We start from the raw sequence: 115,343 nt of genomic DNA, 5'->3' as shown, positions 1-115,343 counted from the left end.
CGCGACGCTGACGGCAACTGCGGGCGCGCTCCGCTCGCCGCTTGCCGGGGCATTCGGCCATTATCTGCAGGGGGCGGCGGCATTTTACGACGGCGACTATGACGCGGCATCGGCCGAGTTTCGTGGCCTCGGCTCCGCCGGCCAGCCCTGGCTGAAAGAAACTGCGCGCTACATGATCGGCCGCGTCGAGGTGAATCGCGCGCAGATCGGCGCGTTCGACGAATATGGCTATCCTCGTGAGGCCGCGCAGAACGATACCACCGCGATTTCCGGCGCCGAAGCGGCGTTGCGCGCCTATCTCAAGGAATATCCGCGCGGGCTGTATGCGGCATCGGCGCGGGGGCTGCTACGCCGCGTCTATTGGCTGGGCGGCCAGACCGATCGGCTGACGGCCGAATATGCGGCGGCATTCGTGCAGAGCCCGGCCGTGCGGGGAATCGACGACGTCACCCTGGCCGAGGAAGTCGACAACAAGCTGCTGTCCCAGCTCAAGCCCGGGGCGGTCAAGGATCCGATCCTGCTTGCCACGCTCGATCTTGCCCGGATGCGCAGCGACGCGATCGAGTCCGACGGCATGTGCTGCGGCGGTGCGATCAGCCGCGAGGAACTGGAGGGGCAGCGCCCCCTCTTCGCTGGCAAGGCCGCCTTGTTCGATTTTCTGCTGGCGACGCACGGCTTTCATGTGGCGAACCAGCCGGATGAGGTGTTGCGGTTGATCCCCGATGCGGCACGGCAGCAGCGTTTCACGCCGCTCGCCTTCAGCCGCCAGATGCTGCGCGGAATGGCCTTGGAAGCGAAGGGCGACCGCAATGCCCGCGGCTTCTGGCTGGAAATGCTTCAGGGTGCGACGCAGCCCCATCAGCGCGCCGCGATCGAACTGGCGCTGTCGATGAACGAGGAACGCGGCAAGGCGCTTGGCCGTGTCTTCGCGGCCGGTTCGCCGGTGCGCAACGCAACGATCCGCGAATTGCTGCTCGCCAATGTCGCGGATGCGGCCTTGCTGCGGCAGCAGGCGAAGGACGCCAATGCGCCCCGGCATGAACGCGACGTTGCGCTGTTCACCCTGCTCTACAAGGGCGTGACGCGTGGGGCCTATCGCGACTTTCTGGGCGATCTCGCGCTGGTTCCCGCCGATGCGAAGGCCGAATCCTATCTTTGGGGGTTTCCCGCTGTCGAACAGCCGCCGCTCGGCATCTTCACCCGCTCCGCCGCGCTCGGGGATATCGGTTGCAAGCCGCTTCGCGATACCGCGACGCGACTGGCAGCCAATCCGCGCGATCCTGGCGGCTTGCTGTGCCTGGCCGATTTCATGCGCGCCAACGGTTTCGACGGCTTCGCGCTCGACAATGAACGTCCGCGCGACGAACTGGGCGGTACGCCGTCGCTCTTCGCCGGCGGGGCTTTCTCGCGGCTCGAGATCTACAAGCGCGTGATCGCCGACCCCAAGGCGGGGGCGGACGACAAGGCCTATGCGCTTTATCGCGCGGTCTATTGCTACGGCCCGTCGGGCAGCAACACCTGCGGCGGCACCGAGGTGCCGATCGAGCAGCGCAAGGCCTGGTTCCAGCGGCTGAAAAAGGATTATCCGGCATCGCCCTGGGCGAAGGGGCTGCGTTATTATTGGTAAGCCGGCGATCCGCTGCCTGACGGCGGCGCTGTCGTTGATACTGGTTGCGGCGTCGGGGCCGACCGACAGGGTCGATGCGCGGCACTATGATGCCTTCTGGCTCTGGGCGGGCGTCCGGCCGCAGCCGGTGCTCGATCGGGCGAAGCGCGTCTATATCCTGCAAGGGCAGGTCAGCACGCGCGATACCGTCAGGCTGATCGCACAACGGCCGGCGATTCCGCGGATCGACCATGCGGATGTGTGGATGGTGGTCCGTGTCGAGACGCTGCGCTGGCCCCCGCACCTCTACGATCAGTTGCTCGTCCAGCTCGAACGCTGGCGCGCGGCTGGCAACAGGGTGGTCGGCATCCAGATCGATTTCGATGCAAGGACCCGGCATCTGGAGGAGTACGCCGATTTCCTGACCGGATTGCGGGCCCGGCTGCCCGCTGATTGTCGGCTGGGCATCACCGGCCTGCTGGACTGGAGCGCCAATGGCGATCCCGCCGGGCTCGACGCGCTGGCGGGCGTCGTCGACGAGGTGGTGCTGCAAATCTATCAGGGGCGTCGCGTCATTCCCGGCTATGCCGGCTATCTTGCCCGGCTCGACCGCTTGAAACTGCCCTTTCGCATCGGCTTGCTCCAGAATGGCGAATGGCAGGCGCCGCCGGGGCTGGAATTCAACCCGAATTTCCGGGGCTATGTCGTATTTCTGACCAATGAGCGCTGAAGCGCGGGTTGCCGCCCGTGGCGCCAGCGCCTAATGCGATGACCGATGCGTTCGGCGTACTCCCATTTTCCGCCGAGCCGATCCCGGGAACCGCTCGGACGCCGTGCGATCGCATTGCTGCTGGCGTTCGCGATCCACGGTCTCGGCCTGCTGCTGCTGTTCATGCTGGCGCCGCCGCAGATATTCGTCCGCAAGGAAGAGCCCAAAAGCTTTCAGTTGCAGTCGGTCTCCGAAGGACCCGCCGCGCCGAAGAAGAGCGAGCAGGGGGAACGTGCCAAGCCCAAGGCGGGGGAGGCCGCGCCGCCACGTCCCGTCCTGCCCGTGCCGCCGCCCGTACTCGCCAAACCGGTGGAGGAACAGCCGCCGCTCGACATGATCGTCCTCAGCAAGAAGGATTTTGCCGCGGCCGATATCTCGAAACTGGCGAAGAGCGCCAATGGCGGGGCGGACAGCGGCGCGGGCAAGGACAGCGCGTCCGCCGTCGGACCGGGTGAGGGGCCGGGTGGCGCACGGCTCTATAACGCCGAATGGTATCGCGAACCGACCGATGCCGAGATCGCCTATTATCTGCCGCCCGGGGGCGCCAGGGCGGGCTGGGCGATGATCGCGTGTCGGACGATACCCGACTACCGCGTCGAGGATTGCCGCCAACTCGGCGAATCTCCGCCGGGATCGGGCCTGTCGCGCGCGCTGCGCCAGGCGGCATGGCAGTTCCGCGTGAAGCCGCCACGGCTCAACGGCAAGCTGATGGTCGGCGAATGGGTGCGCATCCGCTTCGATTTCACCGAACGCAAGGCACAGTGATTTGCCGGCACCGGCCGTGGCGCCTAATTTTGATCGGCAATGAGGCTGGTCGCCAGCGCTGCTGCCGATGCGGGATTCTGCCCAGTGAACACTATGCCATCCCGGACGATATGGCTTTCGAACGGCGGAGCGCAGGAAAACAGCGCGCCCCGTTCGGTCAGCGCGGTTTCGGCGAGCATGGGAACGATCGTATCGAAATTGAGTGCGCGTTCCTCGGCGTTGCTGAAGCAGGTGAGCCGGCGCCCTTCGACAAGAGGCCGCCCGTCGATAGTCGTCGCGCCGAGCAGTCCGATGACGCCATGGCAGATTGCGCCGATCGGGCGCTTTGTCGCCGCCATCGTCGATGCGAGCCGGCCGAGCGTGCGTGATGACGGAAAATCCCACATCGTCCCGGTGCCGCCGACAAGGAACAGGATATCGGCACGGTTGGCGTCGACATCGTCCAGTCGCAGCGATGCTTCGAGCTTGGCCATCGCGGCCGGATCCTGGAGGAAACGATGCCCGGCGGGCAGCAGCCAGGGCGTTTCCAGGCTCATGGGATCCAGCGGTGCTGCGCCGCCCGCAGTCGACGCGATGATGCAAGCATAGCCGGCATCCTCGAACACGGCATAAGGCGCGGCGAGTTCCTCGAGCCAGGCGCCGGTGCGCGCGCCGGTATCCCCCAGATCCCCGTGTGACGTGACAACGAAAAGAACGGTTTTTGGCATGGTGACCCCTGTTGCGATGTGTGGGGAAGCGTTGACGACGCGCGACCGTGGCGCAATCCACCGATAAGGTGGATTGCCAGCCCGGCTCACTCTGGCAGGATCGACATCGATGCTGATCAAGACCAAGTTGGCGCCACCACATCGGGCGATCGACACATTGGCCCGCCCGGTGCTGGTCGACCGCATCGTTGCCGCGACGCGACCGCTGACCATCATCAGCGCGCCGGCGGGTTACGGCAAGACGACATTGTTGTCGCAATGCTTCGAACATTGGCGACGAGAGGACATCTCCGTGGCCTGGTACAGCGTCGACGAGGGCCGTTTCGAAAGCGACCAGTTCTTCGCCTATCTGATGGCCGCGCTGTTCCGCGCGGGTGTGCCGCTATCCTATTCCAGCGAAGCGATCGAGGCCGGATTGCCCGGGCTCGCCGCCGAAGCGGCGGCGCGGGCGGTGGCGTTGGCGCTCGACATGAGCGAGGAGCCGATCCGGCTGATCATCGACGATTATCATCGCATCGCGTCACCCGCGACCGATGCGTTCCTGAACTATGTCATCCAGCGCATGCCCGCCCACGCCGCGATCCTCGTCGCCACGCGCGGTGGTACCGATCTGCCGGTTTCGTCGCTGCGTGTTCAGGGCAATCTGCTTTCGCTCGATCGCAGCGATCTGCGTTTCACCCCGGAGGAGCTGACACAATTCTTCGCCGATCAACCCTGCGGTTTCGATCACGCGCTGATCGGCGAACAGACCGAAGGCTGGCCGGCGGTGTTGCAATTGCTCCGTCTCTGGTGCGCGGGCAGGGCGACGGGGGAGTCGCTTTCCGATCTCACGCGTCGCTCCGCCGATCTCGCCGATTATCTTGCCGAGCAGGTTTTCGCCGATCTTGCGGAGGATTTGCAGGATTTCCTGCTGCTGAGCGCGATCGCCGAGCGGATCTGCGCCGATCTGGCCGATGCCATCACCGGCGGGAGCAATGGCCATACGCAGCTTGAACGATTGCAGAAACTCAACCTGCTGGTGACGCCGCTCGACGAGGACGGGGTCTGGTTCCGCTATCATCCGCTGCTGCGCGAATATCTGTGCGATGCGCTGGCACGCCGCCATGGCGCGAGGCTCGACGATCTCCATGCCAGGGCGGCGCGCTGGTTCGCGGTTGCCGGATATCTTACCGACGCGCTCCAGCACGCGTCGCGCATTGGTGATCCCGATGCGGGCATCGCGATCATGGAAGCGGCGGGCGGCTGGAAAGTGGCACTTCGCGGCGGTCTGGCAATCCTGCGCCATCTGGAGGGAGTCGATCTCGGCGATCCGTTGCGATGGCCGCGGGTATGGCTTGCCCAGGCCTATCTGGCCGCGCAGCAGGGCAGGCTCGCGGAGGCGCGCGCGGCGCTCGACCGGTTGCAGGACCATTCCGGCCTCGCCCGACTGATCGAGAGTGATCCGGCGCTCGAATTCGAGATCATGACCAACGAGATCGTGACGCGCATCTACGAGGATCGCGCCATCCCCGCAGATCATGCCGTGAAGATCGCGGCGCATCTCGAGTCCGGCGCGGGCGATCCCGGGTTTCGGGCGTTGCTGACCCATTTGCTGTGTCTGTGCCATTTCGACGCGGGCGACGATATCTGGTGCCGCGTCCATGGCGAAAAGGCGTGCCGGCTGTCGCGCGATGCGCAATTGCCGCTGATCGAAACCTATCTCTATCAATATCTTGGGCTTTCGCAGCTTCGCAAGGGCCGTCGCCGAGAGGCCGAGCTGTTCTTCCGCCGCGCGCTCGAGCATTCGACACGCAATTTCGGCGAAGGCAGCGCCCAGGTCGCGATCGCTTCGGTGCTCGTGGCGCACAGCCTCTATCTGGCCGGCGATCTGGGCGCGGCGAATATCCACCTGGAGTCGGCATTGCCGGTGATCGAGGAAACCGAGGGCTGGCACGACATCTTCCTGGCCGGATATGCGACCCAGGCATGGTTGGCGGTGCGCGCCGGCGATATCACGCTGGCCGAGCGCGCAATCCAGCGCGGCCACGATACTGCCGGCCGGCGTCGATTGGGTCGACTATATTATCAGCTCGACCTCTTGCGTATCCGCATCAGGATTTCGGTCGGCGATCTCGATCAGGCTGCTGCGCTGGCCGCCTTGCTGGGGCCGCCGTCCGACGCGATGGTCTCACGCGACAAACGGCTGTTGTATGACTGGCAGATCGCCATGCTCGCGATCGCCATTCTCCAGAAGGATGCGTCCGTGCGACGACAGCTCGACGACCTGAGCGCGAGCGCCGAACATGACGGATCGACAGCGCTGGATGTCGAGATATGGACGCTCAAATCGCTGGCATTGGCGCGCGAGGGCAGGGGGCATGACGCGACCCTGGCCTTTCGGCACGCGCTCGAAATGGCTGAAGCCGAGCAATTGAACGGCATCATCCTGCAATTCGGTACGCTGTTGCTCCCGGTTCTGGAGACCTGTCGCGAAGCACTTCATCTGCTCGAACCCGGACAGCGCATGCGGATCGATCGCTTTTATCGCGATTGCGCGAGAACGCATGCGGGCGCCCTGCCGATGCCGCCGGCGCATGACATCGTGGTGACGCCGCGCGAGGTGGACGTCCTGCGCGCGCTTGCTGACGGCCTGTCGAGCAAGGAGATCGCGCGCAGCCTCGGCGTCGCCGAAAGCACGATCAAGACGCACCGGATCAATATCTATCGCAAGTTGAATGTCGCGACGCGTTCGCGTGCCATCCTCGCCGCGCGCAACATGCGGCTGATCTGACCACATCCACCTCGCCGGCAGTCACGGACGGGTTGGCGATCGGATCCCTCCACCTTTTCGACCGATATCGGCGCGCGATCCGACACCGTAAATTCGTCCCGACAATCGCCCCAGCCCGTCCAGCGACGGGGTCCAGCGAGGGCGTCAGGGAGTGAGGGATCGAACAATGACATCTTTATATGCCATCGGCCGATTGGTCGCCGTTTCCACGGTTGGGCTCGGCATCGTTCTCGGAGTGGGCACAACATCGGCTGCGGCCCAGGATGTGGCGGGTGCGGATGTGCCCGAGGAACTGGTTGTGACCGCGCGCAGGCGTGCGGAGAATGTCCAGGATATTCCGGATTCGGTTTCGGTCCTGTCGGGCAGGATGATCGAGCAGGCGGGCATCCGCAGCATCGACGGTGCGACCGCGCAAATACCCAATCTCTCGCTTGTCGATTCACAGGACGCCGGCACCGTCGCGATCAGCATCCGCGGCATCGGTCAGGTCCGCAATGGCGAGGCGCCGGTCGCGGTGGTGGTCGACGGCGTGCAGCTCAACTCGACCGACATGATCAAGCAGGCGCTGTTCGACCTTGAGCGCATCGAAGTGCTGAAAGGGCCGCAGGGCGCGCTTTATGGACGCAATGCGATTGGCGGGGCGATCAATATCACCACCCGCATGCCGACCGACCGGATCGAGGGGCGGGTGGTTGCGGACTATGCCAATGGCGATGACCGCCGCCTGATGGGCTCGCTGAGCGGCCCGATCGCGGGCGAAGTGTTGAGCTTCCGGATCGCCGGCGACTATCGGGACTTCGGTGGCGTCTTCAACAATGTCACGCTCGACCGGAAAGTCGATTTTGTCGAGGACATCAACCTGCGCGGCCGATTGCTGTTCAAGCCGACGCCCGAACTCAGCATCGACCTGCGCGGTGCCTATGGCGATCTGGACGGCGGCGCGTCCTGGTACATCCCGCTTCCGGCGAATAGCGCCAACGATACCCGCACGCCGATCCAGAACGACTTTCTCGGACGCAGTAGCCGTGACTTCCGCGAAGCTTCGCTCAAGATCGACTATGACGCAGGGCCGTTCACGGTCACCGCGATCAGCGCCAAATCGAAAACGAGCGTCGATCTGGTTGAGGATCTCGACTGGCTTCCCCAGTCGATCCTGGGGGCAACGCAGCAGCGGCGCTACGAGACCTTCACCCAGGAGATCCGGCTGGCCTCTCCATCGAGCCAGCGGCTGCGCTGGACGGCGGGGCTGTTTTATCTCGATGGCGAGCGCGACACCGATACCGTCGTGCTGATTTCGCCCGATCCGACGCGGATCGGCGTGCCGCCCGCCGACTATGCGCCGATTCCCGTCACCCGCGTCACCGAGGATATTCGCGGCAAGGCGGCCTATGGGCAGATCAACTACGACATAGTCGACGGCTTCGAACTCACATTGGCGCTGCGCTACGATCATGACCGGCGGATCCAGCACGACCGGCTGAGGCCAGGTGCGGCGGACCGGCGGACGAGTTTCGACCAGTGGCAGCCGAAACTGTCGCTCAAATACGACATCGCCGCAGACAGCATGATCTACGCGACCGCCGCGAAAGGCTTTCGCAGCGGCGGCTTCAATCCGCCGACGGCGGTTTTCCCGGCCATCTATCGGCCCGAGACGACGACCAATTTCGAGATCGGCACCAAGAACAGCCTGTTCGATCGCAAGCTCACGCTCAATGCCGCCGCCTTTCACATCAAATACAAGGATCAACAGGTCTTCATCCTGAACGTCGCGGATCAGGGGATCATCAATGTCGCCGATACCGACATATTCGGCTTCGAGCTGGAGGCGCAGGCACGCCCGGCGCGCAATGTCGAACTGGGCGCCTCGCTCGGCCTGATCGACAGCAAGATCAAGGATTTCAACGGGACGGACCAGTTTCGCGGCAACCGGGTGCCGCTGACTTATAGCTGGTCCTATACGCTGTCGGGGCAATATACGCTGCCGCTGGACGGATCCTCGTTGGTCGGCCGCGTCGAATATTCGGGCAGGGGCGGGAATTACTGGCATGTCGACAATGCGGCGCGGCAGAACGCGCTGCACCTCGTCAATGCGCGGCTGACCTGGACGAACGAGCGGCTGTCGCTCGCGGCCTATGCCGAAAACCTGTTCGATGTCCGCTATACCGAGGAGTTCTTTTCCAAGGACTTCTCCGCTGGGCTCACCGACATCCGCTACCCGGGCTCGCCGCGCCGCTACGGCATCACCGCCGGCTATAAATTCTGATGCAGGAGGACATGATGTCGCAGACCGCAGGCTATGATCTCGAGCGTTATCTGCATGGGGATATCGCCGCCGACCATCTGATCGACCGGCGCCGCAACGGTCGGGGCGTGATCCATGAGGGCGATGACGGCCTGTTCTCGCAAAGCTGGTGGCCGCTCTGCCGGTCCAGCGATGTTGTGCCGGGACAGGTGCTTGGGCGCAATTTCCTCGACGGGCGGGTCGCGGTGTTTCGGACCGAGAGCGGCGAAGTAAGCGTGGTCAGCGCCTATTGCCCGCACAATGGCGCCGACCTGTCGGTCGGACGCGTATCCGGTGGCAATCTGGTCTGTGCGTTCCATGAATGGCGCTTCGGCACCGATGGACGATGCGTGCGCACCGGAAATAACGACACGGTCGTGGCCGGAATGCGCGTCTTCCAATATCCGACGGTCGAGCGGTTCGGGCTGATCTGGGCGTTCAACGGCGAGACTCCGCTGTTCGATCTGCCCGATCTCGGCTTTCCCGACGACGAACTGGCCTTTCATACCGATATCCCGACGATCGACCTGATGGCCGATCCCTGGGTGTTCATGTGCAACACCTCGGACTTCAATCACATCACCTGCGTTCACGGAATCGACCTGGCCAATGCGGATCCGAGCGCGGATATCCGTTGGCATCCCTATGGCTATGACTATCATCTGACAGGTCATTTCCGCGACAGCGGCGCGCCGATCGAATATGATGTCGGGATATTGGGCACCAACATCTTCTACCAGACGGGCAGCGTGAACGGGCAATGGTTCGCGTTCCTCTATCCGTGCGGGCTGCATCGGCCGGGCACCTTGCGCAGTTACTTCGTGATCGCGACCCGGAAATCCGACGGCACGCCCGAGGGTGATCGCATCGTTCGGGAAACGCTCGATTTCGCAATGCAGCTCGAAGTGGCGGTGGTCAGCCAGGACGCCGAAATCCTCAACACGATCCGCTTCACGCGCGGCATGTTCACCAGAAGCGATCGGGCATTGGGCAAATTCCTCGACTATCTGAAGAAATATCCGCGGGCGCACCCCGGCGCCGACTTCATCCGCTAACGACGAACGAGAGAGGCAAAGATGCAGATTGTGGAAGTGGCGGCGCGGATCGAGGCATCGGCCGATCGTGCCTGGACGTTCGTGGGCAATTTCGGCGGCGATGCGCTGACGCACGGATATGTTCATCGCGTCGAAGTGCAGGGGCAGGGGCTCGGCGCCCTCCGCGTCTATCACCTTGATCCGGAGATCGGTGGAGGCCGGGTGATCGAAAGGCTCGAATGGCTCGATCATCGCGAGCGGGTGATCGAGTATTCCATGACCGACAACGGGCCGCTGCTATGGGCGGAATATGCGGGCCATATCTCGGTGACGCCCGCAGGGGAGGATGCCTGCATCGTCCTGGTCCGCACGCAGTTCACGCCGATCGAGTCTGCACAAAGCGATTATGCGGCGATGTCACGCGGCAATATTGCCAAATACCTGAGCAACCTTGCGGCGGCGGTTGACGGCGCGACGTAGCCGCTTGGCTTGGCTGGGCGATCATGTGCGCGGCGTCGGAGGGGTTAGGCGGATACATGCCCGCCGAACCAGCGTGACACAGCCCTGGACGTTTCCTCATTGTCAGGAGCGGCTTCGCTGGCCCAGGCGACGAAGCCATCGGGGCGCACGAGCACGGCGCTCAAGCCCAGCCGATCCTTCACATCGGCCGCGACGTAGGTGACCCGCCCGCGCCAGCGGCTCGCAACCGCCCGGAGCGATGCGCGGGAGTCCAAGTTCAGGAGCAGACCTTTTCCCTCGCTCAGCAACGCGCCGATCTTCGTCCCGTTGGCCAGTTCGAAATCGGGAACGCTGCGGCCGACGAGCGGATGATCGCCGCCGATATCGTAGCGGAGGGAGACGCCCCATACGCGCTCGGCGAAATATGTCGCGCCGTCGCGGGTCTCGATGAGATCACGGATGATGGCTTCGAGCGCGCGCGTGCTTCGGGTGGGGCGCATGAGCGCGACCTGCGCGCGCGACCAGTCCAGAATCTGTGCGCCCACCGGATGCCGTTCGCTCTGATAGCTGTCGAGCAGCCCGACCGGTGCGTCACCCCGGACCGTGGACGCCAGCTTCCAGCCCAGATTCATCGCGTCGCCGAGTCCGAGGTTGAGTCCTTGGCCGCCCAGGGGAGAATGGATGTGCGCGGCATCGCCCGCGAGCAGCACGCGTCCCTTGCGATAAGCCGTCGCTTGATGGGCGCGATCGGTCCAGGTCGTGGCCAGGCGAAGCGCGGTCACTGTGACGTCGGTGCCGGATATGCGGCGCAAGACCGCCTGCACATGCTCACGCGTGATCGGCTGGGTCCGATGGAAAGCGCCGCCGTCGAACTCGACCATCCCGATCACGCCCGGCCGTGCATAGCTGTACATGCCCGTCGGCGTATAGTGGCGGCCCGGACGCAGCCCATCCGGATCGGCGATCTCGACGTCGATGGAATAGCCGGTGAACTCGGGATCGGTGCCGACAAATTCAAACCCGCCGGACTTGCGCACCACGCTGCGGCCACCGTCGCAGCCGACGAGCCAGCGTCCGCGAAAAACCTCCTCGCCGGCGCGAATGGTTACGTCTTCGCCGGATTGATCGAACGCGGTAACGCCGACGCCGCGCCTGATTTCCACGCCCATCGCGTTTGCCCGAGCGGCGAGGGCGGATTCGAGCGATTCCATATCGACCGCCATGCTGGTGCCGGCGGGGGACGGCAGGCGATATGGCCAGTTCGTGGTATCGATGATGTCGTCGTAGAACTGGATGCCGGCGAAATGGCCGGCCGGGCGACGCGGTTGCTGCATCCAATGTGCGGCAGACGCAAGGCTGCCACTGTCCCGATCGTCTTTCGCGCGTTCCGGCGCGGCGATGTCGTTCAGCCAGCCGCGACGATAAAAGGCTTCGATGGTGGGTGCGGAAAGGCCGCGCATGCCGAACGGAAGCCGTTTGAGGGGCGAGCGCGGGTCTTCCGCCTGCTCCAGCACCAGCACCGAAAGGCCGGCGAGCCGCAGTTCGCAGGCGAGAAACAGGCCGACCGGGCCGGCGCCGGCAATGACGACGTCATGGAGAATCGGGTGAGGGGTGTGCATGAACTGCTCCTGTGTCGATGTTCGACCGGAGCGTTCCTCGACTATTGAGTACCACACGGACGAACAATGAAACGCCCCGTGGAGCGTCCGATGTTCGTCGTGGGGATCTCATGCACGAGGCCAGAGACCAGAGCTTTCGTTACCGAAAGGACTTGGGCTTACCAAACCAAGTCTGCCTTTTCCGACATGGGCGATATAATGGTGTGGCGATCGATCCGCAACGGATGCGATCGCGGCGATGTACGAACTGCGTGTTTCGGTCCGATCGATATATGTCGACGTATTTACGGGCTCGGCGCCAGTTTCGTGGTGCGTTCGCCGGCAAGCATCGGATAGCCGGCGGAATATTCGCCGCCCGATTTCTCGGCTTTGAGCTGGACGGGCACCAGATCGGCGCCGACGAAACGGCCGTCGCGAAAGCGGGCGTCGACGATCAGCGAGCGCCAGGTGGCGGGGCCATAGGCGCCATCGGCCTTGCGCGTCTGGAAGATGAAATTGCCGAGGCCGTGGAAAAGCGGGGCGCCCTTATACTGCTCCATGCCCTGCATCAGCGGCGTGCCGTGCGCGACGAAGGTCGATGCGCCGGCGTCGATACAGGCGCGGGCGAATTTACGCTGCCATTCGGGCGTGTTCGCCTGCACCGGCTCCCAATAATGATTGTGGAGGCAGAAGATCACCGCCGCGCCGGTCGCGCGCGCCGCGCGGATAGCATCGAGCGTGCGTGCAACATCGCCGGGATCGAGCTCGCCCGACGCCAGGCGTCGGATTTCGGCGACGCCGGGGCGGGTGGCCGTCGCGGCGGCGCCGTCGCGGATCGCGCCCGCCGCCGCTGCGACCAGCGCGACGCGGCCACCGGGCGTATCCTGATACGCGGCCGCCGATGCGGTTGCCAGATCGCGGCCGGTGCCGGCATGCACGATCCGGCGCTGGTCGAGCGCATCGATCGCGGCAAGGATGCCGCCGCTGCCGAGATCCCAGGCATGGTTGTTCGCGGTCGTCACCATCGTCACGCCCAGCGTGCGCAGGCAATCGATCACCTCGGGCCTGGCGGCATGGAGCACTTCGCCGACCCGGGTGGGTGGGCCCGCCCCGGGGCCATCGATGGCGGTTTCCAGATCGGTGAAGACCACGTCCGCCCCGGCGAGGCGCCGGACGATCGCCGCCATGCCCGGCCAGGCGGGCGTACACAGATTCTGCTGGATCAGCGACTGGCCGAGCAGGATGATACGCGTGTCACGCCGGCGCGCCTGGGCGGCTGGAATGCCGAGCGCAAGCCCGGCCGCGAGCACGCATCTTCGATCGAGCATCATCGCCGGTTCGCCTTTGAAAGCCTTTGACGACAAGGGCATATCTAATCGCGTCGATTGAGAGCAAGGTCATGCCGATTTTGATATGGTACGATGAAATGACGTCATCAGATTTCGCCGCCGTCACGGATCGCTAAGCCTTAGGCCGAATCGGGGAATGGAGGGAATGATGACGGAGATGCTTTCGACACGGTGTCGAGCGAATGGAGCGCGCGGCGTGTTGTTCGGCGCGAGCATGATCGCATTGGCGATCGCTTCGCCGGCCTTCGCACAGCAAGCCGATCCTTCCGCATCGCCGGCGGATGCCGCGGACGCAGCAGCACCCGAAGAGGCCGTCGACATTGTCGTCACCGGTTCGCGCATCCAGCGCCGCGACGCCCAGACCGTCGGGCCGCTGCTGACCCTGACCGCCGACGACATCTCAAAATCGGGCACCGCATCGCCGGGTGAACTGCTCCAGAAACTGCCTTCGGCGGGCGTCAGCCTCAATTCGAACGGTACGCAGGGGACTTCCTACGGCGCGTCCTCGATCAATCTGCGCTATCTGGGCGGCGGTGAGGGCAGCGGCAATCGCGTGCTGGTGCTGGTCGATGGCCATCGCTGGGTCGATGCGGTCGGTCAGCGCGGTTTCCGCGACTTTGTCGATCTCAACACCATCCCGATGGGCATGATCGACGGCGTCGAAGTGCTGAAGGACGGCGCTTCGGCGATCTACGGCGCCGACGCGATCGCCGGCGTCGTCAATATCAAGACGATCCAGCCCTTTGACGGCATTCGCGGTTCGATCCGCGCCGCGACCACCGACAAGGGCGATGGCGAGGAATATACCGCGATCCTCAATGTCGGGAAGCGCGTTGGCCGGGCTTCGTTCATCCTGTCGGGCAGCTATTTCAAGTCGCAGCCGATCCTGACGACCGCGCGCGATCTGACCACCTTGTCGCTGGTGCCGGTGACGACGCCGGGGACGAGCCCCAATGGGCTGTTCATCCTGCCGGGGCTCGCCTCCAACGCCTATTTCGGCACCGGTGCGGGCTTTGCGAACGCCACCAACCCGATCGCGTTCAATGGTGGTGCCGGCTATGGCGCGGGCAATCTGGCCGACAACAGCTATCACGTCGCGTCGCTGCCCGGCGATTTCTACAACACCCAGGCGCAGGGCATCTATTCGGCCGGTCCGTCGGAGCGTTACGGCATCTATGGCCGGTTCGGCTACGAGGTGACCGACGACATCAATTTCTACGTCGAAGGGCTCTATAACCGGCGCAAGTCCAACCAGCTCTTCTCGCCGGTGCTGCTCGATATCGGCGGCACCGCGGGCACGGTGCGGGGCTTCTCGATCCCCAACAATCACGCCTTTAATCCGTTCGGCACTGCCAATGGCGTGCCCGTCGCCAATGCCCTCGCTTTCGCCGCCAATTCGGCGTTCCGGATCCGCAAGGTGATGAGCGACCTGGGCAATCGCGACAATCGCCAGGATGTCGAGACGGTGCGCATCGCCGGCGGCCTGGATGGCGGCTTCGAACTGTTCGGCAATCGCTGGAACTGGGACGTGTTCGGCAGCTATGCCAAAAACAAGATCGACTCGGTCGCGCTCAACGGCGTCAATTACGACAATCTGTTCCTGGGCCTGGGCAATCCGGCTGCCTGCGCCGCCGTCGCCGGTTGCGTGCCGATCAACCTGTTCGGCCCGATGACCGAGCAGCAGGCGGCCTTTATCCGCTTCACCACGCGCGAATCCAATTATACCGAGTTGTTGAATGCATCGGCGAACGTCACCGGCACGCTGTTTACATTGCCCGCCGGTGATGTCGCGCTGGCGGTGGGGTATGAATATCGGCGCAACAAGGGCGTCGATAATCCCGATCCGATCGCCAATGCCGCGCCGACCTATCTGAACGCTGCGCTCTACACCAAGACGACCGCGCAGACCCGGACGGCAACCTCGGGCAGCTACGACCTGCACGAAGTCTATGGCGAGCTCTCGATCCCGCTGCTCAAGGATTCCGCACTCGGTAAGGCGCTCGATCTCAGTCTGGCCGGCCGCTATTCCGACTATTCGACGGTCGGCGGCAAGGCGACCTTCAAGGCGGGCGCGGGCTATCGTCCATTCGATGGGCTGCTCATCCGTGGCACCTATGCCCAGGGTTTCCGCGCCCCGTCGATCCTCGAACTCTATCAGGGCGCGCGCCAGACGAGTTTCCAGGGCACTGACCCCTGCAATGGCGGTGCCGCCGCGAATGCAGGAAAGCCCGGCTGCGCGGGCGTTCCCGCCGGCTATAATCAGATCAATTTCAACCTGAACGGGCTGATCCCCGGCGTGATCAGTGGCAATACGACGCTCAAGCCGGAAACGTCGGACAGCATCAGCGTCGGCGTCGCGGTCACGCCGCTCACCGGGCTGTCGCTGACGGTCGATTATTACAAGATCAAGATCAAGAACGCGATCGCCGCCCAATCGGCGACGCAGATCCTGCAGCTTTGCGCGCTGCGCGCCGGTGTGTTCTGTGATCTGGTCAGCCGCGATGCAGGCACCGGTGCGATCCTGGAACTGCTGCAGGGTGCGCAGAATCTCAACTCGATCAGCACCGACGGTGTCGATGCGACGCTGCGTTATGATTTCCGCACCGATATCGGCAAGTTCGCCACGGTTCTCGATGCATCCTATCTCGGATCGTTCCGCACGGTTTCGCCGGATCCGGCGACCGGCGCGACCATCGTCGACAACCGCGCGGGCAAGGGCGATCAGCCGCGTTCGACCTATCCGCGCTGGAAGGGACAGGCGTCGCTGAGCTGGACCGGCGAAGCGGTGGATGCAGTGCTGCGCGCGCGCTATATCGGCAAGACCACCGATGTGGTGAACCCGGTCAAGAATGCCCGCACCAGCGCCGTCACCTATATCGACGCCGAAATGGGCTTCGATGTCGAGGATGGCCGCGCGCGCTTCGGGGTTGGCGTCAACAACCTGTTCGATCGCGCGCCGCCGGCATCCTATGCCAATGCGCCGATCAATTACGACATCTACACCTATGATGCGCGCGGCCGGTTCCTCTACGCCCGTTTCTCGGTGAAGATGTAGGCTCGACCCGAGCGGGCTGGGAGAGTCGGATGAACGATCAGGCAGCGGTCGGGCGGCGGAGCTGGCTCGACCGCGTGGAACGGCTCGGCAACGCATTGCCCGACCCGGCCTTCATCTTCGTCGCGCTGATCATATTGGTGATGGCGGTATCGGCGGTCGCGGCGGGGGCGGGCTGGAGCGCGGTCAATCCGTCGACGGGCGATCTCATCGTGGTGGAGAGCCTGTTCTCCGCCGAAAATCTCCGCAAGCTGCTGATCGACATGCCCAAGACGCTCGCGGCCTTTCCGCCGCTCGGTTTCGTGCTGGTCGTGATGCTCGGCGCGGCGGTTGCTGAGCGCGCCGGGCTGTTCACCGTGCTGATCGGGCGCGCGGTGCGCAATCTGCCGATGCGCTGGCTGACGCCGTGCACCTATCTGGTCGGCCTGTTGTCGCACCATGCCGGCGATGCGCCCTATGTCGTGCTGATCCCGCTTGCCGCGATCGTCTATGCCGAGGCAGGCCGTCACCCGCTCGCCGGGATCGCTGCGGCCTATGCCGGCATTTCGGGGGCGTTCGCGGGCAATCTCCTGCCCGGCCAGTTCGACGTGCTCATCCTCGGCATCACCCAGGCCGCGGCGCATCTGCTGGTACCCGGCCATGTCCTCAATCCGCTCGGCAATTGGTGGTTCACCGCGGCGCTCGGCCTGATCCTGCTGCCGATCGTCTGGTTCGTCTGCGATCGCATCGTCGAACCTCGCCTTGCACGCTGGCAGGCCGATGGCCCCGATGCCGGGCTTGCGGCCCCGGTCGGCGTGCTCGACGATGGTCAGCGGCGCGGGTTGCGTCGCGCCGGGCTTGCGGCGCTGGTCGTGGTTGCGCTGTTCGCCGCACTGACATTGGTGCCCGGTTTCCATCCGCTGATCGACGATAGCGCGCACGGCGCGGCGCGGCTGACGCCGTTCTACGGCGCGCTGATCGCCGCGTTCTTTCTGCTCTTCCTTGCCTGTGGCTGGGCCTATGGCGCGGGCGCCGGCACGATCGCATCGCACCGCGATGTCGTGAGGATGATGGGGCAGGGGATGCGCGACCTTGCCCCCTATATCGTCATCGTCTTCTTCGCGGCGCATTTCGTAGCGGTCTTCGCCTGGTCCAATCTCGGCCCGGTCATGGCGATCAAGGGCGCGGAACTGCTGCGCGGTATGGCATTGCCGGTGCCGTTGCTGCTGGTCGCCCTGTTGCTGATGTCGTCGATCTTCGATCTGCTGATCGGTTCGGCGAGCGCGAAGTGGAGCGTGATGGCGCCGATCGTGGTGCCGTTGCTGATGCTGCTCGGCGTTTCGCCGGAGATGACGACGGCCGCCTATCGGATGGGGGATTCGATCTTCAACATCGTGACTCCGGTCGCGTCCAATTTCGTGCTGGTGCTGGTGATGTGCCAGCGCTGGGTGAAGGGGTTCGGCGTCGGATCGCTGATCGCGATGATGCTGCCCTTCTCGATCGCGATTGGCCTGACCGGGCTTGCGCTGGTCGCGACCTGGGTAACGCTCGATCTTCCCGTCGGCCCCGATGCGCCGGCGCGCTATAGCCTGCCGGCGGCGCAATGATCGTGGAAACCGCAGCGATTGCCGACGCGATGGTGCCGATGCGCGACGGCATCCGGCTGGCCACCGACATCTATCTGCCGCCCGACTGGGTTCCGGGCCGGCGCGTGCCGGTGCTGCTGGAACGCACGCCCTATGACAAGCGCGGATCGAACCATGGCGATTTCACCCGCGCTGTGCCACGGCTGCGCAGCAAGCCGGAGATTGCAGGCTGGTTCGCCGAAGCCGGCTATGCCTTTGTCCTCCAGGATTGCCGCGGGCGCTATGGATCCGAAGGGGTCTTCACCAAATATCTGAGCGAGGCCGAGGACGGCGCCGACACGCTGGCCTGGCTGCTCGAACAGCCCTGGTGCGACGGTCGCATCGGGACGATGGGCCTGTCCTATGGCGCGCATGTGCAAAGTGCGCTCGCCTGCCTCGATCCGCCGGGGCTGGGCGCAATGTTCCTCGATTCGGGCGGGTTTTCCAGTGCCTATCATGGCGGCGCGCGGCAGGGTGGGGCGTTCGAGCTCAAGCAGCTGACCTGGGCGCGCAAACATGCGCTGCTCGCGCCGGAGACGGAGGCCGACCCCGTGCGCCGTGCTGCGCTGGAAGCCGAGGATATCGGTGCCTGGACGCGACGGCGCTGGCGCCGGGGCTATTCTCCGCTCGTCGCAGCACCCGAATATGAAGCCTTTATCCTCGAGCAATGGGACAATGACCGGCTCAGCGATTTCTGGAAGCAGTTGGGCATCTATGCGCGCGGCTATTATGATCGTTATGCCGATGTGCCGATGGTCCATATGGCGAGCTGGTACGATCCCTATTCGCAGACCGCGATCGACAATTTCATGGGGTTGGCACCGATCAAGCGCGGGCCGGTGAAGCTGGTGCTGGGCCCCTGGACGCATGGCCAGCGTTCGGTGACCCATGCCGGCGACGTCGATTTCGGCGCCGAAGCGACGCTCGACGGGCATGTCGGCACCGATTATTTCACGCTGCGCCGCGACTGGTTCGACCGGCATCTGCTGGGCCGGGATGCGCCCGAGCATCTGCCGGCACCGGTGCGGATCTTCGTGATGGGCGGCGGCAGCGGGCGGCGGACGCCGGAAGGGCGGCTCGATCATGGCGGTCGATGGCGCGACGAACAGGAATGGCCGATCGCGCGCGCCGTGCCGATGACGCTCTACCTCCATGGGGATGGTGCGCTGGATCTGTCGGTTCCCGATGCGGACATCCAGCCGCTGGCCTACGATTTCGATCCGGCCGATCCGGTGCCGACAATCGGTGGCGCCATCGCATCGGGCGCTCCGCTGATGTTCGCCGGCGCCTATGACCAGCGCGAGACGCCCGAACTGTTCGGTGCGACGATGCCGGGGCGGGCGCTTGCCGAGCGCGCCGATATATTGGTGTTCGAGACGCCACCGCTCGACGCGGCCATCGAGTTGACGGGAAACGTGGTTGCCCATCTCCACATCAGCTCTTCGGCGATCGACACCGATTTCACGATCAAGCTGGTCGATGTCCATCCGCCCAGCCCGGATTATCCGGAGGGCTATGCGATGAACCTCGCCCATGGCATTCTGCGTGCGCGGTTTCGCACGTCGTTCGAGACGCCGGAACCGATGGAGCCGGGCAAGATCTATGCGCTGTCGATCCCGACCTTTCCGACGAGCAATCTGTTCCTTGCCGGGCACCGCATCCGGATCGAGGTGTCGAGCAGTAATTTTCCGCATTTCGACGTCAATCCGAACTGCGACTGGCGCGTCTCCGGCGCGTCGCCACAGGTCGCCCGCAACCGGATCCATGTCGATCGCGATCATCCCTCGCACATCGTGGCGCCGGTTGTTCCCTGAGATGCAACTGTGACGGCGCCGCGACGGAATGCGTCCACGCTGGGCGTGCGTGCGCTGACGACCTTTGCCGAGGTGATCCGCACCGGATCCGCCACCAGCACGGGGCGCAATCTCGGCATGACCCAGCCGGCGGTCAGCCGGATCATCGCCCAGCTCGAAAGCACGGTCGGTTTCGAACTCTTCTATCGCGACCGCGGTCGATTGGTCGCCACCAAGGATGGCCTGGCGCTGGCGGAGGAAGTGGAACTGGCGCTGGCCGGGTTGCGCCGGGTCGACAGTCTGGTCAGCGATATCGCGACGTCGGCGGTCGGCGAATTGCGCGTGGTGGCGCCGCCCAGTTTCGCCGAAGGATTGCTGCCCGAGATCGTCGCAGCGTTCCTCGATCGCTTTCCGGGGGTTCGCTTCAGCCTGGATTCGCGGACGACCGAGACCGCCAAGGCGATGATCGCGACGCGTGTCGTCGATTGCGGTTTCATGAAACTGCCCGTCGACGATAGTGATCTGCGCTGTGAACCGCTGATGGCCAATGGCTCGGTCTGCGTGCTCACCGCCGATCATCCGCTGGCCCGCCATGTCACGTTGACCCCTGAATTGCTGGCGGATCAGCCGTTGATCCTGCTCGGTTCAGGCCGGCAATGGCGCGTGCAGGTGGACGAGGCCTTTGCCGCATATCGTCTGCGCCCCCGCGTCGCGATCGAAACCCATACGCACGGCTCCGCCTGCGCGCTGGCGGCGCGGGGTGTGGGGATCGCGATCGTCAATGAACGGCTGGCGCACAGCTATCTGCGCGATCCGCTCGTCGCGCGCGTATTCGCGCCGCAGATCATGCACGAATATGCCTTCGTCACCTCGGCGCTCTCGCAGCCTTCGCGGCTGGCGCGCGAGTTTCACGATCAGGCGCGCGCGCTTCTGGCGACACCAGACTGATCGTCAGGCCCGGCTCAGCAGGTCGGCCACCAGCGCGATCTCGTCTTCGCTATTGTAGAGATGGGGAGAGAAACGGATCAGCGGCTGCCCGTCGGCTTCGGTCTGTGCGGTCGCGACCTTTGCCGTGTTCCACAGCCGGGCGCGGATCGTGGCGACATCCTTGCCCGGAAAAGCGACGGTGATCACCGGGCCGGACAGGTCGGGATGAGGGGAGCCGATAATCGCTGCGCCGGGCACGCGTGACAGCGCGGTGCGCATCGTTCGGGCGGTGGCGCGTACGCCGCTTTCGACCGTCGTTTCGCCGATCCCGTCCATCGTATCGAGCGCGGCTTCGATCGCTTCCAGCTTGGGATCGTCGCGCTGGCCGAGGATCTCGTATTTCTGCGCGGTCTCGAGATTCTTCGGATCGGTCAGCCAATAGCCATGGCTGAGCATCAGCGGACTGAGCTGTGCCTGCCGTTCGCGCCTCACATATAATAAGCCGCCTTCGAGCGGGCCGAGCAGCCATTTATGCGTGCTGCCCGAATAGGAATCGACGCCGAGCGCTGCCATGTCGAGCCGAAGCCAGCCAAAGGCCTGTGCGCCATCGACATGAAGCCATGCGCCGGCCTTGCGCGTCAGGGCGGCGATGTCCGCGATCGGATAAGCGAGACCGGTGACGTTGGTGATGTGCGACAGGAACACGGCACGCGTTCCGGGCGTGATCGCGGCGGCGAACGCGTCGACGATCTGCTGAGGCGCGGCGGCGGCGACGGGCACCGGCAATATCACGAGTTCCAACCCCTCACGGTGCGCGCGCAGCCGCCAGGTATCGAGCGTCGACTGATGATTGTGCGCGGTCAGGACGACGCGGTCGCCGCGTTTCAGGTCGAGCCCCAGCACCGCGACGCTGTTGGCTTCGCTCGCGTTGCGGACGAGCGCGATTTCGTCGGGATGCGCACCGATCCGCGCCGCGAGCCGTGTGCGCAGCCGGGTGGCGATGACGGGATAGCGTTCGCGAAACTCGCGCGAGGGATTGTGCTGAAAGGCGGCGGTTCCGCGGGCCTGTACCTCCGCTACCCTGCGAAAGCTCGGGCCGATATTGGCGGCGTTGAAATAACGGACATCGGGCGCGAGCAGCAATTGCTCGCGCAATCCGGCAGCGGTGAAGGCGGCTTTGACGGCTTGTGCCGGGGGCGAAGAGAGCGCGGGGGCCGACGACAGCGCAAACGGCGTGATCGTTGCGACCTGCAGCATATCCCGCCGGGAAAGCCCGCCCGTCCTGGTCGATCTTGCCATATTCGCCCCCATTGCCCATTCGGGCAGGCAGCCTATCGCATGGTCGACGGGACGGATAGGGTGAGGCGATCGCCATCGGTGGCGGTGCGGAGTGCTCCGATATCGGCCAGATCTCCCGATGCCGGCACGGCAAATGCGGCCTCGTCCAGCGCGAGGATGCCGCGGCGTGCCAGTTGCGCACCCCAATCGGCCCGCGCGGTGAGCGACGCCGTGACCGGCGCGAGCAGCAGGCTGAGCACGATCGGAAGCAGCCACAGTGTCGCCCCGCCCGCGACCAGGATCATCGCAAGGAAGAGCAGGCCGGTACCGACATGGTAGCGATAATCGGTCACGGCCTGACGCAGCGGAATGCCGTCGGCATCGCGTCGCTGCGGGCGCCAGCCGCTCGGCTTGCCACGGGCGATATCGATCACGGCGATGGTCTGGCTGATCATCGTCACCGGCGCCACCGCCATCGCAAGCGGCACTTCCAGCGCCATGGTGCGCATGATGTTCCGCGTTCCGCCGAGGCTTTCGCGCTGTGCGCGATCGATCAGGATCCACGCAAAAGCCAGCAGCTTCGGCCCGAACAGCAATGTCAGGGTGAGCATGATCGGCCAGAGCGACGGTGCGAAGGATGACGCGTCGATCAGACCGACGCCCTGGAGCAGGGTGACGAGCGCCAGCGCCAGCCAGAGCGGGGAGGCGAGATAGGCCGAGGCCCCCATCAGCAATTGCAGCCGGTTGATCCAGTGAAAGCCACCCGCGGCCAATAGCCGGATATGCTGGAGATTGCCCTGGCACCAGCGCCGGTCGCGCACGGCATGGTCGCTGAGCGTCGGCGGGAATTCCTCATGACTGCCCTCGACTGCGACCATATGCACCGCCCAGCCACGCCGGCGCAGCAATGCTGCTTCGACCATGTCGTGGCTCATGATGTGGCCGCCCATCGGTTCGCGCCCGCTCAACTCAGGCAAACCGCAGCTCTCCGCGAACGCCTTCACGCGGACGATGGCGTTGTGGCCCCAGAAGGTAGCCTCCGGGCCCGACCACCAGATCAGACCGGCGGTCGAGATCGGGCCGTAGGCGGCAGCGGCGAATTGCTGCCAACGCGCGAATATCGTGCGGCTGCCCACAACGCTGGGGACCGTCTGGATCAACGCCACGCCAGGGCTGCGATCCATCACACCGGCCAGCCGCGCCATCACGTCGCCGCTCATCAGGCTGTCGGCGTCGAGGACGATCATATACTCATAGGCGCCGCCGAAGCGGCGGACCCAGTCGGCGATATTGCCGGGCTTGCGCGCGATATTCTGCGGGCGACGGCGATAATATATGGGCAGGGCGCATGTGTCGCGCAGCGCGCGATATGCCGCATGCTCGGCATCGGCGGCGGTGGCGCCGGAATCGCTCAACAGGAAGATATCGAACTGCCTGGCGACGCCGGCGCGTTCCAGCATCGCGCTCATCTGCGTAACGCGTGTGGCGATCGGACCCATATCCTCATGATAGATCGGTACGAGCACCGCCGTTCTTCGCCGCGGAATGGTCAGGGGCCATGTGGCGCGCGGTTTTCCGCGTTCCGCGAAGAGCACGCAAAAACCGATCGCCGCATTTACGAAACCCAGCGCGATCCAGCAGAACAGGCTCAAGGTCAGCATGAACAATGCGCCGTCGAGCAAGCGGGGCAGGCTGAGACCCGCCAATGGACGCATCATCTCGGTCGCGGCGAACATGCCGAGCGCGAGCGTGGCGACGACCACCAGGATCCGCCGCTCGACCATGTCGTCGGGTGTGGTCACGACGCGGCGGCCGGGGCGTGGCGCTTTCTGGAACGACTGGATGGGCATTTCGAGCCGGGCTTCGGGCGGCAATTCACCGGCGACGCCGGCTGGACCGATGGGGGCGAGCGCCAGCATGTCGTCCGACAAACGTGGCTGTGGGGAACCGTCCGGCAATGTGCGACCTGTACGCTGTTTATACGGCAGTTTCCGTCCCTTTTCTCTGCAAGGGTACGGTGTCGGCTCAAAACTGCCGGGCCGGTGGAGCGTTCCGGGCGATTGCCGGTTTTTTGCGCTTCAGCCGAGCAGATAGAGCCATGTCTCGGTAAGTGGCTGATTTCGCATATCGAGGATCGCGCGCACGTCCAGCGGCCGCTCGCCGTCTCGTTGGATATCCAGGATGAGCCGCCACAGATTGACCTGTCCATCGACCGGGTAGCAGCCCTGATTGACCACGCGTCCGCCGACAACGCTGGTGCGCGGCGCGACAGGGGAGTGGTGGGTGAGCCCCGCGAACCGGTCTCCGGCGAAATCGACGACGAATTTGACGATATCGGGCGAAGGCGGCTTACCCGGGATATTGCCCTGTCCTATGCGGCAGGCGACCGCACGCGCCACGGTCATCGGCTCGGGCTCGCCACCGATCCATCGCATCCGATAATCGTGCGCCAGCGTGTCTCCCGCCTTTGCGATGCGTTCGGGCGTCCAGAAGGCGACGACATTGTCGGCATATTCGGTGTTCGTCGGGAACTCGTAGAGCGTCACCGCACCTTTGCCCCAGTCGCCCTGCGGTTCGATCCACAGGCTCGGCCGCTTCTCGTAAAAGACGCCGTCATCCTGATAATGACCGAATTCGCGGTCGCGCTGCATCAGGCCGAAACCCTTGGGGCCTGTATCGGCGAAGCTGCTGGTCCGCGGCCGCGGCGGATTGGCAAGGGGGCGCCAGATCCTCTCGCCCGCGCCCGTCCGGATCGCGAGGCCGTCGGAATCATGGATTTCGGGCCGCCAGTCGCGCGCCGGGCCGCGATCGCCTTCGGCATACCAGTACATGCTGGTAAGCGGCGCGATGCCGAGCCGTTCGACCGCATTCCGCATATACAGCACCGAACTCACCGACTGGACGGTTTCGTCGGCACGTCGTTCGCTGACGATCCGATAGGCGCCCGCCACGCTCGGTCCGTCGAGCAGTGCATAGACCGTGACGGCGGCGCCCTTGTCGCGCTCCAGCCAGATATGGGTGAAGACCGGAAACTCCTCCGCCGTACTGGCGCCCGCGTTCACCGCCAGCCCCCGCGCCGAAAGGCCATATTGGGCGAGCGGCCCGGCGGCGCGGAAATAGGATGCGCCCTGGAATGCCAGCCAGTCGCCGCGCCCGCCTGGATTCATCACGCGGAAACCCGAAAAACCACCGCCGCGCCCGATCGCCGCCATCGGATGATCGGCGGGATGACGATAAAGCGCCGGATCATAGGCAAAGGGGCGGGCGATGCCGTTCTCGACCACCGCAATCGAAACCGGATGACGCGCAGTGGTCGTCAGCGGAAAGAAGCGGATGCCGCCATCGCCCCACAACGTGCGGTCGGGCCGATATTCGACATTATTGGCGGCATCATAGCCCATCTTGTCGAGCAGGGCGCCGGCATCCGAGGACGGACGCCAGGCCTGACGATGCAGGGCGAGCGCGCGCTGCTGGAGCAGTTCCCAGGAAAAGGGCTCGCCACGGCCGGCTGCGGTCGCCGCGCGCACCGGTGCCAGCCGCGCCAGCGCCAGCATGCCCGCCAATCCTGCAATCGCTTCGCGCCGTGTCGTCATCTATTGCCTCGTTGCCGGGACAATAACGATATGAAAGCTGAACGGCTCCCGACCAGGCCGATCAATGCTTGAAGCAATGTTCGCGATGCCAGCCGAGGAAATGCGGATGCGGTCGGTCGATCGCGCGAAGGGGCAACAGCGCGTGGCCGCTCGCGTTGATCATCGCCCGCACGCTGTCCGGATCATTGACCTGACGGGATATGAGGATTTCGAGATCGTCACCAAGGCCGATCAATCCGCGATCGAACATCCAGTGCGCGGTACCCGAAAGGGCAATCCCGTTGCTGACGATATCGGGGCCATTGGCTTCGACGGGTCGGATATGCGCGGCCTCGACTTCGGCACGGCCGCCGCCATTGATCAGTTTCAATCCGGTCACTGCGCAGCGCGCATCATAAGCGCGTAGAATCACCTGCCGGAATATACGGTTTCGCACGATGCGCGAGGTATAATAGCGGATCCGGTCGCGTTCCTGTTCGAAGGGAAGCACAGTTTCTCGCAGGCGCAAGTCCATCGGCTCATCTTCGGAAAGATCGTCGATCCGCGGCAGGGGTGCCTCGTGATCGTCAAGGCCGAGCGTGACGATGCGGTTGAAATCGCCCGGCGAGATCGACCGGATAGCGGACTGTGCACGGCCGGAGATTTTCCCTTCATCGTTCAGCAAGCCCAGTTCGACCAATCCGCCGGGCCCGCTGAACGGTACCGGATTGGTGAATTCTAGATAGCTTCCCGGTTCGATGAGCGCGAGATACATGCCGGGCGCGCTGGGATCCGGTATCACCTTGTCGACCTTGGCGATCGCGTAATAGCCTCGTGTGCCCGCTGCCTTGCGCGGCGCATAATAGATAACCCAGTCGCCGATGCAGGATTGGGCGCGTCCGAGATACTGGCTCGGGAACTGGTAATGTTCGGTCGGGAGGTCGCTATAGATCGAGTCGGTGCGATGGATAAAGACGCCGAACGGCATTCGCCAAATCCCTCCCGCCAAGAAAATCACCGTTATTGGTCACCATCCTTAAAGTCGATACCCAAATCGGGAGCTATTTAGATTTGAGTAAGACCAGTTGGGCATTGTCTGGGCGGAGAGGCTGCCCAGTGAACGAACTTGATGCCAACGGCGACAATGCGGTCGCGAAGCCGCTGCTGATGGATCGCCGGAGCCGCGATCGTGCGGCCGATGTGCTCGTTCCTTTCGCCCATGTCGCGCATCAGGCGCTGATCACGACCGACGGTGCCGGTCGGATCACATTCTGGAACCATGGGGCCGAGCGGATGTTCGGCTATGAGAGTGCCGAAGTCGAGGGGCAGTTGATCGAACTGATCGTGCCCGAGCGTTTCCGCGCCGCGCATCGTGAGGGCCTGGCCCGGGTCGCCGCGGGGGGACCGTCGCGAATGACCGGCCGGCCGCTCGAAGTGATCGCGATCCGCCGCGACGGATCCGAATTTCCCGCCGAATTGTCGCTTTCGATCTGGGAAGGGCCGCTCGGCTTTGGGATCGGTGCGCAATTGCAGGATATCTCGGAACGCAGGGCGCGGGAGGAGAGGCTCCACCATCTTGCGAACCATGACGACCTGACCGGATTGCTCAATCGCAACAGTTTCAGGACGCGGATCGAGGCGCAACTGGAGGGCAGCGGCTTCGCGACCGTGCTGGTGCTCGATCTCGCCGATTTCAAGGGCATCAATGATGGGTTGGGGCACGCAGCCGGAGATACGCTGCTGCAGGCGCTTGCGCTTCGTCTGGCGACGTCGATCGGGCCGGATGAGGCACTGGCGCGGCTGGGTGGCGACGAATTCGCCATCCTGCTTTCCGATGCGCAGGATCCGCGATGGATCGGCGCGCGGGCAGAGGTGTTGCTTGATCTGATCAGCCGGCCATTTTCGGTCTGCGGACATCAGCTTCATCTGTCGGGAAGTGTCGGCATCGCGCTTGCGCCGCTGCATGCCCGCGATGCGGAAGAGCTTGTGGTGCGCGCCGACCTCGCGCTGTTCAGGGCGAAAAGCGATGGTGGGCGTCGCTATCGGCTGTTCGACACGGGCATGGAACGCCAATTGTCCGCGACGCGCGCGTTTCAGGACGAAATCCGCGACGCTTTTACCGATCGGCAGTTCGAATTGCATTTCCAGCCGCAGGTCAGCCTTGTCGATCACCGGCTGATCGGAGCGGAAGCATTGCTGCGCTGGCGGCATCCGACGCGCGGACTGCTATATCCCAAATCCTTCCTGCCGGTCCTGGAAACACACGCGCTTGCCTTCGAAGTGGGATGCTGGGTGCTCGACGAGGCTTGCCGCAACCTTGCGCAATGGCGGCGTGCCGGGGTTCCGCCGATCCGGATGGGCGTCAATCTCTTCGCGGCGCAGCTTCGCACCGGCACGCTTGCCCAAGTGATCGATGCCGCCCTGTCGCGACATGGACTGCTGCCCGGCGATCTCGAGATCGAAATCACCGAGACCATCGTGCTTCGCCATGATTTCAACGCCCTGGAACCGCTTCGGGAAGTCCATGCCCGCGGCGTGAGCATCGCGTTCGACGATTTTGGCACCGGATTCGCATCGCTCAGCACGTTGAAGAATTTCCCGCTGTCGCGCCTCAAGCTCGATCGCAGCTTTGTCCAGGATCTATGCTTCGATCAGCACAGTGCTGCGATCGTGAAGGGTGTGGTGACGATCGGCCACAGTCTCGGCCTGGACGTGATTGCCGAAGGTATCGAGACAGTCGAGCAGGAGACGCTGTTGCGCGAATGGTCGTGCGATGCGGGGCAGGGTTTCTATTACGGCCATGCCGTTTCATCGGACGCGTTCATCGCGCCGTTCGGGGTGGACAGCGGCAAGCTCGCGGCAGGCGCATATCGCTAGGGCAACTTTCGTTGCCAGCGGATTGACTCGAAATGAAATCGGCAGATGATGGCCGACGCAGCAAAGTCTGGGATGTCTGCGCGCCGGCCATCGGTGAGTATCGCTACCCGCCACGGCCTTGAAGGGACCGCTTGGCGGCTATGGCACCGTATCGGGCCGGCGCTATTGTTTTTCGACCAAAGGCGTTTGTCGACGGGCCGCTTGCCGGATCCATGCCGGCGTGCATCACCGCCCGATCCAAACCTCTACCGGAATGCGCAAAACCGACGTCCGCCCGTCGGCTTTCCGAATGATACGCTCTTGTCCTGCACCCGCCGATGACGGCATGAGACGCCGGAACGGGAGAGGATGGGCATGGTGAGACTGATGACGATCGATGCAGCCGGCCGCCTGGCTCTTGCCGTCGCCTTGCTGTCGGTTGCGGCACAGGCCCAGGCGAGTTGCGGTGTCGCTGCGGGGGCTGCGATACGGACCGTCCCATATGACGTCACCATCACGCGCGACGATTGGGGTATCGCTCATGTCGAGGGCAAGACCGACGCCGATGCGGTGTTCGGCATGATCCATGCCCAGGCCGAAGACGATTTCAACCGGATCGAGACCAATTATCTGGTCAATCTCGGCCGGCTGGCGGAAGCGGAGGGCGAGCGGGCGATCTGGCAGGACCTCCGCCAGCGCCTGTTCCTCGACCATGACGAACTCAAGGCCGATTATGCGAAGAGCCCGGCCTGGCTGAAGACACTGATGATCGCCTGGGCCGACGGGCTCAACCACTATCTCACCACCCATCCCGAAACCTGCCCACGCGTCATCACGCGCTTCGAACCCTGGATGGCGTTGTCCTTCACCGAGGGCAGCATCGGCGGCGATATCGAGAGTGTGCCGCTCAGTCAGCTTCAGGCATTTTACGAGAACCGGCCGATCCGGATGAGCGCACTCGAACGCGGCCTGGTCTTCCGCGAACCGCAGGGGTCGAACGGTATCGCCATCGCAGCGAGCCACACCAGGGACGGCAAGGCGCTGTTGCTGATCAATCCCCACACCAGCTTCTTCTTCCGGTCCGAATTGCAGATGAAGAGCGGCGAGGGGCTCAATGCCTATGGCGCCGCAACCTGGGGACAGTTCTTCATCTATCAGGGTTTCAACGAGAAGGCCGGCTGGATGCATACCTCCAGCGGCATCGACAATGTCGACGAGTTCGCCGAGACGATCGTCGAAAAGGCCGATGGCAGCCGTGCCTATCGCTATGGCAAGGCATTGCGCCCGGTCGGCACGCGACAGCTGACCCTGTCCTATCGCGCCGCCGATGGCAGCATGAAGCAGCGCGACTTCACCACCTATGCGACGCATCACGGCCCGATCGTCCGCCGTGACGATCAGGGCAGATGGATCGCCTTCGCATTGATGAACCGCCCGATCGCCGCGCTTCAGCAAAGCTATCTGCGCACCAAGGCGCAGGATTATGCGAGCTTCCTGAAAGTGGCGGAGCTCAAGGCCAATTCGTCGAACAACACGCTGTTCGCGGATGCCAAGGGGCAAATCGCCTATCTTCATCCCCAGTTCGTGCCGATCCGCGATGGGCGGTTCGACTATCGCAAGCCTGTGGACGGCAGCGACCCGGCGACCGACTGGAAGGGACTGCACAGCCTGGCAAGCCTGCCCCAGGTCGTGAATCCGAAAAATGGCTGGGCGTTCAACGTCAACAACTGGCCCTGGACCGCGGCGGGCGCGGACAGCCCGAAGGCGGCGGATTTTCCGCGCTATATGGATCAGGTCGGCGAGAATCCGCGCGGTGCTCATGCCGAGCGCGTGCTGAATGCGCGACGCGACTTCACGCCGCAGACGCTGATCGATGCGGCCTATGATCCCTATCTGACCGCCTTTGCGCGCTTTCTGCCGAAGCTGCTGGCCGCGTATGACCGTGCGCCCGATCCGAAGCTTGCCGGGCCGATCGAATTGCTGCGCGGCTGGGATTATCGCTGGAGCGCGGACTCCGCGCCGACCTCGCTCGCGGTCTTCTGGGGTGAGGCGCTGTGGGCGAAGACGTCGGAAGCGGCGGAGGCGGCGGACATGACGGTGTGGGATTATATCGCCGATCGTGCGACCGACACACAGCGGCTTGACGCTCTGCGCGAGGCGGCCGACCGCTTGACCAAGGATTTCGGCGGCTGGCGCGTGCCCTGGGGGGAGATTAATCGCTATCAGCGCAACGACGGTGCGATCGTCCAGACCTTCGACGACAGCAAGCCGAGCGTCGCCGTGCCTTTCACCTCGGCGCAATGGGGCTCGCTCGCCGCCTTTGGCGCGATGCGCTATCCGGGGACGAAGCGTTATTACGGCACGCGCGGCAACAGCTTCGTGGCCACGATCGAATTCGGTTCCCGCCTGCGCGCCTGGGCGGTCAGCGCAGGCGGAGAGAGCGGCGATCCGGCGTCGAAGCATTTCGCGGATCAGGCGCAGCTCTATGCCGACGGCAAGCTGCGGCCGGTATATTTCTATCCCGAGGACCTGGCGGGGCATATCGCGCGACGATATCGGCCGGGGGACCGGTGAGAGGGGCAACATCCCGACACGTCACCTTAGCGTTCGCGAGATGACGGTTTGGAGTCTGAGCCTAACTGATCATCCCGCTCAGCGTCCCCAGATCGATATTGCCGCCGGATACGATTGCGCCGATTTTCCGGCCCGTAAATTCCGGGCGAAGCGCCGCGGCGATCGCGGCTGCGCCGGCACCCTCCGCGACCAGCCGGTGGCGCAGCGCCACCTCCCGCACCGCGGCGGCGCATTCATCGATTGAAACCACGATTGTCCGGTCAATGAACCGCTCGATGAGCGGCCACATCTCGCCCAACACGCGCAGCGATCCGATGCCGTCGACAAAGCTCGCCTTGCGCTCGACCGCGACGGGTTCGCCCGCCGCGAAGGCGGCGGTCAACGGTGTCGATGTTTCGACTTCACAGGCGACGATCTCGACGTTGCGGCCCATCAGCTTGAGCGCCAGTGCCACGCCCGTGGCGAGTCCGCCGCCGCCGAAGGGAATGGCGATCGTCTCGATATCCGCCCAATCCTGCGCGATCTCAAGGCCGATCGTGGCGTTGCCTGCGATCACCGCCGCTTCGCTCACCGGATGAACGAAGGTCGCCTTCGCGATGCCGGCATCACGCGTCTCCATGATCCGCCACCATTCGGCGAAGTCATGGGCATGGACGGTGGCGCCCAGCCGTTCGAGCGTGGCGATCTTGGTCGCTGCGGCGCTGTCGGGCACATGGACATGGAGCGGTAGACCATAGCGCTGTGCGGCAAAGCCCAATCCCTGCGCGAAATTGCCGGCACTGGCGGTCGCCAGCGTCTCGGCGCCGTTCTGCCGCGCGACCTGTGCTGCGTTGAGTCCCGCACGGACCTTGAAGGATCCGAAGGGTTGCAGGTTCTCGGGCTTCAGGCGTAGGTCGCGGTCCGCGCCGCCATCGCCCATCCAGGGCAGCAGCGGTGTGCGGATGATATCCGGCGCGATACGCGCCGCAACCGCCTCGATCGCGTCGAGATCGAGCGCCAGCACCTGATCCGCAAGCGTCACTTCCCGTCGAACAGGCGCTTGAGGAAGACTGTCTCAACCTCGCGGCGGAGATCGTTGTTGGGCTTTTTCTGAAAGCCATGGCCTTCGTCGGCGAAGACGACATACCAGGCCTCGATGCCGTTCGCGCGGATCTTGGCGACGACCTGATCGGATTCGGACTTGGGCACGCGCGGATCGTTGGCGCCCTGCATCACCAGCATCGGCTTGGTGATCCTGCCGACATTGGCCATGGGCGAGATCCGTGCGAACACCTCGCGCATCTTCGGATCGCGCTCATCGCCATATTCGGCGCGGCGATTGTCGCGGCGATAGGCCTCGGTATTGTTGAGGAACGACACCCAGTCGCTGATCCCGTAGCGCTCGACGCCGCCGACCAGCCGGTCCGAATAATGCGTCATCACCGCCAGAGACATATAGCCGCCATAGGATTGGCCATAGACCGCGACGCGCTTCGCATCGAGATCGGGCTGGGTGCCGATCCAGTCGATCAGCGCGCCGATATCCTTGACGCTGTCTTCGCGCTTCTCCGCATTGTCGAGGTTGAGATAGCGTTTGCCATAACCATCGCTGCCACGGACATTGGGCAGGATCACCGTCGCGCCCAGCACATTGGCGAAATATTGCGCGCCATAATTCCAGATCGGCCGGGTCTGCGCTTCGGGGCCACCATGGATGTCCATGATCACCGGCGTCTTCGTGCCGGCGGGCAGGTTGCGCGGACGATAGACGAAGGCGGGGATCGAAAGGCCGTCGAACGATTTGAAGCGGACCAGGGTCGGTTCGGACAAAGTCGCGGGGTCGAGATCGCCCAGCTCGGAATTGGTCCAGCGCACGAGCTGTCCGCCCGTCACGTCCCAGCTCCACACGTCACCCGCCGAGGTGGCGTTGGTCAGGCCGATCGCCAGCTTGCCGCCGTCGGGCGAGAATTTGAGTGCGGTCAGCACCCCGCGCGGCAATTCGGGCTGGGGCAGGGCGCGGCGGGTGATCCGGTCCTGTACGACGACGCGCGAAAACCCGTCCTCGTTGATCGCATAGGCGAGTACGCGCCCGCCCGCGCTCAGGTCGTAATTCTCGACATCCCATTTGAGATCGGGCGTCAGCACGGTTTCGCGCCCGCTCGCGATATCGATCTCGACCAGCCGGCGCGTATCGCTGCCGCCGTCCGATATGGCGATGATGCTGCGCCCGCCGGGGAGGAAGCGGGCCTGCTCGTAGCGCGCCGGCGGTGCCTTGGGCGCGATGCGGGTGGCCTTGCCCGAGGCAAGATCGAGCAGGAACAACTGGCTTTCGCGATTGGAAATGCCGCGCGAGAACAACAGACTCGCTTTATCGGGTGAGATATCCTCGGGCCCGACATTGCCTTCGTCGCGATAGAGCATGCGTGGCGATGATGGCGCCGACGGATCGGTCGCAAGCAGCGCATAGCTGGCCGAGCCCTTGGTCGCCTGCGCCCAGGCGACCAGCTTTCCATCGGCGCTGAACACCGGCGACTGGTTGCGCGTGCCGGCCTGGGTCAGCTGCACGGCTTCGCCGGTCAGGCCCTTGGCGTAGAGCTGGAACCATTCGTCACCGCCCGTATCGCGCGTCAGCACGAAGCGGGCGCTGCCCGGAATCGTCGCGGCGTCGGCGACGGGCTCGCCATAAAAGGTGATCTGCGCCCGGTCCGCACCCGGTGCCTTGACGTGATGGAGCTGTTGCGTGGCGCCGAAACGCGTGGCGACCAGCATGCTGCCGTCGGGCAGCCAATCCTCGAACAGAGCGGCGCGGCTGTTCTGATAGCGCTGCACCGCCGCCGATACCTCGGCGGGAATGACGGGCACATTTTCGAGCGTTGCCGAACCGACCTGCCGGGTTTGCTGGGCTTGGGCTGGCATGGACACGATGACGGGGGCAAGCGCGATGGAACAGCGCAGCAAGATCTTGAGCATCGATGGGATCCCCTTGATTGATTGATGAGGGAAAGAGCAGCGGCGCTGGCTGCGGTCAAGGGTGCACCCACTGGACACCGGCCTCCGGCGCCATCATCTCCACCCCGATTGCATCCATCACGTGCAGGAGAGTTTCCGATGACCGTCAGACGCATCGTCGCCAATATCGCGACTCCGGATCCGGAACGCGCAGAGGCCTTTTATGCCGGGATTTTGGGGCTGGAACTGGCGATGGATCATGGCTGGATCCGTACCTATGCCGGCGATGCCACCAGCCGCGCGCAGATCAGTTTCGCCAGTGAAGGCGGTTCCGGAACCGATGTTCCCGATCTGTCGATCGAAGTCGACGATATCGATGCGGTGATCGAGCGCGTGCGAGGCCGTGATATACGGATCGAATACGGCCCGGCCGACGAACCATGGGGCGTCAGGCGTTTCTACGTTCGCGATCCCTTCGGGCGATTGCTCAACATCCTTCAGCATCGCCACTGACGGATCAGCTCGACCAGGGCGCCAGATCCTCTTCCTGTGCGATCAGCGCAAGGCCATGCGCGATCGAGGTGAGTTCGCCGCCGCTCATGATCGCATCGGCGCCGAAACGACGCGTGAAGATGGCGCGGACCATCGGCGTCAGCGAAGTGCCCCCGGTCAGGAAGACGCGGTCGATCTCGTTCTCGCTTGTCCCGGCCGCCGCCAGCGCGCGATCGAGCGTCGCCTCGATCTGCGCGACGTCCTCGGCGATCCAGCTTTCAAAGGCGGCGCGACCGACATCGACATCGATCTCCAGGCCCGCGCCCGAAAAATGGAAATGCGCTTCGTCCCGTTCGGACAGCGCACGTTTCAGCCGGCCGACGGCGTCGTAGAGTGGATAGCCGAGCTCATTCTCGATCACCGCGATCATCCGGCCGATCGCGTCGCCATCGATTGCGCTGCGCTGGAGTCGGCGCAGTTCGTCGAGCGTGCGGCGGTTGCGCATCAGCGCCAGGCGCGACCAGTCGGCGAAATCGGCGAAATAGCCGCGCGGGATCTCCAGCGTCTTGCCGAAGGACTGGTAGGAACCGCCCTTGCCGAGCATCGGCAGGATCAGGCGATCGATGATGCGATAGTCGAACCGGTCGCCGGCAATGCCGATGCCCGCATGGCCAAGCGGCACGCATCGCCGCACCGCGCCTGGTTCAGCGAGCTGGACGATCGAGAAGTCGCTGGTGCCGCCGCCGAAATCGGCGACCAGCAGCCGCGCGGGTTCGGCGAGCCGTGACGCATAGCTGAATGCGGCGGCGAGCGGTTCGTAGACATAATGGATGTCGGTGCCGAAGCCCGCGAACATCGCGTCGTAACGCTGGCGCGCAAGGGCGGGGTCGGGCCGTGCACCGGCATATTCGACCGGACGACCCACGACGACGCGCCCGGGTCGGGTGTCGAGCCGGCCGCCGGCATGCGCCACGAACCTGTCGAGGAACCGTCGCCCGAGATCCTCGAAGCGGAACCGCTTCTCGAACACCGACGCGCTTTCGAAGCTTGCGCTGGCCGCCACCGACTTGAACGACTGCAGGAAACGGCTGTCCTGCGGATAAGCGAGATATTCCGAGATCGCCCAGGGGCCAGCCTCGACCGCCAGCCCGCCGCGCACATCCTCGTCATGCCAGAAACATAAGGCGGAGCGGAACACTGCACCGTCCGCCTCCGGTCCTTCGAATGCGATCAGATCGGTGCTGCCGTCCGCCGCGGCGAGTGCGGCGACGCTGTTGGTCGTGCCGAAATCCAGCCCGAGGGCGGAACCGGCGGTGATGGTTCGCATGATATCTCCAGATCGGCGCTGCGCAGAGCAGGCGCGCCGCGCGCCTATGCCGATGTCGGCGGGCGAAGCGCAACCCCGGATACGCATGTCGAACGAAGACGGACAATCCGTCGCGACGATCTCGAAGCATCCGTTACGGATCCGAAATACTAACCAAAATGGTAGCTTTTCTGCGGGGTGGCGAGTCTAAAATTAACCGTATCGCAAGTCCCGCCCTCTTAGTCGTTGCCCGTGGGGTGACCGATGGATAGCGATGCGACATCTCTGACGAAGGCCGGCGGGCGCGCTCCGATCATGGGTGCCCGCGGCCCGGCTGAGGATCGCTTCAAATGGCGCGATCTGGGCCCCGCTGCGGCGCTGCTTGTCGTCGGCCTGATCAGCCTGGTTGTCGCGACGCTCGCACCGACCGGTCGCGATGGCCAATATGCGGTTGTCGCACCACCCTGGTACGATCTGCAGCAGACCATCGCGCTGATCCGCGCAGCCGATGGCGGGATCGCCGATATGGGCGGGCCGGGCAACATCGTGATCGCGCATTCCGATGATCCCGACTTTGTCGGTGCGCTCTATCGGGCGGGTGCGTGGGTAGTGATCGATCCGATGCGGCTGCGAGGCTGCGTCGGATTCAAACCGGCGTCAGGGCCGGCGCAGGGGGGATAATGTCCGAACTCGACAAACTTCGCACACACTTTGCGCGGTTCCTGGTTCCGCTGCTCTGGTTGCATGTGCCGGTCCTGGCGATCACGGCAGCGATCGCCGGACATTCCGTGCTCGCGGCCGCGCTGGCCGGCACGCTGCTGGCCGGTGCATATCATATCGCATGGTGGCGCAACGGCATCGCCCCGGCCAACCGCTATCTGTCGGCGATCGCGCTGATGGGGGAGCCGGCGCTGCTCGTCTATCTGCTGTCGGACAATCCGTGGCAGATGGATATGCACATGTATTTCTTCGCCATGCTGGCGCTGACCATCGCCTGGTGCGACCGGCGCGCGATCATGCTTGCGGCCACGGCGATCGCGATCCACCATCTCATTCTCGATCTCTTGCTGCCCACGGCGGTGTTTCCCGACGGCGGTGGCGGCGACGTGCTTCGCGTCCTGCTGCACGCGGGGATCGTCGCGTTCCAGACCGCGGTTCTCGTCTGGCTCAGCGACATGCTGGTCGAAAGTTTCGACCGGATCGGCGTGATGCGCGACGAGATCATGGCCAAGAATGCGGTGCTCGAGGAACGTACGCACGATGCCGAGGCGGCCAATCGTGCCAAGAGCATGTTTCTGGCGAATATGAGCCATGAAATCCGGACGCCGATGAACGCCATTCTCGGTTTCTGCCACCTTGCGCTCCGGACCGAGCTGACGCCGAGGCAGCAGGATTATGTCGCCAAGATCAACGGCGCCGGCGCCTCGCTGCTCCGCCTTATCAACGACATTCTGGATTTTTCGAAGAACGAGGCAGGAAAGCTTGAGCTGGAATGCCGACAGTTCGATTTGCGGACCTCGCTCGACAATCAGCTTCATCTCACCGATGTCGATTCGCAGCCCAGGGGCGTGACGGTCCGCGCGATCGTCGATGAGGCGGTGCCCGCGATGCTCGTCGGCGACGAACTGCGCTTCAACCAGGTCGTGCTGAACCTGGTGAGCAACGCCATCAAGTTCAGCGAGAACGGCGCGGTCACGGTTTCGGTGGGCGTATCGGAACGAAAGGGCAATGGCGTCATTCTCGATGTGTCCGTGCGCGACACCGGCATCGGCATGACGCCGGAGCAGCAGGCGTCGCTTTTCCAATCCTTCACCCAGGCGGACAGTTCGACCACGCGCCGGTTCGGCGGCACCGGCCTGGGGCTCGCGATCAGCAAGCAGATCGTCGAGTTGATGGGTGGCGCGATCCGCGTCGAAAGTCGCCCTGGCGAAGGCAGCGTCTTCACCTTTTCGGTCTCGATGGAGGTCGGTGATGAAACGGTCGCACCGGTCAGCCTGCCCGCGCAGGCGATCATGGCGCTGCGCGTCCTGATCGCGGACGACAATCCGGCGTCGCGCCAGATCCTCCAGGAGATTTTCGCGTCCTGGTCGATGTCCGTGGATCTCGTCGCGTCGGGCGCAGAAGCGCTCGGTGCGATCGAAACCGCGTCGATGGCGGGAACGCCTTATGACCTCGTCCTGCTCGACTGGAAGATGCCGGGCATGGACGGCATGGAAACCGTCAAGGCGATGCGCGAGAATCGGAAATTGAAGACCTTGCCGGTCGTGCTGCTGGTCACAGCCTATGGGAATGACGAGTTCCGGGCAGAGGTGGAGCGCGCGGACATCGCGGCGTTCCTGACCAAGCCCGTCGAACCGACGACGTTGCTCGAGACGATTACCGGACTGTTCGCGGTGGAGGATGACCGGCCGGCCGACGCCGTCGAGATACCCGGTGTCGTCCCGATGGTGGCGGCGGCGCTGCGCGGACTGCGCGTGCTTGTCGCCGAAGACAATGACATCAATCGCGAGATCGCGGTCGAATTGCTGACCGATGCCGGCCTGGACGTGGATGTCGCGGAGAATGGGCGGATCGCCTGCGAGCGCGTCGACGACGATGGCGCGCGCTATGCGGCTGTGTTGATGGACGTGCAGATGCCCGAAATGGATGGTCTCGAGGCAACGCTCCGTATCCGGCAGAGCTGGTCCGCCGACCGCCTGCCGATCATCGCGATGACCGCCCATGCTTATGAAGCCGAGCGGCAACGCTGCCTTGATGCGGGCATGAACGATCATATCGCCAAACCTGTCGATCCCGCGCTGCTGGTTCGCACCCTCGATCGCTGGCTGAAGCCGAAGCATGCGGCATTGCACGCACCGCAAACCGCGGCGACCGGGTCGGGCACCGTCTCTACCGACGATCTGCCCGACACGCTGCCCCCCTTCGATATCGAAGCCGCGCTCAGGCGCGTGAACGGCAAGCGTTCGCTGCTGCGCAAGCTGATCGTCAGTTTCGGCAACAGCTTTGCGACCGCGTCGCACACATTGCGCGAGCAGATTGCAGAGGGCTCGCTGGCCGAAGCGCGACGGCACGCGCACACGCTGAAAGGAACGGCCGCTTCGCTGGAGCTTGCCGCGGTTGCGCAAGCGGCAGCACAGATCGAAACGTCGATCGCCGAGGGTGCGCTCGACGGGATCGATGCGATGCTCGAACGGCTGGAGCAAGGCCTGGCTCCGGCAGTGGCGGCAGCGTCGTCCCTGTCACGGGCCGTATCGCCTGTGTTGCCGCGGGCGGATAATCCGATCGATATTGCGGCCGTGACGGCGGCGGAGTCCGAACTGCGCGCGCTGGTGAAGCGACGCAGCCTGGGCGCACGCGCGGGCTTTGAGCGATTTGCACAGGCAAAGAGGATGGCGCCGGACGAGGCCCGGCTACATCCGCTGAAGGTCGCGCTCGATGCGCTCGACTATGATCGCGCACTGCAACTCATGGAGGAGGCGAACGATCGGACCACGGGGGGCGCCACGGCATTGCAGGAAACGCTCTCATGAACGGAAAGGCCGTGATCCTCATCGTCGACGACGAGGTCTCGAACATCGAGATCATGAACGCCGTGCTGGAAGACAGTTATGAGGTTTGTTTCGCAACGTCGGGCGAGCAGGCGATCGAGGTCGCGCGCTCGGTACTGCCCGACCTGATCCTGCTCGATGTGCTGATGCCGGGGGTCGACGGTTATGAAGTCTGTCGGACGCTCAAGCAGGACCGGCTGCTTGCCGATGTGCCGATCATCTTCACCACCGGGCTCGACGATCAGGAAGCGGAGGCGCATGGCCTGTCGCTCGGCGCGATCGACTATGTCACCAAGCCCATCCAGCCTGTCGTCCTGGGGGTGCGTGTCCGCAATCATATCGAGCTCAAGCGGCTGCGCGATCAGCTTGCCGAGATGGCGGTCACCGATGCGCTGACCGGACTGAGCAATCGCCGGCGCCTCGAACAGGCGCTGGGTATCGAGACTGCGCGGCTGGCGCGGTCCGAGGACTGGCTGTCGGTGATCATGATCGACATCGATTTTTTCAAGGCGTTCAACGACACTTATGGGCATCCCGCCGGCGATCGCTGCATCGCCATGGTCGCCGCGGCACTGAACCGGGCCGTGCGTCGCGCGTCGGACCTGACGGCGCGCTATGGCGGCGAGGAATTTGCCTGCGTCCTGCCGGGCACCGATCCGGAAGCCGCGATGACGGTGGCCAAGGAAATCCAGGCGCAGGTGCAGTCGCTGAGCATTCCGCATATCCAGTCGCAGGTGAGCCGCTGCGTGACCGTCAGCATCGGCGTCGCGACCGCGCGATGCCTGCCCGGCATGGTACCCGATCTCTGGATCAGCAATGCCGATCGGCAACTCTATCTGAGCAAGGCCGGAGGCCGAAACAGGATCATCGGCGAGACGTTCCACACGGTGCCGATCGCCGACGACAGAGGGTTCCGGCTCGCCTCCCAGTCGAAGGGGTGACGCACGGGCGGGTGGTCCGCCCAGCTAGCAGGCTGTTAAAAACTCCTCGTCATTCCCGCGCAGGCGCATTGCTGTCCGGGATTTTCGCGGGAGGGTTTCAAGGCCTGCCATCTTCTCCTTCGCGCTTTCGCGTCTTCGCGTGAGTCATCCAGGTTCGTCGGCTGGCCCAAGGCCGACAGATTCACGCGAAGCGGCGAAGGCGCGAAAGAAAAGATAGGAAAAGAGCCCCATTGTCTGGGGACAAGCCCCCCCCCCGCGTCTCTGCGGCTCCGCGTGAACAGTTAGCTTGGAAGCGCTGCCCAAGCAGGGATGATTCACGCGAAGCCGCAGAGACGCGGAGGGGTGGGTTGCGGAAGATCCAGATCCTGTCTCGACAACAGGGTGACAGGCTCATCCCAAACCTAGAGCCTTTCCTGAGCGCTTCCCGGCCGAAAAACCGGCTCCCGCTTTTTCGGGAAACGCTCAGGAAATCACTCTATTCCGCCCGCACCGACCCCTTGCCCGGGATCACGATCGCGGCTGCGCCGCCGAACGCGACCGAAACGACCGGCGTCTGTGCGCCGCCATCGGCGCGATCGAGCGTCAACGTCGCCGCCTTCCTGTTGCCTGCCTTGTCCTTGAGCGTTGCGGTCAGGCTGGCCCAGCCTTTGGTGGTCTGAAGCACGCCCAGCCTGTCGGCGGTCCAGATCGTGCCCGTCCTTGCGTCGGTCAGCTTGACCGTGCCGGTGGCATAAAGCTGGCCGGCACGCTGCTCTGCCTGGATGCTGACCGAATACTCCGCCGAGTTCGCGGTCGCGGTGACTGCGCGACCGGTCGCGGCGGTATTCATCGGCCGGCTCGGCATATGGGTATCGCGCAGCAGGGCTGCGCCCGACTTCGCTCCCGTCGCGGTGCCGTCGGACAGGGCGGTGACGCCGTTGACGATGACATGGCGAATGCCGTCCGATTTGAGCGTCGGCGCATCGAACGTCGCATGATCACGCACCGTCTTCGGATCGAACAGAGTCACGTCGGCACGCATGCCCGGAGCCAGCCGCCCGCGATCGACCATGCCGATGATGGCGGCGGGCAGCGCGGTCATCTTGCGCACCGCATCCTCCAGCGTGATCGCACCAGTGTCACGGACATAATGGCCGAGCACCTTGGGGAAACTGCCATAATAGCGCGGATGGCCGCGATTGGTGATCGCCGCCCCGCAATCGCAGGCGACCGCGGTGTCGGGATATTTGAGGAAGGTGATCACATCATCTTCCAGCCCGAAGGTCATGTTGGCGCGCACAAAGGGTTCACGCTCCAGCGTGCGGAGCACCGCTTCGCCGGCGCCGACCTTCTCCTCGGCCATGATGTCGGTCAGCCGCTTGTGGAGATCGGGCAGGGCGATGCCTTCGGCGCCGCCCAGGCGCGTATTCATCGCATATTCCGCGGCTTCGACGAGCTTGGGACGGATGGCCGGATCCTTGAAGCGGGCGAGCATTGCGTCGCGCCCGCCATCGGCCGCCCAGCCGGGGACGAGGAACGCCTGGAGCGCGGTCTGGCCGGCGAGATAGGGATAGATGTCGATCGCGGTCCAGGCGCCGCGTGCCGTCGCGGCAGACACCATCTTGAGCACGTTCGCCGCGTTGCCGCGTTCCTTGCCCGCGCTCTTGATATGCGTGATCACCGGCGTCAGCCCGGCCTGCTCGGCGACCGAAACCGTTTCTTCCATACCCTTGAACGAGCTGAGATTATCCTCGGGTCGCAGCCGGTCGTGATTGGGGAAATTGGTGCGCCAGGGCCTGGCGACCGAGACGATGCTGATCACTTCCTCGGGCTTGGCATAATAGGCCGGGCGATAGTCGAGGCCGGACGAGACCCCCCAGGCGCCGGCCTTGAGGTTCTTTTCCAGCGCGGCGCGCATCGATGCGATCTGCGCCTCGGTCGGGCGCAGGTCGCGATCGCCCATCGCGTCGCGCCAGACCGCGTTGAAGCCGGTATAGGCGCCGATATTCTCGGCCAGCCCCTTCGACGCATATTCCGGCAGCTGCTTGGCGATGTCGCTGCCGCCACCGCCATCGGCATTGATCATCTCGGTGGTGACGCCTTGCGTCAGCATGTTGACCGCAGTCGAGACCGCGTCGGGCTCGGCATGGCTGTGCAGGTTGATGAAGCCCGGGGCGACGACCAGCCCCTTGGCGTCGATCGTCTGTTTCGCCTTTGCCGGCCCGATATCGCCGACCGCGACGATATGACCGTCGGCAATCGCGACGTCGCCCGGATAACCGGGCAGGCCGCTGCCGTCGATGATGGTACCGCCCTTGATGACGATGTCGTAGCCGGGGGCATCGCTGGCTGTTGCCGGTGCGGCGAGCGCCACCATGGCTACGGACGACAGGAAGGAGAGGGTGGAGATGGTGGAGATGGTGCGCATGCCTGGTTTTCCGATCACTTCTTTGCTGCTCCGCCCTGCGAACCGAACCAGGCTTCCGCCAGCTTCCAGTAGCGTTCGTTCGAACCGCCATCGGTGTTGGTGAGCAGCACGATCGTCGTCTTGTCGTCGGGATAGGTGTAGAGGTTCGCGTTGAAGCCGTTGATCGCGCCGCCATGGCCGACCAGCCGGTGGCCGTCACGCGTGCCGACGCCGAGGCCCAAGCCGTATTCCATCGGTGGCCGGCCATTGGGATCGGGCTTGCGTGCCTGGCTGGTCAGCCGTCCGTCCTTGAGCTTCGATGGCTCGATCATCAGCGCCAGGCTTTCAGGCTTCACCACCTTGCCGGCGAACAATGCCTCGTGCCAGCGCAGCATGTCGGTCGCGGTCGACCGGATCGCGCCCGCGCCGCCTGAGACGCTGACCGACAGCGGCAGCGGATAAGCAAGCTTGTCGTCGCGCACGCCATAACCCTTGGCGCGGCGCTGCACGATCGTGCGTTCGTCGTCATAGGCGGTATCGGTCAGCCCCAGCGGCTTCACGATCATCTCGTCCAGCGCGACCGCATAGGGTTTGCCCGTCAGCTTCTCGACGATGGCGCCCGCCATCACATAGGCCGAATTATTGTAGCGATAGTCGGTGCCGACCGGGAAATCGGTCAGATTGTCCTGCCCGGCGATATAGGACACCATTTCCTTGGTATCGTGCTCGCGCCAGCCACGCGATCCCATGAAGGTTTTGTCGGTATAGCTATGGATGCCCGACGTGTGATCGAGCAGATGGCGGACGGTGATGCCTTCCGCCTTCGGGAAGTCGGGGAAATATTTGCTGATCGGATCGCTCAGCGACAATTGGCCGCGCTCGACCAGCATCATCAGCATCGCTGTGGTGAATTGCTTGGTGATCGATCCGATGCGGAAGATCGTGTCGGGCTTCACCATCTGGCCGTCTTCCAGATCGGCAAAGCCGTAACCTTTCACCAGGACGATCTTGCCGTCCTTCATCACGCCGACCACGGCGCCCGCCAATTTGTGCGTCGCCAGCCCGTCGGCCATGACCTTGTCGATCGCGACGGTGTTGACCGCCGCAGCGGCAGCCCGGGGTGCGCCGGCCGAGGCGGAAGAAGGGATGGCCTGAGCCATCAAAAGGATCGCCGGCGCAATGCCTAGCCAGCGCGCGATCTTCAGAGTCTTCATGTCGTGCTTCCTCCCAACCCCTCCGGCGTGATTCGCCATTTGGGAAAATTGAAATCCTAATCCGGATCTTTCAACCTGAATGGGCTGTAATGGAAGAAAAAGTTTCTCGCGATACGAAATCGGACGCAAATGCGTCTATCTCTGGAAAGCGAATTCGACTGCACGGCCGATGGCGGGCCAGACCGAGATGCCGTGCCCCTGGTCGGCAAACACCGCATAATCCGCCACTTCATAGCCGGGCGCGCCCTTCACGGCCTTGAGCCGGGCGGTCAGGTCGCCTGCATTGGCGACCATATTGGATCGCGCGATCATCGCGGCCACGCTGGCGGCGTCCATGCCGGGTATCGGCGTCTTTGGCGGCGTGCTTTCCTCCGAACCCATGGTGACCAGCACCCTGGGAGTCACCTTGCCCGCCTTCACGGCGTCCACGAACGCGGCTTCGCCGGCCAGCACGGATCGATTGTTCCACCAGATCGACGGGCTGGCGATGATGAAGCTGCGATAGGCCTGCGGCTCGGTGAAGAGTGCGCGAAGCACGGCCAGTCCGCCGAGCGAATGGCCGAACAAGGCCTGATTGGCGGTATCGATCCTGGTCAGCGCCGCGACACGCGGCTTCACATCGACCTCGATCGTCTTGAGCAACTGATCGAGCCCGCCGACATTGGCGGAGGTATAGGGCGGCGGACCCGACGGCGATTGCGCCGCGAGTTCCGCGTCGGTGGCGGGCAGCGTCAGATCATAGGGCCGTTCGCGCGACCGTGCTCGCGGCAGTGGATCCATCGCCGCCTGGGCCGGATTGGGCGGCCCGCGCCGCTGTTCGGACTCGGCGATGAAGGCTGGGCTGTCGGGATAGCCGATGCCGACCACGACGACGTCGGTGGCGTTGCCGTTCACGCGAACGGCCTCGGTCATGCTGCCGAAATAGCTGTTTCCGTCGAAGATATAGATGACCCGGTAGCCGGTGGGCGGCGGCGGGCGCAGCGGCAGCGCGACGTTGATGCGATAGCGATGACCGTTCACCGACGATATGAAGTCGATGACGCGACTGTTGGGGATGGTCACTTCGGCCGGTGGCGGCGGCGCTGCCGGTTGCGCCTGCAGCGGCGCTGCCGCGCCGACGGTCGAGACGGCAATGCCGAGTATCAGGCACGCAATCGGCTTCATCATCTACCCTCCGAATCGTTCGGACGGGAAGGTGCAGACCCGATCTGGACATTGCAATTGGTGGTCGATGCCGTGGCGGGATGAACGCGCATGATCACACCCCATTGCGCCGGGCAGGGCGACGCGCCAATGTCACCATCATGGTCCTATTTCTCGTCCGATTGCTGGCCGCCCTGGGGCTCGCTGCCGCATCGCTCGTGCCGGCGATGGCGCAGGAGCGCGCGCCGCTGGTGCTTGCCGCGGCGAGCCTGCAGGAATCGCTGAGCGAAGCGGCCGATGTCTGGGCCGCGCGGGGGCATGCCCGGCCGACCCTGTCCTTCGCGGCGTCCTCGGCGCTGGCGCGGCAGATCGGATCCGGCGCCCCTGCCGACCTGTTCATTTCCGCCGACGAACCCTGGATGGACGATGTCGTCAAGCGTGGCCTGGTCCGGCCGCGCACGCGCGTTTCCTTCCTGGCGAACCGGCTGGTGCTGGTGGCGCCCGCGGGACGGCCGGTGCGCCTGACGATCGCGCGCGGTTTCCCCATCGTGCGTGCGCTGGGCCGCGGGCGGCTTGCCATGGCCGATCCCGATACCGTGCCGGCGGGAAAATATGGCCGCGCCGCACTGACCGCGCTCGGGGTCTGGGCGCCGGTCGCCGATCGGATCGCACGCGCCGAGAATGTCCGTGCCGCGCTCGCGCTGGTCGAACGCGGTGAAGCGCCGCTCGGTATCGTCTACGCCACCGATGCCCGCGCCTCGCGCGGGGTCTCGGTCGTCGGCGCGTTCCCGGCGAACAGTCATCCGGCGATCACCTATCCCATCGCCGCGCTGAAGGCGGGGCGCAGCCCAGTCGCGGCGGAAGCGTTTCGCCGTTTCCTGATCTCGCCGGCCGGTAAGGCGATCTTCGCGCGCCACGGCTTCTCGACTCGCTGACCGCCTTGGCCGCTGCACTTTTCACCGGTTTCACGCCCGACGATTGGGAAATCATCCATCTGTCGCTGAAGGTCAGCGTGGTGGCGGTGGCGGCAACCATGCCGATCGCATTCGGCCTGGCCTGGGTGCTGGCGCGGCTGCGCTTTCCCGGCAAGTTGCTGCTCGACGCGCTGGTCCACCTCCCGCTGGTCGTTCCGCCGGTCGTGACCGGCTGGCTGCTGCTGCTCGCCTTTGGCGCCAATGGTCCCGCGGGGCGCTGGTTCGCCGATTGGCTGGGAATCGAATTCATGTTCCGCTGGACCGGTGCGGCATTGGCGGCGGCCGTGATGGCGTTGCCGCTGATGGTGCGTGCGATGCGCCTGTCGATCGAAGCGGTCGATGCGCGGCTGGAGGGCGCGGCGCGGACATTGGGTGCGACGCGCTGGCGGGCCTTTCTCACAATCACCTTGCCGCTGTCGCTACCGGGCGTGCTGGCGGGCGCCGTGCTCGGTTTTGCGCGCTCGATCGGCGAGTTTGGCGCGACGATCACGTTCGTCTCCAACATCCCGGGCGAGACGCGAACCCTGCCGATCGCGATCTATTCGGCGCTGCAGGTACCGGGCAGCGAAACCGCGGTGACGCGGCTGGCAATCGTCTCGGTGCTGCTGTCGCTGGGCGCACTGATGATATCGGAGATATTGTCGCGGCGAGCCGGGGCGGGGCGGGGTGGCCATGTCCTTTGAGATCCGGGTCGAGCGCCGGCTCGGTGACGGCGTGATCGCGCTGGACCTCGACGCGGGTGACGGGGTCACTGCGCTGTTCGGGCCGTCGGGCGCGGGCAAGACGAGCGTGCTCAATATGGTGGCAGGGCTGCTCAAGCCCGATTGCGGCCGCATCATCGTGTCGGGACGGACATTGTTCGACGCCGATGCCGGGATCGACCTGCCGCCCGAACGACGCGGCGCGGGCTATGTGTTCCAGGACGGGCGGCTATTCCCGCATCGGCGGGTGCGCGCGAATCTGCTTTACGGCGTCCGATCCGAAAATGTGGCGTCGTCGCATCCCGGGATCGATATCGGACTGGACGAAGCGGTCGATTTTCTCGGAATCGGGCATTTGCTCGATCGCTGGCCACGAACCCTGTCGGGGGGCGAGGCTCAGCGGGTCGCGATCGGCCGGGCGCTGCTCTCCGGCCCGGCTTTCCTGCTGATGGATGAGCCGCTCGCATCGCTCGACGCGGCGCGGCGTGGGGATATCATGACCGTGATCGAACGCGTCCGCGACGAGTTCGGCCTGCCGACACTTTATGTCAGCCATGATCGCGCCGAGGTGGAGCGGCTTGCGACGCGCGTCGTTGCGATGCCGCAAGATTGATGCGGATGAAGGAAATCGGCAAATTCCTTCTGTCGCCGCTTCCCGCCGCGGTCGCGGCCGGCTGCGTGTCGGCGGCCACCGGTGCCTTTCCGCGGCCGTTGTCTATCATCATCTTCTTCTGCCTGCTGCTCTATGTCGCGCAACTGGTGCTGGGCATTCCCATCCGGTTGCTGCTGATGCGCTGGAATTTCACGTCGGTGGCGAGCCACGCAGTTGGGGGCTTTGCAATGACTGTGATCCCCACTGCGCCTTATGCGCTGTGGGCCATGGGGCAGCAGGGTTACGCGATCTCCTTCGTTGCCACCTTCATCTGGCTGATGGGCTGTTACGGCGCGCTCACCGGGTTCTGCTACTGGCTGCTGGCACGGCCGGATCGGCGGGCGCTGGGCTGATCGCCGCATTCATGGCCGCGCGCGTATCGTGCATCGGTTGCTGGGAAACGGTGATTCCGCCGCTCCATGGCCGGTCGAGATCGAGGATCAGCAGCAACGCCAGCGTCAGCAGCAGGAACAGGATCGATGTCACCGCGCGGTGACGTTTGCCTGATCCGCCGAGCACATAGCCGACGATGCCGGCGGACATCAGTGCATAGAGGATCAGCACGTCAAGCACGCGCCCGGGAATATGCGCATCCCGTTCGGCCCGGCGTGCCGATGCGGCGTCGAACATTTCGTTCATCGCGGTCAGGATCGTGCTTGTGATGGGCGGAGGCGTTTCGCGGGTCGCGGTGCGCATCTCGGCCCAGAGCGCAGCTTGGGCGCGACCGGTTTCAGCCTCGATCGCATCCGCGCCCGATGCGCCGCCCTCGGGCAGGCGCAGACGGATATCGGTATAGTGCGCGACGGCGGACTGGAGCCGCGGCCCACTCTCGTCGCCCGCCAGCCCCGCGCGCAGCCAAGTCGTGCCGATCGCGTTGGATTCCGTCACCACGAGCATGCGGCGCGCATCGTAGCGCGACAGCGACAGTGAGAAGGTGAAGCCGATGAGCAATGCGAGCAGGGCCAGGGCGGCGGAGAGCAGGTAACCCTCACCCTCGCTTCCCTCTGCACCGCCGGGCATCCGCCGACGCAGCAGATTGCCCAGGGCGGATACGCCAGCGAGCAGCAGGAACAGCACGATCCCCAGCAGCCACAGATTCGTCGAACCCAACGCCGTGTCGAGAATCCCCATGCCATCGCCTCCCCGTTTGTCGATGGCAGGGGTGCCACAGCCGGGATGGGGCGACCACCGAAAATCGAGCGCGGTTGAGCATGGCGCGGCAGCCTCGCGTGAGGCATGATAGGGCATGGCAAATGAACCTCGCGCGCCGCGCCTGGCCGTCCTGATTGACGCCGACAATGCATCCGCCCGGATCGCACCGGGCCTGTTCGAGGAGATCGCAAAGATCGGCGAAGCAAGCGTGCGCCGCATCTATGGCGATTTCTCGGGCACGCGGCTGAAATCCTGGGCCGACATATTGTCCACCCATGCGATCATGCCGCACCAGAATTTTGCCTATACCTCGGGGAAGAACGCGTCGGACATCGCATTGGTGATCGACGCGATGGATCTGCTCCATAGCGCGCGCTTCGACGGTTTCTGCCTCGTGTCGTCGGACAGCGATTTTACCCGGCTGGCGGCGCGGATCCGCGAACAGGGCGTCGATGTCTATGGTTTCGGCGAACAGAAGACGCCGGAGAGTTTCCGCCAAGCCTGCCGCCGCTTCATCTATACCGAGAATCTGTTGCCCGAGGCGCCGGCGCCCGATCAGCCCGAAAAGCCCGACGCGCGCCCGGCATCGGTCACCCGCCCGCCGACCGCAGCGACCGCACTTATCAAGACCGCGATCGCACAGTTGGCCGGAGAGGATGGCTGGGTTGCCCTGGGTGGCGTCGGTCAGCGGCTCTCGGTGCTCACATCCGACTTCGACCCACGCACCTATGGTTTCGCGAAACTCGGCGATCTGGTGGAGAAGACAGGCGCGTTCGAGATCGAACGCCGGGCAGGGCACGGCGTCTATATCCGGATCAAACCGGTTGCGCGCGGGAAAAGCCGGAAAACCACCCAATAGCCGGACCGTGCCGCCCGGTCCCGTGCTCAGCTAGGGCTTGCGATCCAGGAACCCGCGGACGAGAGCGATCGTCGCTTCGGGATTCTCCTCCATGATCCAATGGCCTGAATTGGGGACCACGCCCTCGGTCACGTCGGTGGCGCCGGCGCGCATCACGGCCGCCATCGTCGTTCCGAACGATTTTTCGCCGCCCAGTGCGAGAACCGGCATGGTCAGCTTGCCGTCCGACGCGATCATGGCACGATTGTCGATCGCATCCTGGTCGAATGCGGCGAATTGCGCGAAGCCCGCATGCATCGCGCCGGGGCGGGCATAGAGCGCCGCATAATGCCGGCGCGCCGCTTCGCTGAAATGCTTGGGGTCGGCGGAGAAATCGTTCCAGAAACGGTCGAGATAGATGCGTTCCCGTCCCGCGACCAGCCGCTCCATATCGGGCCCACCAAAGCGGAAATGCCAGAGCAGCGGGTTCTTCAATATCTCCTCCCACGGGCCGATCCCGGGCACCGGTGCGTCGATCAATACCAGCCGTGTGACGCGCGCGCGATGCCGCGCAGCAAAGGCGAAGCCGACCATATTGCCGATATCGTGTGCGACGAGGTCCGCCCGCTCGATCTTGAGCGTGTCGAGTATGCCGGCAATGTCGCCCGCCTGCGTTTTCTTGTCGTAACCGCCGGCGGGTTTCGTCGAGAGTCCCATGCCGCGCAGGTCAGGCACCACCACCTGATGGTCGCGCGCCAGTTCGACCGCCAGAGGCGCCCACATGTCTCCGGTTTCGCCATAGCCGTGGAGCAGAACCACAGCGGGGCCCTTGCCGCCGACGCGGACATGGATGGTGGTGCCGTTGGTCGCGATCTCCTGCGCGTGGAATGCGGCGGGGAAGGGCGGAAGCTGCGCATGGACAGCGGGCCCCGCGATGAGAAGGAACGCGAGGATCAGGGCGCGGAGCGGCTGCATGGGAGTCCCTTCGATTGGGGCCTTCAGACATAGGCTCTCGTTTCACTGTCGTCACGCGATCATCTTGGTGCCCTAAAGCTTCAGGCTTCACCGTCTGATGCCCTTGTGGCGATGCTCTATCGCTTGCTTGCGCCGCCTTTCGTCCGCCACACCGAATCTTGACACAGCCCTCTTGCAATCAATGATATAAAGTATCATCTGCGCCGCATGCAACGGCGGATCGGATCAGGGCATGGCTGGCTGGATGGCCTTTCGGTAGGCGCGTCTTTGTTATGCCTGATCCATTGTCTGGCACTGCCGATCCTGATCGCGGCGCTGCCGGCACTCGCCCGCACGCTCGACTTGCCGGAGGGATTTCATCTGCTGGTGCTTGCTGCAGCGATTCCGACCAGCGCAGTCGCGCTGGCGGGCGGCCATCGCCGTCATGGCGCGCTCGTGCCCGTCTTCACCGGCATTGCCGGGCTGGTGCTGATGACGATCGGCGCGCTGTTCACCAGCCGGGCAGCGACCGAAACCGCGCTGACCGTCGCGGGAAGCCTGCTGCTCGCGGGTGCGCATATCGCCAATTGGCGACTGCGCACCCGCGCGGCGGGCTGATGCCGTCAGGGCTGCTTGCTGAGCGAGATCCAGTGGGTCAACGCATTGCGCACGCGCTGATTGTCGCCATCGCCGATCGCAGTGGCCGCGCCGTCGAGCGTGGTGCCGCGTAGCTTGAGCGAGAGATGCACCGAATAGCTGTAACGCAGCGTTTCGGGGTTGGGGATGCGGGCGTTGAGATCGCCGTCGAAATAGCCCTTGTCGAAGCTCGCCTCTGAAACCAACGTCGGCAGTTGATCGCCGAATTTGGCGCGGATCTGGCCGTCGGGCTGGAAAGTCAGCTCGACCGGCATGGCCTTGGTCGGCGTCGTCAGCGTCCCCTTCCAGTTTCCGACCAGATCGGAGGACGGTGCGAAAGCGGGCGTCTTCGGTTCTTCGGGTGCGATCGGCGCCGGTTTCCAGCCCGGCAGCATGATCGCGGCGATCTTGTCGGCGATGATGCGCGGCGCGGGGCTACTCGAATTGGTCAGCACCACCACGGCGAGATTTCGATCGGGGAAAAGCTGCATGAGCGTCGCGACGCCGGCCATGCCGCCGCTGTGCGAAACGACGCGATACCCGTCCTTGGTGCGGACGTTGAAGCCGACGCCATAACCGCTGCCGTCTTCGCGTACCGCCTGCGGATCGACGGGGCGGTGCATCTCGTCGATCGACGTGTCGCTCAGGATCGCTTTCTGGCCCGACAGATGATCCTTCAGATGGAAACCCGCGAACCGCACCAGATCGTGCGCGCTCGAAAACACTGCCGAAGCGCCGGGATGGTCGAACTCGTAAAAGGGAACAGGTTCGCCGTCCTTGCCGTAGCGCATTGCGGCGAAGCGTTCGAGGCCGGGGCCGATATCGACCGACGTGTGCGTGAGGCCGAGCGGTATGAAGACTTCGCGGCGCATGAAGTCGGCATAGCTGACGCCCGAGACCCGGCTGATGATCTCGTCGAGCACGCCGAAGCCGAGATTGGAATATTGATATTTCTCGCCCGGGGCGGTCACGAGATTGCCGTAGCTCCGGATCGTATAGTCCATCGGCGGCCGGGCCACGGGCTCATCTGCGTAGAAGAACTGGAAGTGCAGCGGCAGGCCGGCGGTATGCCCGGCGACGCGGCGGACGGTGGCGCCGCGGACGTCGCCGACGCGCGCGGTGAGCTTGCCCACGCCAAGATAATCGTTGGCGGGCTTGTCGAGATCGACCTTGCCGGCCTGGACCAGCGTCATCAGTCCGGTGGCGGTGATCGGCTTCGAGATCGAGGCGAGCGAATACATGGTGTGTTCGTCGGCCGGGATCCGCTTTTCGCGATCGGCCCAGCCAAAACCTTCCTCCCAGACGACCTTGCCGTCCTGCATCACCGCGACCGCGACCGAGGGGACCGATTTTTCGGTCAGCTGTTCGCGAATGGCAGCGCGCACGCTGTCGAACCGGTCGGCCAGCGCCGGGGTGGAACTGCCTGCAAGCAGCAATGCGCCCAGCATCACGCGCGGTATCGTCAGCGTCATATTGCCCCTCTTGGATTGTTTCGAATTTCGGAATTGATTCGCTGATTGTGAAAATGCCATTCCCGCATGGAAAAGCGCAACGGAAATGCTACTGAGACCACCAATAATCCATCGAGGGGGAGTCGCCGTGTCGAACCGATCGCAGAATCTTCAGCGTGCACGGGGGCTGCGCAAGGCTGCTCTGGCAGTCGCCATGCCCTGCATCGCAATGATCGCGGCGATACAGCCCGCCCAATCCCAGGCGCAGGGCCGCCGCATCTTCATCTCGATCGACATGGAGGGCATTGCCGGGGCGGTGACGCCCAATCAGATCACCGGAACGGGCATCGATTATCAGCGCCAGCGCAAGATCATGACCGACGAACTGCTCGCCGCGATCGCCGGCGCGCGTGAAGCCGGCGCGACCGAATTCATCGTCGCCGATGCGCATGGCGACATGCAGAATATCCTGATCGAGGACCTGCCCGCCGATGTCCGTCTGATCCGCGGCAGCCCGCGCCCGCTGATGATGATGGAGGGTATCCAGAATGGCCGTTTCGACGGTGCGATCTTCATCGGTTATCACGCCGGCGCGTCCAACCCGCGCGGCGTACGTGCGCATACTTTCTCCAGCGCGCGCATTTCCGAAGTGAAACTGAACGGCGTGCCGGCTTCCGAAGGGTCGATGAACGCCGCACTGGCCGCACAATATGGCGTGCCCGTGATCCTGGCGACGGGCGACGACGCCGCGGTCGAGGAACTGGCGCCGGTCATCCCCGGCGCGGAGACCGTGGTGGTGAAGCGCAATGTCGGTTTCCATGCCGCCGAGAATCTGGTGCCGGCCGAAGCGCAGCGGCTGATCCGCGCCGCCGCGGCAAAGGCCGTCCAGAAGATCCCGCAACTCAAGCCGGCCAAGGTCATGCAGCCGGTGACGATCGACCTGACTTTCCATTTCTATCGCCCGGCCGAACTGCTGGCCTATCTGCCCAATGTGGAACGGACCGGCGCGCGTTCGGTGCGCTGGAAATCCGCCGACATGGCATCGGCGATGAAGTTCATGGAGTTCGCCATGTCGTACAATGTCGAGCTCCAGCCCTGACATCGGATGACGCGCCGCCCCGTAGGTGCCATGCTGGCACCGATGGCGAGGAGGTGCTCATGACGGCCAGCGTTTTCGATGGATTTCCGACACCGGCCTGTGCGCAGACGCTGGGCTGGCAATTGCTCGATGAAGACGGGGAGGCGGGTACCATCCGTGTCGGTTTCGACGGCCGCGCTGAATTCTGCAACCCGGCGGGCAATATTCAGGGCGGCTTCCTCGCCGCCATGCTCGACGACACGCTGGGGCCGGCGGTGCTCGTGAAGACCGGAGGCACGCACTATACCGCGACGATCGACCTCAATGTGAGTTTCCTGGCGCCCGCGCGGCCCGGCCCGCTCACCGGCGAAGGCCGCGTCGTCCAGCTCGGCAAGACGATCGCCTTTCTCGAAGGGCAGTTGCTTGCGCCCGACGGCACGATCGTTGCCCGCGCCACGGCGTCTGCGCGCGTGGTGCCGACTGCAGGATTGGCGCCGCGCTGACAGAGATGCTTGTCATCGAGTTGTGGACTGCCACGCACGGAGAGGACGTCGATGCCCGCCATAATCTATTGCGACGATTACGACGCCGATGCGGAACCCGTCGTGGCTGCGATCCGGGCCCGGCGCGGCGGGCATCTGCTCAACCTGGACCGGATGCTGCTCCACAGCCCGGCCATCGCTTCGGGCTGGAGTGCGCTGATGGGGCAGGTTCGCGCAAGCCCGGCGATTTCTGCCCGCCATCGCGAACTGGCGATCTGCGCGGTCGCGCGCATCAACGGCGCCGACTATGAATTCCATCATCATCGCGGGCCGTTCCTCGACGCCGGCGGTAGCCAGGCGCAGCTCGACGCGCTCGAAGATGTCGCCGCGGCTGCTGTCGACAATGGATTGTTCGATGCGGCCGAGCGCGCGGTGCTTTCGCTGGCTGACGAGAGCAGTCGCAATGTCGAGATCGATGCTGCGACGATGGCAGCGGTGCGGCTGCATTTCCCCGAGCCCGCTGCGACCTTCGAACTGATGATGATCGTCGCATCGTACAATATGGTCTCGCGTCTGCTGGTCGGGCTCGGGATCGAACCGGAAAGCTGATCCGCCACAGGCGTTTCTCCGATCATCAAATCGTTGACGGCTGAGGTTCGCTCGGGCCTAATCGGGCGCAGGCAGAGGGCCGAACGGCCCATGGCCGTTCCATCGGAATCGCGGCGGGGGAATTTCATGCATCGCAACAGGCACGGCAGCTTTCTTTGGGCCGGGGCGTCGGCCATGGCGCTGCTGCTCGCTCCGGTCGCCGTCGGTGCCGCGCCGGGCGATCATGGCACCGCCGCCACCTCCGTTCCGACCGACGCGCTTCGTTCGCCCGGCGGCGAGCGCGCCGTCTGGCCCAATGACGAACGCAACGGGCTCTGGCTGGCGGAGCGCGATGCCGCTACCGGCAATTGGAGCGTGCCCAGGATCGCCTTCACCATCCGCGGCGGCGTGCGCAATCCGGTCTTTTCGCCAGACGGCAATGCGTTGGCCTTCGAGAATCCGCGCGGCGGCCATGTCACGGGCGGCTATGTCGCGGCGCGCCAGGCGGACTGGGGCTATATCGCGCTGTTCGATTTCGGCGCCGGCCGCATCGATTATCTGGAACCCGCCTTTGCGCGCGACGTGGACCCGCGCTGGTCGGCGGACGGCCGCACGATCTCGTTCACGCGCAAGGCGCTCGGGCGTGCCGATACCAGGCTGACGCTACCGCGTCCCGCGGCGGAGCGTCCGGCGTCGCCGCCCTCGCGCTACCACGGCAGCTTCCCGATCGAGGCAGTGCTGGGCGCGCCGCTCGTCTATCAGCCTCAGGCCTCGGGCGATGGCCGCTCCATCGCCTATGTTTCGCGTGAGGGACGCAAGCGTGCCATCTATTTCATGCGGCTGGGCGAAGCGCCGCGCACTGCCGCCGTCTATCCCGACGATGATGGCCATGAATTGTCCGATGCAGCGCTCAACCGTGACGGCAGCATCCTCGTCTATGCGCGCGGCGGGCCCGCCAACAACAAAGGCGAGATTCCCAATCCGCGCTCGACACCCGAAGCGCCGTCGCGCCAGATCTGGATGGTCCGCACCGATGGCACGGCGACACCGGAACTGCTGGGTACGGGCGAGGACCTGCAAATCTCACCCGACGACGCGCGCATCGTCTGGAGCACCGGACGCGGGCTGATGAGTGCATCGCTTGGCCTCACGCGCGGCGAAGCGGCGCTGCTGCTGCCGGGCACGACCGCCAATCTTCGCTTCTCGCCCGATGGACGTAGGCTCGCGTTCGAGCGTGCCGGCCATATCGAGCTGTTCGATCTGACGACGCTCGATCGTCGAACCATTTCGAAACCCGCGGATGCGGTCGATGCCGGCCCTGTCTGGTCGCCCGACGGGCGCAGCGTCGCCTTTCGCCGCACGGTGGGGAAACAGCCGACCTTTCTCGGCATCGGTTATGAAGGCCCCTATGTTTCGGCCGAACCCTGGTCGATCTGGAGCGTGGATGGCGATGCGGGCGCGCAGAGTGCCGCGCCGCGCCGGCTGTGGCAGGCTCAGACCGGCATGGGCTCGGCCTTTTACGGGCTGACACAGGATGCGACCAATACCGGCATCCGCGCCGACCAGCTTTTCTGGTCACGAACGGGACGGATCGGCTTTGTCTGGGAACGTGACGGCTGGCGCCATCTTTATGCGATCCCCGAGCGTGGCGGCGATGCAGTGCTGCTGACGCCGGGCGAGGGCGAAGTGGAATCCGCCGCGCTCGCCTATGACGGCCGCAGCCTGATCTACAGCCACAATATCGGCGATCTCGATCGGCGCCATCTGTCGTCGGTCGCGTTTGACGGCGGTGCGCCGCAGGCACTGACCCAGGGCCCCGCCAGCCAATGGGGTGGGACACCGCTGGCGCAGGGCCGGCTCGCCTATATCGATGCAGGCTGGGTCAATCCGCCGCGCGTGACCGTCCGGGATGCCGATGGCCGCAGCGCCGCATCCGCTTTGCCGGCGATTCCGGCGGACTATCCCGCGCGCGCGATGGTCGAGCCACAGGCGGTGAGCTTCCCTGGAACCGATGGCGAAACCGCGTTCGGCCAGCTCTTCGTGCCGCGCAAGCCGCGCGGTTGCGGCGTGGTCTATGTCCATGGCGGCATCCGGCGCCAGATGCTGCTCGGCTATCATTATATGGACGCCTATTCGAACCTGTACGAGATGAACCAGTATTTCGCGGATCGCGGCTGCGCGGTGCTCTCGGTCGAATATCGCAGCAGCATCATGCGCGGCCACGCGTTCCGCAATGCGCCCGGCTGGGGCGATGCCGGCGCCAGCGAATATAAGGATGTGCTGGGCGGCGCCAACTATCTGAAGTCGCGGGCCGATCTGAAAGTGGGCAAAATCGGCATCTACGGCCTGTCCTGGGGCGGTTACCTGACCGCACAGGCGCTGGCGCGCAATTCGGACGTGTTCGCCGTGGGCTTCGACATGGCGGGCGTGCACGATTTCCTGAAAGGCGGATATCCGCATTCGCCGATGGCGCATGCCGGCAAATGGACTTCTCCCGTCTATATCGCAGCGGGCGACGACGACCGGAACGTCGATTTCAACCAGTCGATCGTGCTTGCCGATCTGCTCCGCGCCAAGCGCCCGGCGGTGAAGATGGTCGAACGCGTCATCCCCAACGAGACGCACGACATGTACCTGACCTTCGACACGCTGACCGACCTGTACCGCGAGGGCGGTGAGTTCATGCTCGACGAGCTGATCGGGGCGAAGGGGAAGAAGTGAAGAGCTCGCACGGGCGCGAGCGCAAGCGTCTTATCGTTCGCCTCTGCAACTCGTTGTCATTGCGAGGAGCGTAGCGACGAAGCAATCCAGAGTGTTGATGCATCCCTGGATTGGTTGGCCTGCGGCCGCCTTCGGCCCGCTCCGCTCGCAATGACGAAGCGTGCCCGCACCTGCACGATCTTTCCACATCCCGCACATCACCGCTCGACCTTGCCCTGTCATTCCCGTCGCGTCGCGGCTGAGGGAGATCGGTAATGCGTATCGTGCTGGTCAATGTTCCCCATCCCGCGATCGGTAGCCGTATTCCGCGCGAGCAGCTTCCTCCTCTGGGCTTGCTGAGCGTGGGCGGGCCGCTCATCGACGATGGTCATTGCGTGACATTGATCGACGGTGAGTTCGGCCCCATGCCGATCGCGGACCTGGCAATGGCGGTCACGCGGCTCGCGCCCGATGCCGTATTGTTCGGCCATTCGGGTTCGTCATCCGGCCATCCCGTCATCGCGCGGGTCGCGGCGATGGTGGCCCGGGCGCTGCCCGCGGCGCGCATCGTCTATGGCGGCGTTCATCCGACCTATTTCTGGCGAGAGGTGCTGCGCGACGAACCCTATGTCCATGCCGTGGTCCGCGGCGAGGGGGAGGAGACGGCGCGCCGGCTGATGCATGCGCTGGAACATGGTAAGCCGCTGGACACAATTCCCGGTATCGCCTTTCGCCACGACGGCATGCCCGTCGCGACCCCGGCCGCGCCCGTGATCACCGATCTCGACGCCTATCGGGTCGGCTGGGAACTGATCGACCATGCGCGCTACAGCTATTGGGGCGGCAAGCGCGCCGTCGTCATCCAGTTCTCACGTGGTTGCCCGCATCTGTGCACCTATTGTGGTCAGCGCGGCTTCTGGACGCGCTGGCGCCACCGCGGTCCCGTGAAGCTGGCCGCGGAGGTCGCATATCTGCACCGTGTCCACGGCGTCGAGGTGTTCAATTTCGCCGATGAGAATCCCAGCGCTGGCCGCAAGCCGTGGCGGGCCTTTCTCGAAGCGCTGATCGCCGAGGATATCAGCGTGACGCTGGTCGGCTCGACGCGTGCCGACGATATCGTCCGCGATGCCGATATCCTGCATCTGTATAAGAAGGCGGGGTTCGAGCGTTTCCTGCTCGGCATGGAGAATACCGACGAAGCGACGCTGAAGCTGATCAGGAAGGGCGGTACTACCACCGCCGATCGAGAGGCGATCCGCCTGCTCCGCCAGTACAATATCCTGTCGATGGCGACCTGGGTCGCCGGGTTCGGCGACCAGACCGACGCCGATCTGTGGCGCGGGCTGCGCCAGCTCATCTCCTATGATCCGGACCAGATCCAGGCGCTTTACGTAACGCCGCATCGCTGGACGCCCTATTACCGTCACGCAAAGGACCGTCGCGTCGTCCAGCCCGATCGCACCCGCTGGGACTATAAGCATCAGGTGCTGGCGATGGAGCGGATGCCGCCATGGCGTCTGTTCCTGTGGGTGAAGGCGATCGAGGCGATCGCCCAGCTCCGCCCGCGTTCGTTGCGCCGCTGGATATGGAATCCCGATCCGAAGATCCGTCACGCGATCCGGTGGTATTACCGGATGGGTCGGCGCGTCTGGCTCCACGAGATCATTGGTTTCCTGTTCCGCGACGCCCGCAGCGACGATGGCCGCACCGTCGAGGATCATTTCGGCGAGACCCAGGACCATGAAGAGGAGGCGTCATCGATCCCCCGGCGTCCGCGCCCTGCATCAGCGGTCAGCGCGCCGCTTCACTCGACATAGGCGGTCAGATTGTCGAGCGTCGAGCTCATCCCCGCCTGATGATCCTCGGGGCTGATGCCATCGGGCACATTCTCGCAGGCGATGGCGACTTCGGTGCCGCCGGGCACCGGGGTCAGGCTGGTCGTGATCTTCATCGTGCCCGAAAAGGCGGGATCGTCGGAATCGAAGGTGACCAGTTCGACGACGCGCTTGTTCGGCACCAGTTCCGTGAACCGCCCGTCGACGGTGTCGGCATCTTCCGAGCTCTTGCCGTGCGCCGATCCGGGATCGTCATAGGTCAGCGTCATGCGATAGGTGCCGCCTTCGCGCGCGTCGAAGCTGTCGAACCTGCCCGTCATGCCCGCCGGCGGGCGCCAGGCCATCAGCGCGACTGGATCGACAAGCGCGCGCCAGATCGTCTCCGGCGCTGCGCGGATGACGCGCGATGCCCGGTCGATCCGCTGCGGATCAGTCATAGCCGAGCTTCGGATACCAGTTGGTGCCGCGTCCTTCGGGCGTCGTGTCGAGCAAGGTCCAGAGCGGATCGGGATCAGGCGCGCCGCGCGGATCCTGCCCCGGATCGGCCATGCCGCCGCCGATCTCGCCGCTCCAGAAATGGCGGATCGTGCCGTCGCGCCGCGTGAAGACGGTATAGCCGGGCATATCGGCATCCTCGGCGCTGACATAAGCGCGCGTGAAATCGCCGTCTCCGTCCGAATAGACTTTGAGCTGGCGCCAGCCGCGCGCCTCTTTGGCTTCGATCAGCCGTTCGATCGGCGAGCGCGCGACCATCGCCAGCGCCACGCGCTGCTCGATATCGGGAACCTTGCCTTCCCATGACGCCATCAACGACGTGCACATCGGGCAGGGGCGTTCGCGCTGCGGCCCGAACATATAGCTGTAGACCACCAGCGTATCCTTGTCCCCGAACAGCGCGCTCAACGTCACCGGGCCTTGCTCGCCGACGAAGCGATAATCCTTGGGTAGCTTGCCGCCGGCAGGAAGCCGTCGCCGCTGTTCGGCGACGCGCTCGATATGGCGGCGCAGCTCGATCTCCTCGGCGAGCAGCGCATTGCGCGCCGCGCGATATTCGACGCTTTCGTTGGGAAATTGCGCCGGGTTGCGCGCTGCCAGCTCTCTGGCCGGGATCAGGGAAGGTTCTGCCGACATCATCCGCTCCTACGGCTCATTCTGATAATGGTTGATATCAACGTGATTTTTCGCTGTCAAAGTACGGCACCGATCTTTCGATGATCGGGTGCCTTTCCCCGCAATGGATCGAGAATGGAGATTGTTCCGTTTGAGATCGCCGCAAGGGATTGTTTATCGGTCGCTGTCATCCCTTGCGTCCGGTTGCGATTGCCGGGGGTCGGTAGCTGGCAGAGCCGGTGGGGAGCGCGTTGTGATTTTCGGAATGGGGTTTGGGGCACCGTCGATATTGGCTGTGCTCGGTTTCGTCGTGACTGTGCTCGGCGGCCTGGCGGCGCTCTATCTCAAGGACGCGATCGACGTTCGTGTGGCCGGACCGAGGGTATCGCGCCATGCATTGGAGGAGGTCCGGAACCGTTATCGAACCTCGATCTTTCTCGCTGCCCAGGAACTGGGCGATCGTCTTTACAGCCTGTCGCGCGACGACAGGGGCCCGGCCGAAAGGCTGGCAGGATATGAATTGCTCAGGGCGGATTTCGTCCGCGAGCCGCAGGCCGCGACTGGCCCGCATCATCATCAATATCGCTTCGCCAGCAGCATCTATCGCTTCTGCGCGCTTTTCGGCTGGCTGGAACTTTATCGGCGCGATCTGGCGGCGATCGGCGTGCATTCGCCGGACGGCGACGGCCCATTGGAAAGTTGCCTCGGAAATATCCGCGACGCGATCTCGGGCGGCGCGATCAACCAGCATCGTCTTGCGGAGGATTGGCGCGATTGCGTGATCCGGCGTGAGGAATTGCAGGCGATCGGCCATCGCATGATGGCGCATGGCGCCGATCTCGACCTGGTCGACTTCGGCAGTTTCTTCGATATCTTGCGCAGCGATCCGGACGGTAGGGGCGATGGGCGCTGGTTCATCCAGGCCGCCGGCCTTTTCGACATGCTCGGCCGCCGGCAGGATTTCAGGCTGGTCCGGATGAAGATGCTCGTCATATTCCTGACCGACCTGATGGAATTGCTGCAGCCGGGGCGCATCGATCGTCGGCATATCCGCACCGCGCTCGATTATCTCGGCACGATGGACGGTCTGGCGGGCGGTCCGGGATGGCGATCGGGCGACGGTCGGGTGGCGGATGTCGAGACGCGCCTGCTTGGGTCTGTCGGGGTCGCCTGATCATCGTTCACGCTTTGGCGTTCCGCCTCTGGCGCTCCGTCGAATCTCCCATTAACCCGGAGCGATCAAAGAAGGAGAATGGCTGGTGGCTGCTGGAAATTATCGCCCCGAAACGCTCGCCCTGCACGCCGGCTGGCGCGCCGATCCGACGACGGGCGCGGTGGCGCCGCCGATCTTCCAGACGACATCCTATCAGTTCCAGAGCGCCGAACATGCCGCGAACCTGTTCGCCCTCAAGGAACTCGGCAATATCTATACGCGTATCGGCAATCCGACCACCGACATCCTGGAGCAGCGCATCGCGGCGCTCGAGGGTGGCGCCGCGGCGCTGGCGGTCGCTTCGGGGCAGGCGGCATCCGCCTATGCGATCCAGAATCTGGCGCGCGCCGGCGACAATATTGTCAGCGGCACCGATCTGTACGGCGGCACCTATAATCTCTTCGCCAACACGCTGCGCGACATGGGGATCGAGGTCCGCTTCGTCGATCCCGCCGATCCAGAGGCCTTTGCCCGCGCCACCGACGATCGCACGCGCGCCTTTTACGTCGAGACCCTGCCCAATCCCAAGCTGGTCGTCTGCCCGATCGCGGAGATCGCGGCGGTCGGCCGACCGCTGGGTATCCCGCTGATCGTCGATAACACCGCAGCCCCCTTGCTGGCTCGGCCGCTCGACCATGGCGCCGCGATCATCGTCTATTCGACCACCAAATATATCGGCGGCCACGGCACCTCGATCGGCGGCATGATCGTCGATGGCGGCAATTTCGACTGGGAAGCCTTTCCCGAACGCCAGCCGCTGCTCAACACCCCCGATCCCAGCTATCACGGCGCGGTCTGGGCACAGGCGGCCAAACCGCTTGGGCCGATCGCCTATATATTGCGCGCGCGCACAGTCCTGCTGCGCGATCTTGGCGCCGCATTGTCGCCGCTCAGTGCCTTTCAATTGATCCAGGGCGTCGAGACCCTGCCGCTGCGCATGCCGCGCCACTGCGAAAACGCGCTGAAGGTGGTCGAATTCCTGTCCGCGCGGCCGGACGTGACGCGGGTGATCCATCCGTCGCTCCAGACCGGCACCCAGCGCGAGCGCGCCGATCGCTATCTGACCGGCGGGCTCGGCGGGCTTCTCGGGTTCGAGCTGGCGGGCGGTTCGGCGGCGGGCAGCCGGTTCATCGATGCGCTGAAACTCTTCTACCATGTCGCCAATATCGGCGATGCCCGCAGCCTGGCAATCCATCCGGCATCGACCACCCATTCGCAGCTCTCGGCCGAAGACCAGATCGCGACCGGCGTTTCGCCCGGCTATGTCCGCCTGTCGATCGGGCTTGAGCATATCGACGATATTCTCGAGGACCTCGCGCAGGCGCTCGACGCGGCCGGCTAGGGTCTGATCACACCACCCATCCTGTCATTCCCGCGAAAGCGGGAATCCCGCTTCTTCTTCTTTCTGATGCTTCACGGAAAAGCTGGATTCCCGCGTTCGCGGGAATGACAGGATGAGTTAGCCTAGCTGGATCGGACGTCAGTTGCCGATCGGCATCGGATGACAGCACTGAGTCCGAGTCGTTTCACGCGCTCGGTTCGTCTTCGGTCGCGCCCGTTTTCGGGCGGGGTTGGGCCGTTGCGCGCCCAATTCTTCGCCGGTGCGGAAATTTCCACCGAAATTGAGGGGTACCGGCTTTGCCTGCGTATTGATGGTACCGGTTGCGACTTCTGGATGTGAATATAACTATTTGAATTAAAACGAAGAATCTATATTGACCTGTATATACAACCAGTGCTCTCTGCCGGAAATCACAATGGGAAACAGGGGGCTTTGATATGAAGACGAGAACGACGCTGCTTGTCGGAGCGGCATTGGTCATCGGGATTTCCACGCCGGTCTTTGCGCAATCCGATCAGGCGGCGGCCGATACGGCAGCTGACGGCGCGCAAGCGCAGGGCACCGATATCATCGTCACCGGATCGCGCATCCGCCGTCCCGATCTTGCCGGGGTCGGTCCCGCCACCGTCGTTTCAGCGGAGCAGATCGAGAATACCGGCGTCACCAATATCGAGACGGTGCTTCAGCGGCTTCCCGCCAATGCGGGCTTCGCGGGCAACCAGACCTCGGCCTATTGGACGGGCAACGGCTATGGCACGGCGCAGGTCAATCTGCGCGGCCTCGGGATCAAGCGCACCCTGGTGCTGCTCAACGGCCGTCGTCTCGTCGCGGGTGGAACCGGCGCGAACTCGTCGCCCGACCTGAACATGATCCCGGTCGTCGCGCTCGCACGTACCGATGTGCTCAAGGACGGCGCATCGGCGATCTACGGCGCGGATGCGATGGCCGGTGTGGTCAATCTGGTGACGCGCACCGACTATGAAGGGCTTGGCGTCAATGCGCGCTACGGCATCAGCGAGCGTGGCGACGGTTCGGATTTCACGGCCGATCTGATCTGGGGCATCCGCAACGACCGTGGCGGCTTCATGGCGGCGGTCACCTATCAGAAGACGAGCGCGGTCAACATGGCGAGCCGCGCGCCGTGCTCGCTGGCGGAAACGACGCCGGGCAAGCTGTCATGCGTGAACAGCGCGTCCACAGTCGGTGGCCGTGCCGTGCTGCCCAATGGCCAGCAGATCAATTTCAATCAGGTGCCGGGCGGAAACGGCAATTTCTTCGAGCCTTACAGCGCGGCCAAGCATAATTTCAATTCGGCGCCGTTCCTGAACGCGGTCAGCCCGGTCGAGCGCGTCAGCACCGCATTCTTCGCCGATTACGACCTCAACGACAATATCGAGGCGTTCGGCGAATTCCTCTACACCTACCGCAAATCCAACCAGATCGCGACGCCGGGGACGCTGCGCAATCTGTCGATCTCGGCAAGCAATCCCACCAATCCGACGGGGCAGAACATCGTCCTGATCCAGCGCCGGCTTGCCGAGCCCGGTCCGCGCCAGTTCTTCCAGGAAACCGATACCTGGCAGGGCACGTTCGGCCTGCGCGGCAAATTCTCCAACGACTGGTCGTGGGAAGTGGCGGGTAGCTTCGGCCGCAACACCGCGGTCGACGGATCGACCAATGTCGCGAACCTCGAACGCGTCGCAAATTCGCTCGACACGAGCAAATGCAGCCTGGCCGCCGGCGCCGCAATCCCGTGCGGCGATTATCTCGGTTTCGGCGACCTGACCCCACAGGTGCTCGACTATATCCTGTTCACCTCGCGCGATCGCGGCGGCAACGAACTGGCGACGGTCACTGCCGACCTGACAGGCAGCCTGTTCGATCTTCCCGCCGGCGCGGTCTCATTCGCGACCGGCGCGGTCTATCGCAAGGAAAAGGGCTGGCGCGATCCCGATCCGCTGACCGTGCTCGGCGTCGCCAACACCAACCAGCAGGATCCGATTTCGGGCTCGAGCACCGCCAAGGAAGCATATCTCGAACTCTCGGTGCCGGTGCTGGCGAACCAGCCCTTCTTCAAGGCGCTGACGCTGGACGGCGCGGTGCGCTATTCGAACTACGACCTGTTCGGCGGCGACTGGAATTACAAGCTGAGCGCGGACTGGATGATCGACGACGGTTTCCGGCTGCGCGGCACCTATGGCACCGGCTTCCGCATTCCCAACGTGCCCGAATTGTTCGGCGGCGTATCCGAAGGCAATCTGACGACGACCGATCCGTGCAGCCGCTATTCGACGAGCGGCAATGCGACGCTGATCGCGAACTGCCGGGCATCCGGGGTTCCCGCCAATTATGTCCAGCTCGGCACGACGATCCTGACGACCGCTGGCGGTAACCAGAATCTGAAGCCGGAAAGCTCGACCACCTGGACGATCGGCGCGGTGATCCAGCCGAAGAATCTGGTGCCGGGCCTGTCGCTGACCGCAGACTGGTTCGATATCGACATCAAGGATGCGATCCGGGCGATCCCGGGATCGACCAAGCTCGCCGTCTGTTATGCCAGCACCAATCTCTCGAGCGAATTCTGCGACGATTTCACGCGCAGCCCGCTGACCGGCGAAGTGACCTATCTATCCGCGCAACCGATCAATACCGGACGTGAACGGATGAACGGCCTCGATCTCGGCCTGGTCTACAACCGTACGATCGGCGACGTCGCGATCTCGCTCGACCTCAATGCGACCTGGCTCAACAAATATGAGGTGCTGCCGTTCCCGGGCGGCAATTTGATCCCGTTCGACGGCCATATCGGCGGCGGCAATGGCGGCTATCCGAAATGGCGCGGTTATGGCGTGCTGACGGCGGAGAAGGACGGCATCAGCGCGACCTGGTCGACCCAATGGATAGGCAAGGCGACCGATTTCAACGCGGCGCCAAAGGATATCGGTTACAAGACACCGAACGTCTTTTACCACAATATCCAGCTGGCGTTCGAAATCGACGAGAAGACGCGTTTCCAGATCGGCGCGGACAATCTGTTCGACAGGAAGGCGCCCTATATCAAGAGCTTCACCGATGCGAACACCGATACCATGACCTACGACCTGCTCGGGCGCCGATTCTATGTCGGTTTCCGGACCGCGTTCTGAACGGGGCGGGCATCGTGGCAGGGATACGCTGGCCGCTCGTCGTAAGGCGCACGCACAAATGGATCGCCTTGTTCGTCGGCATCCAGGTCGTGCTGTGGACGCTGACCGGCTTTTACATGGTCGTCGTCCATATCGACACGATCCATGGCGATCATCTGGTGCGGGCGCCGGCCGGCCGCACCTATGATCTGGCCGCGCTCGTGCCGCCGTCGCGGATCGCGGCGGAGGTGCCCGGCACGTCGGAAGTCCGCCTGCAGCAACTGCTCGGCCGCACGGTCTGGCGGGCCCAGACCCCGGACGGACCGGCGCTTTACGACGCGGGCAATGGCGAGCGGCTGGCGCCGCTCGACGAACAGGCGATCCGCGAACAGGCGCGGCGGATCTATACCGGCAGCGGCGAGATCGTCTCGGTCAGGCTGCTGACCGAGGCCCCGCGCGAGATGCAGGCGCGCAAGCCGCCCTATTGGCAGGTCGAGTTCGCGGGCTGGAACCGGCCGACTCTGTATCTGGCTCCGGCGACGGGCGAACTCATCTCGCGCCGGCATATGCTGTGGCGGGTCTTCGATTTCGCCTGGATGCTCCACATCATGGACTATCGGGACCGTACCGACGTCAACAATCCGCTCCTTCGGGTCGCAACCTGGAGCGCGTTCGCAATGGCGCTGAGCGGTGCCTGGCTGCTGCTCTGGTCGTTCTCCGGTCGCCGGAAAAAGAAGAAGGCCGCGGCATGAAACGCATTCGCTTCTCTCCCCTGTTCTTCCGCCGCATCCACAAATGGGTGGGGCTGATCCTCGGCCTGCAATTCTGCCTATGGGCGTTGAGCGGTGCTGTGATGGCGCTGCTCGATAAGGACGCGGTCGGCGGGCACGATATGGGAATGGCGCATGTCCACCCGCTGCCCGCCGATGCCGCATTGATCGCGCCGTCGCAGATCGCGGGTATCGGGGCCGTGTCCGGCGTCACGCTGCGCGATCTGGGGGGGCGTCCGGTCTATGAGCTGCGCACGGCGAACGGTATCCGGCTGGCCGACGCCGTCGACGGCACGCCGGTGAAGGTCGATGCCGGCCTGGCCCGGACCGTCGCGACGATGATGAACGACGCGCCCGTCCGCAGCGTCGAAGTGCTGGCGAAGCCCAATCTGGAGGCGCGCGATCATGCCGGGCCGATGTGGCGGGTCAATTTCGCCGATGCGGCCAGCAGCAGCGCCTATGTCTCGGCGGAGACGGGCCGGTTCCTGGTGATGCGCGGCGATACCTGGCGGACCTGGGACTTTTTCTGGATGCTCCACAATATGGATTATGTCGGGCGGAAAAGCTTCAATCACCCGCTGATCATCTTCGTCGCCTTCGGCACGCTCTGGCTGTCCGGCACGGGTTTCTATCTGTTGTTCAAGAGCTTCAGCCGCACCGATTTCCGCTGGCTGCGGCGGCGCAAGCCTCGCGTGAAACCGGTGCCGGCAGAGTAGGGCGACCTATTCGTTGGGGACGACGAAGGACGCGGACAGTTCGAAGCGGCTGCCGGGATGAGTGAGCCAGGCATAGGAAACCAGGCGACTGCGGCTCCATGTCTGGCGCGTCAGCAGCAGCACGGGTTCGCCTTCGTTCAATCCCAGCAGGCTGCGGGTGCGCGCATCGGGCATGGTCGCCTGCACGCGATGCGCCACCCGTTCCAGCGGCGCGATCCGCGTCAGATATTCGTTCGGTGTCGTCCGCGTGAAGTCCGTGTCGCCATAATCGGGCGCCATCGACGCCAGCACGATGCGTTCCTCGAGCTGGATCGGAAATTCCGCTTCATGATGGACGATGATCGAGCGGAACAGGCGTGTACCGATCGGCACGTTGAGCAGCGCGGCGGTTTCCTGCGTCGCCTTTTCCGCGTCGTTCCCGATCACCCGCGCGCGATAGTCATGGCCACGCGCGCGGATCTCGTCGGCGATGTTGCGGATCTCGATCATATGCCCGATCGGCCTGGGTTCGGCGACGAACGACCCGATGCCTGCGCGCCGCACGAGCACGCCCGCGGCCTGGAGTTCGCGCAGCGCCCGGTTCGCGGTCATGCGCGATACGCCGAATTGCGAGACCAGTTCGGCTTCGGACGCGACCCGGTCGCCGGGCTTGAGCGTCCCGTCGCGGATCGCGCCGGTCAGGAACTGCTTGATCGCGGCGTAGCGGGGGGATGAAACGGACGCTGGCTCGACGCTCTTCATCGCCTGTCTATACAAGTCGAACTCGATTCGACAAATCGCGAGGCGGGCGGCGCGATTCCTTGCCTTGTCATTCCCGCGCACGTGGGAATGAAGGGAAAATGCCTCAGCGGCGCTTCCCGTCATTGTGCCGGGCATAGACACTGCGGCCACCGGGGCCGAAGGCGATGACGTCATAAGCCTCGGGGCGAATGCCGGCCACTTCCATGCCCGGCGATCCCATCGGCATGCCGGGCACCGCCAGGCCGATGACGCCCTTGGGGCGCTGCGCCAGCACCCGCTTCATATCGGCGATCGGCACATGGCCCTCGAACACCATGCCGTCGACAATGGCAGTGTGGCAGGACGACAGCGATTGCGGCACGCCGCGTTTGGCCTGGAATGCCGCGCGTTGCTGATCGTCGATAACGGCGACCCGCCGGCCGAATTGCTGGCGGACCTGCGCCGCCCATTTCTCGCAGCAGCCGCAGCCTGGATCGCGGTGCATCGCGATGTCGCCGGCCGCGATCGCGGCGGCTGGTGCGGCCAGCATCAGCAGGGCGGCCAGAAGTCCCGATTTCCTCATGTCTCGCTCCCTGTCTTCAGAACCAGGCCCGCACGCCGACGACGAAGCTGGTCGCTTCGACATCCTCGCCGGCAAGTCGTGCATAGCGTGCGGTGCCGCCAACGCGACGGTCCCATGATACCCCGATATAGGGCGCGAACTCGCGGACGATCTCGTAGCGAAGCCGCAGACCCAGCTCGACATCGCTCAGGCCCGAACCGATACCGCTCCTGGGCACGTCCTGCAGCGCGAAATTGAATTCGGCTCTGGGCTGGAGGATCAGGCGCTGGGTGATGCGCTGGTCGTAATTGCCTTCGAGCCGGGCGAACAGGTCGCCCTTGTCGGACAGGAACAGCGCACCTTCGACCTCGAACCAATAAGGGGCAAGACCCTCGAACCCGATCGCCGCATGGGTGCGCGACGGGCCCGGCCCGATATCCTGGCGGACGCCGGCCTGGAGGTTGAAATAGGGGCCGATCGCGCGACTGTAGAGCGCCTGCACCTCGGCATCCTCGACGCCTTCGCCGAACGCGCCCTCGCCCTCGGTCTTGACGACGAGCCGGTTGATGTCGCCGCCGAACCAGGCTTCGCCGCTCCAGCGGAAACCGTCCTTGCCGCCGCGCACCTGATATTCGGCGAGGTCGATCATCACTTGCGAGAAGCTGCCGCCGCCATGTTCGCGGCTGAGCTGCGTGCGCGGCCCCGTCATCGCCGTGGCACCCCAGACGCCATCGGCATAATTGGCTTGCGGAGCCGTCGGCGCCGGCGCGTTGCCGGCGGGAAGCGCGGTGCCGCCGCTGCCATGGCCGGGCATGGCGTCGCTCGCCGCCGGCTGCATGGCCGACATGTCATGTCCGGCATGGGGGTCGGGCGCGGGTGCCGGCGATTGCGGCGCCATATTGTGCCCGGCATGGGGATCGGGCGCCGGTGCTGCCGGTTGGGCCGTCATGTCGTGCCCGGCATGAGGATCGGCGGGGGCAGGGGATGCAGTGGGCTTCGCGTCGGCCTGTTCTCCATGGCCCGCATGCGCGGACATGTCGTGCGCGCTGTGATCGGTCGTCTGTGCGGCGACCGGCGTCGCGGCAATCGCCAGCGTGGCGACCGAAAGCAGGAGGAGCGGCTTCATGCTGCGCCTCCCGTGCGGGGCCGCACCGTCACGACCTGCATCATGCCGGCATGCATATGGTAGAGCATATGGCAGTGGAACGCCCAGTCGCCGACAGCATCGGTGGTGACGTCGAACGTTACCTTGCCGCCGGGCTGGACCTGCACCGTATGCTTCCTGGGGGCGTACTCGCCATGCCCGGTCACCAGTTCGAAGAAATGGCCGTGAAGATGGATGGGGTGGCCCATCATCGTGTCGTTCACCAGGGTCACGCGCACGCGCTCGTCCTTGGTGAAGGGGATCGGCGCCTTGACTTCGCTCAATTTCTCGCCGTCGAACGCCCACATATAGCGTTCCATATTGCCGGTCAGGTGGATCTGCATCGCGCGATCGGGCGCGCGCACGTCCGGATTGCGCTCCACCGCCATCAGGTCGCGATAGACGAGCACGCGGTGGCCGACATCGGCCAGCCCCTGGCCGGGTTCGCCCGTGCGATCGATCGGCATGGGTGAGATCGACTGGACGGTCGGCGTGTCCTTGACCGTCGGCGCCAGCGACATGTCGCGCATCGAATGCTTCATCGCGGTGCCGCCATGACCGCTCGCCGCATCCGCCGGCGTGCAATGGCCCATCGCGGCATGTTCGGGCGGGCATGCGTCGTCGCCGGCCGGTTTGGCACCCATTGCGCCATGATCCATGCCGCCCATGCCCATATCCGTCATCGTGGCGAGCGGGCGCTTGCGGAGCGCGGGCATTTCGGTCGGCATGCCCTCACGCGGCGCCAGCGTCGCGCGGGCCAGGCCCGACCGGTCGATCGCCTCGCCGGTCAGCGTATAGGCGCGGTCGTCGGCCGGTTCGACGATGACGTCATAGGTTTCCGCGATCGCGATCTGGAACTCGTCGACCGTCACCGGGCGCACGCTGAGCCCGTCGGCCTGGACGATGGTGAGCTTCAGCCCCGGTATCCGGACGTTGAAGGTCGTCATGGCGGAAGCATTGACGAAGCGCAGCCGGACGCGCTCGCCCGGCCGGAACAATGCCGTCCAATTGTCGCGGGGGCCGTGGCCGTTGATCAGATAGGTATAGGTCGATCCGGTGACGTCGCTGATATCGGTCGGGTCCATCCGCATCCCGCCCCAGGCGGTTCGTTCGGAGGCGGGCTGGTCGTCACCCTTGATCAGTCCGGCCAGCGTCTGTTTCTGATAGTTGAAATAGCCGCCCTGCTGCTTGAGCTTGCGGAAGATCTGGTGCGGGTGGATCGGGCTGTGGTCGGACAGGACGATCACATGCTCGCGATCGGACCGGATCGGATCGGGGCCGGCGGGATCGATGACGATCGGACCGTAATGGCCCATCTGCTCCTGCAGCCCGGAATGGCTGTGATACCAATAGGTGCCCGACTGGACGATCGGGAATTCGTAGGTGAAGGTCGATCGCGGCTTGATGCCCGGGAAGCTGACGCCCGGCACGCCGTCCATATGAAAGGGCACGAGCAGGCCGTGCCAATGGATCGAGCTGTCCTCGTCGAGATCGTTGATCACCGACAGCCGGACATTGGTGCCTTCGCGCAGACGGACCAGCGGGGCGGGGATCGTGCCGTTGATGCCGATGCCATGGCTTTCTCGGCCGTCGACCGTGATCATCTGGTGCGCGATCCGGAGCGAAATGTCGGTTCCGGATACGGTGGGGAGCGGGCGGACGATGCCGGCCGAAACCGGCTGCGCCCATGCCGGAAACCAGGCGGCGAGGGCTGCGGTGCCGCCGGAGATGGCCGCGCCGCGCAAAAGCGTGCGGCGATCGAAACGCGATACTGTCATTGGTCCTGCTTGTGCTGTGAAAATGATGGGCGTCTGCGGGATGATACGCGCACGGCGCTTCAATCCCTCAATATTTCCGACAATTTCATCCGCGCGCGATAGACGCGCATTTCCACGGCCTTTTCGCTGATGCCGAGGATCTGCGCGGTTTCCGCCTGCGTCATATCCTCGATCGTCCGCAGGATCAGCGGTTCCTTGAGCGATGCCGGCAGCGTGCCGATCGCGCGCATCGCCCGATCGAGCTCCTGCGCAGCGCCCAGTGAATCGTCGATCGCGACAGTGCCGTCGGCGATCTCCTCGGTCTCGCTGATCGGCACGGCAAAGGCGAACAGCCGGCGAACCGCGCGTCTGCGTGCCCAGTCACGGCATTTGTTGATCGCGATGCGCGCGATCCACGCCCGGAACGATCGCGTGCCGTCATAACGGGCCAGCGCCGAAAAGGCGGCGACGAAGCTGTTCTGCGTCACGTCGAGCGCTTCGTCGGCATCGCCGATATGGCCGCGGACGAGTCGATAGACCCAGTCGCGATGGCGGGTCATCAGCGCGCCATAGGCGGCCTGGTGCCCCGCCATGGCGATCACGGCCAGTTCCCCGTCCGTGCAGCCGGCAAGATCGGCAGTCACCTCTCCTTGGCCGTGAGCGCTTTCACCACTGCCGCATCGAACTTCGCGGCCTGTTCGGGGCGTAGCACGCCGCGCATCGCGAAGATATGCTCGAGCGTTTCCTTCTGGAGCTGTCCCATCGCCATATGCGATCGATCGACCGCGGCGCCGACCTTGGGGCCATAGCCGCGCTCGGCCTCGATCGCATCGGCGAGACGCGCATTGTCGGCACGAAGCTCCTGTTCCAGCGCCTGTCTGCGCGCCGCGAAATGCTTTTCGATCACGTCTATCCGGGCATGCTGCTGCGCGTCCAGATCGAGCTGGCTGTGCAGCAGGTCGTGCAATTCATTCTCGACCGGCCGCTGCGGGACGACATATTCGCGGCCGATCACCACGCCGGCGATCGCGGCGACGAATGCGATCAGCGCGATCAATGCGATACGGCGATAATCCTTCACCGTGCGTTGCCGAGCAGCGTGGAGGGAGCCAGCATGGGCGGCGCCCCAAGTGGCGAGATCGGCGCGGCCCTGACCTCTCCGCCGGGCAGGGCGGATCCGGCGATGCCGACGACCAGTGCCATGACCGCCGCCATGCCGAACGCCTTGCCGCTGAGGGCGGGCGTCGCCTGCGCGCGTGCGGCAAGCTTGTCCATCACGGCGTCGTCGATCGACGACAGGCCGGGATGGACGGGGCCGTCGCGAAGCTGCGCGAGCATGGCGTCGATATCGGTCAAGCAGGAGTCTCCAATGTCATATCGTTCATACGCAGCATTCGCCGCTTCCCCTCAACGTGGATGCACTTGGATCGGTGGCCCCCGTCATGGGGGATAATGGCGCATATCGCCCCGTTCGGCCAGATGTTGGGCATCGCGCGGCCGGAACCGATCAGGCGGGGCCTGCCGCTGCTGCCTGACGCAGCTTCAGCTCCGTCAGGAAACCATGAAGCACTTCGGTCGAAAGCCCGTGGAGCATCAGGCGAAAACCCGCGCGCAATGTCGAATGCGGCACCAGCGGATGGCGGTTGTTGATCATCGCCAGATGCTTCTCCTCGCCTGTCAGCCGGGCTGCGTAGAGGCCGACAGTCTCGTCGAGCTGCAGCGAATTGGATGCGCGCCAGAAATCGCGATCGGTCAGCAGCATTGCATAGGCGGGCGTATAGAGCTCGATCGCGGTCTGCAGATCGATGATGTTGAACCGGCCATGGGGCAGGGGATCGATCGCGATATCGTCGGCGATCGCGGAGAAATCGACATGCTCGACACGGCCGAGCGCGGCGCCGCGACGATCCATTTCCTGGTTCAATTGAATCAGGAAGTTGAAGATGTTGAGATCGTGTTTGAGGAACAGATTGTCCTTCACATCGTCGATCGTCTGCGGCGTCATCGGTTCGAGCGCGGGGTGGAAACCTGGCGTCGCATTGTCCGAAATGAACCGCAGAATCTGCGCGCCCAGATGGAAATGGCGCAGGATCAGGCGATTGGCGTCGGGCGTCAGGAAATGGCGCATGCCGAATGCGATGGAACGATGCAGCAGCCGGGGCGCGTGCGGCCAGCGCGGGCTGATCGTGTGGACGAGCTGCGCGAGCACGATCGCGATCCGGGCGAGCGGGCGGACGATCGGCAGCAGGAATTGCCGGCTGCGCGATGCCTGGTCGCGGATCAGCGCGGCCTTTGCAGCGGGCGCGAAAGGCAGCGACCGGTCGAGCATCAGCGCCAGCCAGGGATTGGGATCGCGCGGATCGTAGGATGCCGGATCCAGCCGGTCGTCAGACATTGTCGAGCTCCTCGAGCTGGAGGCGGTAGAGCCGGGCGACGATCTTCGCATGGCGCACGATGCTATCCGCCACAGCCCGATCGTCGACCGCCAGCGTCAGCGCGTGATCGAACATGTCGAGATGCCCGCCGTCATTCTCGCCATGATAGGCGAGGAAGCTCGTCGCGTCCTCACCCAGGCCGAGCTGGGCGCGGATCGCCTCCGCCCAGGGCGTGGCAAGCTTTTCGCCGAGCCCCTCGATCACGAACATCGCACCGAGCATGCCCAGCGGATCGGGCCGCGATGCCGTCTGGTACATGAAGGCCGACAGTGCCTCCGATCCGATATTCTTGGGGGCTGTGCGGATATCCTCGGCTTGACCGCCCGACGCGACATAATTCTGTTCGAGCAGGCGATAGTCGCGATGCTCGGCAACCGCGTGGCGCACGAACAGCGAGCGCAATTCCTCGTGATCGGGACCGAGATTGGATGCGGCGCGGCTGATCCAGCGGCTGCCCTCCACCACTTGCTGGCGCAGGTTGAGCAGCAGGCTGCGATAATCCTCGATCCGCAGGCGCCCGCCGATCAGCCGCGCGATCACGGGCACCTGCACCAGCGCGCTTTCGAAATCGATCCAGACCTGTGCCAGGCCGCGATGCGTCGCCTGGACGAGTGCGGCGTTCCCGCCGGTTTCACCAGTGTCGGTCATTGTCCGTCCTCCATCACCGTCATGCCCGCATAGGCCATGATGCACTGTCCGCTCTCGGGCACCGCGCAGACGATCCTTTGCTCGCCGCGCAGCCGGCCCGATCGCATCAGATCGTCGATCATCAGGAAGATCGCGGCGGCGCCGACATTGCCCTTGTCGTAGATATTGGCGAACCAGCGATCCTCAGGGATCATGCAGCCCGCACGCGTGGCGAGCTTCACCATCTCCTCGCGCAGGCTGTGCGCGGAGAAGTGGCAGAGGAACCAGTCGGTCGCGAGCGGATCGATCCGCCCCTCGTCGACCAGCCGCATGAACTCACCCATCCAGACCGGCAGCATGCGGTGCAGCGCCTCGACATCCTGGCGAAGCTGGAATGCGCCCGCGCGCGTCGCGGCGGCGGCGCTTTCGTGCAGGCTCCAGGGCCGCAGCGAACCGTCCGCGCCACGCGCCGCGCCACCCGTCATGCAGGGCCGGAATCGATCGGCGAAGGAGCGCAGCGAGATCCAGTCGATGCGCAGCGAAAGGCCGCGCGGGGCGGGGCGATCCTCGATCAGCAGCCCGGCCGCACCGTCGCTGAGCGTCCAGCGCAGGAACTCGGCATCGCCGGGCAATGTGCCGTCCGCCTGCATCGTATCGGTGCCCAGATAATGGCCGGGGCGGAAATAGCGGCTCGAAAACTCCGCGCCGACCGCGATCGCCGCGCGATGCTCGCCCGCAGCGACCTGTAACGCGGCGGTCTTCAGCGCCATCATCGAACTCGCGCACACGCTTTGCAGGCTCGCCAGCTCGATCGGCGGCAGACCGGATTCGGCATGGACGCCGGAGGCGAGGCCGGGGACAAGCATGTCGTTCTGGGTGGTCGCGGTGGCGAGGAAGCCGATCCGGCTCTTGTCCAGTCCGGCATCGTCGATCAGCGCGCGCACCGCGTTCCCGGCCAGTTTCGCCACGGTCCAGTCGGACGTGCCGTCGGGACGGATCGCATAATGGCGGTGGCGGATGCCGTTCTGGCGCAGCGTCAACCGCCCGAACCGTTCGGCTTCGGGGGAGAGACGGCCGATATAGTCGGCCATCTCGTCATTCGCGATCGGCTCACCGGGCAGGCATTGCGCGGTCGCGGTCACATAAACGGGTTGCATGTCGACAACTCCATATCCGTCCGGCGACTCACCGGACGGATATGGGATGCCATTTTATTGATCGTTGTTCAATTAAATTATTTTACAGTGTTCAATTGCGGTCAAAGGCCACTAGTTGCCGCGCGCCAGCACCTCTTCAGCCGGAGTAAAAGCGGAGCGTTTGCCGACGACCATCGGTACATCGGTCGCGAAATAGGCGACTCCGGTGCCGCGCTTGCGGTCGATCCACAGGCCCGAGCGCAGGCCATAGGCGTCGCCGCCATGGCCGAAGCGCTTGCGGCCGTCGCCGAACGGATCGTCATGGCATCCGCTTGCATTGGTCGCGAGAAACGTCACGGCCAGGCCATAGCTGCAATAGAAACCGCCAAAGGGCGTGCCGGTCGACGGATCGCTGCCGGTTTCTCCGTTGGGCGCCGTGGTATCGCCATTGAAGGTCCAGAGCGGAATTTCGAGCAGTGCGACCGAGCGCGGCGTCAGCAGTTTCACGCCGCCCACGGTGCCGCGCCCGAGCAGCAGCCGGCCGATCTTTGCCAGCCCGCGCGCCGAGATGCGCAAACCGCCCTGCGGCGAAAAGATCGCGCCATTGGCGCCCGCGCGCCAGCGGCTCAGGTCGCAGCTTCCATCGCTGGCCGGTGTGACGGCACAGGCGGGGCGGCCGCCGCGATGGTCGTCGCGCACCGGCTTGCCGGCGCGATAGAGCACCACCGCCCGCGCCGCCGCCGCGTCGGAACAGCCCACGAAATTATAGCAGGCGTCGAGTTTCAGGGGCGCCAGCACGAGCCGGTCCATCAGCCGATCGAAGCGCTCACCCGTCGCGCGCTCCATCACCGCCGCGACCACGGGAAAGTTGAGATTGGTGTAGCGGAAGAATGTGCCCGGCGGGTGCGCCGTATCCCACGCCTTGGGATCGGCAAGCACGGTCCGCAGTTCGGCGTCGAGCGGCAGGACATAATCGACGCCGTCGGTCAGCCCCGATCGGTGCGACATCAGCAGCCGCAGCGTGATCGGTCGATCGGGAAAGGCGGGATTGCGTAATGGCCAGCCGAGCAGCGTCGAGACATCGGCGTCCAGGTCGAGCTTGCGCTGTTCCACCAGGCGCATCACCGCGATCGCGACCACCAGCTTGGAAATCGATGCCACGCGCACCGGATCGTCGGCGGTGACGGTGCGGCCGGCGGCGATATCGGCAAACCCCGTCGCCGACATGCCGGTTTCGCCGTCACGGTCGAATGTCACGCGGACCGTGGCGACGGGCTGCTGCGGTGTTGGAGCGGGCTGTGCCGATTGTGCCGATGCGAGGAGAAGGGGGATCAGCAACATCGAGAAATTCATCGCCCGGCCGACCCGGCATGTGCCGGGCCGGTCGGGCGATGCCCCCTTATAGGAATTCGTTTTCCAGCCCGGCGCTCAACGAACGACCGTGCGGATTCGCCGCAAACATGTCGTGAGTGCCCTGGCATATATCTGGCTGGGTGGGATCAATGGTGCCCCCGCGCGCGGCTTCCCCGATCAGGGCTGGTCCGGACGACCACGAGACAAGCATATGAAAATCCCCCAGAACCTCGCATTCTTCCGATGCGAGCTCGGCTATTAAGGAACAAGAATGTCAATAATGGGTCATAGTTTCTGTTGGGGGATATATAACTTATGGATATGGGCGCACGCCAAAAAAGGCGGGGCTCGACATCTGCGAGGCAGCGTCGCCATTGACTGTTCGAGGGGCACGGTCAAGCGTGCGGCCATAAGGCTTCCCCGGGGGATATTGATGACGTCAGCTTCGTTCACGCGCAGGGTTTTCGATCTTGGCTGAGGCGGTCGATTCGTCGGTGGAGTCGACTGCTATGCATCCGGTGACCAGCGCGCGCGCCATACCGCCCGGCATCGGCCGGATGGCGCTCTATGTGCTGCTCGGTTTCTCCGCCGGCCTGCCATTCTACATGTTTTCGACGGTGCTTACGCTGCGTCTCCAGGCGCATGAGGTCGGACTCGTCATCATCGGTTTCTTTGCCTGGGTACAGTTGCTGCCCACGTTCAAATTCCTGTGGGCGCCGATGCTCGATCGGTACGATGTGCCCGGATTTGCGCGCTTCTGGGGAAAAAGGCGCGGCTGGATCATGCTGTCGCAACTCGGCATCTTCACGTCGATGACGGCGATGGCGCTTACCGCGTCGGACGAAAGCCTCGCCATCACCGCATTGTTCGCGGTTCTGCTCGCTTTCTGGACGACGACGCTCGAGGTCGCGGCCGATGCCTGGCGCATCGAACTCGCACCGACGCGTGAGGAACAGGGGCCGATCACCGCCGCGAATCTTTGGGGATATCGATCGGCAATGGTCGCGGCGGGCAGCGGTGCGCTGCTTGTCGCCGACAGCGCGGGCTGGACCGCGTCATATCTGGCGATCGCGGCGGCGGCGTTCCTGCCTTTTCCGATCCTGGCCGCGATGCGCCCGGATCCCGGTCATGGCGGCAGCCGCTGGGTGGCGCTGACGACCGGGCTGATCGCCAGCGCCCTGATCCTGCTCGTCGCGATATTGGTGACGGCGGCGATCGGCTGGGTCGTGCTCGACACCGCCGCGCGAATCGGCATCAGCGCCAAGACCAATGTCACGCCCTATGTGCTGATGATCTGCATGGTGCCCTTCCTGATCATGGCAGCGGCATTGCCCCGGATCCGCAAGGCGCCGCCCACCGCCGCGATCCGGACATCGGCCGCGATCGGCCCCTATGTCGATTTTTTCTGGCGCTACGGCTTCGGCGCTCTCGTGCTGATGGCGTTCGTCTCGATCTATCGCATGGGCGATGTGCTGGCGCTCAATCTGTCCAAGCCGATGATCAAGGATCTCGGCTATTCGCTGACCCAGATCGGTCGCGCCGACAGCCTGGTCGCGCTGCTTGCCAGCATGGTCGGGGTCGGGCTTGGCGGCTGGATGGTGACACGCTGGCGGCAGGGTACGACGCTGGCGATCGGCGCATTGTTCGCGGCGTTCGGCAATTTCGGGTTCGTCTGGCTCGCACATCAGCCACCCAATGAAGCGATGCTTTATATCGCCACTGCCGCCGACCAGTTCGGCAACGGCATGGCGGGCGCGATCTTCGTCGTCTATCTCTCGCTGCTGGTGAATCCGCGCTATCCCGGCGCGCAATATGCATTCCTTTCGGGCTTCGCCTTTCTGCTGCCGCGGCTCCTGTCCGGGGCCGGAGGGGCGATCGTCGAGGATCTGGATCGGGCCGGCTATAATGGCTTCGACATGTTTTTCCTGATTTCAGGGGTGGCGAGCCTCGCCGCGATCGTTTTCCTGCCACTGCTTGCGCGGATCAAGCCGCGTCCGGACGATATGCTATGATCGAAGCCGCCTTTGCTCCTGCCGCCGCCGCGATCGCCGACGGACGCATTCCCGGTGCGGCGTTGGGCGTTGTTGCCGCCGATGGTCGTCGCTGGACGATATTTGCGGGTATGGCCGCGATCGAGCCCGAACCTGAAGCGCTGACCGAGGATCATTGGTTCGACCTCGCCTCGGTGTCCAAGGTGATCGCGACGACAACGATGGTGCTGACCCTGGCGGATCAGGGCCGGATCGATCTCGATCGCCCGCTGACCGACGCGATTCCTGATCTGCGGCAGTACGACGTCGCCAATGCGGCCGAGCGCAAGCTGACCTTTCGCGACTGCCTCGCGCATCGCAGCTTCCTGCCCGCGGTCGAGCCGATCTATACCTATGGCGACGATCCGGCGCGGCTGCGCGCCTTCGTGCTTCAGCGCGAGTGGCGGCACGGCCCGCCGGTCTATTCCGACATCAATTTCATCCTGCTCGGTATCGCGATCGAGCGGATCACCGGCAGGCCGCTCACTGAATGGCCCTTGCCGCAGGGCCTGTCCTACGGCCCGTCACCCGGCCCGGCGGTCGCGACCGAGCATTGCCAATGGCGCGGGCGGGTGCTGAAGGGCGAAGTGCATGACGAGAATGCCTCGGCATTGGGTGGTGCCCCCGGCCATGCCGGGCTGTTCGGCACGCTCGGCGGCGTGCTCGATTTCGCGCAGGGACTGCTCGACGGCAGCGGTGCGAGCCCGGCGATGCTCGCGGCGATTCGCGCGCGCGTGCAGGGGGATCGCACCTGCGGCTGGGAACGCCGCTTCGTGGGTTGGTCGGGCGGCGATACCTGCTCGGACGAGACGATCGGCCATACCGGCTTCACCGGCACCGGGCTGTGGATCGATTTCGACCGCGGCGTTGCATGGACATTGCTCACCAATCGCGTCCATCCAACGCGGCATCGCGACAGCGGTATCTTCGTGCTGCGCCCGGAGACTGGGAATGCGGTGATCGCGGCGTGGGACGGGGCGGGGTGATGCTGATCCGTGAGGAGCAGGCCAACGACCGCTGCTTGATATCGGACGTTGTCGAGCAGGCCTTCGGCCAACCCGACGAAGCGCGGCTGGTTGAGCGCCTGCGTGCCGACGGCGATGCTACGATTTCGCTGGTGGCGGTGATCGACGATGCGGTGGCCGGGCATGTCCTGCTGTCGCCGATGGCAGCGCCGTTTCGTGCGCTGGGGCTGGCCCCGGTTTCAGTCGCCCCCAGGCATCAGCGCAGCGGCGTTGGGCGCGCATTGATCGAGGCCGCGATCAATCGGGCGCGGGCGGGGGGCTGGAGTGCGATCTTCGTACTTGGCGATCCCGGCTATTATGGCCGCTTCGGCTTCCGCGTCGATCTGGCGACGGGTTTTGCTTCACCCTATGCCGGGCCGTATCTGATGGTGTTGCCGCTGGGTGCGGTATTGCCCGTGGCCGAAGGTGCGATCGACTATGCACCGGCTTTCTCGGCACTGGAGCCGGATGATCATTGATCATCGGCGGTCTGCGGCTAGATCAAGCTGCGCAATTTCGGAATCGCACAGCTTGATCTAGCTATTTGTTTTGCCGGGATTTTCGAGTCGTTCGATGGTTCCATCGAACTGCAAATCGCTCTAGAAGCTGTCCATGGCCAAAGCTGACCGTCTCGCCCGCCTCGACGAACGCCGTATCGAACTCGAGGAGGAGTATCGCGCCGCGCTGATCGACGCGCTTCGCGTGACTGCGGCGGGGCGCTGGGGATTGTTCGATCACAACAAGGACAAGGCTGCGCGCGCTGCGATCGCGCCGGTTATCGAGGCGCTGGCCGAGATCGGCGAGTCGATCGACGGCATCCGCGACCAGTTCGGTATGGCGCCCTTCGAGCTGCAGCAGGAATTCCTGGCATCACGCGGGCCGGTCAGTCCAAGCGCGGTGGGTGAACCGAAACAGGCACAGGCGTGGCTGGATCGTTTGGGGGCTTCGGATCCTGCGAAGGGGTGACGCGAACGCTCAAGGTTGATTTACTTGATCGTAAACACGCCGTCATTGCGAGCCCTTCGACTGCCTGCCAAGGCAGGCGCTCAGGATGAACTTCGATCCTACGGATCGAAGCGCGGCAATCCAGGGATGCATCAACCGCCGGATTGCTTCGTCGCTACGCTCCTCGCAATGATGATCGAGGGCTGTTGAGCCCGCGCAACGCTCGCCAAACGAAAATCCCGGACAGTAATGCGTGAACGCGGGAATGACGTGGTAGGTCGGGAGAATGACGTTCAATTCTCCGCCGCGATCATCTCCAGCGCTGCATCCATCGTACCCGTCGCGGATACGCCCTGCGGCATGTCGTTGGCAAAGATCGAGAAGGTCAGCGTCTTGCCGCTCTTCGCGATCATATAGCCCGACAGTGCCGAACTGGCGTTGAGCGTGCCGGTCTTCGCGAACAATTTGCCTTCCAGCGTCGTGCCCTTGAATCGCTTGGAGAGTGTGCCGTCGACACCCGCGATCGGCAGCGTGGTCCGCCATGTGGCGCCCCAGGGCTGGGCGGAAATCCAGCGCAGGAAGATCGTCATGCCGCGCGGTGCGACGCGATTATAGGTCGACATGCCCGAGCCGTCGGAAAAGTCGTATGCGGTGCGCGGCACGCCCGCCTCGGTCAGCATCGCCTGGACCGCGGCAATCCCGTCGGCGGCGGATCCGCTGCCCGTGGCATAGGCGACACGGCGCAGGGTCAGTTCCGCATGCAGATTCTGGCTGACCTTGTTGGTGTGTGTCAGATCCTCGATGAAGGGCGCGGGGACCAGCGTGGCGAGCGCCTGGCGCAGCGGCAGCTTCGCGGCGGGCGCACCGTCGCGAACCGTTGGGTCGTCGGCGGGCATCGTCGGGCGATGCCGGACATCGACCATGCCCTTCACACGCACCCCCCGCGCTTCCAGCATCCGCTTCAGCCGCCAGGCCGCGAAATGCGCTGGGTCGTCGACTGCCAGCCGGAGCTGTTCGGGCTCGGCGCCCGTCGCAATCGTGCCGGTCAGGCGCACTGTCCGGCCATTGGGCTCGCGGGCGAACGACAATTTGGTCTCGCCCGCCGCGACCGTCGTCGCGCGGTTCTCGATCTCGTAATAGGGTTCGATCTCGACCTTGGGCGCCTCGCCGACGGCGGCGGGCTTCACCATCATCGGCAATTCATTGTCGTCGATGGTCAGCGCCGACGCCGCGGTGCCCGAGCGTGTCTGGATATTGTTCCAGGCCATGCCCGCGCCCCAGCGCTGATCGGGATAGATGCTGTCGTCGCCCACCACGTTGCGGACGGTGCGCGTCCGCGCCGCCACCGCATCGGCCAGCGTCGACAGGCAATCGACGGCGCAATCGGCCGCGCTCGACATGCGCGCATCGCCGCGCCCTTCCAGCACCACGTCGCTGAGGCCGCCTCCGGTCGGCTCGATATGCACGGCCGTACCGCTCGCCGCATCGGGCTGATCGAACGCCGATAGACGATGGAAAGCGGCGGCGGTGCTGTACATCTTGGTGTTGGACGCCGGGATGAAGCGATCGTCGGGTGCGATCGCGATCAGTTCGCGACCGCTCTCGTCGGTGACGACCAGGCCGAAACGCGTGCCCGGTCCGATCTCCGCCAGCCGCGCCTCGACGCGCTGCTGCAACGATTGGGACGGAGCTGTTTCGATGGGAGCGGCCTGCCCCCATGCCGGCGCGGTGGCGCCGAGGATGAGGAACAACGGGGCGGCACGATGCGCCTTCAGGATCATGGTCATGGGTAATGAGCCTAAGGCCAAGCTGGCGGCGATGCCATCGGGTGCATGCCATACAGAGCTTTGCCCGCTCCATAACCGGCCTGCATGACGACGTTGCCCCTGCCGGGCACCACCTTCAGACTGACGGGATGACGATACGAACGGGCCTTTGGCTGGGATTGTGCGTGGTAGGGCTGGCATTGGCGCCCTTGAGCGTGCCGGCGATGGCGGGCGCTGAGACTCCGGCCCAGCAGGGCGACCTGCTGATCCGTGGCGCCCGGGTGTTCGACGGCACAGGTGTGCCCGCCACCGTTACCGACGTGCTGATCAGCGATGGCCGGATCGTCACCGTCGGCACCCATTTGCGGGCGCCGCGCGGTACCCGGGTGATCGACGCGCGCGGGCTGACCCTGATCCCGGGTCTGCACGATCTCCACACCCATTTGCGCTCGCCCGCTTTTTCGGCGCCTGACGATCTGGGCAAGGCCTATGCCGAATATCTGCTGAGCGGAGTCACCACCGCCAACGACTTCTCGGTTTCGGGCGAGATGCTGGCGCCGATCCGCGAAATGACTGGATCGGGTGCGGTCGTGGCGCCCAATCTGGAGCTGGCGATCCGGCTGGGCGTGCCCGGCGGGCATGGCACCGAATTCGGCTGGGGCAATTTCTTCACGATGAAAGCGGCGACGCCGCGCGCCGCGCATGTCGCGATGGCAAAGGCGCTGCCCTATCGTCCCGATGTCATCAAGGTGTTCGCCGATGGCTGGCGCTATGGCCGCTCGCCCTCGCTCAACAGCATGGATGAGCCGACATTGAGCGCGATCGTCAAGGACGCGCATGCCGCGGGAATCCCGGTGATCACGCATACGGTGACGCTGGAGGGTGCGCGCGTCGCGGCGGCGGCGGGCGTCGACGCGGTCGGCCATGGCATTGGCGATGCGCTGGTCGACGACGATCTGATCGCGCTGATGAAGCGCAACGGCACTGCCTATGTGCCGACTTTGGTGGTGTATGAGCCGCAGCAGGATCGCAGTTTCGTGCCCGGCGAATGGCAGAGCCTGCGTCCACCCGAACGCGCGCGAGAGGAAGCGCGGATGGCAGCGCCCATCGAGGCAATTCCGCCGCTGGAGGCGAAGCGCTGGCAGGTCATGCAGGATAACGTCCGCCGGCTGAAAGCTGCCGACATCCGTATCGGGATCGGCACCGATGCCGGGATCGGCGGCGTGTATCACGGCACTTCGGCCTTGCGCGAGATCCGCTGGTTGACGAAGCTGGGCTTCACCCCGGCCGAAGCCTTGGCCGCTGCGACCAGCATCAGCGCCGGTATATTGCGCGCAGGCGAAGCACATGGACGCATCGCCCCCGGCCAGCGTGCCGACCTGGTGCTGACCGGCGGCCGGCCCGACGAACGGATCGAGGATATCCATGATGTGCGCCGCGTGTTCGTGGGTGGCCGGGAGAGGGCGCTGCCGCCGTTGCGTACGCTGATCGCCGGCGAAGCGCCCACGCCCTTGCCGGTTATGAAGATGGCAGGGCTGATCGATACCGGTCGTGGCCCGGCGGGGCGCACCGATCTCGATACGTTGCCGGTCGAAAGCACCGAGCCGGGCATCGATCACAGCCATCTCGATTATGTCCGCCCTGGCGAGGATAGGGCGGGGGAAGCAGGCAGGCCGCTGTTCCTGGTCGCGCAGATGGGTGCCGCGCCGCGGCCGTTCGCGCAGCTCATCCTGCCGCTCACCAAGGGGGCCGTGCAGCTTGCCGATGCGCGCGGCTTTACCGGCATCGCCTTCGCCGCACGCGGTGCCGGCAGATATCAGATGCTGTTCGACAGCTATGCCATCCAGCAGAGCGGCTGGTTCCGGGCCGGGTTCGAGGCGGGCGGCGACCGACGCGAGATCCGTATTCCGTTCAGCAGCTTTGGCAGCGGCAACAAGGATGCGGTGCTCGACCTGGCGAAGCTCCGGGCGCTGATCGTGCGGCTCGATGGTGAGCCGGGCGGCAAGGCCTGGCTCGAAATCGGGAATGTCCGCTTCTACTGATGCTCTTTGAAGGAGTTTCCGTTCATTCGGCAATGAGCGTGCGGATACGTTCTGCCAGATTGTCCATGGCAAAGGGTTTGGTCAGGACGTGCATGCCAGGCTCGAGCTGCCCGTTGCCGACCACGGCATTCTCGGCATAGCCGGTGATGAAAAGCACCTTGAGATCCGGACGCGCCACACGTGCCGCGTCGGCCAATTGTCGGCCGTTCATACCCTTTGGCAGCCCGACATCGGTGATCAGCAGATCGATACGAGCCGATGAGTCCAGGATCGCCAGGCCTTCGGGACCGTTGCTTGCCTCGATCGCACGATAGCCCAGTCCGTCCAACACATCGATGACGAGCATCCGCACCGCGGGTTCGTCATCGACCACCATTACTGTCTCACCGCTCGCCGTGGCTTCCGCCTCGATTGCCTGTTCCGAAACCTCCTCGCCATCCTCGCGGGCATGCGCGCGCGGGAGATACAGGCACATCGTCGTTCCATGCCCCATTTCCGAATAAATCCGTACTTGTCCTCCGGACTGGCGAACGAAGCCATAGATCATCGAAAGGCCGAGACCAGTGCCTTCGCCGAGCGGTTTGGTCGTGAAAAAGGGGTCGAAGGCGCGCTCGATCGTCTCGGGCGCCATGCCGGAGCCGGTGTCGGTGACGCAGAGCGAGATATATTGCCCCGGCGGCAGTTCGCGCTCTGCCGCGGACCGCGCATCCAGCCATTTGTTCGCGGTCTCGATGGTGATGCGGCCACCGTCCGGCATCGCGTCACGCGCATTGATGCACAGGTTGAGCAGCGCGTTTTCGAGCTGGTTCGGATCGATCAATGTCGTCCAAAGGCCGCCGGCCTCGACGATTTCGATCTCGACTGCGGGGCCGACCGAGCGACGCAGCAGGTCGTCCATCCCCGCGATCAGTCGATTGATGTTGGTGACTTTGGGGTCGAGGGTCTGACGTCGCGAAAAGGCGAGCAGGCGATGGGTCAATGCGGCGGCGCGTTTCGACGCCTGCTGCGCTGCATCGAGATATTTGTCGATCTCGTTCGAACGCCCCTGCTTGAGGCGGATCTGCATCAGTTCGAGGCCGCCGCTGATCGCGGTCAGCAGATTGTTGAAGTCGTGCGCCAGTCCGCCGGTCAACTGGCCGACCGCCTCCATCTTCTGCGCCTGTCGAAGCTGATCCTGCGCAGTCACCAGCTGTTGTTCGGCCTCCTTTTCCGCAGTGACATGCCGACCGCTGGCATAGACGCGATCGCCCTCCGGCGACGCCACCCACGAAATCCAGCGATAGCTTCCATCCTTATGACGGACCCGATTCTCATATTGGCGCAGCGCGCCGCTCTGCGCGCGGATATGAGCGGCATGGCTCGATGCCTGATCGTCGGGGTGGCTGAAGGCCACATGATCCTGGCCGACGATATCGTCGGGCTGCCAGCCCAATATGGTCGACCAGGCCGGATTGACCGCAAGGAAACGACCATCGCTGGCGACGACCGCCAGCAGATCCTGCGAGTTCCGCCAGGTACGATCGCGTTCGCGCGTCCGTTCCTCCACCTGCTGCTCCAGCGATTCCGCCAGGTTTTCGAGCGAGAGTTCGGCGTTGCGGCGCTCGATCGCGGCCTGGGTGCGATCCGCGACATCGCGGACGAATGCGATGTCGTCGTCGGGCCAGGCACGAACCTCGGCATGATTGAGATAGAGCAGAGCCACGAAATCGGACCTGTCGACAAGCGGCATGTTGAGTATCGCGCGGGCTTGAATCGCTTCCAGCGCATCGGCATTTTCGCGGGTGCGCGGATCCGTGCGCGCATCGGCGAAGGTGACGACCTCGCCGCGCTTGAGATTCTCGATATAGGACCCATAGTCGCGAAATTGGAGGACGCCCGCCAGGCTGCGGGTGCCCGGTGCGTTCCAGTCTCGGTCGATCGTGATGGTTTCGCGCACCGGATCAATGACCCCATAGCCAGCACGGTTGACCCCCAGGGTTCGTCCAAGAATTTCGGCGGCAAGATACGACATGTCCGCAGGATCGGTCATCTGCCGCAATCCATCACCCAGCGTGAGAAGTGCCGTGCGCCGCATCTCCACGCGCCGGCGCTCGGTGATCTCGTGCGACACGCCAACCAGCGTCGTGACCACGCCATTATGATCGCGCTCGACGCGTCCGTTCATCTGGATCCAGTGCAGCGAGCTGTCAGGCCAGACGCAGCGTAGCTCCACGCCCACATCATCTTGTGTGTCCAGTGAGTGCTGAACTGCCGCCTGGACGCGAGAGCGATCGTCGTCGTGGATGCTGGCGATCAGGTCCGCATAGCTGAACCGGTCATCCGGCGATCGGCCGAAATGTGCCTTGCACGCGTCTTCGGCGTTCAGTGTTCTGGTGGGCAGGTCGAGCACCCAGGCACCGAGCCCGCCAGCCGCAAGCGCGAGCCTGAGGCTTTCACGGCCCTCGCGAATGTCCTCGAGCCGCGTCCGCGCTTCATATTGACGCAGGCGCGAGCGTCGCGCCGACCGGGCAAGGCTGAGCAGGGTGGTCGGATGAAAAGGACGTTCGAGAAAGGTCACGTTGCCGAGCGTTTCCAGCAGCCGAACTGCTCCGGGATTTCGCTCGAGGCCGCCGCCACGCTCCGTCAGGATGATGAACGGGAAATCCGACCATTCCGCCTGATCGGCGAGAAAGCCGGCAAGGTCGCGCAGATCGGCACCACGCAACGCCTCTTCGGTGATGATCGCAAAACCTGCCCCTGCGCGAAGCGTCGCAACCAGCGCGGGCAGATCCTGTGTCGCTTGCGCGGTCATGCCCCCATCGCGAAGCATCGACTGGGCGATGACGGCGTCGCGGCCGCGCGGTGCGAGAATGACGGCGCCCTCGGCGCTGGTGCGGTTCACGGAACGATCAATCCCTATCCGCGCCCAACAATCCCTGACCATCCCCCATCAAGGTCGGAACGCCCCGCAATACGCCCTGGAACTGCGTCAGCGGCTCGCCCAGCGTGATCCCGCTCTTGCCGATCATGAATTCGCGGATCGTGTCCTCGTGTGAACCGGTCCGCTTCTTCACGACCGAGATCGCCCTTCGAACCCGCCCAAGCGCCTCGAAATACCGAAGCAGGATTACGGTATCGGCCAGATAGGTTACGTCGACCGGAGATTTCATGTCGCCGACAAGGCCATGCTGCGCCACCGTCAGGAATGTCATCACACCCTGGCGATTCAGATATTGCAGCAATTCGTGCATGTGCAGGATCAGCGCATGCTCTTCCGGCATCGCCGCCTGATAGCCATTGAGGCTGTCGATCACGACGGTGCGCGCTTCGTGCCGCTCAACGCAGTTGCGAACGCGTTCGGAGAATTCGCCTGGCGTGAGTTCGGCTGCGTCGATCTGCTCGATCAAAAGCTTGCCGCTGTCGATCATTGGCTCCAGGTCGATGCCCAGACCCTTGGCGCGTTCGATCAGCAGGCCGAGCTCCTCATCGAAGACGAACATCGCGGCGTTTTCGCCGCGCCGGACCGCCGACTGGACGAAGCTGAGCGCAAGCAGCGATTTGCCGGTGCCGGCGGGACCCAGCACCAATGTGCTTGCGCCGCGCTCGAAACCGCCGCCGATCAATGTGTTCAGCTCGGCATTGTCGATGGGAACCGCTTCACGGTTGAAGCCCGATCGATGCTCCGCCGAGACCAGCCTGGGAAAGACACGGACACCACCGGTATCGATCACGAAATCGTGATAGCCGCCACGATAGCGGCGACCGCGATATTTGAGGATACGAAGGCGCCGCCGCTCCGCGCCATAGGTGGGCGACAATTCCTCCAGGCGGACCACGGCGTGCGCGACGCTATGGACGGTCTTGTCCATGACGTCGGCGGTCAGGTCGTCGAGCATCAGGACAGTGGCCCGATGGCGCGAAAAATAATGTTTGAGCGCCAGGATCTGGCGGCGATAGCGCAACGAACTCTGCGCAAGCAGCCGGATCTCGGAAAGGCTGTCCAGTACGATCCGCGACGGTTTGATGCGCTCGAAGGATTCGAATATCCGCTTGGTGGTTTCGCCAAGCTCCAGATCGGACGAATAGAGCAAACTCTGCTGCTGCTCCTCGTTGAGCAGGCTTTCCGGCGGCACCAACTCGAAGATCTCGAAATTCTTCCGGAAGGTCCAGCCATGCGAAGCCGCGCCGTCCCGCAATTCCTCTTCGGTCTCGGACAGGGTGATGTAGAGAACTGACTCGCCGGCTTCGGCACCCGCCATCAGGAACTGGGTAGCGATTGTGGTCTTGCCGGTGCCTGGGCTTCCTTCGAGCAGAAATAACCGTCCCTTGGAGAAGCCGCCGGCCAGAATATCGTCCAGTCCGGTTACGCCCGTGGTGTCGTTCGGCATCATCCCTCCGTGTTCGGCGCTTGAGGCATCATAGTTGAACGATTCCGGAGCGGTATTGATCCAGGTGAGCGTGGCAATCGATTGAGGCCGAGGAAGAAACAACAGGGTGAAGATACCGAAACCTCGATATTTTCTGGTGCAATGGACCCGATCGCGCGCGCCATGCTAGCGTTCGCGACCATCTTCATCCGCGTGCGGCCTGCGGTCCGGCGGCGGGCAACTCCGGACGAGGTCTTTGATGCTGCTGCTCCTGACGCTGCCGATTCTCGCCGCTCAGATGGCGTCTCGAACCGTCGATATTCCGGACGAGGATACGCGTGCATGGTGGCGTGCGACCGAGGCGCTGTCGGGTGACGAACTGGAGGGCCGCGACACCGGATCGCCAGGCCATGTGCGTGCAGCGGAACGGGTGGCCCGGTCGTTCGAACGCAACGGATTGAAGCCGGCCGGTGAGAACGGCACCTGGCTGCAGACGTTGCGGCTCGACGAAGTTGCCGTGGCGAAGCCCGGCACACGGATCGTGGCGGGCGGTGTCACGCTTCGCTTCCTGCACGATATCACGCTTCGGCCAAGTGCCGGTATGCCGCGCAGCTTGAACGCGCCGATGGTCTTTCGCGGTTATTGCGGTGCGGACGTGCTGGGCGACGTACGCGGCAAGATCGTGCTCTGCTATGGATGGCGCCGCGCCGGACTGACGAACGCGACCGGGCGGCAGGACGCAGTCGAGAGGGCCGGCGCTTCGGGGTTGATCACCATCGCCGATCCCGGCTTCACGATCGAGCCGATACGCTGGCCCGCCGCCTACGCGCGGACGATGACGATGCCCGGTGAGGGCGCACCAGCCGGCGATCGCATGCTGGTGGCGACGCTCAATGCCGATGCGCTGGCGCGCGTGCTGGGGAAGGGTGTGGATGCGGCGAAGCTCATCGCCGACGGCAGTGCGGGCAGGCCGCTCGCCAATGCGGATCTGCCCGGCCGGTTCGTCGCCAAGTTCGACGTGCGGTCGCGCGCGCTGAAGTCATCCAATGTGCTCGGCCTGCTGCCTGGTACCGATCCCGTGCTGAAGGACGAGGTCGTTATACTGTCGGCGCATCTCGACGGCTATGGTCATGGCGAGCCGGTCGATGGCGACGGGCTTTATAACGGTACGCTCGACGACGCGGCCTATGTGGCGCTGCTCCAGCGACTGGCCGAACGGCGCGGCGGCAAGGGCTATCGGCGTACGATCCTGTTCGCGGCGTTCACCGGAGAGGAGAAGGGGCTGTTCGGCGCGCGCCATTTCGTCGCCCATCCGACGGTTCCGTCCGGGTCGATCGTCGCCAATATCAATCTCGACCAGATCCGGCCGATCTTCCCGCTCGAGCTGCTGACCGTCCACGGGCTCGACGACACCGGCCTGGGCGATGCCGCGCGGCGTGCGGCGGGGCCGCTCGGCATCACCGTCCAGCACGACCCCGAGCCCGAACGCAATCTGATGCGCCGGGCCGATCATTGGCCGTTCATCCAGGCTGGCATTCCGGCGACCGGCTTCGTCTTCGGCTATCGACCGGGCACGGATTCGGAGGTGCGTTATCGCGAATGGTATCATAGTCGCTACCACAAGCCGCAGGACGACCTGACCCAACCGATGGACTGGGCGGCGGCCGCCAAGTTCAACCGCTTCTTCTACGATATGGTCGACATCGTCGCCGACGCCGATGCGAAGCCGGCATGGCGTGCGGACAGTCCGTTCCGGCCGGCAAATGCCACGCCAGCCGCTGCCGTACAGCCATGTCCCGCCGATCCGGCTGCGGTCACGGCGGTGACGGAGACGATTCGCGGGCTTTACGCAGCGCTGGCCCGTGAGGATCAGGCGGGTTTTGCGCGGGCGACTGCGCCCTCCTTCTACGCCTATGACGGCGGACAGCGTTTCAAGGGCGTCGAACTGCTCGATCTGGTGCGCAATGCCCGCAAGGCGGGCATGATGTTCGAATGGAATCCGGGGGTGATCAAGGCGCAAGTCAGTTGCGACATGGCATGGGCGTCATGGGAGAATGTCGGCCGCGCCGGCCCCGCAGCCGCTCCCGAGCCGGTCACCTGGCTGGAATCCGCGGCGCTCGGCCGCCGTGATGGGCGCTGGGTGATCGAATTCCTCCACGCCGGACGTGCGAAGAATTAGGCAGAGACCGGAATTCAGCGAACCCGCGCATCGCGCGGACTGAAACCCGTCCACCGCTTGAACGCACGGGAAAAGGCGCTGGGATCGGAAAAGCCGACCAGATAGGCGGTTTCGTTGACCGATGCCTTGCGTCCGCTCAGATAATGCAGCGCCATCTTGTGGCGCAGTGCATCGACCAGGCCATCATAGCTCACATCCTCGCGCTTGAGCCGGCGATAAAGCGACTGGCGGCTGAGGCCGAGCTGCGCCGCGATCGTTTCCATGCCGATATCGCCCTTGTGCAGCACCGGGATCAGCAGGGCCTCGACGCGGCCGCGCACGGTCTGCGCATCCTCCAGGCTCTTGAGCAGCCGGTCGGCATGGTCGCTCAGCACGCCGAAGACATAGCGGTTGGGATTGTGCAGTTCGATCGACAGCCATGAGGGATCGATCATGATTGCGTTGCGGTCGCTCCCGAACGTGACGGGGACCTTCAGGACACGGACATAGTCGGCGGCGTGGCCCGGCTCGGCATGGGTGAAATGGACCGCCTTGGCAAAGGGCGCATCCGGAAAATGGCGTCGCGTTTCCGAAATGAAGCGCGACCATGTCGATTCGGTCATTTCGGGGAAGCTGTTGGCATCGGTGCGCATGTCGACCAGCCACAATTCCCCGTCGATCCGGGTCAGTTCGAAGCGTTTGCCGCGCCCGGGAAGCGCGACCTCGATAGCCAGTTGGCCGTAGCGGTTCAGCTCGGCCAGCGCCTCGCCCATGGTCGGGGATGCATAGCAGATCAGCCCGACGACCGAGAATTCCCTGAAATCCTTCGCCGCGCCGAGATGCAGCGCGAATGCTGGGTCTTCGCACAATTGCTTGGCGGCCATCATCAGTGCGACATAGCGCGAGAAGGCGATGCGATTGTCGGGATCCCGCAGATCGTCGGGATCGATGCCGGAGCGTTCGACAAGCTGCTTCCGGTTTGCGCCGCGCGCTTCCGCGAACTGCATCAGATTGTTCGCATAGCCCGCGGAAACCGTGGGTTCAGCCATTGACCGCCCCCTGCGATCCCAAAGTCAGATGTTTGATCGCCACGGTCATGTGGTCGCGAACATAGACGGGTTATCGCTCGATGAGAACGAATGAGAGCGGGAATGAGCGAAACCACGATATCGGGCCGGCCGGCGACCAGATCCACCGCCGACAAGGCGCTGAAGGCAGCGGGCCTGACCTGGTATCTGGTGGCGGTGATCGGCCAATGGGCGTTCGTCGCCTATGTGGCGTCCTTCTATGGGCGCGCTGCGGCACAGGGGGATCTCGAACGCTGGAACGATATCCTTGTCGGCGGCTATGTTGCCGGCGGCACCGTCGGCAATGCGATATTGGCGGCGCATCTGCTGCTCGCGGTGATCATCACGATCGGCGGCCCGCTTCAGCTCATTCCCTGGCTTCGCGGCCGGGCTTTGCCGTTTCATCGCTGGAATGGTCGCCTCTACATGGTGACCGCCGTAGTGATCAGCGTGGCCGGGCTCTATATGGTGTGGACGCGGGGCACCGCGGGCGGCACCGCGATGCGCGTAGGGATCAGCATCAACGGGTTGCTCATCCTGCTGGCCGTGGTGCTGGCCTGGCGCCATGTGCTGGCCCGCAATATCGCCGCGCATCGGCGCTGGGCGCTGCGCGGTTTCATCCTGGTGAGCGGCGTCTGGTTCTTCCGGGTCGGATTGATGTTCTGGGTCATCGCCAATCAGGGGCCGGTCGGGATCGGCAAGGATTTCGACGGTCCCTTCGTCCGCTTCCTGGCCTTTGGCTGTTATCTGGTGCCGCTGGTCATACTCGAACTCTATCTCCGCGCGCAGGATCGTGCCGGCCCGTCCGGTCGCTATGCCATGGCGGGTGCGCTTTTCGCCCTGACCGCGGCGATGGCCGTCGGCATCGCCGGCGCCGTCATGGGCATGTGGTTGCCGCGCATCCTCGGGGGCTGAGCGGCAGGGGGCGAAAAATAACTGGTCAGATCGGTCCATGGCCGGGCAAAGGGGCCCGGAAAGCCGATCGAGCCGGAGCACATATCATGACCCCACGCGAATTGATCGGAACGGCGAAAGTGCCGGGCGGAGAGGATTTGCGGCTGTTTCGCCGCGGCGGCGATTTCATGATCGTGCTCGATCGCAACGAACTGATGAACAGCCGGATGAGCGGTTCGGAAGAAGCGCTGGCGACGATGACCTGCGAACGGTTGGCCGGTCGTTCCGCGCCGCATCTGCTGATCGGCGGCTATGGCATGGGCTTTACCCTGCGCGCGGCGCTGGCGATGCTGGGCAAGGACGCCCGGCTGACCGTGGCGGAACTGGTGCCGGAGATCATCGCCTGGGCGCGGGGGCCGATGGTCGAGCTTGCCGCGGGCTGCCTCGACGATCCGCGCGTGCATCTGATCCATGGCGATGTCGCCAGGGTCATCGATGCCGAGCCGCGATGCTATGACGCGATCCTTCTCGATGTCGACAATGGCCCCGATGGCCTGACGCGCGACCAGAATGACCGGCTCTATTCGGCACGGGGGCTGGCCGCCGCAAAAAACGCGCTCAGGCCCGGCGGCGTGCTGGCGGTCTGGTCGGCCGCACCGGACAATGCGTTTGCGCGCCGGCTGGGCGAAGCCGGGTTCGCGGTCGAGGAAGTCGCGGTCCGCGCACGCGGCAATGGCAAGGGGCCGCGCCACGTGATCTGGTTCGCGACGAAACGCTAGCGGCGATACGAGGGGGGATATCCGCTTCTCGACGGTCGCGTCTCGGCTTCGCTCGACGCTGCTCGAAGCAAGTGGTGAAACTCCTCCGTTGGCTTCGAGCGTAGGTTCGAGCTTGCCGAGAACCGCAGTCGAGAAGCGGGCTGGCCGATGCCCCGTTGCCGAATCCGATCATCGCTGTTAGGAAGCGGCCGTCTCAACGCAAGCAAGAGGGAGGGACATTGATGACAATATCGACCGTTCGCTTCCCTCTCGGCAGGTATCGGACCACCGGCGCACTGCGCCATTAGGTCCTGAAACCACCCTGATTCCGGCCATTCAGCGCCAGAATCCTTCCCGATAGACTTGCATTGGAGACGGCGTGTTCGCGCCGGTTCACGATTATGACCGATCAATCCCGCAAGGGGCCGCACGATAGCGTGCGTGCCGTCCTTGGTTTCGCTTTTCGCCACTGGGCCGCGCAGAAGCTGCGCGTCGTCACGGTCTGCGCGGCTGTCTGCATAGGCGTCGCGCTCGAAGTGTTCATGCCGATGGTGGCCGGCCGCCTCGTCGATGCGCTCGCCGCCGGCGATCGGCCCAGCGTGCCGATATTGTTCGCCGTGATGGTGTCGCTCGGCATCGGCACGGTGGTGGCGCGGCACATATCGATCGCGGCGATCGTGCCGTTCACGCTGAAGATGATGGGCGACGTCGCCGAACAGGCGTTTCACCGCGTCCAGCGCTTTTCGACCGACTGGCATGCGAACAGCTTTTCCGGCTCGGTCGTGCGCAAGATCACGCGCGGCATCTGGGCGATCGACATGCTCAACGATGTGCTGCTCCATCACATCCTCGCCTCGCTCGTCGTTCTGCTCGGCACGATGTTGCTGCTGGGCCTGCACTGGCCGCTGGTCGGGCTGATCATGGGCGTGGGTGCGATCGCCTATATCGTGCTGACCGTGGTTCTCGCCACGCGCTGGGTCGCGCCGGCATCCACGTTGTCCAATGCCTGGGACACGCGGATGGGCGGCCTGTTGTCCGACGCGATCGGGTCCAATGCGGTGGTGAAGGCATTCGGTGCCGAAGCCCGCGAGGAGGAGCGTTTCGCGCGGCTCGTCGGCAAATGGCGCAACCGCACGCGGCGGACCTGGGTGCGCAGCACCTGGTCCGGCACGATGCAGCTCGGTGTGCTCTGGGCATTGCGGACGCTGGTCGTCGGCGCGGCGGTATGGCTGTGGTGGCGCGGCAATGCGACGCCCGGCGATGTCACCTATGTGCTCACCAGCTATTTCGTGCTGCACGGCCACCTCGCCGATATCGGCTATCATGTCCATCACCTCCAACGCTCGGTCAACGAGATGGAGGAACTGGTCGAGATCCATGACGAGCCGCTGGGCATCGAGGATCTCGCCGATGCGGTGCCGATCGCGATCGATGCGGGTGAAGTGCGCTTCGACGACGTCACGTTTCGCTACGGTACGCATGTCACGCCGCTCTACGACGGACTTTCGGTCACGATCCGGGGCGGGGAGCGGGTCGGTCTGGTCGGCCATTCGGGTTCGGGCAAGACCAGTTTCGTCAAGCTGATCCAGCGGCTCTACGACGTCACCGGCGGCCGCGTCACGATCGACGGGCAGGACGTATCGCATGCGACGCAGCAATCGTTGCGCTCGCAGATCGCGATCGTCCAGCAGGAGCCGATTCTGTTCCATCGCAGCCTGGCGGACAATATCGCTTATGCCAGGCCGGGCGCGACATTGGCGGAGATCGAGCGGGCGGCGAAACTTGCCAATGCACACGACTTTATCGCCCGTCTGCCCAAGGGTTATGCGACCCTGGTCGGCGAACGCGGCGTGAAGCTGTCGGGTGGCGAGCGTCAGCGCGTGGCGCTGGCGCGCGCTTTCCTGGCGGATGCGCCGATCCTGATCCTCGACGAAGCGACGTCGAGCCTGGATTCGGAAAGCGAGGCGCTGATCCAGCAGGCGATGGAAAGGCTGATGCATGGCCGCACCGCGATCGTGATCGCGCACCGGCTGTCGACGGTGCGCACGCTCGATCGCATCCTGGTGTTCGATCAGGGCCGGATCGTCGAGGATGGCGACCATGATGCGCTGCTGGAGAAGCCGGACGGGCGTTATCGCCGGCTGTTCGATCGCCAGTCGGGCGCGATACGCGACGAGCCTGAATTCATCGACGCCTGACGGCGCGGATGTTGATTGGCGGCCGCCGGGATGTTCGTCCCGGCGGCCGTTCAGCGGATCACTGAACGTTCAGGCCCAACTCGCCGAGCAGTTGGCCAGCCTGTTCGCGCGAGATCGTCGCGCCGCGGAACAATCCGGCGTCGAACAGCCTGAGCCCGCCGAGATCGGCGCCGCGCAGATCGGCACCGTCGAACCGCGAATCGGCCATGTTCGCGTCGCGCAGGCTGCATTCGTCGAACATGGTCGCGCGGAAATCGCATTTGCGCAGGTCGGCCTGGCTGAAATCGACCTTCCGGAGTGTCCGCTTGCGGAAGGAGAATGAGGGCAGCCGTGCGTTGATCAGTAAGGTCTCTTCAAACACTGCGTCCATGGCGCGGGCTTCGGTCAGGTCCGCGCCGGTCAGCTTGCATCCCTTGAAGCTTGCCGCATTCAGCATGGCACGGCGGAGCACCGCATTGTTGAAGTCGCACGCACTGAAGGCGGCTTCCGCAAGATCGGCGCCGACAAAATCGCAGAATGCGGCGCGGCATCCGCGCCACTTGGTTTTCTCGAGCCGCGCGCCGGTCAGCTTCGCCCGGCGCAGATTGCATCGTTCGAACGTCCATCCCGCAAGTTCGAGCGCCGACAGATCGGCTTCCTCGAGGTCGCAGTCGATCAGGTGCGATTGCCCCGATGCGATCAGTGCCTCGACATCGGCGCGTGCGAGCGTGCGTCCGGTAACGGCGCGTTCGGCGAACAGGTCATCGATCATGCCGTGTCCTATCGGGCCGGCATGATCGATCCAAGTGGAAAGGGGCGATCAAATCAAAGCCTAGACCGCGTCGATCGCCCCCTTGAGCAGCGCCGCCACCGCAGGCGCGGATTTGCTGCGGTCGCCGTCGTTGGTGGCCGAAAAGGCGACGCGCTTGCGCGTGAAATCGACCAGTATCTCGGCATACCAGCGGTTGTTCGAACCGTTGTGCCAGATCTCGCCGCCGGGCCGCACCACCCAGCCCATCGCATAATTCTCGGTATAGGGCGGGGTATGCAGCGTCTTCCAGCTTTCGGGCTTCAGGAAGGATGCCGGCATCTGCATATGGGCGTTCAGATATTTGACCATGTCGGCCAGCGTCATGTGCACGAGGCCGGCGGGGCCCAGTACCGCAGGCAGGTCGGCAGGCATATCGGGCTTGCCGAGCGGAATCGGGGTCAGCTTCTGCGGATCGCCGAACAGTGTATGACCGAGCGGCTGGTCGAGCTTGCCGGCGGTGCCGGGCGCACCATAGCCGGCCGAAGACTGGCCCAGCGGCTTGAAGACATGGGTGGCGAGCAGCTTTTCCCAGCTTTGCTTGTAGATCGTTTCCAGCATGGCGCCGACGATCACATAGCCGCTGTTCGAATAGAGCATCTTCTCGCCGGGGGCCGCGATCGGATCGTCGGCCAGCGCCAGCGCCGCATAGCGCAGCCGGTCGGGACGGGGGTCGGCAGGGTTGATGACGGGAAACTTGATCATCTCGGCATTGGCGATGCCGCGCGGCAGGCCCGAATGATGACTGCACAGATGGCGCAAGGTCACCGGCTTATAGACCTGCTTCATGTTCGGCGCGGCACTGCCCAGTATCTCGCCGACCGTCGTGTCCCAGCTGATCCCGCCTTTCTCGACCAGGCGCGCGACCAATGTCGAGGTATAGGATTTGGTGATCGATCCGATATGCCAGAGGTCGCTGGTGGTGACCGGCGTCGCCGCATCGATCGAGCGCAGGCCGTCGACGACGAGCATCGCCTTGCCGCCATTGGCCGCGCGAGCGCCGCCCAGCGCCGGAATCCCGCCGGTCGCGCGCAGCTTGGCGAGTGCTGCCGCGGTGAAGCTTTCGAGCGTCAGTTGCGGCGCGGCATCGGCGGCGAAGGCGCGCATCGGCAGGGCTGCCAGGCCGGCGACGGTGGCCATGCCCAGAATATGTTCGCGTCTCGATTGGTGGATCATGATTTCAGAGCTCCCCATTTCCTTTTTCCTGCGATGCTCGCTCATCGCCGGCGGCTCGTGTCGCGGCCTCACACCGTCTTTGGACCGTGCCCAGATTTGGTCTGATCGGGATCGTATTATCCCAATTGGAAAAGAGTCAATTGATTTTGGCGCGATCCTGATCGATTATCCAGATCTGAAAATCGACATTGAACGCGGACAATCGCTGCTCTAGCCCGTTGCTCGAAACAGGCGGCAGCGACCGCTCGGAAAGGGTGCATGATATGACGAGGATGATGACGGCTTTGCTGGCGACGGCGGCGATGGCGCTGCCGGTCTGCAACGGCGCATATGCGGCGCCCGCCGCACCGGCCACTTATGACGTGATCATCCGCCACGGCACTGTTTTCGACGGCACCGGCGCCGAGGGGCGCGTCACCGATATCGGCATCGTCGGCGATCGCGTGATCGCTGTCGGCGATCTGTCGCGTGCGAAGGGAACGGTCGAGAAGGACGCGACCGGCCTTTACGTTTCGCCCGGCTTTGTCAGCGTGCACGATCACAGCGCACCGACATCCTATGCCCGTCCCGAGGGGATTTTGACCCAGGGCGTGACCACCGCGATCACCAACCCCGATGGCGGCGGCGAGCTCGACATTGTCAAGCAGCTCAGCGTGCCGCTCGGGCTCAACTATGGTGGCTATATCGGTTTCAACTCGGTGTGGGGCGATGTGGTCGGTTTCGACAATCGCCGCGCCACGCCGGACGAGATCGAACGGATGAAGGCGCTGGTGTTCAAGGGCATGGAGGATGGTGCCTTCGGCCTGTCCTCGGGCCTCGATTACAAGCCGTCCTTCTGGGCGACCGCCGACGAAGTGATCGCGGTCGCCAAGGTGGCGTCGGGCGGCTGGCGGACCAATTTTACCAATCACGAGCGCGTCTTCCCGGGCAACGGCTATAGTTCGATGGCGGGGATGAGGGAGACGCTGGAGATTGGCGAGAAGGCGGGGCTGATGCCCGTCATCACCCATATGAAGCTGCAGGGCCGCGACAATGGCAAGACGGTGGAAGCGCTGGCGCTCGCCACCGATGCGAAGAAGCAGGGCTATGACGTCGGCATGGACGCCTATCCCTATACCTATGGCTCGACCAGCCTGGAGCAGCTCACCATCCCGTCCTGGGCGCAGGAAGGCGGCCGCGATGCGATGCTCAAGCGTTTCAAGGATCCTGCGCTGCGTCCGAAGATCGTCGCGGAGACCAACGAGCAGATCGATGTCCGCTGGATGGGCCCCAAGGGCGTCTATATCGTCGATATCGAAAAGCGGCTGCCCGTCGAGATGGCCGCGCGCGGCAATATTTCGGGCGGCGAAGCGATCGTCCAGCTGCTCGAAGAAGGCAATCGCCGCGTGCTGCTGAGCTTCGGCACCGAAGAGGATCAGGCGGCCTTGCTCAAGGATCCACTGCAGGTCGTCTCGTGCGACTGCGGCGCCAATACCTCCAAGGTCGGCCATCCCCGCAACTGGGGTTCCTTCCCGCGCTTCCTAGGCCGCTATGTGCGCGAGCAGAAACTGGTGAGCTGGGGAGAGGCGGTGCGCAAAATGACGGCATTGCCCGCCGCGATGGTCGGCCTGTCCGAACGCGGCTATCTGTTGCCCGGCATGGTCGCGGACATCACCTTGTTCGATCCGAAGACGGTGATCGACCGTTCCACCGTGGAAGCGCCGACCTTGCCCTCGGTCGGCATCCAGGCCGTGATCGTCAACGGCAAGCTCGCGCTCGACGACGGCAAGGTGGTCGACGGCACATTCGGCACGCGCCTTGTCCGTTCGCGGCACGAACCATCGCGACCGATGAATTTCGACATCGCGCGCAGCGTGTCGGCCAAGGGCAGCGTCAACGGCGCAACCGTCGCGATCAACCTGGCCCAGGCCGCCGGCGCTGCCGCACCGACCGGCAAGGTCAGCGTGAAGGGATTGCTTGGCGGCAATTTCACCTTCACGCCGAGCATCCTGCAAACCACCAAGGGCTGGGCGAGCATCACCGGCACCGGTCGCCGCGGCAAAGCCAGGGTGGAAGCGATCACGTTCCAGCTTGAACAGGCCGATCCGTTCAATGGGGGCAAGCCGACGCTGACCATTCTCGCTGACGGTAGGCCCATTCTGGAAGGTGCTTTGCCCGATGGGGCGATCTTGGTGGCCGAAGGCGGGAAGTAGCGGGCTTTTTTTCCTCCCTGCGCGTTAGCGCGGGGAGGGGGACCGCGCGACCATAGTCGCGTGGTGGAGGGGAAATGCGATGCATCCTGCTCGCCGGGCCCGCTGGAAGTCTGTGCGATGGCAATATCGTATTTCCCCTCCACCACCAGCCTTTGGCTGGCGGTCCCCCTCCCCATCTTCGACAGGGAGGAGAGGTGTATGGCGCTTTCAATCTATCCCAAAACCACTCTCCGCGTGATCCCGATCGCGTCGAGGAATGCTTCGTCGTGGCTCACCACGAGCAGCGCGCCGTCATAACCGCGCAATCCGGCCTCGACCGCTTCCATCGAGGCGATGTCGAGATGGTTGGTCGGCTCGTCGAGGATCAGCAGCGACGGCGGTTTTGGTCCGCCGAGCACGCAGGCAAGCCCGGCGCGCAGCATCTGGCCGCCGCTCAATGTCGATACGATCTGCAGCGCGGCGTCCGCCCTGAACATGAAGCGGGCGAGTGCGGCGCGGCAGGTGTTTTCGTCGCGCTCACCAGTGATGCGTGCGAAATTGTCGCGGATCGAGCTGTCGGGATCGAGCAGGCTGACGCGCTGGTCGAGCATGGCGAAGCCGGAGATCGTTCGCACGGTTCCGGACCATGGCCGTAGCGCCCCGGTGACGAGCGCGAGCAGGGTGGTCTTGCCCGATCCGTTCTCGCCGACGATCGCGACGCGTTCGGGGCCGCTGATCGTCAGCGAAAGATCACGCAGGATCGGCCGATCCGGCTCGTAACCGGCCGTCGCGCCGTCGATCTCCAGCACCGTCCGGTTCGCCGGCAGGCCCGATGGCGGTATGACGACCGACATCGTCTTCAATATCTCGATGCGCTCGCGTGCGGCTGTTGCGATCTCGGCCGCATGGGTGCGCTGGCGCTGCGCCAGCCGTGCATTCTCGCCGCTGCTGTCCTCGGCCTGGTCCTTGCGCTTGCCGAGCAGGATGCGTGGCAAATCTCCCTTGGCGTTTCTGCGGCGGCCCGCCGAATCCTTGCGTGCCTTGCGTTCGATGCTGTCCTGGACGCGCCGCTCGACCTGCGCGATCTGCCTTTCGGCGTCGGCCAGCTCGCGCTCGGCGGCCTCGAGTTCCGCCTGCTTGCGTTCGTGATACTGGCTCCAATTGCCGCCATAGCGCGTCGCACCGAGCGAGGTCAGTTCGACGATGGCATCCATCCTCTCCAGCAATTCGCGATCATGGCTGACGACGATCGCGCCGCCACGCCAGCCGGCGAGCAGCGCGATCACCGCCTCGCGGCCTGCACGATCGAGATTGTTGGTCGGCTCGTCGAGCAGCAGGAAATCGGGCTCGGCGAAGATCGCGCCGGCCAGGCTCGCGCGCGTCCTTTGCCCGCCGGACAGCGTCGTCAGCAGGGTATCCGCGGTTGCATCGAGCCCGACATGGCCGAGCGCGGACTGGATACGATCTTCGATCGTCCAGTCGGCATCGGCCAGATCCTCGATGCTCGCGCTGCCGGCCTCGGCGCGGCGGAGCAGGGCGAGCGCGTCGGTGGCGCCGAACAGGTCGGCGACGGTCTCGCCCTCATCGACGCGAACCGCCTGATGCAGCATGCGCAGGCTGCCATTGACCGAGATCGCGCCCGATTGGGCAGGCAATTCGCCGGAGATCAGCTTGAGCAGCGTCGACTTGCCGACGCCGTTGCGGCCGACAAGGCCGGCGCGTTCGGGGCCGAAGACGAGATCGAGATTTGAAAGGACGCTGCGCGCGTCAGGCGTCGACCAGCTCAGATTGGATAGTGTGATGGCAGGCATATGGAACTTCCCTGATGGCAAGGCGATTGGGCGTTGCTGTCAGGTTGAAATCCATGATTGCACATATCCGTTGATGGTCAAGTTCGTGGATATTAGGCATGTGGAAGCGTGCTTTCAAGCCGCGAAGCCCATGACTTCAAACACGTAGCTGCCAGCCGCGCCGGATCAGCGCCAGTGTGATCGCGATCGACAGGGCGCCGGCAATGATGGCGTAGAGCAGCGACGTCCAGGCCGGCGACAGGCCCAGCCGCATCAGCGCGTCGAAGGAGAGCGCCCAGATCCGCCGGCCGCCGACGGACAGGACGAGCAGGGCGGTGAGCAGCGCGTGGACCACGTAGAGCGTCAGCGCATCCTTGCCGAGGATCGCCGTGAATCGTGCCGGCGGACGCTCACCGATCATCGGCCACAGCACGCGAAGCGCGGCGAGCAAGGCCAATCCGATGCCGGCGGTCGCCAGCGCGAAGCTGGGTGTCCACAGCGCCTTGTTGAGTGGCCAGACCATCAGCGCGGCGGCAGCGAGGGCAAGACAGAGCAGCGATGCAACGGCAGACTCCGTTACCGGATTTCGCCCCGACACTGCCCGGCGCTGGACGGCGACGCCGATCAGTCCGGTCGCGATCGCGGACAGTGTCGACAATGGCCCTTCGGGATCCCAGGTCTCGCGAAACAGCCGCCCGGGCAGCAGCGCGCGATCGAGCCAGCCGCTCAATCCCTGGCCGGGCGCCATGCTTGCAACGGCTTCCCCCGGTGCGGGCAGATGGAGCAGCGCGCCATGAAGGATGAGCAGGGCGACGGCGAAGATCGTCGGCACCATCCATCCCCGCGTTGCACGGCAAATGATCGCGCAGACCAGATAGACGATCGCGATCCGCTCCAGCACGCCGGTAAAGCGGATCGACGCAGAGTCGAGCCGCGCATGGACGATAGCGCCGATCAGCGTGCCGATCGCCAGTCCGATCAGATAGAGCAGGATTGCGCGCCGAGCGATCCGGCCCGCGCCGGCCGGCGGATCGCGGTGATCGAGCGCCAGCGGCAATGCCAGTCCGGAAGCGAGCAGGAACATCGGGAAGACGAGGTCGGCAAAGGTCAGCCCGTCCCATTCCGCATGGACGAGCATGGGAAAGGCGACTTCGCCCGATCCTTGCAGATTGACCAGCACCATGCCGAGCACGGCGATGCCGCGCAGCGCGTCGAGTGCGCCGTCGCGTGCGGTGTGGAGGTTCGATCCCTGCACGCGCATCTCCCCCTGGCATGCTGCGACGCCTAGTCCTCGATCAGATCCAGATAGCTCACCACATCATTGTCGGTCGCGATGAACAAACCGTCCTGCAATTCGGCAGGCTGCTGCGCCGCGATCGTCAGCGCTTCGCCGAGCGTGCCGTAGAACAAGGTTGTCGCCGCACCGCCCTCCGCTTCGCCATCGAGATGATAGAGCCTGACCGATACGCTGTCCGAAACCGTTCTCATGGGGCGATGATGCCCCGGACCTGCACGCGCCGCAACTCAGCCATTTGCGAATAGCGTCTTGAACTGACGCGGCTGCGAGCGGAGATATTGGTTGGGTGCCGTCACCTGGCCGCCCAATGCCGCCGCCGCATGCCAGGGCCAGCGCGGATCGTAGAGAATGGCGCGCGCGAGCGCGATCATATCGGCGTCGCCGGTGGCGACGATCGCTTCGGCCTGCTCATAGTCGGTGATCAGGCCGACCGCGACCACCGGGATGGTCACCGCCTGTTTGACCGCGCGGGCCAGCGGAACCTGATAGCTGGGGCCGACCGGGATCGCTTGGGCAGGATGGAGGCCGCCGCTGGAGACGTGGATCGCGGCGCAGCCGCGCGCCTCCAATGCCTGGGCAAAGGCGATGGTCTGTTCGATATCCCAGCCGCCCTCGACCCAGTCGGTGCCGGAAACGCGCATCGTCACCGGCCGCTCGGCGGGAAATGCTGCGCGAACCGCTTCGAAGATCTCGAGCGGAAAGCGCATCCGGTTTTCGAGCGAGCCGCCATAATCATCGTCGCGGCGGTTCGACAGCGGCGAGAGGAACTGGTGGAGCAGATAGCCGTGCGCGCCGTGGATCTGGACGGCGTCGATACCGAGCCGCGCGGCGCGGACCGCCGAAGCGACAAATGCATCGCGCACGCGATCCATGGCGGCGCGATCGAGCGCGACCGGCGCATTCTCACCGTCGGCAAAAGCGATGGGAGAGGGGGCGACGGTCTGCCAGCCATGTGGATCCGAAGGCGAGATCTGTCCGCCGCCCTTCCACGGCGCTTCGACTGAGGCCTTGCGTCCGGCATGGGCGAGCTGGATCGCGACCGGCATCGGCGACCATCTGCGGATGCTTTCCAACGTCCGGCCGATCGCCGTTTCGGTCTCGTCGTTCCACAGCCCGACATCGGCCCAGCTGATCCGCCCTTCGGGCAGCACCGCCGTCGCCTCGATGGTGAGCAGGGCCGCGCCCGACAAGGCAAGCTGCCCTAGATGGATCAGATGCCAATCGGTCATGCAGCCGTCCTCGGCCGAATATTGGCACATTGGCGCGATGACGATGCGATTGGAGAGGTTGAGCCCGCCGATCTCGATCGGCTGGAACAGGCGGGGCTGACTCATGATGGTCTCCAATGCTGGGATAGGCGGGAGAGTGGACGGCGGGATGCCGCTTGGCCGGCGAGATGAGTGGCCGGTACGGCGGTTTCAATGCCCCTGCGGTTCAGCAGCGAAAGCCGTTGAAGAATTCCTGATGCGACCGGATGATCCGCTCCGCCGTTTCCGGATCGGGCGTGGTCGACCAATTGTCGAGTTCGAACGTGCCGCCGAGCATAATGCCGTCGGCGCGCGGGAACATATAGCCGGCACGCCCGGCAAAGGCGTAGCCGATCTCGGGCTGGGGCAGCAGCACCGCGAGCTGGCCGCGCGCCGGGCGCAATTCCTGGTCGCCCACCAATTCGCGGGCGCCCAGGCCGGTGCAGTTGAAGACGAGGCGCTCGGGCAGGCCCGCGATATCGCCCGGCGCGAGCTTGCGGATCTCGATCCTGCCGCCCGCGACCTGGATATCGTGAAGCATCTGGCGCAGGAAACGGCCGGTTTCGACATAGAGCGTGACATAGCGGCCGACGGATTCGACCGGAAAGGGATGTTCCTCCGGCCGGAGGATGCGGTTTTCCGGGGGGAAGGTGTCGAACAGCGGCGTTTCGGGTTGGCTGCGCTCGGTATAGGTGGGCAGCCAGTGAATGCCGTAATCGTCGCCGACCATGATCTGGAAGCGCCGCCAGCTATAGTCCGCCGCGGCGAGATATTGCCGCCGCCATTCGGGCGTGACCGCATCCTTGTCGAACAGGCCGAACGGATGCCATTGCCCGCCCGCGATGTTCGATGTCGTGTCGGGCGGCAGCGCCGCGGCATAGATGGTGACGGGAAAGCCGGCCTCCTGCAGCAGCCGCGCCGTCGTCAATCCCATGACGCCGGCACCGATCACTGCGACGGACCCTTTGTGCCCGGGCAACCCCAGGTCGACCGCCAGCCTGGAACTGCCCCAGCTCAGCGTGATCCCTGCGCCGCCATGGCCGTAATTATGGACCAGCTTCGTCGCGCCCATCTGTTCGGCGCGAACGACGAAGCCCGATGCGCGATAGGGGCGCAGCCCCACCAGATGCCGGATCACGCGTTCGGGCGCGACATTCACCCTTGGCAGGCAGGCAGGTTTGGCGCCGGCGCTGGCGACACGGGCAGAGGTGCAGCCCGAAGTCAGCAGAGCTGCGCCACCAAGCGCGCTGGAACCGAGAAAAGCGCGGCGGGACGGTAACGGAATCATTGGAAGAAACTAGCTGCCGGCCGCGTTGGCGCAAGCCGTGAAGCAGGGGGCGTCAATTCCCTGCAAAAAAAATCGGCATATTTCCTCCGGAAAATGCCCGGCCATGTGTCTAAGCTGGATTGGCCGCGAGTGGGTGCGGTGGCGAAGGGCAGTGATGGAGGATCGGGACCGTCAGGCGCGGATCGCGGAATGGGTGACACGCACCGTGCTGCCCTGCGAGCATCTTGTGCGCGCATGGCTGGCGCGATCTCTGGTCAGTTCGTCCGACAGCGACGATCTGATCCAGGAGGCATATTGCCGCCTCTCCAACGTCGAGGCGTTTGAACAGATCGCACGCCCCGACGCGTTCTTCTTCCAGATCGTCCGCAACCTGCTGCTCAATCATATCCGCCGTGCCCGGCTGGTGCGGATCGAGACGGTGGCCGAACTCGACGAACTGGGCCTGGCGGACAGCGCGCCGTCGCCCGAGCGGGTGACGGGCGCGCGTCGCGACCTCGAACGCGTTCGTGCCTGCATCGCCGATCTACCCGAACGCTGCCGCCGGGTGTTCGAGCTGCGCCGCGTCGAGGGGCTTTCGCAGCGCGAGATCGCCGAGCGGCTGGGGGTGAACGAGAATGTCGTCGAATATGAAGTGGCGCGCGGATTGAAACTGGTGGTGAAGGCGCTGCGCGCCAGAGGCGACGATGTGGCGGATTTTTCGCGCATTGGGGCGCGGTGAGGTGAAGCGATGACGACACGGCAAAGCGCTGAAGCGATCGAGGATGAGGCGGCCGACTGGCTCGCCCGGCTCGATCGCCATGGCCGCACGCCCGAATTGCTGGCCGAACTCGATCACTGGCTGGCGGGCGACACCCGTCGGCGCGGCGCGTTGCTGCAGGCGGAGGCAGCGTGGAACCTGCTGGTCGGCGATTTTCCGGTGGCGGAGCGCGAGGAGGGCATATCGTCCACGTCTCCGACGTCCGGGCTGTTCAGCCGTCGCCGGCTGATCGTTTCGGGTGGAGCGGCGGCGCTTGCGGCATCGGTTGCGGGCGGCATGCTGCTGATCGGACGCGGTGAGGAGTATGATACCGCGATCGGCGAGATCCGCCGCGTGCCGCTTGCCGACGGATCGATCGCGACGATCAACAGCGCCAGCCGGCTGACGGTGGCGCTTGCGCCCGAACGGCGGATCGTCCGGCTGAGCGAAGGAGAGGCCTGGTTCCAGGTCGCGCACGACAGGGCGCGGCCTTTCGTTGCCGAGGCCGGACGCATCCGCGTCCGCGCGGTCGGCACCGCCTTTGCCGTGCGCCGCCGCGAGGATGGCAAGGGCTCGGTCGGCGGGGCGGAGATATTGGTGACCGAAGGCGTGGTCGAGGCCTGGGTCGATGGCGCGGAGGGGCAGGCGATCCGTCTGTCGGCCGGTCAGCGCGCCTTTGTCGCGGACAATGCCGCGGTCACCGGTCGATCCGACGCCCCGGCCGAAATCACGCGCGCATTGGCCTGGCGGGCCGGCCAGATCGATCTGGCCGGGGAAAGCCTGGCGCACGCGATCGGCGAGTTCAATCGCTACAACGCCGTGAAATTGGTCCTTGCCGATCCGGCGCTTGGTCGAGAGCCGCTCTATGGCGTGTTCCGCGTCGACGATCCGCAGAGCTTCGCCGATGCGGTGCGCCGTGGTTTCGAGGTGCCGGTGACCGCGAGCGAAACCGAAATCCGCATCGGCAGATAGGAAGATTGCAGAAAAATGACGGCGGGTCTCCGGAAAGCCGCCGTTCGACTGTCTAGGCCCTGGAAGCGGCAAGGCCGCACGGGGAAGAGACAGGGGGACCAGGGATGACGATCGCAACGACATATGCGGGAACAAGGGCGCGCAGGGCCTGGCTGGCCGCTGCGGCGACGGTCGCGCTGGCGTGCGCGGCGCCCGCTTATGCCCAATCACGCCCCATCGACGTGCCGGCGCAGCCCGCGATCGAAGCGGTTTCGGCGCTGGCACGCCAGGCCGAGGCGCAGATCCTGCTGCCGGGCCGCATCGCGCGCGGCATCCGGACCAATGCGGTGGCCGGCGACATGACGGTCGAGCAGGCGCTGCAGCGGCTGCTCGCGGGAACCGGGCTGTCTGCGCAGAAGACCGGGCCCAGGACATGGACGATCGTACGCAATGCGGCCGCGGCGGGAAACGTGCCGGCGGGGGGCGCCGGCGATGAACAGGCCTCGCTCTCCGAACAGGAAGAAGGGGCGGAGATCACCGTCACCGGCACGCGTATTCGCGGCGCGACGACACCCTCGCCGGTGATCCAGTTCACGCGCGAACAGGTGCGCGACGCCGGTTTCACCGAACTCGGCCAGGTGATCCGCAGTATTCCGCAGAATTTCTCGGGCGGGCAGAATCCCGGCATCGGCCTGGGCGCCGGCGGCATCAACAACCAGAATATCTCGTCGGGCTCGGCGCTCAACCTGCGCGGGCTCGGCCCGGATGCGACGCTGACTCTGCTCAACGGGCGCCGTATGTCGTATAACGGCTTTGTCCAGGCGGTCGACGTCTCGGTGATCCCGGTCGGCGCGCTCGACCGGATCGAGATCGTCGCCGATGGCGCATCGGCGATCTACGGATCGGACGCGGTGGCGGGCGTCGCCAACATCATCCTGCGGCGCGATTTCGACGGCCTCGACACGACTGCCCGTTTCGGTCTGCCGACCGATGGCGGCGGCGAGCAATATCAGCTGAGCGCGACGGCGGGCACAACCTGGTCCGGCGGCGGCATGATCGTCGGTTATGAATATACCGATACCAAGGCGATCTTCAGCGATCAGCGCAGCTACACCGACTATATGCCGGATCCGAACCTGATTTACCCTTCGCGTCGGCAGCACAGCGCGATCGTCAATCTGCATCACGACATTGCCGATTTTCTGGAGTTCAGCGTCGACGGGCTCTTCACCCATCGCGCATCGACCACCGGCCTGTCTTCACAGCCGGCGCAATTCGTCCGTCAGGCGGTCGAATCCACCGTCTATGCGGTTTCGCCCAGCCTGAAGGCGCGGTTGCCAGGCGACTGGTCGGTCACGCTCGGCGGCAATTACAGCCGCGACAAGACCGAGTTCGACGCCAGCTACACGATCTACTCGATCGATCTGCAGCTCGATTCCCGAGGCTGTTACTGCAACGAAAGCTATGCGGTGGAGGTCGATGCGGAAGGGCCTTTGTTCCGCCTGCCGGGCGGCGACCTGCGCGTCGCGGTGGGCGCCGGATATCGGCGCAGCGATTTCGACTATATCTCCTACACAAGGCTGACGCGGGAAAGCGGCCGGCGCAGCAGCCGTTATGCGTTCGGCGAGGTTTCGATGCCGCTGATCGGCCCCGACCAGGGCATATCCGGGATCAACCGGCTGACCGCGACCGCCGCGTTCCGATATGAGGACTATGGCGATACCGGCAGCATCACCACGCCCAAGCTCGGGCTGATCTACGAACCGATTCCGGACATGAGCCTGCGCGCATCCTGGGGCCGTTCGTTCAAGGCGCCGACATTGCTCCAGCAATATTCGGAATCGATCGTCTATCTGATGGCGATCGACGAATTTTCGGGCGTGAATTATCCGGCGGGATCGACGGTGCTGATGTCTTATGGCGGTAACCGCAATCTGAAGCCGGAACGTGCCGAGACCTGGTCGACCACCATGGCCGTCCATCCCCGCGCGCTTCCCGGATTGCGGATGGAACTCAGCTATTTCAACGTCGATTATCGCGATCGCGTCGTCCAGCCCGTCACCTTCACCGAACGTGCCTTTATCGATCCCGCCTATCGCCAGTTCCTCACCCTTGGCCCATCGGTCGCGGCGCAGAGCGATCTGATCGCGGCCTCGGCGACGGGGATCACGTACAACAGCGCCGGCGAGGATTATGATCCGGCCAAGGTCGTCGCGCTGCTCCACAATCTCTACACCAATGCGGCGCGATCCAGGGTCAGCGGCGTCGACCTGACCGCGTCCTATGCCTTCGATCTCGGCGCGGGCCATGCGCGGCTCAGCGGATCGGCGACCTGGCTGAAGGGCAGTCAGCAGAACAGCCCGGGCGAGCCCGAGTTCCGGACCGTCGGCGTCGTCTTCAATCCACCGAAATTCAGTGCGCGTGGCGGCCTGGTCTGGAACCGGGGCGGATTGACGCTCGCCGGCTTCGTCAATCATGTCGGCAGCGTGACCGACGATACGCAGGTGCCGCCGGCGCCCACCGGATCCTTCACCACGGTGGACGCCAATCTGCGCTACCGGACGGCCCCCGGAAGCTCGATCCTTTCGGACGTCGAACTGGGGCTGTCGATCCAGAATCTGTTCGACAAGAGCCCGCCGCGGATGACGCCGATCGTCGATTATGTCGTGAACTATGACTCGACCAATTATTCGGCGATCGGCCGCTTCGTCAGCCTGTCGGTGACCAAGCATTGGTGAGCATCGCCGCCGCCTGAGCGCGGCTTGATGGACGGTTCCAGGGAGGTTTCCGATGGTCAACGCCATGCGTTCGGGCATGTTGCTGCTCATATCGTGCGCCGCCGGCATGGCTCATGCTGCCAAGCCCTATGATGTCGACGATATGCTCGCGGTCGAATCCTTCGGCAGCGTCCGTTTCGATCCATCGGGCGAAAAACTGATCTACGAGCGTTACGGGCCGTTCGATCGCCAGGCCGATTTCGGCCAGCAGGATGTGATCGGCGAATTGCGGTCGAAGATCCTGGTCGTCGACCTGAACGGCTCGGGGGCATCCGTGCCACTGTTTCCGCAGGATCCGATGGGCGGTTACACGATCAGCGGGCTTTCTCCCGACGGTCGGCAACTGGTGTTCAGGCATGCCTCGCGTAGCGGCGCTCGGGTGGGCATCGTGCCGCTCGCCGGCGGAACGGTGCGGGAATTCGACTTTTCGCCGACCTATAGCCCGATCCAGCCGCTGCCCTGGATCGGGCGGGGCGTGGTGCTTGCCGCCGAACCCGCGAGCGAAGCGGTGGCGGGCGGGACCGCTGCCGCCTTTGCCGGGCTCTGGGCGCGGCGCAATCGCGGCGATGCCCCAACCGCGGGCGTGATCGGCAGCGGGCGTTTTGCCGCGTTTCCGGAAACCACCGGCGGCCTCATCCTTGCCGATACCGGCACGGCGCAGTCGGTGCCGCTGGCATCCGGGCGCTTCTCGACCTGGCACGCATCGGCCGATGGCTCGGTCGTCGCGGCGCTCCGCGAGCAAAGACTGGCGATCGATCCGACGCGCCGGATCGAGCATGGCGCGAACATGGGCGGGATCGAACGCCGATTGGTCATCCTCGATCCGCGCGCGGGGGCGAAACGGGAAGCCGATCCCTGCCAGGGCTGCGACATACTCGCGTCCTCGCTGAACTGGTCGGCGAAGGCACCGCTGCTGTCGTTCGTGGCGCGCGACGCGGGCAGAGGCTGGGACGCTGCGCGTTACCGGATATATGATCATCGCAGCGGGCGCAGTCGCGCGATCGATCTCGGCGCGCTCAAGCCGCATGTCGTGCGCGTGGGCGCGGGCATCGACATGCGGTCTGCTTGGATCGGTGAGCGGCTGGCCGTTTTCGCCGAGCCGGCCGTCGCCTCGTCGGGCGCGCCGGCCCGCGCGGACTGGTATCTGGTCGGCGAAGGAAAACCGCGCAACCTGACCGCGGGTTTTGCCGGTGCTGCTCCCGAACTGGTCGGTCTCGGCCGAAACGGCCTGATCCTGCTGCATGGCGGAGAGGCCTGGGCGGTTGACCGGACGGGCACGCGCCGCAACCTGACCGCCGCCATCGCCGAACCGGTGCAGTCCTGGCGGCCGATCGGCCCCTTCGGCCCGGTGCCCGAACAGAATCTCCAGCCGAGCGGCACCGTCACGCTGCGGATCCCGGCCGACGCATCGGGCAAGCCCGAGCGCTTGCTGTTCGTCGATACCGAGGGTGGCCGCATCGACACGGTTTCGGCATCGATGCCGGTCAGTGAGTTCGTCGCCGTGTCGCCGGCTGCCCGGCGTGCCGCGCTGGTCGAGCGCGACCATAATATGACGGTGCTCGCGGTCGTCGGGGCGGACGGGGCGCGTCGCGAGCTGGCGCGTCTCAACACGCATCTGAAGGATGTCGTCGGCGGCACGCCGGTGCGCATCGATCACAAGGGCCCCGATGGCGACGCCCGCAGCTCCTGGATCCTGCTGCCGCCAGGCTATCGGCCGGGCAAGCCCGTCGCGACGATCGTCAACGTCTATCCCGGTTCGGCCTTTTCGGGGACGACCTGGCGGAAATGGTCGCTCGACGATGTCCATGCGCTCAACGATCATATCCTGGCGGCGCACGGCTATGCCGTTCTCTACCCCTCTCTCCCGGTCGATTACGACCAGGTGCCGCGCGACACGTTGAAGGGATTGCCCGAACAGGTCTTTGCCGCCGTCGATGCCGCGATCGCGCAGAAATATGCCGACCCCGATCGGCTCGGCCTGCAGGGGCAGAGCTATGGCGGCTATACGACGGGCGCGCTTGTCGGGCTGACCGATCGATTCAAGACCGCGGTGGCGCAGGCGGGCATCTACGATCTGGTCAGCAGCTATGGCCAGTTCGTGATCGATCTGCGGTTGAAGGCCGAGAAGACCGGGCTCGACCTGTTTGCGACGAGCCTGATGGAAACGGGGCAGGGCGGAATGGGCGCGCCGCCCTGGGCCGATCCCGAACGCTATCTGCGCAACAGCCCGTTGATGCATGTCGACAAGATCAGGACGCCGATCATGCTGATGACCGGCGACCTCGATTATGTCTCGACGACGCAGACCGAGGAATTCTTCACCGCGCTCACCCGGCTCAACAAGGATGCGGTGATGGTTCGCTATTATGGCGAGGACCATGTCTACAACTCGCCCGCCAACATCCGCGATATGTGGAAACGGATTCTCGACTGGTACGACAGGACGCTCGGCGGGCCCACCGCATCCAGATAGGGGCGGGACGGTGCGCGGTTACAATTTGCGACAATGTCGCGCCAATCCTGCCATGATTTGACGACAGGTGCCCCCTAGTTCGGCATGAACCGAAGAGCATCTAGGGGCCTGTTTTGTGATCCAGCGTAAATCCGTCGCGTTCCTCACTCTCATGCTGGGCACTGCCCCCGGCGCGTTGATGGCGCAGGGGGCCGATCCCCAGCCGGCAGCCACCGCGCCAGCGCAGGCCGAAAGCACCGACGATATGTCGGACGAGGAGATCGTGGTTTCGGGCGTCCGGCCCCGCGGATCGGTGATGGGCACGATCGAGCCCGAACAGCGGCTGGGCCCCGCCGATGTCCGCGCCCTGGGCGTGACCTCGGTCTCCGAACTGATCACCGAACTGGCGCCGCAGACCAATGCGGCAGGCGGCGCACCCGTGGTGCTGCTCAACGGCAAGCGCATCTCGGGTTTCTCCGAGATCCAGGACCTGCCGACCGAAGCGATCGCACGCGTCGAGATCCTGCCCGAACAGGTTTCGCTGAGCTATGGCTATTCACCCAATCAGAAGGTGGTGAACATCGTCCTGCGGCAGCGTTTCCGCGCGATGACGGGCGAAGTGCGTGGCGGCGTCTCCACCGATGGCGGGCGCGAGAATGGCAGTCTCAATACGGGCATGCTCAGGATCCGCGGCGACGATCGCCTGTCCGTCGACCTCAAATATTCCCGCGCTGCGGACCTGCTGGAAAGCCAGCGCAATATCATTCCGACCGCCCCGGGCCGTCCTTATTCGCTTGCCGGCACGATCACCTCCACGCTTGCCGGGGGAGAGATCGATCCGGCGCTGTCCGCGCTCGCCGGCCAGGCGACCGCGATCGCCACGGTACCCGGAAGCGCCGCCACCTCCATGCCATCGCTGGCCGATTTCGTCGCTGGTGCCGGTGTCGCCAACGTCGACGATCTTGGCCGTTATCGCACGCTCAGCCCGGAGACCGAGAATTTCGCGGCCAACGCGACCTATGCGCGCGCGCTGGGCGGGGTTTCCGCGTCGCTCAACGGACGACTGGAGTTGAGCGACAGTCAATCGCTCCAGGGCCTGCCTTCGCTCGCGCTGACGCTGCCGGGGGCCAATCCATTCTCGCCCTTTGCCGACGATACGCGGCTGCTGCGCTATATCGATCAGGACGGGGCGCTCGCGCAGCGGGTGCGCGGCACCACCGGCCATGTCGGCCTGACCCTGAACGGACGGATCGCCAAGGGCTGGCAATGGTCGTTCACCGGCGCCGGCGACATGTCGGATACCCGCACGCGCACCGATCGCGGGATCTCCGCCGCCGGCATCCAGGCTTTGCTCGATGCCGGGGATGCGACGCTCAATCCCTATGGCGCCTTGCCCGGCACCTTGCTGGCGGACCGGCTGACCGACACGGCGCGATCCAAATATCGTGCGGTCAGCGGCGATCTGCTCGTCAGTGGATCGCTGTTCGATCTGCCCGCCGGCACCGTCACCACATCGATCAAGGCGGGCGCATCGGCCAACGGCTTCAACAGCCGTTCGATCCGGTTGGGCACACCCTATGCGCTCGATTATTCGCGCGAGATCGCGAGCGGTCAGATCAGCGTCGACGTGCCGCTTACCAACCGCAGTCGCGACGTTCTGGGTGCGCTGGGTGACATCTCGGTCAATATGAATGCCGGGGTGCAGGCGCTTTCCGACTTCGGCACATTGTCCACTCTGGGTTATGGTGCGCGCTGGACGCCGATCGAACAGGTTCGCATCCTGGTTTCGGCCAGCCAGGATCGCGCGGCGCCGACGGGGCAGCAGATCAACGATCCGCAGGTGGTGACGCCCAATGTCGCGGTGTTCGACTATGCCCGCGGCGAAACCGTTTTCGTCACGCAAATCTCGGGCGGCAATGCGCTGCTGCGCGAAAGCGTGCGCGACCAGTTTCGCCTCAATGCGTCGATCAAGCCGTTCGAAAAGCTCAATCTGACGCTGACCGCCAATTATCTCAACAGCCGCACGACCAATCCGATCGCGGGTTTCCCGTCGCCGACGCCGGCGATCGAGGCGGCATTCTCGCAGCGCTTCATGCGCGATGCCGATGGCACGCTGCTGCAGATCGATGCGCGGCCGATCAATTTCCTGCGCTCGCAGAGCGAAAGGCTGCGCTGGGGCTTCGACCTGTCGATCCCGGTCAAGTCGAGCATCCAGAAGAAGATCGAGGCCTGGCGCGCCGCCGGCGCGAAACCGGAGGACCGGCCCGAGGAGTTGCGGGCACTGTTCGGCAATCGCCGGCGTGGGGAAGGCGGCAACTCTGGTGAAGGTGGCCAGCGGCGCGAAGGTGGCCAGAATGAGGGGCGTCAGAATGACGGCGGGCCGCGCAATGCCGGTCCGGATGGAGCGGGCCCCGGTGGTGGGCCGGGCGGCGGGGGCGGCCGGATGCGCTTCGGCGGCGG

The 115,343-nt window shown here is 64.7% G+C and carries 88 protein-coding genes (1 of these 88 running past the window's edge); 48 read left to right on the top strand and 40 right to left on the bottom strand.

Going from position 1 to position 115,343, the window contains the following annotated elements:
- From AC3WN8_RS16825 to AC3WN8_RS16815, 3 genes are all read left to right on the top strand, one after another.
- Positions 1–1,627, top strand: the 3' portion of a protein-coding gene (locus AC3WN8_RS16825; RefSeq protein ID WP_492670612.1) for a PA5441 family protein. 476 nt of this gene lie to the left of the window's left edge; only the last 1,627 of its 2,103 coding nucleotides appear in the window; the start codon falls outside the window, past its left edge; the stop codon is at positions 1,625–1,627.
- A 34-nt stretch (positions 1,628–1,661) separates the two neighbouring features.
- On the top strand, positions 1,662–2,336 hold the full coding sequence (locus tag AC3WN8_RS16820) for a DUF3142 domain-containing protein (protein WP_492670611.1): 675 nt from the start codon (positions 1,662–1,664) through the stop codon (positions 2,334–2,336).
- A 114-nt stretch (positions 2,337–2,450) separates the two neighbouring features.
- Entirely contained in the window at positions 2,451–3,140 is a 690-nt protein-coding gene (locus AC3WN8_RS16815) for a hypothetical protein (RefSeq protein WP_492670610.1), read from the top strand.
- A gap of 23 nt (positions 3,141–3,163) precedes the next feature.
- Here AC3WN8_RS16815 and AC3WN8_RS16810 read toward each other — a convergent pair whose 3' ends face one another.
- Complete coding sequence (locus AC3WN8_RS16810; RefSeq protein ID WP_492670609.1) at positions 3,164–3,847, bottom strand: type 1 glutamine amidotransferase domain-containing protein; 684 nt, start codon at positions 3,845–3,847, stop codon at positions 3,164–3,166.
- A gap of 109 nt (positions 3,848–3,956) precedes the next feature.
- Between AC3WN8_RS16810 and AC3WN8_RS16805 the strand changes: the two genes are divergently transcribed.
- From AC3WN8_RS16805 to AC3WN8_RS16790, 4 genes are all read left to right on the top strand, one after another.
- Complete coding sequence (locus AC3WN8_RS16805; protein ID WP_492670608.1) at positions 3,957–6,617, top strand: winged helix-turn-helix domain-containing protein; 2,661 nt, start codon at positions 3,957–3,959, stop codon at positions 6,615–6,617.
- A gap of 166 nt (positions 6,618–6,783) precedes the next feature.
- Entirely contained in the window at positions 6,784–8,880 is a 2,097-nt protein-coding gene (locus AC3WN8_RS16800; RefSeq protein WP_492670607.1) for a TonB-dependent receptor, read from the top strand.
- A 14-nt stretch (positions 8,881–8,894) separates the two neighbouring features.
- Entirely contained in the window at positions 8,895–9,953 is a 1,059-nt protein-coding gene (locus AC3WN8_RS16795) for a Rieske 2Fe-2S domain-containing protein (protein ID WP_492670606.1), read from the top strand.
- 21 nt (positions 9,954–9,974) lie between these two features.
- The gene (locus AC3WN8_RS16790; RefSeq protein WP_492670605.1) at positions 9,975–10,412 is read left to right on the top strand and encodes an SRPBCC family protein; all 438 of its coding nucleotides are present in this window, start codon (positions 9,975–9,977) and stop codon (positions 10,410–10,412) included.
- Between the two features lie 44 nt (positions 10,413–10,456).
- Here AC3WN8_RS16790 and AC3WN8_RS16785 read toward each other — a convergent pair whose 3' ends face one another.
- Positions 10,457–12,010, bottom strand: a complete 1,554-nt coding sequence (locus AC3WN8_RS16785; protein WP_492670604.1) for an FAD-dependent monooxygenase — start codon at positions 12,008–12,010, stop codon at positions 10,457–10,459.
- A gap of 284 nt (positions 12,011–12,294) precedes the next feature.
- Positions 12,295–13,320 carry a CapA family protein gene (locus AC3WN8_RS16780; RefSeq protein WP_492670603.1) on the bottom strand — a complete coding sequence of 342 codons (1,026 nt, stop codon included), beginning with the start codon at positions 13,318–13,320 and terminating at the stop codon, positions 12,295–12,297.
- Between the two features lie 166 nt (positions 13,321–13,486).
- Between AC3WN8_RS16780 and AC3WN8_RS16775 the strand changes: the two genes are divergently transcribed.
- From AC3WN8_RS16775 to AC3WN8_RS16760, 4 genes are read left to right on the top strand one after another with little or no spacing between them, the layout of a single operon-like run.
- Complete coding sequence (locus tag AC3WN8_RS16775) at positions 13,487–16,393, top strand: TonB-dependent receptor (RefSeq protein WP_492670602.1); 2,907 nt, start codon at positions 13,487–13,489, stop codon at positions 16,391–16,393.
- 29 nt (positions 16,394–16,422) lie between these two features.
- On the top strand, positions 16,423–17,976 hold the full coding sequence (locus AC3WN8_RS16770) for an AbgT family transporter (protein WP_492670601.1): 1,554 nt from the start codon (positions 16,423–16,425) through the stop codon (positions 17,974–17,976).
- Entirely contained in the window at positions 17,973–19,808 is a 1,836-nt protein-coding gene (locus AC3WN8_RS16765) for a CocE/NonD family hydrolase (protein ID WP_492670600.1), read from the top strand. Before AC3WN8_RS16770 ends, AC3WN8_RS16765 begins: the two co-directional genes overlap by 4 nt.
- A 9-nt stretch (positions 19,809–19,817) precedes the next feature.
- The gene (locus tag AC3WN8_RS16760; RefSeq protein WP_492670599.1) at positions 19,818–20,735 is read left to right on the top strand and encodes a LysR family transcriptional regulator; all 918 of its coding nucleotides are present in this window, start codon (positions 19,818–19,820) and stop codon (positions 20,733–20,735) included.
- 3 nt (positions 20,736–20,738) lie between these two features.
- Here AC3WN8_RS16760 and AC3WN8_RS16755 read toward each other — a convergent pair whose 3' ends face one another.
- From AC3WN8_RS16755 to AC3WN8_RS16740, 4 genes are all read right to left on the bottom strand, one after another.
- Positions 20,739–22,013 (bottom strand): aminotransferase class V-fold PLP-dependent enzyme, encoded by a 1,275-nt coding sequence (locus AC3WN8_RS16755; RefSeq protein WP_492670598.1) that lies wholly within the window; start codon positions 22,011–22,013, stop codon positions 20,739–20,741.
- A 32-nt stretch (positions 22,014–22,045) separates the two neighbouring features.
- Positions 22,046–23,911 (bottom strand): glucans biosynthesis glucosyltransferase MdoH, encoded by a 1,866-nt coding sequence (mdoH, locus tag AC3WN8_RS16750; protein WP_492670597.1) that lies wholly within the window; start codon positions 23,909–23,911, stop codon positions 22,046–22,048.
- A 159-nt stretch (positions 23,912–24,070) separates the two neighbouring features.
- A complete protein-coding gene (locus tag AC3WN8_RS16745; protein ID WP_492670596.1) occupies positions 24,071–25,585 on the bottom strand; it encodes an OpgD/OpgG family glucan biosynthesis protein in 1,515 nt (504 codons plus the stop codon).
- Between the two features lie 61 nt (positions 25,586–25,646).
- Positions 25,647–26,552, bottom strand: coding sequence for an HNH endonuclease (locus AC3WN8_RS16740; RefSeq protein ID WP_492670595.1), 906 nt, complete (start codon positions 26,550–26,552; stop codon positions 25,647–25,649).
- A 128-nt stretch (positions 26,553–26,680) separates the two neighbouring features.
- On the opposite strand from AC3WN8_RS16740, the gene AC3WN8_RS16735 reads away from it, so the two are divergent.
- Both AC3WN8_RS16735 and AC3WN8_RS16730 read left to right on the top strand, forming a co-directional pair.
- Entirely contained in the window at positions 26,681–28,441 is a 1,761-nt protein-coding gene (locus AC3WN8_RS16735) for a putative bifunctional diguanylate cyclase/phosphodiesterase (protein WP_492670594.1), read from the top strand.
- A gap of 354 nt (positions 28,442–28,795) precedes the next feature.
- Entirely contained in the window at positions 28,796–30,994 is a 2,199-nt protein-coding gene (locus AC3WN8_RS16730; protein WP_492670593.1) for a penicillin acylase family protein, read from the top strand.
- A 61-nt stretch (positions 30,995–31,055) separates the two neighbouring features.
- On the opposite strand, the gene AC3WN8_RS16725 is transcribed toward AC3WN8_RS16730, so the two are convergent.
- Positions 31,056–32,015: a threonine ammonia-lyase gene (locus tag AC3WN8_RS16725; RefSeq protein WP_492670592.1), complete on the bottom strand. Its 960-nt coding sequence runs from the start codon at positions 32,013–32,015 to the stop codon at positions 31,056–31,058.
- Positions 32,012–33,943: a S9 family peptidase gene (locus AC3WN8_RS16720; protein ID WP_492670591.1), complete on the bottom strand. Its 1,932-nt coding sequence runs from the start codon at positions 33,941–33,943 to the stop codon at positions 32,012–32,014. Before AC3WN8_RS16720 ends, AC3WN8_RS16725 begins: the two co-directional genes overlap by 4 nt.
- Before the next feature lie 138 nt (positions 33,944–34,081).
- Here AC3WN8_RS16720 and AC3WN8_RS16715 point away from each other — a divergent pair, with 138 nt between their 5' ends.
- Positions 34,082–34,435: a VOC family protein gene (locus tag AC3WN8_RS16715; RefSeq protein ID WP_492670590.1), complete on the top strand. Its 354-nt coding sequence runs from the start codon at positions 34,082–34,084 to the stop codon at positions 34,433–34,435.
- Positions 34,436–34,439: 4 nt separating this feature from the next.
- Here the strand turns inward: AC3WN8_RS16715 and AC3WN8_RS16710 are convergent, their stop codons facing one another.
- Positions 34,440–35,741 (bottom strand): Hsp70 family protein, encoded by a 1,302-nt coding sequence (locus tag AC3WN8_RS16710; RefSeq protein WP_492670589.1) that lies wholly within the window; start codon positions 35,739–35,741, stop codon positions 34,440–34,442.
- Between the two features lie 243 nt (positions 35,742–35,984).
- Here AC3WN8_RS16710 and AC3WN8_RS16705 point away from each other — a divergent pair, with 243 nt between their 5' ends.
- Genes AC3WN8_RS16705 through AC3WN8_RS16695 form a run of 3 tightly spaced genes read left to right on the top strand, consistent with a single transcriptional unit; the run spans position 35,985 to position 40,209 of the window.
- Positions 35,985–36,401, top strand: coding sequence for a hypothetical protein (locus tag AC3WN8_RS16705; RefSeq protein WP_492670588.1), 417 nt, complete (start codon positions 35,985–35,987; stop codon positions 36,399–36,401).
- Positions 36,401–39,250, top strand: coding sequence for a hybrid sensor histidine kinase/response regulator (locus AC3WN8_RS16700; protein WP_492670587.1), 2,850 nt, complete (start codon positions 36,401–36,403; stop codon positions 39,248–39,250). Before AC3WN8_RS16705 ends, AC3WN8_RS16700 begins: the two co-directional genes overlap by 1 nt.
- Positions 39,247–40,209: a diguanylate cyclase gene (locus AC3WN8_RS16695; RefSeq protein WP_492670586.1), complete on the top strand. Its 963-nt coding sequence runs from the start codon at positions 39,247–39,249 to the stop codon at positions 40,207–40,209. Before AC3WN8_RS16700 ends, AC3WN8_RS16695 begins: the two co-directional genes overlap by 4 nt.
- 475 nt (positions 40,210–40,684) lie before the next feature.
- On the opposite strand, the gene AC3WN8_RS16690 is transcribed toward AC3WN8_RS16695, so the two are convergent.
- From AC3WN8_RS16690 to AC3WN8_RS16680, 3 genes are all read right to left on the bottom strand, one after another.
- Entirely contained in the window at positions 40,685–42,616 is a 1,932-nt protein-coding gene (locus AC3WN8_RS16690; protein WP_492670585.1) for an N-acyl-D-amino-acid deacylase family protein, read from the bottom strand.
- Between the two features lie 14 nt (positions 42,617–42,630).
- Positions 42,631–43,809 carry a serine hydrolase domain-containing protein gene (locus AC3WN8_RS16685; RefSeq protein WP_492670584.1) on the bottom strand — a complete coding sequence of 393 codons (1,179 nt, stop codon included), beginning with the start codon at positions 43,807–43,809 and terminating at the stop codon, positions 42,631–42,633.
- Positions 43,810–43,944: 135 nt separating this feature from the next.
- Entirely contained in the window at positions 43,945–44,976 is a 1,032-nt protein-coding gene (locus AC3WN8_RS16680; RefSeq protein WP_492670583.1) for an alpha/beta hydrolase, read from the bottom strand.
- Between the two features lie 137 nt (positions 44,977–45,113).
- Between AC3WN8_RS16680 and modA the strand changes: the two genes are divergently transcribed.
- Genes modA through AC3WN8_RS16660 form a run of 4 tightly spaced genes read left to right on the top strand, consistent with a single transcriptional unit; the run spans position 45,114 to position 47,632 of the window.
- Complete coding sequence (gene modA / locus AC3WN8_RS16675; protein ID WP_492670582.1) at positions 45,114–45,887, top strand: molybdate ABC transporter substrate-binding protein; 774 nt, start codon at positions 45,114–45,116, stop codon at positions 45,885–45,887.
- 5 nt (positions 45,888–45,892) lie between these two features.
- Complete coding sequence (modB, locus tag AC3WN8_RS16670) at positions 45,893–46,609, top strand: molybdate ABC transporter permease subunit (RefSeq protein WP_492670581.1); 717 nt, start codon at positions 45,893–45,895, stop codon at positions 46,607–46,609.
- Entirely contained in the window at positions 46,599–47,240 is a 642-nt protein-coding gene (locus AC3WN8_RS16665; RefSeq protein ID WP_492670580.1) for a molybdenum ABC transporter ATP-binding protein, read from the top strand. The genes modB and AC3WN8_RS16665 overlap by 11 nt, the downstream gene beginning before the upstream one ends.
- Positions 47,241–47,245: 5 nt before the next feature.
- Entirely contained in the window at positions 47,246–47,632 is a 387-nt protein-coding gene (locus tag AC3WN8_RS16660; RefSeq protein ID WP_492670579.1) for a hypothetical protein, read from the top strand.
- On the opposite strand, the gene AC3WN8_RS16655 is transcribed toward AC3WN8_RS16660, so the two are convergent.
- On the bottom strand, positions 47,577–48,410 hold the full coding sequence (locus AC3WN8_RS16655) for a bestrophin-like domain (RefSeq protein ID WP_492670578.1): 834 nt from the start codon (positions 48,408–48,410) through the stop codon (positions 47,577–47,579). The genes AC3WN8_RS16660 and AC3WN8_RS16655 overlap by 56 nt on opposite strands.
- Positions 48,411–48,525: 115 nt before the next feature.
- Between AC3WN8_RS16655 and AC3WN8_RS16650 the strand changes: the two genes are divergently transcribed.
- On the top strand, positions 48,526–49,290 hold the full coding sequence (locus AC3WN8_RS16650; protein ID WP_492670577.1) for an NYN domain-containing protein: 765 nt from the start codon (positions 48,526–48,528) through the stop codon (positions 49,288–49,290).
- Between the two features lie 30 nt (positions 49,291–49,320).
- On the opposite strand, the gene AC3WN8_RS16645 is transcribed toward AC3WN8_RS16650, so the two are convergent.
- Entirely contained in the window at positions 49,321–50,244 is a 924-nt protein-coding gene (locus AC3WN8_RS16645; protein WP_492670576.1) for an alpha/beta fold hydrolase, read from the bottom strand.
- A 207-nt stretch (positions 50,245–50,451) separates the two neighbouring features.
- Here AC3WN8_RS16645 and AC3WN8_RS16640 point away from each other — a divergent pair, with 207 nt between their 5' ends.
- Complete coding sequence (locus AC3WN8_RS16640; protein WP_492670575.1) at positions 50,452–50,841, top strand: MerC domain-containing protein; 390 nt, start codon at positions 50,452–50,454, stop codon at positions 50,839–50,841.
- A gap of 5 nt (positions 50,842–50,846) precedes the next feature.
- Here AC3WN8_RS16640 and AC3WN8_RS16635 read toward each other — a convergent pair whose 3' ends face one another.
- Positions 50,847–52,331: a serine hydrolase domain-containing protein gene (locus AC3WN8_RS16635; RefSeq protein WP_492670574.1), complete on the bottom strand. Its 1,485-nt coding sequence runs from the start codon at positions 52,329–52,331 to the stop codon at positions 50,847–50,849.
- A gap of 127 nt (positions 52,332–52,458) precedes the next feature.
- Here AC3WN8_RS16635 and AC3WN8_RS16630 point away from each other — a divergent pair, with 127 nt between their 5' ends.
- The 5 genes from AC3WN8_RS16630 to bchE all read left to right on the top strand — a co-directional run bounded on the left by AC3WN8_RS16630 (position 52,459) and on the right by bchE (position 58,975).
- The gene (locus AC3WN8_RS16630; protein ID WP_492670573.1) at positions 52,459–53,409 is read left to right on the top strand and encodes a M55 family metallopeptidase; all 951 of its coding nucleotides are present in this window, start codon (positions 52,459–52,461) and stop codon (positions 53,407–53,409) included.
- 59 nt (positions 53,410–53,468) lie between these two features.
- A complete protein-coding gene (locus AC3WN8_RS16625) occupies positions 53,469–53,891 on the top strand; it encodes a PaaI family thioesterase (protein WP_492670572.1) in 423 nt (140 codons plus the stop codon).
- A gap of 51 nt (positions 53,892–53,942) precedes the next feature.
- Positions 53,943–54,479, top strand: coding sequence for a carboxymuconolactone decarboxylase family protein (locus AC3WN8_RS16620; RefSeq protein ID WP_492670571.1), 537 nt, complete (start codon positions 53,943–53,945; stop codon positions 54,477–54,479).
- Between the two features lie 126 nt (positions 54,480–54,605).
- Positions 54,606–57,179, top strand: a complete 2,574-nt coding sequence (locus tag AC3WN8_RS16615; RefSeq protein WP_492670570.1) for a S9 family peptidase — start codon at positions 54,606–54,608, stop codon at positions 57,177–57,179.
- A gap of 254 nt (positions 57,180–57,433) precedes the next feature.
- The gene (gene bchE / locus AC3WN8_RS16610; RefSeq protein WP_492670569.1) at positions 57,434–58,975 is read left to right on the top strand and encodes a magnesium-protoporphyrin IX monomethyl ester anaerobic oxidative cyclase; all 1,542 of its coding nucleotides are present in this window, start codon (positions 57,434–57,436) and stop codon (positions 58,973–58,975) included.
- Here bchE and AC3WN8_RS16605 read toward each other — a convergent pair.
- Together AC3WN8_RS16605 and AC3WN8_RS16600 are read right to left on the bottom strand one after the other, a co-directional pair.
- A complete protein-coding gene (locus AC3WN8_RS16605) occupies positions 58,963–59,430 on the bottom strand; it encodes an SRPBCC family protein (RefSeq protein ID WP_492670568.1) in 468 nt (155 codons plus the stop codon). The genes bchE and AC3WN8_RS16605 overlap by 13 nt on opposite strands.
- The gene (locus AC3WN8_RS16600; RefSeq protein ID WP_492670567.1) at positions 59,423–60,124 is read right to left on the bottom strand and encodes a DUF899 family protein; all 702 of its coding nucleotides are present in this window, start codon (positions 60,122–60,124) and stop codon (positions 59,423–59,425) included. The genes AC3WN8_RS16605 and AC3WN8_RS16600 overlap by 8 nt, the downstream gene beginning before the upstream one ends.
- 244 nt (positions 60,125–60,368) lie before the next feature.
- On the opposite strand from AC3WN8_RS16600, the gene AC3WN8_RS16595 reads away from it, so the two are divergent.
- The 5 genes from AC3WN8_RS16595 to AC3WN8_RS16575 all read left to right on the top strand — a co-directional run bounded on the left by AC3WN8_RS16595 (position 60,369) and on the right by AC3WN8_RS16575 (position 67,269).
- Positions 60,369–61,277, top strand: coding sequence for a hypothetical protein (locus AC3WN8_RS16595; RefSeq protein ID WP_492670566.1), 909 nt, complete (start codon positions 60,369–60,371; stop codon positions 61,275–61,277).
- Between the two features lie 85 nt (positions 61,278–61,362).
- On the top strand, positions 61,363–62,658 hold the full coding sequence (locus tag AC3WN8_RS16590; RefSeq protein ID WP_492670565.1) for an O-acetylhomoserine aminocarboxypropyltransferase/cysteine synthase family protein: 1,296 nt from the start codon (positions 61,363–61,365) through the stop codon (positions 62,656–62,658).
- Positions 62,659–63,095: 437 nt separating this feature from the next.
- On the top strand, positions 63,096–65,804 hold the full coding sequence (locus AC3WN8_RS16585; RefSeq protein WP_492670564.1) for a TonB-dependent receptor domain-containing protein: 2,709 nt from the start codon (positions 63,096–63,098) through the stop codon (positions 65,802–65,804).
- Positions 65,805–65,818: 14 nt separating this feature from the next.
- Positions 65,819–66,535: a PepSY domain-containing protein gene (locus tag AC3WN8_RS16580; RefSeq protein WP_492670563.1), complete on the top strand. Its 717-nt coding sequence runs from the start codon at positions 65,819–65,821 to the stop codon at positions 66,533–66,535.
- Positions 66,532–67,269: a PepSY domain-containing protein gene (locus AC3WN8_RS16575; RefSeq protein ID WP_492670562.1), complete on the top strand. Its 738-nt coding sequence runs from the start codon at positions 66,532–66,534 to the stop codon at positions 67,267–67,269. The genes AC3WN8_RS16580 and AC3WN8_RS16575 overlap by 4 nt, the downstream gene beginning before the upstream one ends.
- Before the next feature lie 6 nt (positions 67,270–67,275).
- On the opposite strand, the gene hutC is transcribed toward AC3WN8_RS16575, so the two are convergent.
- The 11 genes from hutC to AC3WN8_RS16520 all read right to left on the bottom strand — a co-directional run bounded on the left by hutC (position 67,276) and on the right by AC3WN8_RS16520 (position 76,991).
- Entirely contained in the window at positions 67,276–68,010 is a 735-nt protein-coding gene (gene hutC / locus AC3WN8_RS16570) for a histidine utilization transcriptional repressor HutC (protein ID WP_492670561.1), read from the bottom strand.
- 103 nt (positions 68,011–68,113) lie between these two features.
- Entirely contained in the window at positions 68,114–68,572 is a 459-nt protein-coding gene (locus AC3WN8_RS16565; protein ID WP_492670560.1) for a DUF411 domain-containing protein, read from the bottom strand.
- A gap of 16 nt (positions 68,573–68,588) precedes the next feature.
- Complete coding sequence (locus AC3WN8_RS16560; RefSeq protein ID WP_492670559.1) at positions 68,589–69,677, bottom strand: copper resistance protein B; 1,089 nt, start codon at positions 69,675–69,677, stop codon at positions 68,589–68,591.
- On the bottom strand, positions 69,674–71,473 hold the full coding sequence (locus tag AC3WN8_RS16555; protein ID WP_492670558.1) for a copper resistance system multicopper oxidase: 1,800 nt from the start codon (positions 71,471–71,473) through the stop codon (positions 69,674–69,676). The genes AC3WN8_RS16560 and AC3WN8_RS16555 overlap by 4 nt, the downstream gene beginning before the upstream one ends.
- Before the next feature lie 59 nt (positions 71,474–71,532).
- Positions 71,533–72,096, bottom strand: a complete 564-nt coding sequence (locus tag AC3WN8_RS16550; protein ID WP_492670557.1) for an RNA polymerase sigma factor — start codon at positions 72,094–72,096, stop codon at positions 71,533–71,535.
- Entirely contained in the window at positions 72,093–72,533 is a 441-nt protein-coding gene (locus tag AC3WN8_RS16545) for a Spy/CpxP family protein refolding chaperone (RefSeq protein WP_492670556.1), read from the bottom strand. The genes AC3WN8_RS16550 and AC3WN8_RS16545 overlap by 4 nt, the downstream gene beginning before the upstream one ends.
- Entirely contained in the window at positions 72,530–72,808 is a 279-nt protein-coding gene (locus AC3WN8_RS16540) for a hypothetical protein (protein WP_492670555.1), read from the bottom strand. The genes AC3WN8_RS16545 and AC3WN8_RS16540 overlap by 4 nt, the downstream gene beginning before the upstream one ends.
- Before the next feature lie 151 nt (positions 72,809–72,959).
- On the bottom strand, positions 72,960–73,847 hold the full coding sequence (locus AC3WN8_RS16535; RefSeq protein ID WP_492670554.1) for a DUF6999 family protein: 888 nt from the start codon (positions 73,845–73,847) through the stop codon (positions 72,960–72,962).
- Positions 73,840–74,535: an iron-containing redox enzyme family protein gene (locus AC3WN8_RS16530; RefSeq protein ID WP_492670553.1), complete on the bottom strand. Its 696-nt coding sequence runs from the start codon at positions 74,533–74,535 to the stop codon at positions 73,840–73,842. The genes AC3WN8_RS16535 and AC3WN8_RS16530 overlap by 8 nt, the downstream gene beginning before the upstream one ends.
- Complete coding sequence (locus AC3WN8_RS16525) at positions 74,532–75,671, bottom strand: thiolase family protein (RefSeq protein WP_492670552.1); 1,140 nt, start codon at positions 75,669–75,671, stop codon at positions 74,532–74,534. Before AC3WN8_RS16525 ends, AC3WN8_RS16530 begins: the two co-directional genes overlap by 4 nt.
- A gap of 111 nt (positions 75,672–75,782) precedes the next feature.
- Positions 75,783–76,991 carry a serine hydrolase domain-containing protein gene (locus tag AC3WN8_RS16520; RefSeq protein ID WP_492670551.1) on the bottom strand — a complete coding sequence of 403 codons (1,209 nt, stop codon included), beginning with the start codon at positions 76,989–76,991 and terminating at the stop codon, positions 75,783–75,785.
- 521 nt (positions 76,992–77,512) lie between these two features.
- On the opposite strand from AC3WN8_RS16520, the gene AC3WN8_RS16515 reads away from it, so the two are divergent.
- The 4 genes from AC3WN8_RS16515 to AC3WN8_RS16500 all read left to right on the top strand — a co-directional run bounded on the left by AC3WN8_RS16515 (position 77,513) and on the right by AC3WN8_RS16500 (position 81,003).
- Positions 77,513–79,015, top strand: coding sequence for an MFS transporter (locus AC3WN8_RS16515; protein WP_492670550.1), 1,503 nt, complete (start codon positions 77,513–77,515; stop codon positions 79,013–79,015).
- On the top strand, positions 79,012–80,019 hold the full coding sequence (locus AC3WN8_RS16510; RefSeq protein ID WP_492670549.1) for a serine hydrolase domain-containing protein: 1,008 nt from the start codon (positions 79,012–79,014) through the stop codon (positions 80,017–80,019). The genes AC3WN8_RS16515 and AC3WN8_RS16510 overlap by 4 nt, the downstream gene beginning before the upstream one ends.
- Positions 80,019–80,516, top strand: coding sequence for a GNAT family N-acetyltransferase (locus AC3WN8_RS16505; protein WP_492670548.1), 498 nt, complete (start codon positions 80,019–80,021; stop codon positions 80,514–80,516). Before AC3WN8_RS16510 ends, AC3WN8_RS16505 begins: the two co-directional genes overlap by 1 nt.
- 133 nt (positions 80,517–80,649) lie before the next feature.
- A complete protein-coding gene (locus tag AC3WN8_RS16500) occupies positions 80,650–81,003 on the top strand; it encodes a hypothetical protein (protein ID WP_492670547.1) in 354 nt (117 codons plus the stop codon).
- Between the two features lie 272 nt (positions 81,004–81,275).
- Here AC3WN8_RS16500 and dacB read toward each other — a convergent pair whose 3' ends face one another.
- Positions 81,276–82,769: a D-alanyl-D-alanine carboxypeptidase/D-alanyl-D-alanine endopeptidase gene (gene dacB / locus AC3WN8_RS16495; protein ID WP_492670546.1), complete on the bottom strand. Its 1,494-nt coding sequence runs from the start codon at positions 82,767–82,769 to the stop codon at positions 81,276–81,278.
- Between the two features lie 128 nt (positions 82,770–82,897).
- On the opposite strand from dacB, the gene AC3WN8_RS16490 reads away from it, so the two are divergent.
- A complete protein-coding gene (locus AC3WN8_RS16490) occupies positions 82,898–84,790 on the top strand; it encodes an amidohydrolase family protein (RefSeq protein WP_492670545.1) in 1,893 nt (630 codons plus the stop codon).
- Between the two features lie 22 nt (positions 84,791–84,812).
- On the opposite strand, the gene AC3WN8_RS16485 is transcribed toward AC3WN8_RS16490, so the two are convergent.
- Together AC3WN8_RS16485 and AC3WN8_RS16480 are read right to left on the bottom strand one after the other, a co-directional pair.
- Complete coding sequence (locus AC3WN8_RS16485) at positions 84,813–87,671, bottom strand: GAF domain-containing hybrid sensor histidine kinase/response regulator (RefSeq protein ID WP_492670544.1); 2,859 nt, start codon at positions 87,669–87,671, stop codon at positions 84,813–84,815.
- Positions 87,672–87,678: 7 nt separating this feature from the next.
- A complete protein-coding gene (locus AC3WN8_RS16480; protein ID WP_492670543.1) occupies positions 87,679–89,157 on the bottom strand; it encodes an ATPase domain-containing protein in 1,479 nt (492 codons plus the stop codon).
- 238 nt (positions 89,158–89,395) lie between these two features.
- Between AC3WN8_RS16480 and AC3WN8_RS16475 the strand changes: the two genes are divergently transcribed.
- The gene (locus tag AC3WN8_RS16475) at positions 89,396–91,315 is read left to right on the top strand and encodes a M28 family peptidase (RefSeq protein ID WP_492670542.1); all 1,920 of its coding nucleotides are present in this window, start codon (positions 89,396–89,398) and stop codon (positions 91,313–91,315) included.
- 14 nt (positions 91,316–91,329) lie between these two features.
- Here the strand turns inward: AC3WN8_RS16475 and AC3WN8_RS16470 are convergent, their stop codons facing one another.
- Entirely contained in the window at positions 91,330–92,343 is a 1,014-nt protein-coding gene (locus AC3WN8_RS16470) for an AraC family transcriptional regulator (RefSeq protein WP_492670541.1), read from the bottom strand.
- A gap of 102 nt (positions 92,344–92,445) precedes the next feature.
- On the opposite strand from AC3WN8_RS16470, the gene AC3WN8_RS16465 reads away from it, so the two are divergent.
- The 3 genes from AC3WN8_RS16465 (at position 92,446) to AC3WN8_RS16455 (ending at position 96,211) form a co-directional block, all read left to right on the top strand.
- Positions 92,446–93,276: a DUF2306 domain-containing protein gene (locus tag AC3WN8_RS16465; protein WP_492670540.1), complete on the top strand. Its 831-nt coding sequence runs from the start codon at positions 92,446–92,448 to the stop codon at positions 93,274–93,276.
- Positions 93,277–93,362: 86 nt separating this feature from the next.
- A complete protein-coding gene (locus tag AC3WN8_RS16460) occupies positions 93,363–94,034 on the top strand; it encodes a spermidine synthase (protein WP_492670539.1) in 672 nt (223 codons plus the stop codon).
- Between the two features lie 380 nt (positions 94,035–94,414).
- Complete coding sequence (locus AC3WN8_RS16455; protein WP_492670538.1) at positions 94,415–96,211, top strand: ABC transporter ATP-binding protein; 1,797 nt, start codon at positions 94,415–94,417, stop codon at positions 96,209–96,211.
- Between the two features lie 58 nt (positions 96,212–96,269).
- On the opposite strand, the gene AC3WN8_RS16450 is transcribed toward AC3WN8_RS16455, so the two are convergent.
- Together AC3WN8_RS16450 and AC3WN8_RS16445 are read right to left on the bottom strand one after the other, a co-directional pair.
- A complete protein-coding gene (locus AC3WN8_RS16450; protein WP_492670537.1) occupies positions 96,270–96,962 on the bottom strand; it encodes a pentapeptide repeat-containing protein in 693 nt (230 codons plus the stop codon).
- 60 nt (positions 96,963–97,022) lie between these two features.
- A complete protein-coding gene (locus AC3WN8_RS16445) occupies positions 97,023–98,192 on the bottom strand; it encodes a serine hydrolase domain-containing protein (RefSeq protein ID WP_492670536.1) in 1,170 nt (389 codons plus the stop codon).
- Positions 98,193–98,437: 245 nt separating this feature from the next.
- Between AC3WN8_RS16445 and AC3WN8_RS16440 the strand changes: the two genes are divergently transcribed.
- Entirely contained in the window at positions 98,438–100,366 is a 1,929-nt protein-coding gene (locus tag AC3WN8_RS16440) for an N-acyl-D-amino-acid deacylase family protein (RefSeq protein ID WP_492670535.1), read from the top strand.
- Between the two features lie 212 nt (positions 100,367–100,578).
- Here AC3WN8_RS16440 and AC3WN8_RS16435 read toward each other — a convergent pair whose 3' ends face one another.
- The 5 genes from AC3WN8_RS16435 to AC3WN8_RS16415 form a co-directional block, all read right to left on the bottom strand.
- Positions 100,579–102,156: an ABC-F family ATP-binding cassette domain-containing protein gene (locus AC3WN8_RS16435; RefSeq protein WP_492670534.1), complete on the bottom strand. Its 1,578-nt coding sequence runs from the start codon at positions 102,154–102,156 to the stop codon at positions 100,579–100,581.
- A gap of 136 nt (positions 102,157–102,292) precedes the next feature.
- Positions 102,293–103,390, bottom strand: a complete 1,098-nt coding sequence (locus AC3WN8_RS16430) for an acyltransferase family protein (RefSeq protein WP_492670533.1) — start codon at positions 103,388–103,390, stop codon at positions 102,293–102,295.
- A gap of 29 nt (positions 103,391–103,419) precedes the next feature.
- The gene (locus AC3WN8_RS16425; RefSeq protein ID WP_492670532.1) at positions 103,420–103,623 is read right to left on the bottom strand and encodes a hypothetical protein; all 204 of its coding nucleotides are present in this window, start codon (positions 103,621–103,623) and stop codon (positions 103,420–103,422) included.
- 36 nt (positions 103,624–103,659) lie between these two features.
- Positions 103,660–104,766 carry an NADH:flavin oxidoreductase/NADH oxidase gene (locus tag AC3WN8_RS16420; protein WP_492670531.1) on the bottom strand — a complete coding sequence of 369 codons (1,107 nt, stop codon included), beginning with the start codon at positions 104,764–104,766 and terminating at the stop codon, positions 103,660–103,662.
- Positions 104,767–104,866: 100 nt separating this feature from the next.
- Positions 104,867–105,967, bottom strand: a complete 1,101-nt coding sequence (locus AC3WN8_RS16415; protein WP_492670530.1) for an FAD-dependent oxidoreductase — start codon at positions 105,965–105,967, stop codon at positions 104,867–104,869.
- A 154-nt stretch (positions 105,968–106,121) separates the two neighbouring features.
- On the opposite strand from AC3WN8_RS16415, the gene AC3WN8_RS16410 reads away from it, so the two are divergent.
- The 5 genes from AC3WN8_RS16410 to AC3WN8_RS16390 all read left to right on the top strand — a co-directional run.
- Positions 106,122–106,685 (top strand): RNA polymerase sigma factor, encoded by a 564-nt coding sequence (locus tag AC3WN8_RS16410; protein WP_492670529.1) that lies wholly within the window; start codon positions 106,122–106,124, stop codon positions 106,683–106,685.
- 9 nt (positions 106,686–106,694) lie between these two features.
- Positions 106,695–107,675 carry a FecR family protein gene (locus AC3WN8_RS16405; RefSeq protein ID WP_492670528.1) on the top strand — a complete coding sequence of 327 codons (981 nt, stop codon included), beginning with the start codon at positions 106,695–106,697 and terminating at the stop codon, positions 107,673–107,675.
- 104 nt (positions 107,676–107,779) lie between these two features.
- Positions 107,780–110,392, top strand: coding sequence for a TonB-dependent receptor domain-containing protein (locus AC3WN8_RS16400; protein WP_492670527.1), 2,613 nt, complete (start codon positions 107,780–107,782; stop codon positions 110,390–110,392).
- Positions 110,393–110,444: 52 nt separating this feature from the next.
- On the top strand, positions 110,445–112,904 hold the full coding sequence (locus AC3WN8_RS16395) for an alpha/beta hydrolase family protein (protein ID WP_492670526.1): 2,460 nt from the start codon (positions 110,445–110,447) through the stop codon (positions 112,902–112,904).
- A gap of 151 nt (positions 112,905–113,055) precedes the next feature.
- Positions 113,056–115,343: TonB-dependent receptor (locus AC3WN8_RS16390; RefSeq protein WP_492670620.1), on the top strand; the 2,288-nt coding region annotated here is incomplete at its 3' end.

The organism is Sphingobium sp. FW305-3-2-15-F-TSA7, assembly GCF_058787155.1.
This window is presented reverse-complemented; position numbering and strand designations above follow the sequence as displayed.

Coding starts and splice junctions, on each gene's coding strand:
- AC3WN8_RS16800 (WP_492670607.1), top strand. CDS start 6,784: ATGACATCTTTATATGCCATCGGCCGATTGGTCGCCGTTTCCACGGTT.
- hutC (WP_492670561.1), bottom strand. CDS start 68,010: ATGAAGAGCGTCGAGCCAGCGTCCGTTTCATCCCCCCGCTACGCCGCG.
- modA (WP_492670582.1), top strand. CDS start 45,114: ATGGTCCTATTTCTCGTCCGATTGCTGGCCGCCCTGGGGCTCGCTGCC.
- AC3WN8_RS16600 (WP_492670567.1), bottom strand. CDS start 60,124: ATGTCGGCAGAACCTTCCCTGATCCCGGCCAGAGAGCTGGCAGCGCGC.
- AC3WN8_RS16425 (WP_492670532.1), bottom strand. CDS start 103,623: ATGAGAACGGTTTCGGACAGCGTATCGGTCAGGCTCTATCATCTCGAT.
- AC3WN8_RS16455 (WP_492670538.1), top strand. CDS start 94,415: ATGACCGATCAATCCCGCAAGGGGCCGCACGATAGCGTGCGTGCCGTC.
- AC3WN8_RS16700 (WP_492670587.1), top strand. CDS start 36,401: ATGTCCGAACTCGACAAACTTCGCACACACTTTGCGCGGTTCCTGGTT.
- AC3WN8_RS16435 (WP_492670534.1), bottom strand. CDS start 102,156: ATGCCTGCCATCACACTATCCAATCTGAGCTGGTCGACGCCTGACGCG.
- AC3WN8_RS16790 (WP_492670605.1), top strand. CDS start 9,975: ATGCAGATTGTGGAAGTGGCGGCGCGGATCGAGGCATCGGCCGATCGT.
- AC3WN8_RS16770 (WP_492670601.1), top strand. CDS start 16,423: ATGAACGATCAGGCAGCGGTCGGGCGGCGGAGCTGGCTCGACCGCGTG.
- AC3WN8_RS16480 (WP_492670543.1), bottom strand. CDS start 89,157: ATGCCGAACGACACCACGGGCGTAACCGGACTGGACGATATTCTGGCC.
- AC3WN8_RS16775 (WP_492670602.1), top strand. CDS start 13,487: ATGACGGAGATGCTTTCGACACGGTGTCGAGCGAATGGAGCGCGCGGC.
- AC3WN8_RS16530 (WP_492670553.1), bottom strand. CDS start 74,535: ATGACCGACACTGGTGAAACCGGCGGGAACGCCGCACTCGTCCAGGCG.
- AC3WN8_RS16440 (WP_492670535.1), top strand. CDS start 98,438: ATGACGAGGATGATGACGGCTTTGCTGGCGACGGCGGCGATGGCGCTG.
- AC3WN8_RS16715 (WP_492670590.1), top strand. CDS start 34,082: ATGACCGTCAGACGCATCGTCGCCAATATCGCGACTCCGGATCCGGAA.
- AC3WN8_RS16575 (WP_492670562.1), top strand. CDS start 66,532: ATGAAACGCATTCGCTTCTCTCCCCTGTTCTTCCGCCGCATCCACAAA.
- AC3WN8_RS16635 (WP_492670574.1), bottom strand. CDS start 52,331: ATGACGCTGACGATACCGCGCGTGATGCTGGGCGCATTGCTGCTTGCA.
- AC3WN8_RS16515 (WP_492670550.1), top strand. CDS start 77,513: ATGCATCCGGTGACCAGCGCGCGCGCCATACCGCCCGGCATCGGCCGG.
- AC3WN8_RS16525 (WP_492670552.1), bottom strand. CDS start 75,671: ATGCAACCCGTTTATGTGACCGCGACCGCGCAATGCCTGCCCGGTGAG.
- AC3WN8_RS16465 (WP_492670540.1), top strand. CDS start 92,446: ATGAGCGAAACCACGATATCGGGCCGGCCGGCGACCAGATCCACCGCC.
- AC3WN8_RS16810 (WP_492670609.1), bottom strand. CDS start 3,847: ATGCCAAAAACCGTTCTTTTCGTTGTCACGTCACACGGGGATCTGGGG.
- AC3WN8_RS16660 (WP_492670579.1), top strand. CDS start 47,246: ATGAAGGAAATCGGCAAATTCCTTCTGTCGCCGCTTCCCGCCGCGGTC.
- AC3WN8_RS16420 (WP_492670531.1), bottom strand. CDS start 104,766: ATGAGTCAGCCCCGCCTGTTCCAGCCGATCGAGATCGGCGGGCTCAAC.
- AC3WN8_RS16795 (WP_492670606.1), top strand. CDS start 8,895: ATGTCGCAGACCGCAGGCTATGATCTCGAGCGTTATCTGCATGGGGAT.
- AC3WN8_RS16655 (WP_492670578.1), bottom strand. CDS start 48,410: ATGGGGATTCTCGACACGGCGTTGGGTTCGACGAATCTGTGGCTGCTG.
- AC3WN8_RS16695 (WP_492670586.1), top strand. CDS start 39,247: ATGAACGGAAAGGCCGTGATCCTCATCGTCGACGACGAGGTCTCGAAC.
- AC3WN8_RS16765 (WP_492670600.1), top strand. CDS start 17,973: ATGATCGTGGAAACCGCAGCGATTGCCGACGCGATGGTGCCGATGCGC.
- AC3WN8_RS16740 (WP_492670595.1), bottom strand. CDS start 26,552: ATGCCGTTCGGCGTCTTTATCCATCGCACCGACTCGATCTATAGCGAC.
- AC3WN8_RS16805 (WP_492670608.1), top strand. CDS start 3,957: ATGCTGATCAAGACCAAGTTGGCGCCACCACATCGGGCGATCGACACA.
- AC3WN8_RS16595 (WP_492670566.1), top strand. CDS start 60,369: ATGGGGTTTGGGGCACCGTCGATATTGGCTGTGCTCGGTTTCGTCGTG.
- AC3WN8_RS16625 (WP_492670572.1), top strand. CDS start 53,469: ATGACGGCCAGCGTTTTCGATGGATTTCCGACACCGGCCTGTGCGCAG.
- AC3WN8_RS16450 (WP_492670537.1), bottom strand. CDS start 96,962: ATGATCGATGACCTGTTCGCCGAACGCGCCGTTACCGGACGCACGCTC.
- mdoH (WP_492670597.1), bottom strand. CDS start 23,911: ATGCTGGCGCTCGCCCCCATCGGTCCAGCCGGCGTCGCCGGTGAATTG.
- AC3WN8_RS16560 (WP_492670559.1), bottom strand. CDS start 69,677: ATGAAGCCGCTCCTCCTGCTTTCGGTCGCCACGCTGGCGATTGCCGCG.
- AC3WN8_RS16665 (WP_492670580.1), top strand. CDS start 46,599: ATGTCCTTTGAGATCCGGGTCGAGCGCCGGCTCGGTGACGGCGTGATC.
- AC3WN8_RS16710 (WP_492670589.1), bottom strand. CDS start 35,741: ATGCGAACCATCACCGCCGGTTCCGCCCTCGGGCTGGATTTCGGCACG.
- AC3WN8_RS16605 (WP_492670568.1), bottom strand. CDS start 59,430: ATGACTGATCCGCAGCGGATCGACCGGGCATCGCGCGTCATCCGCGCA.
- AC3WN8_RS16690 (WP_492670585.1), bottom strand. CDS start 42,616: ATGCGCACCATCTCCACCATCTCCACCCTCTCCTTCCTGTCGTCCGTA.
- AC3WN8_RS16460 (WP_492670539.1), top strand. CDS start 93,363: ATGACCCCACGCGAATTGATCGGAACGGCGAAAGTGCCGGGCGGAGAG.
- AC3WN8_RS16400 (WP_492670527.1), top strand. CDS start 107,780: ATGACGATCGCAACGACATATGCGGGAACAAGGGCGCGCAGGGCCTGG.
- AC3WN8_RS16500 (WP_492670547.1), top strand. CDS start 80,650: ATGGCCAAAGCTGACCGTCTCGCCCGCCTCGACGAACGCCGTATCGAA.
- AC3WN8_RS16535 (WP_492670554.1), bottom strand. CDS start 73,847: ATGTCTGACGACCGGCTGGATCCGGCATCCTACGATCCGCGCGATCCC.
- AC3WN8_RS16785 (WP_492670604.1), bottom strand. CDS start 12,010: ATGCACACCCCTCACCCGATTCTCCATGACGTCGTCATTGCCGGCGCC.
- AC3WN8_RS16645 (WP_492670576.1), bottom strand. CDS start 50,244: ATGCAGCCGCTCCGCGCCCTGATCCTCGCGTTCCTTCTCATCGCGGGG.
- AC3WN8_RS16445 (WP_492670536.1), bottom strand. CDS start 98,192: ATGGGGAGCTCTGAAATCATGATCCACCAATCGAGACGCGAACATATT.
- AC3WN8_RS16470 (WP_492670541.1), bottom strand. CDS start 92,343: ATGGCTGAACCCACGGTTTCCGCGGGCTATGCGAACAATCTGATGCAG.
- AC3WN8_RS16720 (WP_492670591.1), bottom strand. CDS start 33,943: ATGCTCAAGATCTTGCTGCGCTGTTCCATCGCGCTTGCCCCCGTCATC.
- AC3WN8_RS16510 (WP_492670549.1), top strand. CDS start 79,012: ATGATCGAAGCCGCCTTTGCTCCTGCCGCCGCCGCGATCGCCGACGGA.
- AC3WN8_RS16620 (WP_492670571.1), top strand. CDS start 53,943: ATGCCCGCCATAATCTATTGCGACGATTACGACGCCGATGCGGAACCC.
- AC3WN8_RS16555 (WP_492670558.1), bottom strand. CDS start 71,473: ATGACAGTATCGCGTTTCGATCGCCGCACGCTTTTGCGCGGCGCGGCC.
- AC3WN8_RS16565 (WP_492670560.1), bottom strand. CDS start 68,572: ATGAGGAAATCGGGACTTCTGGCCGCCCTGCTGATGCTGGCCGCACCA.
- AC3WN8_RS16615 (WP_492670570.1), top strand. CDS start 54,606: ATGCATCGCAACAGGCACGGCAGCTTTCTTTGGGCCGGGGCGTCGGCC.
- AC3WN8_RS16505 (WP_492670548.1), top strand. CDS start 80,019: ATGCTGATCCGTGAGGAGCAGGCCAACGACCGCTGCTTGATATCGGAC.
- AC3WN8_RS16745 (WP_492670596.1), bottom strand. CDS start 25,585: ATGACGACACGGCGCGAAGCGATTGCAGGATTGGCGGGCATGCTGGCG.
- AC3WN8_RS16640 (WP_492670575.1), top strand. CDS start 50,452: ATGCAACGGCGGATCGGATCAGGGCATGGCTGGCTGGATGGCCTTTCG.
- AC3WN8_RS16490 (WP_492670545.1), top strand. CDS start 82,898: ATGACGATACGAACGGGCCTTTGGCTGGGATTGTGCGTGGTAGGGCTG.
- AC3WN8_RS16755 (WP_492670598.1), bottom strand. CDS start 22,013: ATGGCAAGATCGACCAGGACGGGCGGGCTTTCCCGGCGGGATATGCTG.
- AC3WN8_RS16780 (WP_492670603.1), bottom strand. CDS start 13,320: ATGATGCTCGATCGAAGATGCGTGCTCGCGGCCGGGCTTGCGCTCGGC.
- AC3WN8_RS16680 (WP_492670583.1), bottom strand. CDS start 44,976: ATGATGAAGCCGATTGCGTGCCTGATACTCGGCATTGCCGTCTCGACC.
- AC3WN8_RS16520 (WP_492670551.1), bottom strand. CDS start 76,991: ATGTTGCTGATCCCCCTTCTCCTCGCATCGGCACAATCGGCACAGCCC.
- AC3WN8_RS16585 (WP_492670564.1), top strand. CDS start 63,096: ATGAAGACGAGAACGACGCTGCTTGTCGGAGCGGCATTGGTCATCGGG.
- AC3WN8_RS16395 (WP_492670526.1), top strand. CDS start 110,445: ATGGTCAACGCCATGCGTTCGGGCATGTTGCTGCTCATATCGTGCGCC.
- AC3WN8_RS16410 (WP_492670529.1), top strand. CDS start 106,122: ATGGAGGATCGGGACCGTCAGGCGCGGATCGCGGAATGGGTGACACGC.
- AC3WN8_RS16730 (WP_492670593.1), top strand. CDS start 28,796: ATGGTGAGACTGATGACGATCGATGCAGCCGGCCGCCTGGCTCTTGCC.
- AC3WN8_RS16685 (WP_492670584.1), bottom strand. CDS start 43,809: ATGAAGACTCTGAAGATCGCGCGCTGGCTAGGCATTGCGCCGGCGATC.
- dacB (WP_492670546.1), bottom strand. CDS start 82,769: ATGACCATGATCCTGAAGGCGCATCGTGCCGCCCCGTTGTTCCTCATC.
- AC3WN8_RS16405 (WP_492670528.1), top strand. CDS start 106,695: ATGACGACACGGCAAAGCGCTGAAGCGATCGAGGATGAGGCGGCCGAC.
- AC3WN8_RS16650 (WP_492670577.1), top strand. CDS start 48,526: ATGGCAAATGAACCTCGCGCGCCGCGCCTGGCCGTCCTGATTGACGCC.
- AC3WN8_RS16705 (WP_492670588.1), top strand. CDS start 35,985: ATGGATAGCGATGCGACATCTCTGACGAAGGCCGGCGGGCGCGCTCCG.
- AC3WN8_RS16415 (WP_492670530.1), bottom strand. CDS start 105,967: ATGATTCCGTTACCGTCCCGCCGCGCTTTTCTCGGTTCCAGCGCGCTT.
- bchE (WP_492670569.1), top strand. CDS start 57,434: ATGCGTATCGTGCTGGTCAATGTTCCCCATCCCGCGATCGGTAGCCGT.
- AC3WN8_RS16475 (WP_492670542.1), top strand. CDS start 89,396: ATGCTGCTGCTCCTGACGCTGCCGATTCTCGCCGCTCAGATGGCGTCT.